This window comes from Variovorax boronicumulans (assembly GCF_029892485.1).
In the GTDB taxonomy this organism is placed as follows: Bacteria; Pseudomonadota; Gammaproteobacteria; order Burkholderiales; family Burkholderiaceae_C; genus Variovorax; species Variovorax boronicumulans_B.
Genome location: NZ_JARXVG010000007.1, coordinates 171,230 through 282,026 on the forward strand (window position 1 = coordinate 171,230; position 110,797 = coordinate 282,026).

Sequence of the window (110,797 nt, forward strand, 5' to 3'; positions counted from 1 at the left end):
TTCGACGAGGTCGCAGCGAAGGAATCGCCCTTCGGCAAGCGCATCGCGCACGGCTATTTCGTGCTGTCGGCGGCGGCGGGCCTGTTCGTCTCTCCCGCGCCGGGCCCGGTGCTTGCCAACTACGGCCTGGACACGCTGCGCTTCGTCAAGCCCGTGGGCATCGGCGACACCATCCGCGCGCGCCTGACCTGCAAGCGCAAGATCGACCGTAACAAGAAGGACGCGAGCGGCCAGGGCCAGGGCGTGGTGGCCTGGGATGTGGAGGTGACGAACCAGGATGGCGACGTGGTCGCGAGCTACGATATCCTGACCCTCGTCTCCAAGAAACCGGAAACCACCTGATGTTCGATCTCACTGGAAAAGTCGCGCTCGTCACCGGCGGCAATGGCGGCATCGGCCTCGGCATGGCCGAGGGCCTCGCGAAGGCCGGCGCGCGCGTCATCGTCGCGGCACGCAATGCACAGAAGTCGGCCGCCGCGGTCGAGGCGCTCAAGGCGCTGGGCAGCGACAGCTTCGCGCTCGCACTCGACGTGACCGACGAGGCCTCGGTGCAGAAGGCCTTCGACGACGTGGCCGCGCGCTGCGGCCGGCTCGACATCCTCGTGAACAACGCCGGCACCACGGTGCGCAAGCCCGTCGACCAGCTCGCGCTCGCCGAATGGCACCAGGTGATGAACACCAACCTCACGAGCGCGTTCCTCTGCAGCCGCGCCGCGCACCCGCACCTTCAGCGCGCGGGCGGCGGCAAGATCATCAACATCGGCTCGATGATGTCGATCTTCGGTGCACCCTATGCGCCGGCCTATGCCGCCAGCAAGGCGGGCATCGTGCAACTCACCAAGTCGACCGCGCTCTCCTGGGCGGCCGACAACATCCAGGTCAACGCGATCCTGCCCGGCTGGTTCGAGACCGAGCTCACCGATGGCGCCCGCAGCCAGATCCCGGGCCTGTACGACCGCGTGGTGGCCCGCGCCGCCGCCGGCCGCTGGGGCCAGCCGGCCGACATCGCCGGCACGGCGGTGTTTCTCGCGAGCGCCGCCTCCGACTACGTGACAGGCACGGCCATTCCGGTGGACGGCGGGTTTTCTATCTCTGGCTGAAGACGGGCGGCCCGTGTACATTCGGCCGCCATGCTCTTCTGGTTCCAGATCTTCCTTTTCGTCGCAGGCACGGCCGCGCTGCTTTACGTTTCGCGCGGGCCGCTGAGCCAGCCCGGCTCGCACGGCTTCTACCGCTTCTTCGCGTGGGAATGCATGCTGGTGCTGATCGTTGTGAACCTGCCGGTGTGGCACATCGATCCGTTCTCGGCGAAGCAGATCCTCTCGTGCATCTTCCTGGCGCTCTCGATCTGGCTGCCGATCCACGCGGTGCGGCTGCTCAAGGCGCAGGGCAGGCCCAGCGATGCGCGCAATGACGACCCGGCCCTCTACGGTTTCGAGAAGACCTCCTCGCTCGTGACCTCGGGCGCCTTCCGCTACATCCGCCACCCGATGTACACCGCGCTCATGCTGCTGGCCTGGGGCGCCTTTCTCAAGCAGTTCACCTGGCTCACGCTGGCGCTGGTGCTGGCGGCCACGCTGCTGCTGGTGCTGACGGCGCTCAGCGACGAGAAGGAATGCATCGCGCATTTCGGCGACACCTACCGCGACTACATGCGGCGCACGCGGCGCTTCATTCCTTTCGTGCTGTAGTTCGCTGTTCTTCGCGGGCCGTGGGGCCGCCGCCGCTGTGCGAAGGACGGGCCTCAGCGCTTCACCGGCACCAGCGGCCGCGCATCCACCGCCTCCCCATCGACGATGAAGTGCCCGCCCGCCACATGGTGCAGCGTGCGCAGTTCGTCATGGCCGGTGAAGTTCCAGCGTCCGTCGGCGAACACCCGCGCATCGGCCTGCGCGGCGATCACTTCGCCAAGGAACAGGTCGTAGCGCTCCTGGATCGGCGGCTCAGGCAAGAGGCGGCATTCGAGCCAGGCCGCACAGCCTTCGAGCAGCGGCGCATCGATCGCGGTGCCGGTGAAAGTCTCGAGGCCATAGGCCGCGAACTTGTCGCGCCCCGAGGTCTCGACGATCTCGCGGCCCGAGCTGTTGCCCAGGGCCTCGGTCAGGTCGAGTTGCGCGCGCACCGGCACCTGCAGCGCGAAGGTACCCGCGCCTTCGAGCAGCACGCGCGTCCAGGTGCTCTTGTCGAGCACCACGGCCACCTTGGGCGGATCGAAATCCAGCGGCATCGCCCAGGCGGCGGCCATGATGTTGCGCTGGCTTCCGTGCGAAGCGCTCACCAGGACGGTCGGGCCGTGGTTGAGCAGGCGGTAGGCCTTGGCGAGCGGAACGGGGCGGCGGTGGGAGGCATTCATGGCGGTCGTCGGAGAATGAAGTAGAAACCGGCGGCAAGCGTCGCACAAAGCCCGCCGTCCGTCATCCCCAGCCCGGAGCCGCCCCATGGACTCATCGAAAGCCAGCCACACCGCCCTTGCCACCTCGCTGATGCGGGCGCTTCACGCGCGCAGCGATCCCGCGCCATTGCTGGACGATCCGTGGGGCGACCGCCTCGTGCCCGAGACCGTGAGGGCCGCCCTGCGCGAGCGCGCGATGGCGCGGCTGGACCCGGCCTTGCGCGCCACCGCATCGCCCGACAAGGCGCTCGACGCCGCGCTGCGCGCGAACGCGGCGTATGCCGATGTCATCCTGCGAAGCCGCTACACGGAGGACATGCTGAAGGCGGCGGTCGAGCGCGGCATCACGCAGTACGTGCTCATCGGCGCGGGCTTCGACAGCTTTCTCTGCCGCCGCCCAGCCTGGGCCGAGGGCCTGAAGATCTACGAGGTGGACCACCCCGCAACGCAGCAGTTGAAGCGCCGGCAGTTGCAGCACTGCGGCATCGCCGAATCCGATGCGGTGCAGTTCGTGGCGGCCGACCTGTCCGAAGAAACGCTGCAGTCGGCGCTGGCGCGATCGTCGTTCCAGCCCACGCAGCCCACCTTCTTCTCGTGGCTCGGCGTCACGGTGTACCTCACGCGCGAGGCCAACCTCGCGACGCTGCGCGCCATCGCCTCCGTGGCACCGGCTGGGAGCGAACTGGTCTTTACCTACGTCGATGAAGCGGTGCTGCGGCCGGGACACGCAAACACCGAGGCATTCAACAAGCTGCGCAGCGACGTGTCTTCCGTCGGCGAGTCCTTCCTTTCGGGCTTCGACCCCGCGACGCTGGGGCCGCTGCTGCTGGAGACCGGGCTTCTGCTGCTGGAAGACCTCGGCGGAAACCAGGCCGTCGCCCGGTACGACGCCGCGGGTGCCCACGGCCTGCGGTGGGCCGGTGCGGGGCACCTGGCGCACGCATGCGTCGTCAATCCAGAGCAGCGATCTCCTGCGTGACCCTGAGGAACTTCGCCACATCGTCCATCGAGTGGCAGTGCAGCGGCGACACGCGCACCGTGCCTTCGAGCCCGAAGGACTCGAGCATCCGCTTCGAATAGATGCTCGTGGCCACGCGCTCGTACACCGTGACGCCGCGCTTGCCGTACTCGACCACCGCCTGCGTGCAGTCGATGCGGTCGAAGCCGATGCCCAGGATCAGGTCGCGCTTGGTCAGGTCTTCGTGGTCGAGGAACACTTCGACGCCTCGCATCTCGCGCAGACCGGTCGCGTTGCCGGTGCCGTCGAGCAGCGCGGCCAGCAGCGCGCGCTCGTGCAGTTCGATGCGCCCGATGCCTTCGACGAACAGCGCGCGGTGTTCCGCCGCATCGGTGAACTGGCCGCCGAGCCAGCAGACGTAATCGACGATTTCCGTGAGCGCAGCGAACTGCCACGGCGCGGAGCTGCCCAGGTCCCAGAAGTCCGGCTTCTTGCCCGCGAGCTTGTGGTGCGGCAGCACGGCCGCGCGGTCGGACACCCACGAGAGCCCCGAGCCGCGGCAGCCGAAGAACTTGTAGGGCGCGAGGTTGATGCCGTCCACCGGCGTCTTCTGCAGGTCGATGAGGCCGTGCGGCGCATGCTGCACCGCGTCCACGAGGATGTAGAGGTCGGGCTTGATGGCGCGCGCGCGTCGCACGATCTCGGCCATGTCGAGCTTGGCGCCCGAGATGTTCGAGGCGTAGATCACGTTGAGCAGGCACGTGTCCTTGTCGACGAGGCGCACGATCTCCTCCACATCGACGCCGCCCGTCACGGGGTTGCTCTTCGCCACGCGCAGCTCGCGGCCGAGCCGACCGGCGTAGAGGCTCATCGCATCGAAGGCCGAGGGATGCTCCAGCACCGTCGTGACCATGTTCGTGCCCGGCACGTTCTCGGCCACCGCGCGCACCATGTCGAACATGGCGCCCGAGGCGGTGAGCGAGGCGTAGACGCTCCCGCCTTGCGCGTTGAGGATGGTACGCAGGTCGTCGGCGGCTTTTGCCTGGATCTGCTGCAGCTCCACCGCGGTCGCGTGGATGCGCTCCGCGTTGTCGGGAATCGCATCGACCTGCGCGAAGCGCTCGACCGCTGCCTTCAGGCGGAACGAACCTCCGGCGTTGTCGAAGTACAGGCGCTCGCGGCCGCGATGGTCGTGGTCGACGAGCAGGAAGCGCGCCTTCACCTCGCGCATCAGCGCATCGGAAAACGCCAGGCCGCGGGGGTGGTTTTCAAGCGTGGTCGCCATGTGCTCAGACGCCCTTGTTGTTCGGGTTCTTGTAGATGTCGCGCACCGCGTCGGACATCGGGAAATTCAGGTTCACGTTCTTCGGCGGAATTGGCGACATGAACCACTTCGTGTAGAGCTGGTCGATCGCGCCCGACTTCATGAGGCCCGTGACCGTTTCATCGACCAGCGCCTTGAACTGCGGATCGTCTTTGCGCAGCATGATCCCGTAGGGCTCCTGGCGCAGCGACTCTTTCAGCAGCTTGTAGTCGCCGGGGTTGGTGGCGCTGGCGATCATGCCGGCGAGCTGCACATCGTCGAGCACGTACGCATCCGCGCGGCCGGTCGAGAGCAGCAAAAAGCCGTCGGAGGTGTCCTTGCCCGCGATCTCGTTCACCTCGATGGTGCCGCTCTTGCGTGCGCCGCGCAGCAGCTGGATCGAGGTGCTGCCCGAGACCGTGGCCACGTTCTTGCCGTTGAGGTCGGTGAGCGCATTGATGCCTGCGCTCTTGCGCACCGCCGCAGTGATGTTGGTCACGAAGTGGCTGGGCGCGAAATCGACCTGCGCCTGGCGCTGCGTGGTGTTGGTGGTGGTCGCGCAATCGAGGTCGACCGTGCCGTTCTGCAGGAGCGGAATGCGGTTGGTCGAGTTGAGCATCGTGTAGCGCACCTCGATCTTCGCGAGGCCCAGCTTGGCCTTCACCGCATCGACGATCTTCAGGCAGATGTCGTTGGTGAAGCCGATGGGCGCGCTGTCGGCGCTGAGCTTGTACGAGAACGGAATCTGGCTGTCGCGCGCGCCGATCTGGATGGTGCCGCTCTCCTTGATCTTCTGCAGGGTGCCGCCGTCCTGGGCGCTGGCGGCGCTGCACGCGAAGGCCAGCACGAGGCCGAATGCCAAGGGAGACAGAGGCAGTTTCTTGAGATTCATGGCGCGTTCCTTGAAGGGTCGATGACGATGGTGTGGACGCATCTTCTGCCTGCGGATGAATTTCCAAAAGCGATTTTTTGTGATCGAATCACATCACCAAAAGCGTTCTTTCAGTCGAGGTGCCGCACCGTGATGACCTTCAAGCAACTCGAAGCCCTCTACTGGATCGGCCAGCTCGGCGGCTTTGCGCAGGCCGCGAACCAGTTGCACACCTCGCAGTCGGCCGTCTCCAAGCGAGTGCACGAGCTGGAGCTGCTGTTCGAGACCGAGCTCTTCGACCGCAGCCAGCGCACCGCGCGCCTGACCGAAAAGGGCGAGGAGATGTTCGTGCTCGCCAAGCGGCTGCTGGAGCAGCGCGATGCCGCCGTCGAGCAGTTCGGCAAGCCCGGTGTGGTGGAGCGCCGCATCCGCATCGGCGTGACCGAACTCACCGCGATGACCTGGCTGCCGCGGCTGGTCGGCCTGATCCAGCAGCACTATCCCAAGGTGATCCTGGAGCCCGACGTGGACGACAGCCTGCAGCTGCGCGACAAGCTGCTGGCCGACGAGCTCGACGTCGCCGTGGTGCCCGACTCTTTTGCCGACTCGCGCATGCAGAGCAAGGTCATCGGCCGGGTGAAGAGCGCATGGATGTGCAAGCCCGGCGTGGTGCCCTCCACCGGCACGGTGCGCCTGCACGACCTGGCGCGCCACCGCATGCTGGTGCAGGGCAAGAACTCGGGCACCGGGCGCGCCTACGACGCGTGGATGAAGGACCAGGGCGTGCAGCCTTCCAACGTGATCGTGGTGAGCAACCTCGTGGCGCTCACGGGGCTCACCGTGTCGGGCCTGGGCGTGAGCTACCTGCCGCGCGAATGCCTGTCGCCGATGGTCGATGCGGGCATGCTCGCGGTGATCGAGGTCACGCCGCCGCTGCCGGTGGTGCGCTACGTGGCCATGCACAAGGGCGAGCACCGCAGTGCGCTGACCTCGTCGATCGTGATGCTGGCGCAGGAATGTTGCGATTTCACGCGGATGTTCCAGGCGCAGGATTGAACGATTGCGGGTGCGCGGGCGGCGTTGTCCAGGGCGCGATCACGCCGATGGGGTACCTTGCTCCGCGAATGTCCCCCGCCTTCGGCTCCTCCTTGATTTCGCTGCGCAAGGCACCCCATCGGCGTGCTCGTCATAAGCAGCGGTCGTTGATCGGCCGCACACCGGCAGCGTGCCGAAGTGCACAGGGCATCGGGTGCTCCCCGCAGCGAAATCAAGGGGGAGGCCGAAGGCCGGAGGACATTCGCGGAGGGGAGTACCCGGTGGCCTGTGCACACGCCCCGAAGGCTTCAGTTCCCGCGCGTCAACATCCGCCCTGCGCGCGCCAACACCCTGGCCTCGGCCTCCCCACCGCGATACGCCAGCACGCCGTTCACGAACACCCGCTCCACACCCACGCTCACGCCATGCGGCTTGTCGTAGGTCGCCGTGTCGGCAATGGTCTCGGGGTCGAACACCACCACGTCGGCCATCGCGCCGACACGCAGCAGCCCACGGTTGGCGATGCGCAGGTTGCGGGCGGTCATGCCGGTCATCTTGTGCACGGCCTGCTCCAGCGTGAAGAGGCGGCGCTGACGCCAGTAGCGCGCGAACACGCGCGGGAACGCGCCCCAGAGGCGCGGATGCGGATGGCGGTCGTGCGGCAGGCCGTCGCTGCCGATCATGGTGAGCGGGTGCGCAATGACGCGCTCCACGTCTTCTTCCTGCATCTGGAAATAGCAGGCGCCACCGGGCTTCAGGCGCAGGCACGCCTCCTGCTCGGTAGTGCCCCACTCGCGCGCGATATCGGAGAGAAGGCGGCCGGTCATCTCGGGATGCGGGTCGGACCATGTCAGCAGCACGTCGATGACGCCATCGACCAGGTCTTCGCGCAGCACGGTCGAACCGGCCACGTAGGGGTACACGTCCATCGCGATCTGCTGGCGCTGCGCAAGCGCTTCGATGAGCGGCAGCGTCTCCTTCGTGCGGCCCCAGTTCGCGGGGCCCGCGCACTTGTGGTGCGAGATGACCAGCGGCACACCAGCGTTGAAGGCCGAGTCGCCAGCCTCGTGCAGCGCCTCGATGATCTGCTGCATCTCGCTGCGCAGGTGCGTGGCGTACACGCCGCCATGGCGCGCCACGACGCGGGCGAGCGCGGTGACCTCTTCCGCGGGCGCGGCAAAGGCCTCTTCGTAGAAGAGGCCCGATGACATGCCGTGCGCCCCATCGGCCATGCAGCTGTCGAGCAGCGCTTCCATCCGCGCCAGCTCTTCGGCGCTCGCAGGCCGGTCGAGCGCTTCCATGCTCGCAAAGCGCAGCGTCGTGTGGCCCACCAGCGCAGCCACGTTGAGCGCAGGCTGCGTCGCATCGACGGCAGCCCGGTACTCGGCCATCGTCGCGTGCCTGAACGAATCGGCGCCCAACAGCGTGAGCGGCGGCTTCGACTGCGGCGTGCGGTACGGCGCGAGCGAGATGCCGCAGTTGCCCGTCACCACGGTGGTGACGCCCTGCGACACCTTCGGCAGGCACAGCGGATCGCGCAGCACGATCGCATCGTCGTGCGTGTGCGCGTCGATGAAGCCGGGGGCGACGACCTTGGCCCGGCAATCGACGATGTCGAGATCGGCAACGCTCAAGCCCTCCGGCAGCCGCCCGCGCAGGCCTTCGCCGAGCGCGAGGATGCGGTCGCCCTGCAGCAGCACATCGCCGGGCCACGAAGGGCCGCCCGAACCGTCGACCACGAGGCCGGCTTCCAGAAGTACAGCTTGGGAGTCGCTCACGATGCGCGTCCTCCTTTTTCATCGTTGATGCCGCCGCCGTCCCAGCTTTGCAGCGGGTGCGTGGTGGCGTCGATGCCATGGCGCTGGAAGGCTTCGCGCGCGCGTTGCAGGCGCTGCACCGCCGGCTCGCCGCGGCGTTGCGCGACCAGCACCGTGAGGATCTCGATGACGGTGAGGTGGGTGAGGTAGGCATCGATGCCCACGTGCATCACCGCGTCGTCGGGCACCGAGAGGCCCAGCAGGAAGTCGGCCTTGGCCGCGAGCGCGGTGCCGGGGCGTGTGAGCGCGATCACCTTCGCGCCCTGCCCGCGCGCGATGTCCACCGCGTCGAGCAGCGACGGCATTCCGCCCACGTGCGAGATGGCGATGACCACGCCGCCCGGCCGCTGCGCCGCGCCTGCCACCTGCTGCAGGTGGTAGTCGGCCCAGGCGTTCGCCGAGAGGCCGAGGCGAAAGAGCCGCGCCTGCAGGTCGTTGACCATGAACCACGAGGTGGCGCCCGCACCGTACAGGTCCACATGCGGCGCGGCCGCAATGGCGGCCACGGCGCCGTCGAGCACCTGCATATCGAGCTGGCCACGCACGCCCGAGACCGAGGCCGCGGCGCTGCGCGCGATCTTGCTGACCACTTCGTCGGCCGTGTCCTCGATGTTGACGCGGCGGTGCAGCGGCGAGCCGCCGAGCGCCAGTTCCTGCGCGAGCGCGAGCTTGAATTCGCGCAGGCCCGCGAAACCGAGGTCGCGGCAGGTGCGCATGATGGTGGGCACCGAGCTGCGCGAGCGCTCGGCCAGCTGCTCGAAGCTTTCTTCGAGCACGCGGTCGGGGTCTTCCAGGATCAGGTCGAGGATCGCGCGCCGCGTGGCCGGTGCGCCGCTGCGGATCTCCGCGATCTTCCGGAGCAGGGAGGGGGTCATCGTTGCGATTTCAGAAGTGCATGGCGACGGCGTCGCTCACGCGGTAGTTCTCTTCGACCACCGGCATCCAGTGCCATTTGTCGAAGGTGGTGCAAGGGTGCGAGATACCCAGGCCGACGCGGTCGCCGACGACAGGCGCCAGCGATTCTTCGCCCGCGTCCCAGCGCAGGTAGGCGTGCTGGTCGTTGAGCGCGGTGATCTTCCAGCCGGCAGGCACGGCTTGCGCTTCGAGCACGCCGCGTGCTGCGCGTGCGATGGGCACGGGCATCGAGAGATCGAACGAGATGTCGCGCTTGCCCACGGCAAGGATCGCAAGGCCGGGCTCGGGGCGCGATTGCACCGTGGCCCAGACCTCCATCGCCGGGCGCAGGCCCTCACCGCATTGGCAGCCCAGGCGCTCGTCTACCGCGCTCACCATGCGCTTGTAGAAGCCGTGGTCGTGCGTGACGTAGCAACCCGAGCGCAGCAGGCCGCGCACCGGCGAACCCAGCGCGGGCTTCAGGCGCCCGGCCACGAGATCGAAGATGGCCGAGCCGCCGGCCGAGACCAGCACCTCGTCGGTCTCGAAGAGCTTGTGCGTATCGCAGTGGCGCGCGATGGCTTCGACGCGGTCCATCAAGGTGTTGGCATACGCGGTGTCGGGCTCGCTGACGCCGGTGGCGCCCTGCCCTTCGTAGGTCTCGATGCCCACGAGCTTGACTGCATCGCTTGCACGCAGCCGCGTGGCGAGCGCCACCGCTTCTTCATGCGTGCGGCAGCCGGTGCGCGCGCCTTCGACGCCGATCTCGATCATCACTTCGAACGGCACGCTTGCGGGATGGCGCTTCGCCCAGTCCTCGATGAGGCCGAGCTGCGCGATCGAATCGACCAGGAACACGATGCGTAAACCGGCATTCGCGCTCAGCAGCAACTGGATGCCCGCCAAGTCTTCATCGCTCACCACCTGGTTGGCGATCAGCGTGCGGCGCGCACCGGCGGCCACGCCCACCGCGAGCTGCGTGACGGTGGCGAAGGTCAGGCCCCACGCACCCGCATCCAGCTGGCGCCGGAAGAGCTGCGGCGACATGCTGGTCTTGCCGTGCGGCGCGAGGTCGATGCCCCACTCGCGCACGCGCGACTGCATCCACGCGAGGTTGTGCTCCAGCGCCTCGCGCTTGAGCATCGCGAGCGGCAGCGGCAGGTCGCCGGCCAGCACGTTCCACCCGGCGGCGCCGACTTCGCTGCGCAGGCGCGGCGGCTGGGTGCGCGGGTAGCCCTTGAAGTTGCTGCCGAGCAAGGGGTCGTTGAAATTGGCGTTGGTAGCGGTGTCTGTCATGGTCGTCATGCGGCGATATTGGAAAGCAGTTCCCGGCGAATGCAGGCGCTGTAGTGTCCGGGGGAAATCTCATCAAGCGGTGGCACCGTCTGCGCGCAGGCCTCGATGGCATGCGGGCAGCGCGTGCGGAACACGCAGCCCGAAGGCGGCGAAATGGGGCTGGGGATGTCGCCCTTGAGTGCAATGCGCTCGGTGGCGAGCGTGGGGTCGGGCTTCGGGCTCGCGGCCAGCAGCGCCTGCGTGTAGGGGTGCGAGGGGCGCGCGAACAGTTCGTCGGTCTCGGCCACTTCCATCACCTTGCCCAGGTACAGCACCACCACGCGGTCGCACAGGTACTCGACCACATCCAGGTCGTGCGAGATGAAGAGCATGGTGAGCCCGAGGCGCTCGCGCAGGTCAGCCAGCAGGTTGATGACCTGCGACTGGATCGACACGTCGAGCGCCGACAGCGGCTCGTCCGCGACGATGAACTCGGGCTCCACCGCGAGCGCGCGTGCCACGCCGATGCGCTGGCGCTGTCCGCCCGAGAACTCGTGCGGAAAGCGGCTCGCATGCTCGGCGCGCAGGCCCACGGTTTCGAGCAGTTCGGCAATGCGCTTGTCGCGCGCGGCGGCGCCCTTGTGGAGGCCGTGCGTGGAGAGCGCCTCGCTGAGGATGGCGCTGATGCGCATCTTCGGGTTGAGGCTCGCGTACGGGTCCTGAAAAATGATCTGCAGCTTGCTGCGCAGCTTGCGCATGCGCTCGCCCGAGAGCGCGCCGATGTCTTCGCCGCGGTAGAGCACCTGGCCCTCGGTGCGTTCGACAAGGCGCAGCACGGTGCGGCCGATGGTGCTCTTGCCGGAGCCGGATTCGCCGACGAGGCCCAGCGTCTCGCCGGGCTGGATGGCGAAGGAGACGTCGTCGACCGCGCGGACTGGGCGGTCGCTGCTGCCGAAGTATTTCTTGAGTCCGCGGACTTCGATGAGGGGGGCGGCGGTCATCGTTGCTGTTGGGTATTGGCTCCTTCTCCCGCGAGCGGGAGAAGGCGGGGGATGAGGGTGCTCGCGAGGGCCGCGGGAGTCACCCTCACCCCAACCCTCTCACGCAGGCGGGAGAGGGAGCAAGACAGGGACGACAGCGCGCGGGTCATGCGGCTTTCGCGCAAGTTGCGTCTGGCTGCACGCGAATGCAGCGGGCCTGACGGCCCTGGCGGATGCCGATGAGCGGCGGAATCGCATCCTTGCAACTCGCCAACGCCAGGTCGCAGCGCGGCTCGAACGCGCAGCCGGGCGGCGGCGCGAGCGGACTCGACACCTGCCCGCGAATCGCGAACAGGCGCTTGGGCTTCGGTTGACCAGGAACGCGCGCCTTGCCCGGCAGGCAGGCCAGCAGGCCCTGCGTGTACGGATGCTCGGGCTGCGCGAACAGCGGCCGCACCGGCGCGCTCTCGACCACGCGGCCCGCGTACAGCACCACCACATCGTCCGCATGGTGCGCGACCACGCCAAGGTTGTGGGTGATGAAGAGGATGCTCATGCCCGTCTCGGCCTGCAGCCGGCGCATGAGCTCCAGGATCTGCGCCTGGATGGTCACGTCGAGCGCGGTCGTGGGCTCGTCGGCGATCAGCAGCGTCGGGTCGCAGGCCATCGCCAGCGCGATCATCACGCGCTGGCGCATGCCGCCCGAGAGCTGGTGCGGGTACTCATGGATGCGCTGCGCGGCCGCCGGAATCTCGACCAGCTCCAGCATGCGCAACGCATGCGCGAGCGCGGCCTTGCGGTCCAGCCCCTTGTGCAGCCGCACGCTCTCGGCGATCTGCTCGCCGATGGTGAAGACCGGGTTCAGGCTGGTCATCGGCTCCTGGAAGATCATCGACAGCTGGTTGCCCCGCAGCGACCGCATCTCGCGTTCGCCTATCTGCAAGAGGTCGAGTGTCTTGCCTTCGCGCGTGACGAAAGAGGCCGAGCCGCTGACCTGCGCGTTCGCGGTCTTCGGCAACAGGCGCATCAGCGTGAGGCTGGTGACCGACTTGCCCGAGCCCGATTCGCCGACCAGCGCGGTGGTCTTGCCCGGCTGAATGGAGAAGCTCACATCGGCCACCGAGCGGATCAGGCCGTCTTCGGTGGGGAAGCTGGTGCTCAGGTTGCTGACCGTGAGACGTGGTGTGTTCGCGGGATTCGTCATCACGAGGTTTTCTTGAGCTTGGGGTCGAGCAGGTCGCGCACGCCGTCGCCGAGCAATTGCAGCGACAGCGCCGTGAAGATGATCGCCAGCCCCGGGAACAGCACCACCCAGAAGGCCTGGTGCGCGTACTGCTGGCTGCCCGCGACCATGGTGCCCCAGGTCGGTATCTCGGGCGGCACGCCAACGCCGAGGAACGAGAGCCCCGCTTCGGCCAGGATGGCGTAGGCGAAGATGAAAGACACCTGCACCAGGATCGGCGACATCAGGTTCGGCAGGATGTGGCGCCACAGGATGCGCGAGGTGCGCACGCCCAGCGCGCGCACCGCTTCCACGAACAGCAGTTCCCGCACCACCAGCGTGGAGGCCCGCACCACCCGCGCCACGCGCGGCGTGTAGACCAGCACCAGCGCGAGCACGGTGTTCATCAGCGAAGGCCCGAGGATCGCCACCAGCGCGATGGCCAAGAGGATGTCGGGGAAGGACATCATCGCGTCGACCACGCGCATGAGCGGGGTGTCCAGCCGCCGGAAGAACCCGGCCATCAGGCCCAGCACCGTGCCGGCGATGACCGAGCCCAGCGCGGTGAGCGCGGCGATGGCCAGCGAGTAGCGCGCGCCGTGCACGATGCGCGAGTACATGTCGCGGCCCAGTTCGTCGGTGCCGAGCAGGTGTGCGGCGCTCGGCGCCTTCAGGCGGTCGAGCACCGCGGTGTCGTTGGGGTCGATGGAGGCGAACAGCGGCGCGCCGATGGCCATGATCGCAATCACCAGCAGCACCAGCGCGGAGACCATCACGATGCGGCGGTGCATCAGCTGGCGGAGCATTCTTGGCATCTGCATCGTTCAGACCTTCACGCGCGGATCGACGACGGCATACAGCAGGTCGATGGAGAAATTGATGAGCACGTAGATCGCCGCAATCACGAGCAGCGCACCCTGGATCACCGGATAGTCGCGCCGCAGCACCGCACTCACCACGAGGTTGCCGACGCCCGGCAGGCCGAACACCGTCTCGGTGATGACGGCACCGCCGATCATCAGCGCGACCGTGAGGCCGATCACTGTGACGATGGGCACCAGCGCATTGCGCAGCGCGTGCTTGAGCACCACCTTGCTTTCGGAGAGGCCCTTGGAGCGCGCGGTGCGCACATAGTCTTCGCCGAGCACGTCGAGCATCGAGGCGCGCGTGAAGCGGATGATGAGCGCCGAGTTCAAGAGGCCCAGCACCGCGGCCGGCAACACCAGCGAATGCAGCCGCTCGGCCAGCGCCGCATCGGGTGCGCCGTAGCCCGAGACCGGGAACCAGCCGAACGACACCGCGAAGATCTGGATCAGCACGATGCCCAGCCAGAAGCTAGGAATGCTCGCGCCGAGCATCGCCACGCCGGTGAAGAGCTGGTCGACCACACGTCCGCGGAACACGGCAGAGACGATGCCGCACGGCACGCCTATCAGCGCCGCGATGGCGACGGCCATGAGCGCGAGCAGCGTGGTCGGCTCGGCGCGCTCCCACAGCGCCTGCGTCACCGGGCGCTGCAGGAAGATCGAGGTGCCCAGATTGCCCTGCAGCACTTCGCGCAGCCAGTAGCCGAACTGCACGGGCAGCGGCTTGTCGAGGCCGTACTCCTTTTGCACGCGAGCGATGTCGGCGGCCGTGGCCTGGTCGCCCAGCAGCACCGAGACCGGATCGCCCGAGGCGGCGCGCGTGAGCACGAAGACGATCACCGCCACCAGCGCGAGCACCACGAGCATGCCGACCGCGCGGGAGGCGATGTAGCGCAGCGAAGACTTCTTCATCACGAAGAGAACTCGATGGCGGCCGCGCTGCCCACCGCCACGTAATGGCCGGTGAACCGGATGTCGCCCTTCTGCACGTGGAACACCGTGACGTTGTCGCCCTGCTTGTTGTGGCACACGTAGAGGAAGCGGCCGCTCGGGTCGAGCGTGCAGCTGCGCGGGTAGTTGCCGCGCGTCCACTCTTCTCGCACGAGCGTGGGAGCGCCGGTGCGGGCATCGATCCTGAAGAGCGAGATCGAATCGTGCAGGCGGTTCAGCGACACGAAGTGCTGGCCGTCCGGCAGCATGCGGATGCCCGAGGCGTAGCTGGTGCCCTTGAAGCCGGCCGGCAGTGCCGAGGTTTCGCTCACCAGCGTGAGCACGCCCGTGGCGCTGTCGTAGCGCATGAAGGCGATGGTCGAGGCCTCTTCGTTCACGAGGTAGAGCCACTTGCCGTTCGGGTGGAAGACGAAGTGGCGCGCGCCCGAGCTTTCCGACACCGCGACGGTGCCGGGCTGGCTCAGCACGCCGGTGATGCGGTCGAAGCGGTACGAGATCACCCGGTCCAGGCCCAGGTCGGCGACCAGCACGAAGTTGCCGGTGGGGTCGCTGTGCACCATGTGCGCATGCGGGCCGTCGTGGTCGCTGGTGGCAAAGCCTTCGTGCGAGCGCGCCGCGGCGGGCACCACGTCGGCACCGGGCTTGCAGGGCGTGGCGCCGCAGGCGGCGACGTCCTTGTAGACGACGGCGGCGACAGCCGAATCGAAGCCACCGTCGGCACGCAATGCGATCACGCTGACGTCGCCGCTCGCGTAGTTCGCGGTGAAGAGAAAGCGACCATCGGGATGCACGCTGACATACGCCGGGTCCTTGCCGCCGCAGGCCATCTCGGCCACGAACGACAGCGCGCCGTCCGCACCGATGCGGAAGGCCGAGACCGAACCGGCCTCGAACTCGTTGGCCGCATAGAGCATCGGCAGCTTCGGATGCCGCGCGAGCGATGCGGGATTGCGCAGCTTGGCATCGCTGCCCGTGCTTGCAACGGCGGGCGGTGCGCCGGGAATGGGCTTGAGCGCGCCGGTCGCGCCGTCCACCACGAACTGGTGAACGCCGAGGCCACGCCCGCCGCGCCACGGCTTGCCGCCGTCGCTGTAGGTGCCGACGTAGGCGTACACAGGACCGGATGTGGCGGCCTGGATAGTGGAGGCCGTGAGGCCGAGGGCTCCGAGGCCGGAGGCCAGTGCGCTGGCTTGCAGAAGTTGGCGACGCGATGGCATGGCAGTGGTCCTTCCGGCTTTACTTGATCTTCGCGTTCCAGAAGAACGGCCACGTCGCGGGCTGGTAGTTGTCCAACGCCGGGCTCTTGGCCGAGAGGCCGTTGAACTTGCCGACGTTGATATACGGCACCTCGTCGTAGACGACCTGCTGCACCTTGCCCCACAGCGCGCCGCGCTTGGCGGGGTCGCTCTCGACATTGAAGGCCTGCAGCGCCGACTTCTTGGCGGGCGTGTCCCACCAGCCGGGCGCACCGTCACCCAACTGCGGCGGCGAGAGCATCGGCTCGGGGAACTGGCCCGAGTGGGTCACGTAGATGTCCCAGAGCTTCGAATCGTTGCGGCGCTGAACCAGGGTGGCCCAGTCGACCACGTTCAGGTCGACCTTGAAGCCCGCGCGCTTGAGCTGCTCGGCCATCAGCAACGACATGTTGTAGTGGAAGTCGTACTGGCGGCTCGTGAGCACGCGGATCGGCTCGCCCTTGTAGCCGGCCTTGGCGGCGGCTTCCTTGGCCTTGGGTGCGTTGCGCTCGTTGTAGAGCGTGACGCCAGCGGTCGAATAGAACGGCGAGCCCTTGGGGAAGTGGTTGGCCTCGGCCACGAAGAAGCGGGTGTCGCCGAAGCCGGCTGCGAGCATTTCTCCTTCGCCGAGCGCGGACTGGATCGCCTGGCGCACGGCCTGGTTGGAAGCCACGCCTTCCTTCGTATTGAGCACGAGGTACGGGAAGCCGAACGACGGCGTCATGATCGGCACGGTCTTGCCGCCCGATTTCTCCAGGCGCGGCAGGGCTTCAACCGGCAGCAGGTCGGCAAAGTCGTACTGGCCGGCGAGCGCACCTTCGACGCGCGTGCTCGCATTGGGCACGGGCACGAAGCGCAGTTCCTCGATGACCGCCTCGCGCTTGCCGCCGTAGCCGCTCGCGGGTTCCTTGCGCGCGGCGTACTTGTCGAAGCGGGTGAGCAGCACGAACTGGTCGGGGCGGCGCTCCTTGAACTTGTAGGGGCCGGTCCCGACGAACTCCTTCAGCGGCGAGGCGATCGATTCCTTGGCCATGATCGCGGCCATGCCACTGGGCAGCGCAAGCTGCGAGAGCAGCGGCGCATAGGGCGCCTTCAGCACGATCTCCACGCCCAGCGGGCCCTTGGCCTTGAGCGTGTCGATTTCCTTGCCCACGGCCTTGCCGCGCGGCGACTGGTCCATCCAGCGCTGCAGGCTCGCCACCACATCGTCGGCGGTGAGCTCGCGGCCGCTGTGCAGCATCACGCCCTTGCGCAGGGTGATGGCGTAGGTCTTGCCGTCGGCGGAGATCTTCGGCGCGGCTTCGGCCAGCATCGGCACCACGTTCCACTTGGCATCGAAGGTGTAGAGCGTCTCGTACACGTGCTGCATGATGGTTCCGACCAGGTCGGCGGTGGAGGCCATCGGGTCGAGCGTCTGCGGCTCGGCCACCATGGCGAGCGTCGCGAAGTTGCGCGGGCCCTGGGCATGCGCCTGCTGATGCGGCAGCGCGGCGCACAGCATCGCGAGCAAGGACGCACCCAGCAGGCTGCGTTTGGACAGCTTGGGCAGGCGCCGGACAAGACCGGCGTTGGCGGCATGGGGCATGGGGAACTCCTTCGTGGGGCGGGCGAGGTTATGAAAGAAATTTTCTTTTCCGCCCGGACTTTGAAGCATCAACCATGCCAAATCATCCGTGTTAACCCTCGTTTGAGGGTTTTTCTGAAATAGATTTTCAGATTGGATCGATACTTGCGATCCGCTTTTCTTGCTTTTCTTTCATTCCCATCACTTCAGGAGTCCTCCCATGCCCCTCGAATACCTCGGCGCCCCGCCCGTCGCCTCGGACCGCCAGGCCCGCCCCTTTTCCCCGGCTGTGCGCGCGGGCGACTTCATCTACGTGTCGGGCCAGGTGCCCGCCAATGCCGACGGCGAGATCGTGGTGGGCGGCATCGAGGCGCAGACGCGCCAAGTGATGGAGAACCTGAAAAAAGTGCTCGCGCTGGCCGGCGCCACGCTCGACGACGTGTGCAAGAGCACCGTGTGGCTGCACGACGCGCGCGACTTTGGTGCCTTCAACCGCATCTACATGAGCTACTTCGGTGAAAACAAGCCGGCGCGCTCGACCACCGAGGCGCGCCTGATGGTCGACGCCAAAGTGGAAATCGACGTCGTCGCCTACAAGCCGAAGTAACCGCTACTTCAGCTCGGTCTTGCGCTGGATGATGCGCGAGACCAGCCCGTACTCCACCGCCTCCTCCGCCGAGAGCCACCGGTCGCGCTCGATGTCGGCCAGCACCACGTCGATGTGCTTGCCGGTCTCGCGCGCGATTTCGTGCGCGATGCGCTGGCGGGCCTTGATGATTTCCTGCGCCTGGATGGCGATGTCTGTCGCCTGCCCGCCCGCGCCGCCGCTGGGCTGGTGGATCAGGAAGCGCGTGTTCGGCAGGCACACGCGCCGCTCGCGCGGGGCCGCCAGGAACAGGTGCGTGGCGGCGCTGCCGACCCAGCCGGTGCCGATCATGTTCACCGGCGCGCCGATGAAACGCACGATGTCGTGGATCGCATCGCCCGACTCCAGGTGCCCGCCGGGCGAGCTCACCAGGATGTCGATGGGCTGCTGGTTGTCCGCATCCAGCGCGATGAGCCGGCGCGTGACGTCGGCGGCCACCGCGTCGGTGATGCTGCCGAAGATCAGCAGCGTGCGCGATTTGAATGCCTTCTCCTCCAGGTAGGAGTTGCGCGGCTCGGCCGTGGCCGCGGGCTTGGTGTCGTCGTCGGTTTCCATGATGAAGAAGCACTCCTTGTGGGTTGAACTGTCTTGACGAACAAGCCCACAGTTTCGTGACATTCGGGCCTATGGCAAGCTGCGCCGATGCTCGATGAACGCTATCTCTCGCAATTCCCGGCACTGCGAAGCCGGCTGGTTCGCGCAGCGGCGCGCATGCTGGGCGGACTGGCCGAAGCCGAGGACGTGGTGCAAGACACCTACCTGCGCGCGCTCGAGGAAGGCGACAGGCCCGGCCTCGATGCCGCCCAGGCCTGGCTCACGACGGTGATGCAGCACATCGCCATCGACCGGCTGCGGCGGCGCAACTGGATGCAGCAGTGGCTTTCCGGTGCGCAGGCATCGGAAGTGCCTGCCGACAAAGCCGCCTCGACCGAAGACCGCGCCGCAATGGCCCAGGAGGTCGAACAGGCCTTGCGGCTGCTGGCCAACCGGCTAAGCCCCGCCGATGGCGCCGCGGTGCTGCTGCGCGAGGTGTTCGAAGCCAGCTTCAAGGAAATTGCAGAGGCCAGCGGCAAGACCGAGGCGGCTTGCCGGCAGCAATTGCATCGCGCATTGCTGCGGCTGCGGCAGGACGACAGGGACGTGGAAGAACGCAGCGCTGAAGCGGTCTTCCATGTGTACCGGCAGGCGCTGCATGACTGCGATTCACGGACGCTGTTCGCGATGCTCCGACAGCCACCGACGCGCGCGTTGGCTATGTCGGCTGCGATGGCACCCAGGTCGGATGCACCGCGTGTGGTGTGCCAGGTGATGCAGATGGGCGGACAGCTTGGCTTGGTGCTGACCTTGGGTGGAAAGGTACTGTGCGTGCTGCCGCTGGAGGCGCGGCAGGCCGAAGAGGCGCTGCTTTAGCTCCTTCCCTCTCCGGGGGAAGGTTGGGATGGGGGCCGCGCGGCCTCGAAGACTGCATGGCATTGAATGCCGCGTGCCCCCACCCCTGCCCTCCCCCGGAAGGGGAGGGAGAAAGACAAGGGACTCAGCCGGCCAGCCGACCCGCCACCAACTGCAGCACCCGGTCGCATCGCTTGGCCAGTTCCTGGTCATGCGTGACCATCACGAACGCCGTGCCATGCCGATGCGCCAGATCAAGCATCAGCGCGAACACCGCGTCGGCAGTGCTGCGGTCCAGGTTGCCCGTCGGCTCGTCGGCCAGCACGCATGCCGGCTGCGTGACCAGCGCACGCGCGATCGCCACGCGCTGGCGTTCGCCGCCCGACAACTCTGCCGGACGGTGATGAAGACGCTCGCCCAGACCGACACTGCCAAGAATCTTCGCGGCCGCCTGCGCAGCCTGCGACGACTCGACGCGGCGGATCTTCAGCGGCATCGCCACGTTGTCGAGCGCGCTGAACTCGGGCAGCAAATGATGGAACTGGTAGACGAAACCGAGGTGCCGGTTGCGCAACCGCCCCTGCTCCGCGGCATCCGCATGCGCGATGTCCTTGCCCAGCAGCTCGACCTTGCCCGAGGTCGGCGCATCGAGCCCGCCCATCAGGTGCAGCAGCGTGCTCTTGCCCGAGCCCGAGGCGCCGACGATGGCCAGCGTTTCGCCGGCATGCACGTCCAGGTCCACGCCGTGCAGCACGGTGAGGTCGATGCGTCCTTCGTGAAAACGCTTCGTGAGGCCACGGGCCTTCAATACCACTTCACTCATAGCGCAATGCCTCCGCGGGGTTGACGCGGCTGGCGCGCCAGCTCGGGTACAGCGTTGCAAGGAACGCCAGGATGAGCGAGATGATCGCGATGGGCATGATGTCGCTTTGCTGCGGGTCGCTCGGCATCTTGCTGATCAGGTAGATGTCCTTGGGCAGGAAGCTCGCATGAAAGAGCCGCTCCAGGAACGGCACTATCACGTCGATGTTGTAGGCGATGCCCAAGCCCAACAGCAGGCCGGCCACGGTGCCGATCACGCCCACCATCGCGCCCTGCACCACGAAGATGCCCATGATGCTGCGCGGCGAGCTGCCCAGCGTGCGCAGGATGGCGATGTCGGCGCGCTTGTCGGTCACCGTCATCACCAGCGTCGAAACGAGATTGAACGCGGCCACTGCCACGATCAGCGTGAGGATGATGAACATCATGCGTTTCTCGACCTGCACGGCCGCAAACCAGGTCTTGTTCTGGCGCGTCCAGTCGCGGATGAGGAACTCGCCCGGCAGGCTGACGGCCAGCTGGTCGGCCACGTCGCGGGCCTCGTTCAGGTCCTTGAGCTTGAGGCGAATGCCGGTCGGGCCTTCGAGGCGGAACACCTTGGCGGCATCCTGCTCGTGCACCATCGCCAGCGCCGAGTCGTACTCGTAGTGGCCCGAATCGAAGGTGCCCACCACGGTGAACTGCTTCAGGCGCGGCACCACGCCGGCCGGCGTGACCTGGCCGCCCGGCGCCACCAGCGTGACCTTGTCGCCCGGCTGCACGAACATCGAGCGCGCGAGCTCCACGCCCAGCACGATGCCGAATTCGCCCGGCACCAGCTTGTCGAAGGTTCCCTTGCTCGCGATGCCGCCGGTGTCGGTGACCTCGGGTTCGAGCTTGGGATCGATGCCGCGGACGATCGCGCCCTTCATGTCCTCGCCGCGCGCGATCAGCGCCTGCGTGTTGATGAAGGGAGCCGCGCCGATGACCTCGGGGTTCTTGCGCGCGGCCGCCATGATTTCGTCGAGGCTCTGCAGCGCCTGGCCGTCGCGCGAGAAGATCTCGATGTGCGACACCACGCCGAGCATGCGGTCGCGCACCTCTTTCTGGAAGCCGTTCATCACACTGAGCACAATGATCAGCGCCGCCACGCCCAGTGCAATGCCAAGCATCGACACACCGGAGATGAAGGAGATGAAGCCGTTGCGCCGCGTCGCCCGGCCTGCGCGCGTGTAGCGCCAGCCGAGCTGCAGTTCATAAGGGAGTCGCATCAAATTTCCTGCCGAGCCGCCTCAAAGGAAATTTGCCCGCCCTTGGAGGGCAGCGAATACACGAAGTGAGGAGCGAGGGGGTTGGTCATATACGGCGGAATTGTGGCATCCCGAAACGTTTGGGGGCTTCCGGGACAATAGAGGGATGGCCGAACACCCCCCACGTCACCTGTTGATCCCCTTCGCCGGCCGCGGTTCCCCTGCCTGCCGCGCGGCATTGCCGGCGCTGAAGCTGCCGAACCTCGAATCCCTGCTCTCCCGGCTCACCCTCGCCGACACCGACACCCAGGACGAAAGCACGCGCTCGCCGCCGCACGAAAGGGCGCTCGCGAAGGCGCTGGGCGTTGCCGCCGCCGACGGCTGCATCCCCTGGGCCGCGCTCGAAGCCCGGCAAACCGGCCTCGCCACGCCCGACGACGCCGAAGGCTGGGGCGTCGTCACCCTGTGCAACTGGCAGGTCGGCATCGACGACGTGGCGCTGGGCGATCCGGCCGCGATCGAGATCGACGCCGCCGAATCGGCCGCGCTGCTCGATGTCGCGCGGCCTTTCTTCGAGGAAGACGGCATCGCGCTGCACCCCTCCCCCACGCCGGGCCGCTGGCTCGCCCGCGCGCGCATCTTCGACGGCCTCGCCACCGCCTCCATCGACCGCGCGGTGGGCTACCCCATCTCGCAATGGTCGCCTTTGGGCGATTCGGCGCGGCCGCTGCGCCGGCTGCAAAACGAGATGCAGATGCTGCTCTACACGCAGCGGGTGAACGACGACCGCGCCGCGCGCGGCGTGCCGCCGATCAACTCCTTCTGGCTCAGCGGCACCGGTGCGCTGAAAGGCGCGACGCCCGCAGCCTCCGCGCCAACCGTGAGCGACGCGCTGCGCATACCGGCCCTTCGCGACGACGGTGCAGGCTGGGCCGAGGCCTGGCAGGCGCTGGATGCCGGCGCCCTCGCCTCGCTGCTCGCCGACTACACGCGCGGCGCCGATGTGGCGCTCACCTTGTGCGGCGACCGCGGCGCGCAGCGCTACACCGTGCAGCAGCGCGGCCTCGCGCGCTGGGCCAGGAGCCTGTTCGACCGCACGCGGGCCGCCAGCGTGCTGGAGTCGCTGTGAAGATCATCGCCCGCGACATTCCGCCGCGCACCGTCTGGGCCCTCGAACAAGCGGGCGTGCATCCGCTGCTCGCCCGCCTCTTTGCCGCACGCGGTGTGCTGGCCAAGGACGAGCTCGACGACGGCCTCGCCCGCCTGCTCCTGCCCGACACCCTGCGCGGCACCCGCGAAGCCGCCGTGCTGCTGGCCGACGCCATGGCGCAAGACAAGCGCCTGTGCATCGTCGCCGACTACGACTGCGACGGCGCCACCGCCTGCGCGGTCGGCGTGCGGGGCCTGCGCTTGCTCGGTGCCAAGCACGTGAGCTACCTCGTGCCCGACCGCGTGGTCGACGGCTACGGCCTCACGCCGCCGATTGCCGAGCGCGTGGCCGACAGCGGCGCCGACATGCTGATCACGGTCGACAACGGCATCGCCAGCGTCGAAGGCGTGGCGGCTGCCAAGGCGCGCGGCCTGCAGGTGCTGGTGACCGACCATCACCTGCCCGGCCCCGAGCTGCCGATCGCCGACGTGCTCGTCAACCCGAACCAGCCGGGCTGCGACTTCGAGAGCAAGAGCATCGCGGGCGTCGGCGTCATGTTCTACGTGCTGCTCGCGCTGCGCTCCGAGTTGCGCGCGCGCGGCGTGTTCGACGTGGCCACGCAGCCCAAGCTCGATGCGCTCTTGCCCCTGGTCGCGCTCGGCACGGTCGCCGACGTGGTGAAGCTCGACGCCAACAACCGCCGCCTCGTCGCGCAGGGCCTGCGCCGCATCCGCGCAGGCGCGATGCCCGCGGGCGTCGCCGCGCTCTTCAAGGCCGCAGGCCGCACGGCCTCGGCCGCCACCACCTTCGACTTCGGCTTTGCCTTGGGCCCGCGCATCAACGCGGCCGGCCGGCTCGCCGACATGACGCTGGGCATCGAGTGCCTGCTGACCGACGACGCGGGCCGCGCCGACGAACTCGCGCGCATGCTCGATGGCATCAACCGCGAGCGGCGCGACATCGAGGGCGGCATGCGCGACCAGGCGCTGCTCCTGGCCGAATCGCTCTTCGCCCCCGACGGCGAAGGCATCGAGGCCCCGCCGGCCGCCATCAGCGTGTTCGATGCGAACTTCCATGAAGGCGTGGTCGGCATCGTCGCCTCGCGCATCAAGGACCGCTTTCACCGTCCCACCTTCGTGTTCGCCGCCAGCGGCGCGCCGGGCAAGGAAGAGGAGCTCAAGGGCTCGGGCCGGTCGATTCCCGGCTTTCACCTGCGCGATGCGCTGGACCTGGTGGCCAAGCGCCATCCGGGCGTGCTGCTGCGCTTCGGCGGACATGCGATGGCGGCGGGCTGCACGGTGGCGCGCGAGCACTTCAAGACCTTCGAGCAGGCGCTTGCGCAAGTGGCCGGCGAATGGCTGGCGGCATCGGCGCTCACCCGCCAGATCGAGACCGACGGGCCCATCGCGCGCGAATACATGCGCATCGACCTCGTGGACACGCTGCATCGCGAGGTGTGGGGCCAGGGCTTTGCGCCGCCGACCTTCAGCGAGGAAGTCGAGGTGGTGTCGCAGCGGCTGGTGGGCGAGAAGCACCTGGCGCTCAAGCTCAGGCACCAGGGGCAGCCGATCGACGCGATCTGGTTCAGCCACACCGAACCGTTGCCACCCAAGGTGAAGCTCGCGTTCCGCCTGGATGCGGACGAGTGGCAGGGCGTGCGGCGCCTGCGCTTCCTGGTCGAGGGCGCGGAGTTCTAGGGAACCGGGTGAACCTGGTCGGAGGGGGGCGACTGCGTTTCGCGCGCCGGCCGCTTCATTTCATGCACGCGCACGCCGGCAGACGCCAGCCGATCGAATGCTCGACCAGCGCCACGTTCGACCGGCGGCACCCGCATTCCGCCGGGTCATTGCACGCACAAAGCATTGAAACGACAAACGCACAGCTGTAGACGGCGACCACGCACATTCCCATGAGTAAGCCGGCCGCCCTGCGGCTGTCTTCCGTCGCGCGCCAATGCGCAAGCCGGGCTTCGGCATTGCGACGCAGCAACCGGTCGATGTCCACGGCGTCCACCCCCCTCCTCACAGCACCTCCCTGCCCCGCAAGCAGGCCGCACCGAGGCGATCGCTCCTCCGCCCGTGGACGGAAACAGTCGTCACGCTCCCTCCCAGGATCATTGCGCTCGATGCGGCCTTCATTGCTTTCACTCCCCGCGCCATCCGATGAAGCGCATGCTCTGGACTTTAGTGAAAACTAAATTTCCAACAACTAATGACTAATACCAGTCGTGGCGTCGACGGCGGATTTGCCGGAAGCTGAAAGTTCGATATTTGATCCATCGATAAAACTTCCGTGTACGCGGTGTTGCGCAACACCAGTGAATTCTGCGTATTCCCGCCAGCGCGCCGGCATGCTGCAATGGGTGACGATTCAGCGTTGTCCGCGCCCGCTGTTTCGTTTCCAAGAATGGCGCGAGTTCCAGGGATGAATGGCAAGAAGCCTCCAGCAATCGAGAACCCGAGGTCTGTCGCCCTTGGCCGCGGACATCGAAGCCGAGTTCGGCGCGCTGCGGCACGTCAAGGGCGAAGGAGGGCCGCTGTCCGCCGCCAGGCTCGATGCATTGCGCATTGCATTGGCGCAGGCGGCGGAAAATTTACCGAAGGCGCTGCGCCAGGGTTTTCATCGCAATTGCACCGAAAGATTGAAATCTCATTTCGGATGCGATTACAGCGAGATATCCGAAAGTCAATTCCAGGAAGCCGTGGGCGTGATAGGCCGGCAGATCGTCGAGGCACGGAATCGTTTAGACAAATTGGCCATCGAACTGCCACGCACCGAAAATCGCCGCTGGCGCGTGACTTTTTTTGATTTGACCAGCTAAGAGCCGGAAGCGGAACCAATCACGAATTCCCGGGGAATCAGGATTCGGAACAGGGTACCGTGCCCCATCACGGATTTGACTTCAATGCGATAGCTCAGGCGCGCCGCAAATCTTTTGACAATCGCCAGTCCCAATCCGACGCCCTTGGTACGACCCTGATCGCCAGATTCTTCCTGATGAAAGGCATCGAAGATCCGTTGCTGCGCTTCGGGCTTGATGCCATTGCCCTGATCCCAGACCTCGATCGATACGCCCCTTGAAGTCTTGCGGGCGCAGACCAATACGCCGCCCCTGGTGTATTTGAGTGCATTGGAAACGAGATTTTCAAGCATCCGCAAAAGCATGGATGCATCGGTGCCCACGGTAATTCGAGCCATCCGGAATCTCAATTGCACACCATTTTGTTCCGCGATTTTCTCGAAATGGAGATCGAGCTTCTGGAACAGCGATTGAATTTCCGTTGCGCGGATCTTCACACCCGCATCGAGCGATTCGATCCGTGCGAATTCGAGGATGTTGTTGATATAGATCTGCAGTGCATCGACTTCCCGGCCCAACCGCTCGAGCGTCGATTCCGCGGATTGGTTGGCCTTGGTGGCCGCCATGGCGGACAGCACCCACAGCTTTGCGGCATGAAGCCGCTGCTGGAAATCGTGGCTCGCGCCCGCAAAGAATTCCGAGCGCGTATCGAGTGTCTTGTAAGCCGTGTCTTTCAGCCTTTGGAGCTTGTCGTTGGCCCTTTCGAGTTCGACCACCAATTGGCTGGTTTCCCGGGTGCGCTCGAGCTGGTCGTCGAGCTGGCGAACGGCAATGAAGATATTGAGCCAGAGCACGGCCAATACCCCGGTGTCGAGTGCCGCAACGACCGGAAGGGATGCGACCCCGTTCGAATACAGGCTGAAGGAGAAGGCACCCCACAGCACGGCGTTGTAAATGACGACCGCCAGCGGCGTGACGGGCCACATGCCGGTCATCGACACGCTGATGCTGAGCAGGCCGATGCACATGATCAATTCGCGCACGGTCAGCACCGGGCCTGCGAACAATTCGATGGTCCAGATCCAATACAGGCACGCAATGATGCTGATGGCCAGCGGAATCAATTTCAGCCCGAGCGATTTCTTGACGACAGCCGGTGGCAATTTTGCCAATGGCCAGAACAGACTGACCCGGACGATCCACGTCACCACCGAAACCGCCAGCCATGTCCACATGGAGGTCGAGCTGAGAACAGGGGCGCTCGCCTCGGCCACCAGCAGGCCCAGCACGGTGATCCAGTAGGCAATCTGCTGCACGACGAATTGCCGCGCCGCCAGATGCCGGTGCGCAAGCGTCACATTGATCAGGGAACGAGATACCTTTCCCTGGTTTTCCATGAGCGATTCGTCGATCGCCCCGGCATTGTTCGCTGTATTGCGGCGAAACGCTTCAAGCATTTCCATCGCTGCTCCTTGCTGCATAACCAGCCAGGAGTCCCAATTGCACTGCCTTCTGGACGGCGTGCGCACGCGATTTGACGCCCAATGCCTCCATGGCGGAATCGATGTGGTAATTGACCGTTCCCGGATGCAATGACAGCAAGCGTGCGATTTCCTTGGTGGATTGCCCGGCGCCGACGAATTCCAGGCACTGGCACTGGCGATTGGTCAGCCGGATTGCGCCTGGATCCGCGTTCAGGTCGGGAATTTCGGGAAATACTTTTTCACCCGCAATGGCTTTTTCCAGGCTGGCTTCGAGTTCCTTGATTTCGATGGCCTTGAGAATGTAGCCCTGGAATCCGCCAGCCTTGGCTTGCGCGATGTAATCGGCCCGGTAGGCTCCGGTCAGGATGCAGGTCAATCCTTCCTTGCCCATTTTCTTGATTTCCATGGCCAGGGAAAGGCCGACCGCGCCCGGCACATCGAGGTCCAGCAGGATCAGGCCCCAGCGGTCGGGTGTGGCCTTCAATGCGAGCAGCGCCTTTTCGGCGCTGTTGCAGATTTCGATGTTGGCGACGCGGGGGCTGCGCGCAATTTTTTCCGCGGTCGCTTCCGACACCAGAGGCTGGTCTTCCACAAACAACACATTGATCATTGACATTTCCGACGGGTATTTCCTGCTTGTTGAATTGGAAATCAGTCGTTCCAATTTTTATCGCCCGATCCGCCGTCAAGCAGCGTGACCAGCGCCGCGCCCAATTCCGGCAGCGGCCTGCGCGCGAAAGCGCCGATGACCGAGGCGATGACCTCGCGCTGGTCCGAGGGCACGGCCTGCAGGAATTCCGCAAGCCGGTCGATCACGGTCTGCAGGGGCAATGTTGCTGCGGCGCCTTGGGGCTCCAGCGGCGGATGAAGGATGGGGTCGCCTTCGATCTGCAGGCGCTTTTGCCAGTTGCGGGCGCTTCGCTCGCCCAAGGGCGCACTGGAGCCCTTGGCAATCAGTTGGGAAAGGTAGCTCATGTGGGATGGCGTGAGGCCGTATTTTGCGGCGACCTTGCCGTAGCCGCCTTCGCTGTCGATGAAGCGGCGCAGCGCTGCACGACGAGCTTCGGTCAGTTCATCCATTCGGTCACTTTACTGAAGATCACCAAGTGAACTGGGGGAAATAACCCACGACTCGTCGGAGCAAAAGCGAAGCGTTGCGCCGCGAGGCGGCCTCTCAAAGAAAAACCCTCCGGACGGTGGACCACCAGGAGGGTTTTCGGTTTTGGTGCCGCTTGTCGGAATCGAACTGACGACCTTCCGCTTACAAGGCGGGTGCTCTACCAATTGAGCTAAAGCGGCTGAATTTCTTCGGTGCGTGATTCTAGTGGGCGCGTCGCGCGCACTTATTTGACGCGCTTGAGCGATGGCCTCGAACCGCCACCGGCCGGCGGGCGCGGCGGCTCGTCGACAGGGTCCGGCGCCGTGCCTGCAGGGCCGGCATCGACCACTTCGCCGCCGTCCTCGCCCGTGACCAGGTGCACGATCTTGCCGGCATCGCCTTCGGTGCCGCGCGAGGCGTCGCGCAGCGGCATGCGCGCGGGGCCCGTGGGCGAGGCCGGCACGTCGCCATTGTCGACCGCGGGCGCCGGCGCGGGAAACGCCATGCCCTGCCCGTTCTCGCGCGCATAGATCGCGATCACGCGCCCCACCGGCACGCTGATTTCGCGCGCACTGCCTGCAAAGCGGGCCTTGAACTCGATGAAATCGTTGCCGAGCTTGAGCGAGCTGGTCGCATCGAAGCTGATGTTGAGCACGATCTCGCCGTTCTTCACGTACTCGCGCGGCACCTGGACGGTGTCGTCGACCTGCACCGCGACATAGGGCGTGAACCCGTTGTCGGTGCACCATTCGTACAACGCCCGGATGAGGTACGGGCGGGTGGAGGACGACTCGAGCGCGTTGATCATGAAAAGCAGCGGAGAACGGTACGGTGGACGCAGTTTTACTTGCGCATGACCTTTTCGGAGGGCGTCAGCGCTTCGATGTAGGCCGGACGCGAGAAGATGCGTTCGGCGTACTTCAGCAGCGGCGCAGCATTCTTGCTGAGGTCGATGCCGTAGTAGTCCAGGCGCCAGAGCAGCGGCGCGATGGCCACGTCGAGCATCGAGAAGTTGTCGCCCAGCATGTACTTGTTCTTGAGGAACACGGGTGCCAGCTGCGTGAGGCGGTCACGGATGTGCGAGCGGGCCTTTTCGATGGCCTTCTCGTTGCCCTTGGTGGTGCGGTTCTCGAGCGTCGAGACATGCACGAACAGTTCCTTCTCGAAGTTGAGCAGGAACAGGCGCACGCGGGCGCGGTCGACCGGGTCGCCGGGCATCAGCTGGGGATGCGGGAAGCGCTCGTCGATGTACTCGTTGATGATGTTCGACTCGTACAGGATCAGGTCGCGCTCGACCAGGATCGGCACCTGGCCGTACGGGTTCATCACGCTGATGTCTTCGGGCTTGTTGTAGAGATCGACGTCGCGGATCTCGAAGTCCATGCCCTTTTCGAACAACACGAAGCGGCAGCGGTGGGAAAAGGGGCAGGTCGTTCCTGAATACAAGACCATCATGGCGAGAGACTCCTAAAAATCAAAAAGAGTGGGTCGCGTTGGCAACCCACTCTGCGGGACCGGATGCACGAGGCAACCGATCGGCGTGGATGGAACTACTTGACGTCTTTCCAGTACGAGGCGTTCAGTCGCCACACGAAGACCACCGACATGGCCAGGAACAGCAGGACCCAGACGCCGATGCGGATGCGAGTGTTCTGCGCGGGTTCGGCCATCCACTGAAGGTAGCTCACCAGGTCGCCGACGGCATTGTCGTACTGCACCGGCGTCAGGGTGCCGGGGGTGGCCTGCTCCCACTTGCCGGTGAAGACTTCGGTGGCGTGCCCGTGCTGCTCGACCTTGTCGTAGACCGGACGGCGCTCGCCCTGCAGTTCCCAGAGGGGGTTCGGCATGGCGACGCTCGGGAACACGAGGTTGTTCCAGCCCGTGGCCTTGGTGTCGTCGCGGTAGAAGGTGCGAAGGAAGGTATAGAGGTAGTCGGCACCCGTGCCGCCGTGGCCGGCACGCGAGCGAGCGACCAGCGTGAGGTCGGGCGGCGTGGTGCCGAACCATTCCTTGGCCTGGCGTGCGTCGATGTTGGCCTTCATGGTTTCGCCGACCTTGTCGGTCGTGAACAGAAGGTTGTCCTTGATCTGCTGCTCGGTGATACCGATGTCCTGCAGGCGGTTGTAGCGCATGAAGGCGGCCGAGTGGCAGCTGAGGCAATAGTTGACGAACAGCTTGGCGCCGTTCTGCAGGGCCTGCACGTCGGTCGTCTTGTTGGGTGCCTTGTCCCATGCCAGACCGCCGGACTCGGCCGATGCGGTGGCGGAGAAGGTCAGGCCCAGTGCAAGGCCCATGACCGCGAGCCAGCCGGAAATTCTTTTCTTCATCGTGTTTCTCTCAAGCTCTTGCACTTCGTGTCTCGTCTCAATGCGCAGCGAAGACCACGCGCTCGGGCACGGGCTTGAATTCACCCTTGCGGCTCCACCACGGCATCAGCAGGAAGAAGCCGAAGTAGAAGAGCGTGCCGATCTGCGAGATGGTCTGGGCGATGTCGAGGGCGAAAGAGCCGATGACCAGGTTGCCCCAGACGCCGGGCGGCTGGATGCCCAGGTAGCCCAGGATCAGGAACAGGAAGACGAACACGCCGTACACATACTTGTGCCAGCTCGGGCGGTAGCGGATCGACTTGACTTCGCTGTGGTCCAGCCACGGCAGGAAGAACAGGATGATGACCGAGCCGCCCATCACGACCACGCCCCAGAACTTGGCGTCGAAGGCCTTGAGCAGGAAGATGGCCACGGCCGCCACGACGACGATCGCGATCTTCAGTGCGGTGCCCGACTTGCCCTTGATGAAGTTCAGGATCGCAGCCAGGCCGATGATCAGCGCGAACACGTTGACCATGTCGTCGGTGGTCGCGCGCAGCATCGAATAGAACGGCGTGAAGTACCAGACCGGGGCGATGTGGTTGGGCGTCTTCAGCGAATCGGCCGGGATGAAGTTGTTGTACTCCAGGAAGTACCCGCCGGCTTCGGGCGCGAAGAAGATCACCGCCGAGAAGATCGTGAGGAACACCACCACGCCGAAGATGTCGTGCACCGTGTAGTACGGATGCGACGGAATGCCGTCGAGCGGGTGGCCGTCGGGGCCGCGGTTGGCCTTGATCTCGATGCCGTCGGGGTTGTTGGAACCCACTTCATGCAGTGCGATCAGGTGGGCCACCACGAGGCCGAGCAGCACCAGCGGCACGGCGATCACGTGGAAGCTGAAGAAGCGGTTCAGCGTGGCGTCGCTCACCACGTAGTCGCCGCGGATCAGCAGGGCCAGGTCAGGACCGATGAACGGAATGGCGGCGAACAGGTTCACGATCACCTGGGCGCCCCAGTAGCTCATTTGCCCCCAGGGCAGCAGGTAGCCCATGAAGGCTTCGGCCATGAGGCACAGGAAGATCGCGCAGCCGAACACCCAGATCAGCTCGCGCGGCTTGCGGTAGCTGCCGTACATGAGGCCGCGGAACATGTGCAGGTACACCACGATGAAGAACGCGGAGGCCCCCGTCGAGTGGATGTAGCGGATGAGCCAGCCCCAGGGCACGTCGCGCATGATGTACTCGACCGATGCGAACGCCTGGTTCGCGTCGGGCTTGTAATGCATCACCAGGAAGATGCCGGTGACGATCTGGATCACCAGGACCAGCATCGCCAGCGAGCCGAAGATGTACCAGAAGTTGAAGTTCTTCGGCGCGTAGTACTTGCCCCACTGGTCGTTCCAGAGTTTGGTCAGCGGGAAGCGGTTGTCGACCCAGTTGAGCAGCTTCGCGCCGGCGGGCGCATTGGGGGAAATTTCGTGGAATTCAGCCATGTTGTTCTTCTGCCTCAGGCCTTCTTGGAGTCTTCACCGATCAGGAGCTTGGTGTCCGACAGGTACATGTGCGGGGGCACAGGCAGGTTGTCGGGCGCGGGCTTGTTCTTGAAGACACGGCCGGCCAGGTCGAACGTGGAACCGTGGCAGGGGCAGAGGAAGCCGCCTTCCCAGTCGGCCGGCAGCGAAGGCTGGGGTCCGGCCTGGAAACGGTCGGTCGGCGAGCAACCCAGGTGGGTGCAGATGCCCACCACGACCAGCACGTCGGGCTTGATCGAGCGGTGCTCGTTCTGCGCGTACTTGGGGGTGAATTCGTCGGGGTGACGCTTGGAAGCCGGGTCGGCCAGCTGGCCGTCCAGCTTGGGCAATTCGGCGAGCTGCTCCGGGGTTCGCTTGAGGATCCAGACCGGCTTGCCACGCCATTCGACGGTGATTTTCTCACCGACCTTCAGGCCCGCGATGTCGACTTCGACAGCGGCCCCGGCGGCCTTGGCCTTCTCGGAAGGCTGGAAAGTGCTCACAAAGGGAATTGCGGTGGCCACGCCGCCCGCTACGCCGGCACAGCTGGATGCGATCAACCACGTCCGCTTGCTTGTGTCGATCCGGGGCGAGCCGGAGGTCATGTCACTCATGGGGATCCTCTTGTCTTCTTCGCTGGAGCAGGGGTCAACCGGCGATTGTAGCGGGGCGCCGAAGGGATATTCAATGGCTGCCATGCGCGTGGCCGGCGCCCGATGATCGGCGCGGCACGTCCGCGGAGCGCGCGCCATGGGGCGACGAGGCCCGCACGGGCCGCCGCCAGCCTCGGCCCTCAGTTCAGAAGACCGTGCTGCGTCGCCTCATGGACCGCCTGGGTCCGCGACTTGACCGCGAGCTTGCGATAGATGCTCTTGGCGTGGAATTCGATCGTGTTGACCGACAGGTAGACCGCCTCGGCGATCTGCCGGTTGCTCCAGCCCTGCGCGATCAGCCGCAGCACCTTGAGTTCGCGCGGCGACAGCAGCGTTGGCGCAGGCCGCGGCGAGGTCAAGGGTTCCGCGCGCTGCTCGGTCCGGATGGGCTCGATCGTCCGCGTCTTGGCCGACGCGGCGATCAGGCCCAGGATGCGCCGTGCAACGCGCGAGTCCATCGGCGCACCGCCGCGCTCGATCGAGCGCAGCAGGAACGAAAGCTCGGCGTCGTCCGCCTCCGTCAGCAGGTAGCCGATGGCCCCCGCCGAGATCGCGGCGGTCACCAGTTCGTGGTCGTCGGCCGCCGACATGGCGATGGTCTCGATGTGCTGATAGGTCTGGCGGATGTGGGCGATCAGCGAGACCCCATCGCTGTGCGGCAGGCTCATGTCGATCAGCGCGAGGTCGTAGGGCAGAGAGGCCAGCAGGCTGCATGCCTCGGCGCGCGTGGATGCAACCACGACGCGGCGGCCCGGCGCGAGGTTACCCAGTATGCGGCGCATCCGGTCGGCCACGGCGGGGTCGTCCTCGACGATCAGCGCGCCATGGAAGGTGCTCACGTACGGCTTCTGCGACGCCGACGACATCGGCGACTTCCTCAAAGGGTGACAGGAAAGATTGATGGCCACGCGTACGCCCTTCTTGCTACACGAGTAGCTTCCAAATGTTGACTTTCGTTTCAGATGTCGCAGGAACGATGCCCGCTCGAAAAAACACCGGGCAGCACGTCGGAGCCGGGGCGATCAGCACTTTGATTTCATTGGGGAATTCGCCAAAAGCAAGCCCTGTGGCGCCGTACTGATGCGGGCTCCGGAAGGCCTTTCTCGCACCCTTGTTACGTACTTGTGACGGGGCGCGTTACGTAGCACCACGCCACCAGGAGCGTGCCGAGACGAGCCATTCGACAGGGCCTTCCCATTGGCATGCGCGCGGTCAAAGCCGTATGCACATTGGCTTTTTCGCGCCCTCGCTGCATCCGTCTGCAACCCGGCGGCCGAAATGCATAGGCCAAGAACTACCGATCCCGGTGATGTTCATCGCCCGTGCAATTCCTAGCATTGGTTGCGCCGGGTAACTCAATGAAACCTGGTCTTACTTCGTGGCTGGCAGGACATGCCGGCGCTCGCGAAGCGCCTCCTATCCACCAAGGAAAACAGTCCACATGACTACACCCAAGCGCTCCTCTTCCAACCCCGCTTCCCGCAGCGTTCGCTCCGCAGGGATCAGCCGTGTCCTGGCCTCCGTGCTGGTAGGCGCGGGGTACGTGATGACGCTGCCGGTCGCCTACGCCCAGGTCGCCATCGGCGGCGTCGACGTCGTAGTCGATCCCCCAGGTCTCGGCATCCTGAACATCACGAGCAACAACAACGGCGTGCTGACTTCCGCCGACGGCATTTCCACACCCAACCTGACGGCCACCAGCCTGACCGCGACGAGCGTCAGCGCCGGCACCGTGACCGCGACCAGCATCAGCTCGGCCAGCATCTCCGCGGCCAACGGCACGCTCGGCACGCTGAGCGCCACCAACGTGACCACCGGCAACCTGTCCTCGGGCAACGGCACGATCCAGTCGCTGACGTCGACCAACATCCTCGCCACCGGCGTGACGGCCACGAACATCCTCGGCACGAACGTCGATGCCACCAACATCAACACGGCGAACATCACGGCGGGCAATGGAAGCATCTCGTCGCTCACATCCACCAATGTCAGCACGACCAATCTCACCGCGTCCAACGGCACAGTCAACACGCTGAGCGCCACCAACGTCAGCACCACGAACCTGACGGCCAACAACGGCACAGTCAACACGTTGAGCGCCACCGATGTCAGCACCACCAACCTGACAGCCAACAGCGGAACGATCAACACGCTGAGCGCTACCGACGTCAGCACCACGAACCTGACGGCCAACAGCGGAACGATCAACACGCTGAGCGCCACCGATGTCAGCACCACCAACCTGACAGCCAACAACGGCACGATCAACACGCTGAGCGCCACCGATGTCAGCACCACCAACCTGACGGCCAACAGCGGCACGATCAACACGCTGAGCGCCACCGACGTCAGCACCACGAACCTGACGGCCAACAGCGGAACGATCAACACGTTGAGCGCCACCAACGTCAGCACCACGAACCTGACGGCCAACAGCGGAACGATCAACACGCTGAGCGCCACCAACGTCAGCACCACGAACCTGACGGCCAACAGCGGAACGATCAACACGCTGAGCGCAACCGACGTCAGCACCACGAGCCTGACGGCCAACAGCGGAACGATCAACACGTTGAGCGCCACCAACGTCAGCACCACGAACCTGACGGCCAACAGCGGAACGATCAATACGTTGAGCGCCACCAATGTCAGCACGACCAACCTGACGGCAAGCCGCGCCACGATCAACACGATCAGCGCCACCAACGTCAGCACCACCAACCTGTCGGCAGCCAGCGCGACCATCAATGCGCTGACCGCCAACACGATCGCCGCGACCACGGTGAATGCCAGCACGGTGAATGCCACCACCGTGAATGCCAACACCGGCAACTTCCAGACGCTGACGGCCGCCAACGGCAACATCACGGTGCTGAACACGCAGACCGGCAACATCACGACGATCAACGCGGTGACCGGCAACGTCACCACCTTGAACGCAGGCACGGTGAACGTCACCGGCAACGTGACGGCAGGCGGCACGATCACGGCGGGCAACGGCATGGTCGCCAACGGACGCGTGCAGAACGTGGCACCCGGCATCCTGCCGACGGACGCGGCCAACATGTCGCAGTTGAACCAGGTTCGCAGCGAGGTGCAGGACATGCGCAAGACCAGCAGCACCGGTGCGGCCATCGCGCTGGCTGCCGCCTCGGTGCCGGCGCTCGAAGCGGGCAAGAGCTTCGGCCTCGGCGTGGGCGTGGGCTCCTACGACGGCCGATCGGCAGTCGCCGCCGCCGCGAGCTTCCGCCTGAGCGAATCGGCCCAGATCAAGGTGAACTTCGGCAGTGGCAACAACGGCAAGGTCGGCGGCGGCATCGGCGCCTCTTGGTCCTGGTAGTCCGCCCAGGGGCACCCGCGGCGCCAGCGCGTCAGGGGTGCTCAGGAGGATGAAATCGAAGGCCGGCACCTATACTGGGTGACCGGTCTTTTTCGTTGAAGCAAAGGTCGGAGCCAGTGTCTTCGGCAGCCCTTCCGACCCGTCCATCACACGGCCTCATGACCACTTCTTCCATCGCTCCAGCACCCGTCCTTTCCGAAGACGACATCGAGGACAACGCCCCTCGCCTGCTGGAGCAAGGCCTCGTGCTGCACCGCCAGGGCCTGTTCGCAGAGGCGCTGAAGGTCTACGAAAAGCTGCTCGCCCGATTTCCCGACCATGCCGACGCGCTGCACCTGACGGGCGAGGCGCTGTACCGGCAAGGCCGCCCGCGGCTCGCGCTCAACTACGTGAACCGGGCGATCGCGCAGTCGGCGCATCACTTCTACTTCAACACCCGCGCGACGATCTTCATGCATCTGGGCCTGCTGGCCGAGGCGCAGCAGGACCTGCGCCGCGCGATCAAGGCATTTGCGAACTACCCCGAGGCGTACGTCAATCTTTCGGCCGTCTACCGCCAGCAGAAGAAATTCAGGCAGGCGCGCGAGGCCGCGGCCGACGCCACGCGCCTCTCACCGCAGGCACCCGCGGCATGGAACAACGCCGGCGCGATCGACATGGAGCAAGACCGCTTCGACGAAGCCGTTGTGCACTTCCAGCAGGCGCTGAAGCTCGATGCGAACTACACCGCGGCCCACAAGAACATCGGCAAGATCCGGGCGCACCAGAAGGATTGGGCAGGCGCCCTCGCCTCGCTCGAACTGGCAGCGGCCGACCCGCGCGACTTCGAGGCCGCGTACCTGCTCTCGCGCGCGTTGCTCAGCGCCGGCCGCACCGAAGACGCCATCGCGCCCATGCAGCACGCCATGCGCAACTGGCCGGCCGAGGAGCGCCACAAGGCGCTGTCCGACCCCGAAGGCGTGGCGGCGCTCTATGGCGTGTGCGGCGCGCTCGAGGGCGTGTCGATGCGCTTCGCGGAATCGGCGGAGCTCTACAAGCTCGCGCTCCAGAGCCTGCCCGAGCATGAGTTGCTGCTGAACAACCTGGGCACGGTGAACTTCCGGCTTGGCCATTTCGACACCGCCATCGAGGTGCTCAAGAAGGCGCTCGAAGTACATCCGAAGCAGGTGCTCGCGCGATGCAACCTGGGCGTGACCTACGTGATGGCGGGTCAGTCGGAGGCGGCCATCGCCGAGTTCGAGCAGTGCCTGCGCGACGATCCGGATTTCATGCCCGCCATGGTGTGGATGCTGGGCGAAAAGGCCCACATCGCCGACTGGAGCGGCGTGCCCGCATTGCGCGAGAAGATCGCGTCGCTGCTGGACAAGCCGGGCAACGAACAGACGGTGTCGTCCTTCATCCTGATGTCGAACTACGACGATGCACGGCGCCTCATGGCATGGACGCAACGCTCGGCCGCGGTGGCCGACAGGAACGCGGGCATCCGGCCATTTGCCGATGCCGGCGCGCGCCGCACCTCGCCGCGCATCCGCGTGGGCTACTACTCGTTCGACTTCCGCAATCACCCGGTGGCGCATCTCACGGCCGAGCTCTTCGCACGGCACGACCGCAAGGACTTCGAGGTGTTCGCGTATTCGTACGGACCCGACGACGGCCACCCGGCGCGCGCGCGCATCGCCGCATCGGTGGAGCATTTCGTGGACATGCAGGGCCAGTCGATCCGGCAGATGGCCGAGCGCATCCGCGAGGACGAGGTTGACATCCTCATCGACCTCTCGGGCGACACGCGCGGCGCCAAGCCGCAGGTGATGGCCTACCACGCAGCACCGGCGCAACTCATGTGGCTGGGCTACATGGGCACCAGCGGTACGCCGAATTACGACTACCTGGTGTCCGACAATTTCCTCTCGCCGCCGGGCACGGAAGAGTGCTATTCCGAGAAGCTGCTGCGCCTGCCCGAGACCTTCCAGGTGATCGACTCGCAGCGCCCCACCAGCCCCGCGAAGGCCACGCGCGCCGACCACGGGCTGCCCGAGGACGCGTTCGTGCTGTGCAACTTCTCGCAGTCCTTCAAGATCCAGCCGGAGACCTTCGCCGCCTGGGTGCGCATCGTGCAGCGCATTCCGAACGCGGTGCTCTGGCTTGCGCAAGGGCCGAACGGCTTCGAGCTCAACCTGCGCGCGCACTGGGAGGCCGCGGGCCTGCCGGCGGAGCGCCTCATCGTTTCTCCGCGCATGCCGATCGATCAGCACCTGGCACGCATCGGCCTGGGCGACCTGTTCATCGACACCTTCCCCTACAGCAGCGGTGCGACCGCCAACGACGTGCTGTGGGCCGGCGTGCCGCTGCTCGCGCTCACGGGCACGACGATGGTGTCGCGCATGGCGGGCAGCCTGCTCGGTGCCATCGGCCTGCCTGAACTGGTGGCCACGAACCACGACGAGTACGTCGAGAAGGCCGTGCACTGCGCCACGCACTCGGACGAACTGGCAGTTCTGCGTGGCCGGCTCGCGGAAGCGAAGGCGGCGCGCCGCGGCTACTTCGACACGCCACGCTTCGTGCGGCACCTGGAAGACGGCTTCAGGCAGATCGCCGCACGCAGTCGTGAAGGGTTGCCGCCGGAGCACATCGGCGTTGCGCTGCGCCCTCTGGAGAAGTGAGCAATCGCGGGCATACTCGGCACTCCTTCAACAGCAGAGCTCCAGCAGCCTTTTGAATCATGAGCATCCTCAGTGAATTCAAGGAATTTGCCGTCAAGGGCAACGTCATCGACCTGGCGGTCGGCGTGATCATCGGCGCGGCGTTCGGCAAGATCGTCGACTCGCTGGTCGCCGACATCATCATGCCGCTGGTGGGCCTGGTGTTCGGCAAGCTCGATTTCTCGAATCTCTATGTGGTGCTGGGCACGGCACCCGCCGGCGTGGCGAACACGCTGGCCGACCTGAAGAAAGCCGGCGTGCCGGTGCTGGCATACGGCAGCTTCATCACCGTGGCCGTCAACTTCGTGATCCTGGCGTTCATCATCTTCATCATGGTCAAGCAGATCAACAAGCTGCGAAAGACCGAGGAAGCGGCGCCCGCCGCACCGGCGGCCACGCCTGAAGACATCACGCTGCTGCGCGAGATCCGCGACAGCCTGAAGCGCCCCTAAGGACTGCCCAGCGTCCTTGCCATGCGAAGCGCCTCGACGAGGCTCGACGCATCGGCGAGCCCCATGCCCGCGATATCGAACGCGGTGCCGTGATCGGGGCTGGTGCGCACCAGCGGCAGCCCCAGCGTCACATTCACGCCCTTCTCCACCCCGAGGTACTTGACCGGGATCAGTCCCTGGTCGTGGTACATCGCGATCACCACGTCGAATTCGCCGCTGTCGGGTACGCCATGCCTGGCGCGGGCGCGCATGAAGACGGTATCGGGCGCATGCGGGCCATTGGCATCGATGCCTTCGGCGCGCGCGGCGGCGATGGCCGGGGCGATGATTTCCCGCTCTTCCAAACCGAACAGGCCGCCCTCGCCCGCATGCGGATTGAGGCCCGCGACGCCGATGCGCGGCGCGCGGCCCAGCGCATGTGACAGCGCGCGGTGCGTGATGCGCAGCGTCAGCAGCACGCCCTCGAAATGCACCGCCTCGATGGCATCGCGCAGCGACATGTGGATGCTCACGAGCACGGTGCGCAGCTCGTCGTTGGCCAGCATCATGCGCACCGGCACGTCGGCGACGCTGCGGCCCAGATGGGCGGCCGCCTCGGCCTGCAGCAACTCGGTGTGGCCGGGGTACGGAAAACCGGCCGCGGACAGCGCCTCCTTGTGCAGCGGCGCTGTCACGATGGCGGTGATTTCACCGCGCAGCGCCGCCCGTGCGGCCCAGACCACGCAATCGCCCGCCGCGCGGCCGGCCTCGGCGCTGATCTGGCCGAGCACGATGTTTGCCGGCGGTGCGATCACCTGCAGCACCGGGATGCAGCCGGGCGGGACCGTGGCGGCTTCGGCCACGGATTCGATTTCCGCCACGGGCCATCCCGGTTGACCCGGCCCGGCCAGCGACTGCGACGCGCGCCGCAGCGTGGCCAAATCGCCGGCCACGAAGGCGCCGCGGGTCGCATCGGGGGCGTCGCGGAACGCCTTGGCAATGATCTCGGGGCCGATACCCGCGGGATCGCCCAAAGTGATGGCGATGGCTCCGCTCATTCGGAAACCTCCGCGCTCCGCGCTGCGGCGCGAGCTTGCTTGGGGCGGCCCGGCGCTGCGCTCATGCCGGGTTGTCGATGTCGATGAACTCGTGCTTCAGCCCGAGCTGCGCCGCCACGTGCGCGGCCACGGCCTGCGCGCCGTAGCGCTCGGTCGCGTGGTGACCGCAGGCCAGGAAGGCCACACCCATCTCGCGTGCGTAGTGGGCCTGAGGCTCCGAGATCTCGCCGGTGATGAAGGCGTCGGCACCGGCCGCGATGGCCGCCTCGAAGTAGCCCTGGGCGCCGCCGGTGCACCAGGCGATGTTTTTGATGGGACGGTTCGCGGTATCGAGCAGGGTCACGGGGCGCTGGAGCACCTTCTCGACGCGGGTGGCCAGCGCCTTGGCGCTGGCGAAGTTCTCGCCGTTCTCGCGCGCGCCGAGGAAGCCCAGCTCCTGCTCGCCGAAGCGCCCGCCCGAACCCGCATGCGCCACGAGCCCCAGTTGCAGCCCGAGCTGGGCGTTGTTGCCCAGTTCCGGATGCGCATCGAGCGGCAGGTGGTACGCGAAGAGATTGACGTCGTCGCCGAGCAGCAGGCCCAGCCGCTGCTTCATCCAGCCGGTGACGCAGCCGTCCTGGCCGCGCCAGAACAGCCCATGGTGGACGAAGATGGCATCGGCCTCGGCGTGGATCGCGGCCTCGATCAGCGCGCGGCTGGCGGTCACGCCCGAGACGATCTTGCGGACCACGGTGCGTCCCTCGACCTGCAGGCCGTTGGGTCCGTAGTCCTTGAAGCGCCCGGGGGCCAGCAACAGGTCGAATGCGTGGAGCAGTTCGTGGCGTGTGGTGCTCATCGCGACATTGTCGCGCTGCCCGGGGCCCCGACGCCATCGCGCATGGCATGGCCGCGCGCGGCCAGTGGCAACAGGGCGAGCAGGAAACCCAGTGCCGCGAGCGCCGCGACGTAGTGCGCCGGCGCCATCGTGTCGTGCTGCAGCCAGAGCGTGAGGATCACCGGCGTGAGCCCGCCGAAGACCGCGTACGACATGTTGTAGGCGAACGAAAGCCCCGTGAAACGCACCGGCGCCGGAAAGGCGCGCACGCCCGCGATCGGCACGGTGGCGATGGTGCCCACGAAGAGGCCCACCAGCCCGTAGTGCCAAAACAGCGTCGCCGGCGTGCCGGGCAGCCCCGTATAGAACAGGTAGGCCGTGGCGAAGAGGCCGCCCCAACCGACGAGCATCACCGCGCGCGTGCCGATGCGGTCGCTGGCCCAGCCGACGATCACGCAGCCGATGGTCAGGGTCAGCGTGGCGAGTGCGTTGGCCTCGAGCGCCAGCGCGGCCGGGATGTGGTGCACCTTCTGCAGGTAGGTGGGCGTGTACAGCACCACCACCACGATCGCGGCCGATAGCACCCAGGTCTGCAGTGCGACGTACACGCAGGCCAGCCGGTGCTCGCGCAGCACGGTGCGCAGCGGCATTTCGCGCGCGACCGTCTTCAGGCCGGCCAGCTCCTTGAAGACCGGCGTCTCGTGCAAAAAGCGGCGCAGGTACACCGACACGAGACCGAACACGCCGCCCAGGATGAAGGGAATGCGCCAGGCGAAATCGCTCACCTGTTCGGGTGAGTAATGGCGGTTGATGGCCACCGCGACCAGCGACCCGAGCAGGATGCCGCCGGTGATGCCCGAGGTCAGCGTGCCGATGCCGAACCCGTAGCGCTTGGCCGGCACGTGCTCGCCGACGAACACCCAGGCACCGGGCATTTCGCCGCCGATGGCCGCGCCCTGCAGCACCCGCATCGCCAGCAGCAGGAGGGGCGCCGCCACGCCGATGCTCGCGTAGGTGGGCAGGAGGCCGATCACCAGCGTGGGCGCGGCCATCAGGAAGATCGACAGCGTGAACATGCGCTTGCGGCCCAGCAGGTCGCCGAAATGCGCGATGACGATGCCGCCCACGGGCCGGGCCAGGTAGCCGGCCGCGAAGATGCCGAAGGTCTGCAGCTGCCGCAGCCAGTCGGGCATGTCGGCGGGGAAGAACAGGCCGCCCAGCACCGTCGCGAAGAAGACGTAGATGACGAAGTCGTAGAACTCCAGCGTTCCACCGAGGGCCGAGAGGGCAAGGGTCTTGTAGTCGCGCGCGTCGAGCGTGCGTGCCGGCGCCGGCTGGGCGGCATCCGGGAGGGCTGCTTCTGAAGTCATGGCTGGCAGGAAAATCGGGACCGCGCGCGCCGGGCCGTGGACCGGATGGGAAGCGGGACATGGCGCGCAGAGGAGATGCCTGGCCGCATCCGCCGGGTGGGCAGCGCGGGAGGCCGGGAAAGGCAGGCCGGGTGCGGCTGCGCCGCGATGCTAAGGGTAATCCCGCATTCACGACGGGAGCGCGCTCCAATCTCGACCCGGCTGCGCGGTCTATCGCGGGAGCCATTGAGGGACAATCACGCTCAACGCCCCGTTCCATGGGGTCTTCGAACGTCTTTCACCGAGTTTTCATGAAACGCACCTGGCTGCTCTTTGCCCAAGCCGTGACCGTCCTGCTGGCGGCCTATTTCGTCGTTGCGACGCTCAAGCCCGAGTGGATCAACAAGCGCTCGACCTCGCTCGGCGGCGTGGTGTCGATCGTCGAAGCGCCGGCCGGCAGCCCAGCCGTCTCCTCGCCGGGCAGCCTGAGCGTCCCGGCCAAGAAAGCCTCGCCGGCAGTGGTGAGCATCAACACCAGCAAGGCGGCACAGCGCCATCCGCGCAGCAACGACCCCTGGTTCCGCTTCTTCTTCGGCGACCAGGCCGACCAGCCCCAGGTGGGCCTGGGCAGCGGCGTGATCGTGAGCACCGACGGCTACATCCTCACCAACAACCACGTGGTCGAAGGCGCCGATGAAATCGAAGTCATCCTGAACGACAGCCGCCACGCGCGCGGCAAGGTGATCGGCACCGATCCCGACACCGACCTGGCCGTGCTCAAGATCGAGCTCGACAAGCTCCCGGTGATCGTTCTGGGCAACTCCGACGAACTGCTGGTGGGCGACCAGGTGCTGGCCATCGGCAACCCCTTCGGCGTGGGCCAGACCGTGACCAGCGGCATCGTCTCGGCGCTGGGCCGCAACCAGCTGGGCATCAACAACTTCGAGAACTTCATCCAGACCGATGCGGCCATCAACCCCGGGAATTCGGGCGGCGCGCTGATCGACGTCAACGGCAACCTGCAGGGCATCAACACCGCGATCTACTCGCGCTCGGGCGGCAGCATGGGCATCGGCTTCGCGATTCCGGTGTCGATGGCCAAGATCGTGCTCGAGGGCATCGTGAAGGAAGGCCAGGTGCGCCGCGGCTGGATCGGCGTCGAGCCGAACGACCTGTCGCCCGAACTGGCCGAGACCTTCGGCGTGAAGGCGGATGCGGGCGTGATCATCACCGGCGTGCTTCAGAACGGCCCCGCAGCCAAGGCCGGCATCCGGCCAGGTGACGTGATCACCTCGGTGGGCGAGAAGAAGACCGACAACGTGCAGGCCCTGCTGACCGCCGTGGCCGGCCTCAAGCCCGGCGGCACCGCGCGATTTGCGCTGCAACGCGGCAGCGACAAGATGGAACTGGACGTGACGCCGGGGCTCAGGCCGAAGAGCCCGGTCCGGCAGGTGCCGAACCAGCAGGAATAACCTGGATCAGGAAGACGCCGAGGAATCAGCGTTTTCTTCTTCTGGCTTCTTGCCCTGGGCAAAGTAGCGGGCGCCGATGATGCCCACCTCGTACAGCAGGCACATCGGCACGGCGAGCGCCAGCTGCGACACCACGTCGGGCGGCGTCAGCACCGCGGCCACCACGAAGGCCACCACGATGAAGTAGCCGCGGAAGGACTTCAGCTTCTCGATGGTCACCATCTCGAAGCGCACCAGCAGCATCACCACGATCGGCACCTGGAAGGCGACACCGAACGCAATGTAGAGCGACAGGATGGCCTCGACGTACGACGAGATGTCGGGCGTGGCCGCCACCGCGGCGGGCGTGAACTTCTGGATGAAGCTGAACATCTTGTCCAGCACGAAGAACTGCACGAAGGCGATGCCCGAATAGGCCAGCAGGCTGCCGAAGAAGATCAGCGGCAGCGCAAAGCGCTTCTCGTGGCTGTAGAGGCCGGGCGCCACGAACATCCAGGCCTGGTACATGAGCCACGGCAGCGCCAGCAGCACCGCCGTCATCATCAGCACCTTGAGAGGCACGAAGAACGGCGAGAACACGCCGATGGCGATGAGCTTGGCGTCCGGCGGCATGTGCGCACGGATCGGCATCGCGATCAGGTCGATCAGCCCGCCCGGGCCGGGCCAGATTGACAGCAGGATGCCTGCGATCACCAGCCCGTAGACGCAATAGAGCAGGCGGTCGCGAAGCTCGACCAGGTGCTGCACGAACGGCTGCTCGGTGCCCGCCAGCTCGTCTTCTTTGTCTTTGTTCTTGTCGTCGGAATCGGCCATGGGGAAAGGAAAGAGCGTGGCTTCGGCCGGCGTGCGGCAAGCGAGAAACGCGGGGGTGTTGAAGCGCTAGTTGATCTTGTGCGGGCGGAAGCGGGCAACCCGCGCTGCACCCGACAACGCCTTGGTTCGCACGCCGTTGCGCGCCTTGTACCAATTCGGCGTGGCGCCCTGCTTCAGGCGCCAGTTCTTGCGGGGGTGCTTGTACTCGGGCACCGTCGCCTCGGGCTCGGCCAGGGCCGAGAGCGTTTCGCCGGAGCCGGAGAACTGTTTTTCGAACTCGCTCGCGCCGGTGTGGATGCTGTGCTCGACATCGCGCGCCGCATCTTCCACCGTGGTCTTCATCTTGCGGAGCTCGTCGAGCTCCATCGAACGATTGACTTCGGCCTTGACGTCGTTCACGTAGCGCTGCGCCTTGCCCAGCAGCGTGCCGACCGTGCGGGCCACGCGCGGCAGCTTTTCCGGCCCGATGACGATCAGCGCCACGACGCCGATCAGCGCCAGCTTCTCAATGCCGAGGTCCAGCACGTGCGGTCCGCGCTCAGGACTTCTGACGCGCTTCGACGTCGATCGTCTTGTCGCTGTTGGCCGGCTGGCCGGTCACTTGCGCTGCGGGGGCCGACGACGCAGCGGATGCATCGGTGGTGGGATTGCCGTTGGCATCCTTCATGCCGTCCTTGAAGCCCTTGACGGCGCCACCAAGGTCCGAACCCATGTTCCGCAGCTTCTTGGTGCCGAAGATCATGACCACGACGAGCAGCACGATCAGCCAGTGCCAGATAGAAAAAGAACCCATGGAAGACTCCTAAGAATTTGTCCGATTTTAGTCGGGCGAAGTGTGACAGTTTGGCTTAACGAAGTTCAGCCGCGAAGCCATGGCCGGGGACCGCCCATGACGTGCACATGGAGATGGTGAACCTCCTGCCCGCCTTCGGTGCCGGTGTTGATGACGACGCGATAGCCGCCGTCCGGATAGGGCCTGCAGCCCTGCTCCAGCGCCAGCTTGGGCGCCAGGGTCATGACCTTGCCCATGAGCGCGGCATCGTCGGGCGTGAGCTGGGCCATCGAGGCGATGTGCTTCTTCGGCACCAGCATGAAATGCACCGGCGCCCAGGGCGCGATGTCATGGAAACCGAACAGGTCCTCGTCTTCGTAGACCTTGCGCGAGGGAATCTTGCCCTCGACGATTTTGCAGAAGACGCAGTTCGGATCAGATGACATCTTTGGGTTCCATCGGGCGGTTGTCGTTCATGCGGATCATGCCTTTGACGATCCGGTACAGGAACCACAGCGAAATCAGCCCCCAGGCGATCCAGCCGGGGAAGTAAAGCAGCAGGAAGAGCCACGAGGTCAGGATGTACAGCAGGCCCGCCCAGAGCACCGAGCGGATGCGCCAGCTGAAGTGCGAGGCCTGCCAGGTGCCGGCCGCGTCGTCGCGCTTGACGAAATCGATCACCAGCGCCACCAGCAGGATCGCAATGGAGGCCTGCGCCCCGGGCACGACTGCGCCGATGGCCACGATCAGGTGCAGGATGTAGCTCACCCAGCCCCAGGTCTTGAGGGAGTCGTCGGGTTCCACGTTCACGATGTCGTTGGCCATGGGATGTCCTTTCAATCGTTGCCTGCTTCACGGGCCTGCACCTTGCGCAGGGCCTTTTCCTCGATGCCGCTGGTGCCTTCGCGGCGCTCGAGCTCCGCGACGACCTCGGCCGGCGAGAAACCGTAGTGCGCCAGCGCCACCATGGTGTGGAACCACAGGTCGGCCACTTCGTTCACTATTTTCGAGCGGTCGCCGCCGTGGTCGGCATCCTTGGCGGCCATCACGACCTCGGTGGCTTCCTCGCCGATCTTCTTGAGGAAGGCGTCGGGGCCCTTGTGCAGGAGGCGCGCGACGTAGCTCTTCTCGGGGTCGCCGCCATTCGCGGGCAACCGCGTTTCGATGACCGCGGCCAGGCGTGCAAGGCCATCGGAAGTGTTGGAGGTGTTGTTCACGGTGCCGGTCATTTGTAGATCGACTCCGGGTCTTTCAAGACCGGTTCGACCACGGTCCACTGGCCCTTTTCGTACTTGCTGAAGAAGCAGCTGTGGCGGCCGGTGTGGCAGGCGATGCCGGGCTCGTGGCCCAGCTGGGTGACCTTGAGCAGCACCACGTCGTTGTCGCAGTCGAGGCGGATCTCATGCACCGTCTGCACGTGGCCCGATTCCTCGCCCTTGAACCACAGCTTGTTGCGCGAGCGGCTGAAATACACCGCGCGGCTGAGCTCGGCGGTCTTTTCGAGCGCCTCGCGGTTCATCCAGGCGAACATCAGCACGTCGTTGCTGCCTTGTTCCTGCGCGATCACGGGCACCAGGCCGTTCGCGTCCCACTTCACTTCATCGAGCCAGTTCATCGGGGTATTGTCGGGGATGGGTAAAGACCCCTCAGCGGTCGATTCGCACGGGGATGCCCCGCGCCGCCATGCGGGCTTTCGCCTCGCCCACGGTGTGCTCGCCGTAGTGAAAGATGCTGGCCGCCAGCACCGCATCGGCGCCGCCGGTCTGGATGCCGTCGGCCAGGTCGTCCAGGTTGCCGACGCCGCCCGAGGCGATGACGGGCACGCTGACCGCATCGCTCACCGCGCGGGTCAGTTCGAGGTCGAAACCGCTCTTGGTGCCGTCGCGGTCCATGCTGGTGAGCAGGATCTCGCCCGCGCCGCGGCGCGCCATCTCGGTGGCCCACTGTACGGCGTCGAGACCGGTGTTCTTGCGGCCGCCGTGGCTGTACACGTCCCAGCCCGGGCCCCGCGTGGCGGCTTCTTCGGGCGTGCGGCGCTTGGCATCGATGGCCACCACGATGCACTGCGAGCCGTACTTCTGCGACGCATCGTTGATCACTTGCGGATCGGCGATGGCGGCCGAGTTGAAGCTGGTCTTGTCCGCGCCCGCGTTGAGGAGGCGGCGCACATCGGCCACGGTGCGCACGCCGCCGCCCACCGTGAGCGGAATGAACACCTGCGACGCCACCGCCTCGATGATCGGCAGGATCAGGTCGCGCCCGTCGCTGGTGGCGGTGATGTCCAGGAAGGTGAGCTCGTCGGCGCCCTGCGCGTTGTAGCGCGCGGCGATCTCCACCGGATCGCCGGCATCGCGCAGTTCGAGGAAGTTGACGCCCTTGACGACACGGCCGCCGGTGACGTCGAGGCAGGGAATGATGCGTTTGGCAAGCATGGGAATTTGAAGCTGAAGGAAATCAGAGAACGGTGAGCTGTTGCCAGCCCTGCCATTGGGCGCCGGGCGCGAGCGTCACCTGTTCGTCGATGCGGGCCGCCTCGACGCAAAGCATGTGGCGGTAACCGTCGGCGGGCATGTCGGACAGCTTGGCGCAGAGTTCTGCGCCCGGATTCCACACCACGGTTTCGGTGCAGCTCGCGCTTCGCGCGATTTCGAGCGTGCCGCCGGGCTGCACGAGGCGCAGCGGTTTCGCCGGCGCGGCATAGACGCTGTCGAACTCGGCATCGAACCGCAATTCGGCAGCGGTTTCCACATGGCGGTCGTTGCGCAGCGAATCCCAGCGGTTGGCGCCCTCAAGGCCTTCGAGCCGCACCTGGGCGATGTCGTCGACGTGCAGGTAGGAATGCAGCGCCGCTGCAAAGGCCCAGGGCGCGGGGTCGATGTTGGTCAGCGTGAGCGCGATGCGCAACTGAGCGGGGGCCAAGGTGGCTTCGAGTCGTGCCTCGAAAGCGTGCGGCCAGAGGGATCGGGTGGCCTCGCTGTCGCGCAACCGAAACGCCAGGGTGCCGGCAGAGGCATCGGCGGGCTGCAATTCCCAAGGCAGATTGCGCATGAAACCATGCTTGGGCAGCATGCCGCGCATGTTGAACTGGGGACAGCAGATGGGCACGCCGCCGCGGATCGCGGTCTTCCCGTCGAACACCGCGCGCGAGCTGACGAAGAAGCGCTCCACCCCGTCGGACGTGCACCACGAGAGCACATGCGCGCCATGCAGCGCCACGGTCAGGGTGCTGCCGTCGGTGCCGGTGGCGCGGATCGCAGGCTGGCCGCGAAGGTCGATCGGGGTGATTTCCATGTGAGGAATTGTAGGCAGCGCCCGTGCCATGGCACGGAATTGGCATCAGGGGGCCATTGCGCGGCCGGGGCCTTCTTGGATACCCTGTGCCCCTCCAAAAAACACTTACACCTCCAAAGGGGAACCGCATGAAGAAAAAGCTGCCGATGGCTGCCTGGATCCTGATCGCCATGGTGCTCGGCATCATCGTGGGCTACATGATCTTCACGAGCTTCCCGGACAAGAAGGCCGCCAAGGAGATCGCGGACTACGTTTCCATCGTTTCGGACGTGTTCCTGCGCCTCATCAAGATGCTGATTGGCCCGCTGGTGTTCTCCACGCTGGTGGTGGGCATCGCGCACATGGGCGACGCCAAGTCGGTGGGCCGCGTGTTCGGCAAGGCCATCGGCTGGTTCCTCACCGCCTCGCTGATTTCGCTGGTCATCGGCCTCGTCATGGCCAACCTGCTCAAGCCCGGCGAGAACCTGGGGCTGCCGCTGCCCGACATCGGCGCCTCGGCCAACCTGGCCACCTCCAAGTTCACGCTGAAGGACTTCGTGAGCCACACGGTGCCCAAGTCGTTCGTCGAAGCCATGGCCAACAACGAGATCCTGCAGATCGTGGTGTTCTCGATGTTCTTCGGCGTGGCGCTCGCCTCGCTCGGCGACAAGGCCAAGACGCTGGTGGCCGCCATCGAGGAGCTGTCGCACGCGATGCTCAAGATCACCGGCTACGTGATGAAGCTCGCCCCGCTCGCCGTGCTGGCCGCCATGGCCGCCACGGTGGCCGTCAACGGCCTGGGCATCCTGCTGAAGTTCGCCGTGTTCATGGGCGACTTCTACTTGGGCCTCTTCGTGCTGTGGAGCGTGCTGGTGCTGGCGGGCTTCCTGTTTTTGGGTCCACGCGTGTTCAAGCTGCTGGTGCTCATCAAGGAAGCCTTTTTGCTGTCCTTTGCCACGGCCAGTTCGGAGGCCGCGTACCCGAAGATCCTGCAGGCGCTCGACCGTTTCGGCGTGAAGCGCAAGATCTCCAGCTTCGTGATGCCGATGGGCTACTCCTTCAACCTCGACGGCTCGATGATGTACTGCACCTTCGCCGTGCTCTTCATCGCGCAGGCCTACAACATCCACATGCCGATCAGCACGCAGGTCACGATGCTGCTGATCCTCATGCTCACCTCCAAGGGCATGGCCGGCGTGCCGCGCGCCTCGCTGGTGGTGATCGCCGCCACGCTGAACCACTTCGACATTCCCGAGGCCGGCCTGCTGCTGATCCTGGGCGTGGACACCTTCCTCGACATGGGCCGCTCGGCCACCAACGCGGTGGGCAATTCCATCGCCACCGCGGTGGTCGCCAAGTGGGAAGGCGAACTGCTCTCCGAGGGCGATGCCGAGGTCAACGCCCGCGCGATCGACGAGGAAGCCAACGCCACCCTCGCCCACCCGGCCCACGCGTGAGGCGCGCCATGAAGCCCAAGGCCACGCTGTCGGTTCTTCTTGCCGGATTGCTGGCGGCTGCCGCGCTTGCTGTCGCGCCTGCACCGGCGCAGGCGCAGGAACAGCTCACCGGCACCCTCGCCAAGGCGCGCGAGTCGGGCGCCATCACCATCGGCTACCGCGAGTCGTCGGTGCCCTTCTCGTACCTCAATGCGCGGAAGGAACCGATCGGCTATTCGATCGAGCTGTGCCGCGCGCTGGTCACGGCCATCGAGGACACGGTGAACAGGAGCCTTGCGATCAAGTGGGTGCCTGTAACTTCCGATTCGCGCATCGACGCCGTCGCCAGCGGCAAGGTCGACCTGGAGTGCGGCTCCACCACCAACAACCTCGAGCGCCAGAAGCGGGTGAGCTTCTCGCCCACGATGTTCGTCTCGGGCACCAAGGTGCTGGTGAAGAAGGGGGCGCCGATCAAGTCGTTCCGCGACCTCGCCGGCAAGAAGGTGGCCGTGACCGCCGGCACCACCAACGAGAAGACGCTGCGCGAGCTGTCGGAGAAGTTCAAGCTGGGCATCAACCTGCAGGTGGCGCGCGACCATGCGGAATCGTTCGGGCTCGTCAAGAGCGGTCAGGCCGATGCCTTCGCCACCGACGACGTGCTGCTCTACGGCCTGATCGCGCAGGACGCCGCCAAGGCCGACTACGAGGTGGTCGGCGACTTCCTCTCCTACGACCCCTACGGGATCATGTTCCGCAAGGGTGACGCGCAACTGGCCAAGGTGGTCAACGACACCTTCCAGGTGCTGGCGGAAGACGGCGAGATCGAGCGGCAGTACAAGCGCTGGTTCCTGCGCAAGCTCCCTTCGGGGGAGAGCATCAACCTGCCGATGAGCGCGCAGCTGGAAACGATCATCCAGACGATGTCGGTGAAGGCCGAGTAGGCCCGGCGCTTTCCTATCGCGCTGGCCACTCCCAGCGCGGGATTTCGCTCATGTCGAGATTGGCGATGCGGGTCTCGCCGAACTGCTTTTCGAGCACCACGGGCTGAAGGCCTTCGCTGTCGTCCAACGCGGCGATCAGGCGTGCAGCGTGCGACACCACGATCACCTGCGACTGCCGCGCCGCCTGCGCGATGAGGCGGCCGAGCGCGGGCAGCAGGTCGGGGTGCAGGCTGGTCTCGGGCTCGTTGAGCACCAGCAGCGCGGGCGGCCGCGGCGTCAGGAGCGCCGCGATCCACAACAGGTAGCGCAGGGTGCCGTCCGAGAGTTCGGCGGCTGTCAGGAGCCGCAGGAGGCCGTGCTGGTGCATCAGCGTCCGGAAGCGGTCGCCCTCGGCCTCGACTTCGACGCGTGCGCCCGGAAAGGCATCGTCCACGGCACGGTCGAGCGCCTCGCCGTCGCCGATCTCGCGGATGGTCTGCAGGGCGGCGGCCAGGTCGGCGCCGTCATTGGCGAGCACCGGCGTGTAGGTGCCCAGTTGCGGCAGGCGCGCTGGCGCATCGGCGTCGGAGCGGAAGTGGTCGTAGAAGCGCCAGGAGCGCATCTGCTCCCGCAGCGTGAGCATCTCGGGCGCATCGCGCGGGTCGGCGTGCTCGGTCATCATGCTGGCGAAGGCCGGGATCGGCCGGCCCACGGCCTGCCAGCTCTTGCCTTCTCGCAGGCGCAGCGCGCCGCCTTTGCGGTCGACCAGTTGCGTCGAAGGCCGCAGCAGCGGGCCGCTCCAGATCGCTTCGTGCTTGATCTGCGGATCGCGAGAGAAGGCGGTCGATGGAATCGGCGGCGGCAGGCCGATGTCGATGGCGTAGCCGAAATCTTCCGACTCGGCGCCGGCGAACCCCAGCTTCAGCGCGACCGGCTCGCTGCGCGTGGTGCCCTGCACCGGCACGTCGCCGCGCAACATTGCCGCCGAGAAGCGCTCGGGTCCGGCCCACAGCGTGGAAGACAGGCCGCCCTCGCGCACCAGCGAGCGGATCACCCCGCCGTTGGCGATATCGGCCAGGAGCCGCATCGCGCGGTACACACTCGACTTGCCGCTGCCATTGGCGCCCGTCACCACCGTGAGGCGGCCCAGCGGCACCGTCAGCTGCCGCAGCGAGCGGTAGTTGGCAATGGCAAGCGCGGAGAGCACGCGCTGCGCAAGAAAGGCGTCAGGCGCCGGCCAGCTCGTCCGCGCGCGCCTGGGCGGCGGCGAAGTCGAGGTCGCCCGAGTAGATGGCGCGTCCGCAGATCACGCCCTCGACGCCTTCGAACTCGACCGCGCAGAGCTGGTCGATGTCGGCCATGTTCGAGAGCCCCCCCGAGGCGATCACCGGGATCGTCAGCGCCTGCGCGAGCTTGACGGTGGCTTCGATGTTGATGCCCGAGAGCATGCCGTCGCGTCCGATGTCGGTGTAGATGATCGATTCGACCCCGTAGTCCTCGAATTTCTTGCCGAGGTCCGCCACCTCGTGGCCGGTGAGCTTGCTCCAGCCGTCGGTGGCGACCTTGCCGTCCTTGGCATCCAGGCCCACGATGATGTGGCCGCCGAAGGCGCTGCAGGCGTCCTTCAGGAAGCCTGGGTTCTTGACCGCGGCAGTGCCGATGATCACGTAGCGCAGGCCGTCGTCGATGTAACGCTCGATGGTGTCCAGGTCGCGGATGCCGCCGCCCAGCTGCACAGGGATGTCGTCGCCGACTTCCTTCAGGATCGCCTTGATCGCCGCGTGGTTCTGCGGCTTGCCGGCGAAAGCGCCATTCAGATCGACCAGGTGCAGCCGCCGGGCGCCGGCGGTGACCCACTTGCGGGCCATGGCGGCGGGGTCTTCGCTGAAGATGGTGGACTGGTCCATGTCGCCCTGTTTGAGGCGAACGCAGTGGCCGTCTTTGAGATCAATGGCGGGAATGAGGAGCATGGCCGGTCAGCAAAAGCGAAGGTTCAAGAAAAAAGGAAGGAAGGAATTGTTCAAGGACACCACGGAACCGGCTTTGCCGGGCCGTCGGTGTCGCCCCCGGCAGGGGGTTGGCGAAGCGGACACGCAGTGCCGCGCAGCCTGGGGGCGAGCAACAAGTCATGGATTCCAGTGGAGGAAGTTGCGATAGAGCTGCAACCCATGGTCCGCACTCTTCTCCGGGTGGAACTGGGTGGCAAAAATGTTATCGCGTGCGATGGCTGCGGTAAAGCTCGCACCGTAATCGGCCTCGCCCACGCTGTGCCGGACGTCGGCCGGCCGCGCGTAGAAGCTGTGCACGAAGTAGAAATAGCTCAGGTCCGGAATGCCCGCCCACACCGCGTGCGGCTGGGCCTGGCGCACCTGGTTCCAGCCCATCTGGGGCACCTTGAAGCGGCTGCCGTCGGCCTGCAGGCGGCCGGCCAGTTCGAACTTGATGACCTCACCCGGTATGAGGCCAAGACCATCGGTCGGGCCCTCGTCGCTGCGCGACAGCAGCATTTGCATGCCCACGCACACGCCGAAGAGCGGCTTGCTCGCCGCCGCTTCGAGCACGGATTCCTGGAGACCGGAGTCACGCAGCTCGCGCATGCAGTCGGGCATCGCGCCCTGCCCCGGCAGCACCACGCGGGTGGCCTTGCGCACCACCTCCGGGTCGGAGGTGACGAACACTTCCACGCCCACCTGGTCGGCCGCGTGGCGAACGGCCTGCGACACGGAGTGCAGGTTGCCCATGCCGTAGTCGACGACAGCGACGGTATTTGCTACAGATTTCATAGCTGTTCGCTGGCGAGTTTCAGAGCGAGCCCTTGGTCGATGGAATGACGCCGACGGAACGCGGATCCAGCTCCAGCGCGCCGCGCATCGCACGGGCGAAGGCCTTGAACACGGTCTCGCACTGGTGGTGCGCGTTCACGCCCTTCAGGTTGTCGATGTGCAGCGTGACGAAGGCGTGGTTCACGAAGCCCTGGAAGAACTCGTAGGTGAGTTGGCTGTCGAAGGTGCCGATCATTCCGCTGGTGAAGGGCACGTGCATCACGAGGCCCGGGCGGCCCGAGAAGTCGATGACCACGCGGCTGAGCGCCTCGTCCAGCGGCACGTAGGCATGGCCGTAGCGGCGGATGCCCTTCTTGTCGCCGATGGCCTGGGCCACGGCCTGGCCGAGCGTGATGCCCACGTCTTCCACCGTGTGGTGGCCGTCGATGTGCAGGTCGCCCTGGCAGTCGATGTCCAGGTCGATCAGCCCGTGGCGGGCGATCTGGTCGAGCATGTGGTCGAAGAAGCCGATGCCGGTGGCGAGCTTCGCCTTGCCGGTGCCGTCGAGGTTCACGCTGACGGCGATCTTCGTCTCGGCGGTGTTGCGGGTGACCGACGCGGTGCGGTCGGTGCTCTGTGGGGTGGTCATAGTGAGGCTTCGAGTGCCGCCAGCATCCGCGCATTCTCGTCGGCCGTTCCGACGGTCAGGCGCAGGCAATTTGCCAGCAGTTCGTGCATTTTAGAAACGTTCTTCACCAGCACCCCCTGGGCTTTCATGCCCTCGAAGGTCTTGGCGGCATCGGGGACGCGCAAAAGGACCATGTTGGCGTCGCTCGGCCAGGTCTTCACGCCCGGCAGCCGGCCCAGGCCGGTCACCAGGCGCTCGCGCTCCTCGCGGATCTGCCGGGCCTGCGCCTCGAACACCTCGGCGTGCTCCAGCGCGAACAGCGCGCACTCGCAGTTGAGCACGCTGATGTTGTAGGGCGGGCGCACCTTGTCGATCTCCGCGACCAGCGCGGCCGGGCCCATGAGGTAGCCCAGGCGGATGCCGGCCAGGCCGAACTTGCTGAGGGTGCGCATCAGGAGCACGTGAGGGTGCCTGGCGAGCCGGTCGATGTAGCTGCGGGCGGCGAAGGGCTGGTAGGCCTCGTCGATCACCACCAGTCCGCCCTGCACGCCCTGGGCTTCGACGATCTTCTCGACGACGGCGTCGTCCCAGAGGTTGGCGGTCGGGTTGTTCGGGTAGGCCAGGTAGACGATGGCAGGCTTCTCGTGCGCGATGGCGGCCAGCATGGCGGCCTTGTCGAGCTCGAAGTCGGCCGTGAGCGGCACGCCCACGAAGCGCAGGCCCTGCAATTTGGCACTCATGGCGTACATGACGAAGCCGGGCACGGGCGCGAGCACCGTGGCACCCGGCTGGTCGCAGGCGATGGCCAGGAGCGAGATCAGTTCGTCCGAGCCGTTGCCCAGCATCAGGCGGAAGCCTTCGGGCATCTGCGCATGCGCGGCGAGCGCGCGCTGCAGGTCGGCGCCGCGGTCGCCCGGATAGCGGTTGAGCGCCAGCGCGCCCAGCCGCGCACCCAGCTCGGCCTGCAGCGCGGGCGGCAGGCCGAAGGGATTTTCCATCGCGTCGAGCTTGATGAAGCCGCGCGCGTCCTGCACGGAATAGGCATGCATGGCGCGCACGTCGGCGCGGATGCGCTGGAGCGCGGGAAGAGTGTCAGACATAGGAGGTTCGCTGGGGTCGAAGACCGTCGGGGTGGTCGCTTTGCGGGGTCAGGACGCGCACCGGAAGCTGTTCTGCAAAGCAGTCGAGAGCACCAGTTGCACCGGCATGTCGGCCTCGTAGAGCTCGGCATTGCGCTTGAGTTCGGATTCGAAGATCGAGCGCGCCATCGAGGGCTCGAGCCGCCGGCCATCGACGCAGAAGAGCGGCTTCTGGCCCGTGCGCCGCGCCGTGTCGCTGGCTTCGCGCAGGCCTTCGAGCACGCCCACGAGGTAGTAGCTCGCGTAGGCCTTGCCCTCTTTCTTTTCCTTGGCCTGGAGCGTGTGGAACTCGCGGATGGTCATCGCCTGCGCACCGGTGCCGGCCGCGAGCGCCAGCACGAACCCCAGCATCGACAGACGGGCGGTGCGCTTCTTCATGGCATTTACTTGCGGTAGCGCGGCGGCGGCGCATAGGCGCCATCGGCCGGGAAGGCGCTGGGCTGCGGCGGCGTGGCGTCGCGGCGCGGACGGCGCGGGGCCTGGGGCTGCTCGAGTTCGAACAGCGCGGCGCCGATCACGCCGATGTTGCGCACGTCGCCGGTCTCGGTGTTCGCCGCGTAGGCACGGCCCGGCGTGGCGAAGCGGAAGGCGGCGACCTCGCTCTGGCTCTTGCGGAAGCCCTCGATGTTCAGCGTCTCCTGCGGGCGCAGCACGTAGCCGCCGTTGCGCAGGCTGCCGGGCTTGCCGGTGAGCACGTCCAGGCCGTCGACGGTGGCGATCACTTCGTAGCTGCGATCGCTGAGGTTGCGAAAGCGCAGCGTGTAGCGCGCGCCTTCGACGCCGGCCAGGCGGAACATGTCGTTGCCGCTGCTTCGGCGCGCGCGCTGCAGCGGCAGCGGGCGGTCGTTCTCGTCGAGCACCGACCATTCGACGTCGCCCTGGGCCAGTTGCAGGTTCAGGCGGCGCTCGGGGTTGTTGCCCACTTCGCGGCGCACGGCGGAGGCTTCGTTGTAGCCGATGGAAGCCACCTCGTCGGGCTGCTCGGACAACCGCCTGGTCACGACCGTGCGGGTCTTCGACTCGATGCCCTCGCCCCATTGCGTGCCGAGTTGTGCCGGGGCGGGTGCCGCTGGCGCGGCGCTGGGCGTTGCAGACAGCGCTGCCGACTCGGCGCGGTTCTGCGGCATCTGGGTGCAGGCGGCCAGCAAGGCGGCGCCTGCAACGAGGCCGGTGGCGAACCGGAAAAATCGCGAACGAGAAAGACGTTGAATCATCTGGCGTGCTCCTCCCTGAAGCGGGGTTGTTGGAGCCTCAGATCTTACGCAGGCGCATGCGGGCGGCCTCGGCGTGCGCCTGCAGGCCTTCGCCTTCGGCCAGTGTGACAGCGATGGGGCCGAGCACCTGCGCGCCGGCTTCGCTGACCTCGATCAGGCTGGAGCGCTTCTGGAAGTCGTAGACGCCCAGCGGGCTCGAGAAACGTGCCGTGCCGCTGGTCGGCAGCACGTGGTTCGGGCCGGCGCAGTAATCGCCCAGGCTCTCGCTGGTGAAGGCGCCGAGAAAGATAGCACCGGCGTGGCGCAGCAGCGGCTCCCAGCGGCCCGGCTCGCTGCTGCTGACTTCCAGGTGCTCGGGCGCGATGCGGTTGCTGATCTCGCAGGCCTCTTCCATGCTCTTCGTGTGGATCAGCGCGCCGCGACCGTTGAGCGAGGCGGCGATGATTTCCGCGCGCGGCATGGTGGGGAGCAGGCGGTCGATTTCTGCCTGCACGCGGTCGATGTAGGCGGCGTCGGGGCACAGCAGGATGCTCTGCGCCAGCTCGTCGTGCTCGGCCTGGCTGAACAGGTCCATCGCCACCCAGTCGGGCGGCGTGGAGCCGTCGGCCAGCACCAGGATCTCGCTCGGGCCCGCGATCATGTCGATGCCCACGGTGCCGAACACACGGCGCTTGGCGGCCGCCACGTAGGCGTTGCCCGGGCCGGTGATCTTGTCGACCGCGGGGATGGTGGCGGTGCCGTAGGCGAGCGCGGCCACGGCCTGCGCGCCGCCGATGGTGAAGGCGCGGGTGACGCCGGCCACGTAGGCGGCGGCCAGCACGAGCACATTGCGCTCGCCCTTCGTCGACGATTGCCCGCCCGCGCCGCCGGTGGCGACACTGCCCTTCACAGGCGTCGGCACGACCATGATGATTTCGCCGACGCCCGCCACATGCGCCGGGATCGCGTTCATCAGCAAGCTGGACGGATACGCCGCCTTGCCGCCGGGCACGTAGATGCCGACGCGGTCCAGCGGCGTGACCTTCTGGCCGAGCAGCGTGCCGTCGGCATCGCGATAGCTCCAGCTCTCGCCGCTGGCCTTCTTCTGGGCCTCGTGATAACTGCGCACACGCAGCGCCGCGGCTTGCAGCGCATCGCGCTGGTCTTCGGGCAGCGAGTCGAAGGCTTCCTTGAAGTCGGCCTGCGTCAATTCGAGCTCGGAAACGGCGGCAGCACCGAGCCCGTCGAAGCGGCGCGTGTATTCGAGTACCGCCTCGTCGCCACGCTTCTGCACATCAGCCAGGACGTCGGCCACCACCTTCTCGATCGCCGCGTCCGCATCCGCGGACCAATGCAGCCGCGCCTTGAATTCAGCATCGAAGCTGGCTGAAGCCGTGGAGAGACGGGCGGGGGCTGCTTTCAGAGTCATGAGGATCGGGGCGAAGGTCAGGCGGAAGGAATGGCCGACGCGAAGGCGTCGATGATGCGACGGATGGGCTCGCGCTTGAGCTTGAGCGCGGCCTGGTTCACGACCAGGCGGGCACTGATGTCCATGATGCGTTCCACCTCGACGAGGTGGTTGGCCTTGAGCGTGTTGCCAGTGGAGACCAGGTCGACGATGGCGTCGGCCAGGCCCGTGAGCGGCGCGAGCTCCATGCTGCCGTAGAGCTTGATCAGGTCGACGTGCACGCCCTTGCTCGCGAAGAACTCGCGCGAGAGGCCCACGTACTTGGTCGCCACGCGCAGGCGCGAGCCCTGGCGCACGGCCGAGGCGTAGTCGTAGTCGGCGCGCACGGCCACGCTCAGGCGGCAGGCTGCGATGCGCAGGTCCAGCGGCTGGTACATGCCCTGGTTGCCGTTTTCCAGCAGCACATCGAGGCCGGTCACGCCGAGGTCGGCGCCGCCGTACTGCACATAGGTGGGCACGTCGGAGGCGCGCACCAGCACCACGCGCACGTCGGGGCGGGTGGTTTCGAGGATCAGCTTGCGCGACTTCTCGGGGTCTTCGGTGACCTCGATGCCGGCGGCGGCCAGGAGGGGCATCGTCTCTTCGAAAATGCGGCCTTTGGAGAGTGCCAGGGTGATCATGCGGCGACTCCCGCCACGCGCTCGATGTCGGCACCGAGGCCGCGCAGCTTGGCTTCCATGCGGTCGTAGCCGCGATCGAGGTGGTAGATGCGGTCGATCAGCGTCTCGCCCTCGGCCACGAGGCCGGCGATCACAAGGCTGGCGGAGGCGCGCAGGTCTGTCGCCATCACGGTGGCGCCCGAGAGTTGCGGCACGCCTTCGACCATCGCGACCTTGCCTTCGACGTGAATGGTCGCGCCCAGGCGCACCATCTCGTTCACGTGCATGAAGCGGTTCTCGAAGATGGTCTCGGTGACCATCGAGGCGCCGCGCGCGATCACGTTCAGCGCCATGAACTGCGCCTGCATGTCGGTCGGAAAGCCCGGGTACTCGGTAGTGCTGAAGCTCTGCGCCTTCAGGTGCTCACTGGCCGGCGCCTTCGAGCTGATGCGCACGCCGCCTTCTTCCGGCGCGACCGTGCAGCCGGCATCGCGCAGCTTGTCGATCACCGCGTCCATGTGGTCGGCGCGGGCGTGGCGCAGGAACACATCACCGCCCGTGGCCGCGACGGCGCACAGGAAGGTGCCGGCCTCGATGCGGTCGGCCACCACGGCGTGTTCGCAGCCGTGCAGCTTCTCGACGCCCTGGATGCGGATGTGGCTGGTGCCATGGCCCTGGATCTTCGCGCCCATGCGGATCAGCATTTCGGCCAGGTCGACGATCTCGGGCTCCTGCGCGGCGTTTTCGAGCAGCGTCTCACCCTCGGCGAGCGCCGCGGCCATGAGGAAGTTCTCGGTGCCGGTGACGGTGACCATGTCGGTCAGGATGCGCGCGCCCTTCAGGCGGGTGCGGCCTGCCGGCAGGCTGGCGATCATGTAGCCGTGCTCGACCACGATCTCGGCGCCCATGGCCTGCAGGCCCTTGATGTGCTGGTCGACCGGTCGCGAGCCGATGGCGCAGCCGCCCGGGAGCGACACCTTGGCGTGGCCGAAGCGTGCGAGCAGCGGGCCGAGCGCCAGCACCGAGGCGCGCATGGTCTTCACCAGTTCGTAGGGGGCCTCTGGGTTGGTGAGGTCGCCGGCGTTCAGTTGCACGGTGCCGCTTTCCTTCCCGGTCTGGTCGCGCTCGGCCGTCACGCCCATGTTGCGCACCAGCTTGAGCATGGTCGACACATCCTGCAGGCGTGGCACGTTGTGCAGCGTCACGGGCTGGTCGGTCAGCAGCGCCGCGCACAGCTCGGGCAGCGCGGCGTTCTTGGCGCCGGAAATGAGTACCTCGCCGCGAAGCTGGCGCCCGCCGCGAATCAGAAGTTTGTCCATCGAGGATCCAGCGAAATGGGGTGGCCCGGGGGCCGGAAAGTTACTTTTCCACCGCCGCCCATTCGGCCGGCGTGTAGGTCTTCATCGAGAGCGCATGCACTTCGTCGGTGTGCATTTTCGCACCCAGGGTGGCATAGACCCGCTGGTGGCGCTGGATGGCGCGCTTGCCCTCGAATTCGGCCGAGACGATGGTGGCGTACCAATGTCGGCCATCGCCCTCCAGCGAGATGTGCTCGCAGGGGAGGTGGGACTGGATCAGGGCCTGGAGTTGTTCGGCGGTCATGGGGTCTGGAAAGAGGCTTTCAGCCTCGGATTTTGTAGCCGATACGGAGAAGGTGGACAGCGATGGCGCTCACCACCAGCCAGGCGGTGCCGACGATGCCCAGGCTGAGCCAGGGCGAGGCGTCGCTCACGCCGAAGAAGCCGTAGCGAAAGCCGTCGATCATGTAGAAGAACGGGTTCAGGTGGCTCACGGTCTGCCAGAACGGCGGCAGCGAGCCGATCGAATAGAACACGCCCGACAGAAAGGTCATCGGCATGATCAGGAAGTTCTGGAACACGGCCATCTGGTCGAACTTCTCGGCCCAGAGGCCGGCGATGAGTCCGAGCGTGCCGAGCATCGCAGCGCCCAGCAGCGCGAACACGACGATCCAGACCGGCGCCACGAAATCGGGCATCGCGAAGAAGATGGTGACCACGAACACACCAAGCCCCACCGCCAGCCCACGGATGATCGAGGAGCCCACGTAGGCGAAGAACCAGCTCCAGTGCGACAGCGGCGTGAGCAGCACGAACACCAGGCTGCCCATGATCTTGCTCTGGATGATCGAGGACGAACTGTTGGCGAACGAGTTCTGCAGCACGCTCATCATCACGAGGCCCGGCACCAAGAAGGCCGTGTAGCCGACCGAGCCGTAGACCTTCACGTGGTCTTCGAGCACGTGGCCGAACACCATCAGGTACAGCAGCGCGGTGAGCACCGGCGCACCGACCGTCTGAAAGCCGACCTTCCAGAAGCGCAATGTTTCCTTGTAGAGCAGCGCGCGCCAGCCGGTCACCGCCATCATCGCGCGACCTCCAGCGGCGTCTGCTCGCCCGCCATCAGGTCGATGAACACGTCTTCCAGATCGGCCTTGCGCATTTCCACGTCTTCCACTGCCACGCCGGCTTCGCGGATCGCGGCCAGCAGTTGTTCGACTTCATGCGCGTTCTGCGCCGGCAGCTGCACGATGCGGCCGGTGATGCGCGCGTGCTGGGCAATCGCCCAGGGCAGCATCGCGTCGGTCTTGAAGCGCAGCACGTTGCTCGCGGCCGACTTCAGCAGTTCGCTGGTGCGGTCGAGCGCGATCACGCGGCCCAGCTTGAGCATCGCGATGCGGCTGCACAGCGCCTCGGCCTCTTCGAGGTAATGGGTGGTGAGCAGCACCGTGCTGCCCTGCTTGTTGAGCTTGGCCACGAACTGCCAGAGCGTCTGGCGCAGTTCGACGTCGACGCCGGCAGTGGGCTCGTCCAGCACGATGACCGGTGGCTTGTGCACCAGCGCCTGTGCCACCAGCACGCGGCGCTTCATGCCGCCCGAGAGCTGACGCATGTTGGCCGTGGCCTTGTCGGTGAGGCCCAGGCTGTGCAGCAGTTCGTCGATCCAGTCGTCGTTGTTCTTGATGCCGAAGTAGCCCGACTGGATGCGCAGCGACTCGCGCACGTTGAAGAAGGGGTCGAACACCAGCTCCTGCGGCACGATGCCCAGCTGGCGGCGCGCTTCGGCGTAGTCGCGCTGCACGTCGAAGCCGTGGACGCTGATAGCGCCGGACGTGGGCCGCGACAGGCCCGCGAGCATGCTGATCAGGGTGGTCTTGCCCGCGCCGTTGGGGCCGAGCAGGCCGAAGAATTCGCCCGGCTCGATCTGGAAGGAAACCTCGTCGACCGCGCGCAAGCCTTGTTTGCCTTGGGCTTTCTGCTGTCTGGAGGGGGGGTAGGTCTTGGAGACCGATTGGAATGAGATCGCGGGCATGGGAGCCCGCGATTTTAAGGGGCCGTTACTTTTTCAGGGCGCGGCCGGCAAAAGGCCCGCGATGCCGTACAGCGCCGCCAGTTCGCGCAGACGCGGCGAGAGCCCCTTGACCGAGAAGCCGCGGCCCAAGGCGCTGGACTCGCGACGGCATTCGAGCAGCACCGCCAGCGCCGACGAATCGAACTGGGCCAGCGCGGTGGCGTCGACCACCGTGGACGACGAATCCGTCTGGCCCTTGAGCCCCTGCTGGAGCATGCGCATGCAGGCAGGCGCCTCGTCGTGGGTGAGCTTGGTGGGCAGGACCAGCATGGCGTTGCCCGGTCAGCCCTTTGAGTTGCCCTTGTTGCGCGCGGCGAGCGCGGCAATCAGGCCGTCGATGCCGCGGGCGTTGATCTCCTGCGAGAACTGCGTGCGGTAGGTATCGACCAGCCAGACGCCCAGCACATTGAGGTTGTAGACCTTCCAGCCTGCGCCCTGGCCCGGGGTCTTCTCGAGGCGGTAGTCGAGCTGCACGGGTTCGCCGCGGCCCTGGATCTCGGTACGGACCAGCACTTCCTTGTCGTCGGCCGAGCCGCGGAACGGACGGACCGTGACGGTCTGGTCGACCACCTGGTCGAGCGCGCCGGCGTAGGTGCGAACCAAGAGGGCCTTGAATTCTTCCTGCAGGCGCTTTTGCTGTTCGGGCGTGGCCTGGCGCCATGCCGGGCCGACGGCCGATGCCGTCATGCGCTGGAAATTGACGTTGGGCATGATCTTGCTGTCGACCAGCAGCATGATCTTGTTGACGTCGCCGGCCTTGATCGACGAGTCGGCCTTGATCGTCTCGAGCACGTCGGTCGACAGGCGCTTGACCAGCGCATCGGGCGCCTCGTCGGCAGCGTAGGCCGGACGGACGAAGGCGACAGCGGCGCCGAAAAGCAGGGCACCGGCCAGAACCAGCCGGCCCACATCGCGTCGTTGCAAGATCTTGTTGTTCATGGAGAGTCCCTCAAAATTTGAAAAATCGACGAAGCACCCGGATCGCACAAAGCAAGGGGCTGCGACAAGAACGGATTCGACAGGCCCAGGGCCGACCGGGTTCCTGAAGCGCAGGTGAAGCCTTGCAACCGGATGCAAGTGGCTTCGTCGTTCGCTCCTGCACTTCCTGGCTCTTACTTGCTTTCGGCGCCGTCTTCTCCCGGGCTGTTGCCCGCACCGTCGTCCGGTGGATTGCCGTCGTAGACCTGGCTGCGGCGGCGCTGCAGGAACGCATCGCGCGTGAACGAATACTTGTCGAGCGCCGCTTCGCCGAGTAGACGGCCGGCGCGCAGGTACTGCGAACGCGTATCGACGGCATGCAGCACGGTGAGCGAATTGCGCCAGGCCACGTCGTTCATCTGCGAAACCGGATCGCCGAAGCGGTCCACCGGCAACGCGGCGGTGTCACGCAGGGTCGATGGGCCCAGCAACGGCAGCACCACATAGGGACCGGCGCCCACGCCCCAGTAGCCCAGCGTCTGCCCGAAGTCTTCTTCGTGGCGGGGGATGCCCGCCTCGGTCGCCACGTCGAGCAGGCCACCCAGCCCGAAGAACGTGTTGACATTGAGCCGCATGAAGGTCTCGGCGCTGCCCTGCAGCTTGAGCTGCGCGACATTGTTGGCGAAGTTCCAGACGTCGCCCAGGTTGTTGAAGAAGTTGTCCACACCCGTGCGCACCATCGGAGGCAATACACGCTGGTAAGCGGTGGCCACCGGCACGAGGACCGCGTTGTCGACCGTGTCGTTGAAGCGCGTGACGCCGCGATTGAAGGGTTCGAACGGATCGACCGGATTGGCGTTCGGCCCGGTGGCGCATCCGGCAACAATCGCCAGAGCGGCGGCGGCAATCGCCCAACGGGCACAAATAGCTATGTTTTTCATAGCATGCGATGCAAAGAATCGTGATGTCATTTTTTGTTGGCTGTTCCCGGCGCCGCGTTCGAATTCGAACTCCCTTCGGCCGCCTTGCTGTAAAGGAACTGGCTGATCAGGTTTTCCAGCACCACGGCCGATTGGGTCGAGGTGATGGTGTCGCCGGCTTGCAAGTTCTTCTCCTCGGCGCCCGCTTCGATGCCGATGTACTGCTCGCCGAGCAGGCCACTGGTCAGGATCTTGAGCGAGCTGTCCTTGGGAAAACTGTAACGGTTTTGAAGTGCCAGCGTCACGTCGGCCTGAAAGGCCTTGTCGTTGAACGCGATGGATTCCACCCGCCCAACCACCACGCCAGCGCTCTTGACCGCGGTTTGTGGCTTCAAGCCGCCGATGTTGTCGAAGCGCGCGGTGACCGTGTAGGTCTTCTGGAAATTCAGGCTCAGCAGGTTGGCCGACTGCAGCGCGAGGAACAGCAGTGCCGCCGCGCCGATCAGCACGAACAGGCCGACCCAGATGTCGTTGTTGGAACGTTGCATGGTTTGCACTCTCTAGAACGATTGGAGCGAGGCCCCTTTAGATACTGAACATCATGGCGGTGAGCAGGAAGTCCAGCCCCAGCACCGCAAGCGATGCCGTCACGACAGTGCGCGTGGTCGCGCGCGACACGCCTTCGGGCGTGGGCTGGGCCTCGAAGCCCTGCAGCAGCGCGATGAAAGTGACGGTGACGCCGAAGACGATGCTCTTGATCACGCCGTTGCCGACGTCGCGCCACACATCGACGCCGCCCTGCATCTGGCCCCAGAACGCACCGGGGTCCACGCCCAGCATCAGCACGCCCACCACATAGCCGCCCATGATGCCGACCGCGCTGAATACGGCGGCCAGCAGCGGCATGGTGATCACGCCGGCCCAGAAGCGCGGCGCGAGGATTCGCTGCACCGGATCGACCGCCATCATCTCCATGGCACTCAACTGCTCGCCGGCCTTCATGAGACCGATCTCCGCAGTGAGCGAGGTGCCGGCACGGCCCGTGAAGAGCAGCGCCGCGACCACAGGCCCGAGTTCGCGCACAAGACTCAGCGTGACCAGGAGGCCCAGCGCCTCGGAAGACCCGTAGCGCTGCAATGCGTAATACATCTGCAGCCCGAGCACGAAGCCGACGAACAGCCCCGAGACGGCGATGATCGCGAGCGAGTAGTTGCCCAGGAAGTGAATCTGGTCGCGCACCAGGCTGAAACGGCGCAGCGCCTGCGCGCCGGGACCGGCGAGGCGCATGAACAACTTGGCCGCATAACCCAGGTCGGCCAGCTTGCTGCGCACGGCAAAGCCGACATCGGCGGGCTTCCACCAGCTCATGAACGCCCTCCTTCGAGGTTGCCGAAGTCGTCTTCGATGCTGACGCCGGGGTAGTGGAACCGCACCGGCCCGTCAGGCAGCGCATTCACGAACTGATGCACCAGCGGATCGGCGCTTTCGCGAACCTCCCCCGGCGTGCCTTGCGCGGCGATGCCGCCGTTGGCCAGCACGATCACGTGATCGGCGATGCGGAAGGTTTCTTCGAGATCGTGCGACACGATGATGCTGGTCAGCCCGAGGGTGTCGTTGAGCTGGCGAATCAGTCGTGCCGCGGTGCCCAGCGAAATCGGATCGAGACCGGCGAAGGGTTCGTCGTACATGACGAGATCGGGGTCCAGCGCAATCGCGCGCGCCAGCGCCACGCGCCGCGCCATGCCACCCGACACCTCGCTGGGCATCAGGTCGCGCGCACCGCGCAAGCCCACCGCGTCGAGTTTCATGAGGACGATGTCGCGCACCAGCGCTTCGGACAGCTGCGTGTGCTCGCGCAATGGAAATGCCACGTTGTCGAACACGCTCATGTCGGTGAACAGGGCGCCGAACTGGAAGAGCATGCCCATGCGGCGACGTGCCGCATAGAGCCCTGCAGCATCGAGCCTGACGATGTCCTGACCATCGAACAGGACTTCGCCGCGCTGTGCGCGCTGCTGTCCGCCGATGAGGCGCAAGACCGTGGTCTTGCCGCCGCCCGAGGCCCCCATGAGGGCCGTGACCTTGCCGCGCGGCACGGCGAAAGAGACGCCATCGAGAATCGCACGCGCCCCGTAGCCAAACGTGACGTCGCGGAACTCTACGAAGGGTTGTGGCTGTGCGGCTGGGTCCATCTCAATAAAAAAGCCGGGCGCTTTTTCAAGCATCCCGGCATGCGGTTTCCGCGAATGATAGCGGGGCCGTGAGAAGCCCCGCGAAATTGAAACAAAAATCAGCGCGGCAGATCACTGAACCCCATGAGGAATTCATCCACCGAGCGCGCGGCCTGGCGCCCCTCGCGAATCGCCCACACCACCAGCGACTGGCCGCGGCGGATGTCGCCTGCTGCAAACACCTTCGGCACGTTGGTGGCATAGCCGCCGATGAAGTCGACGGTCGCACGGGCGTTGCCGCGTGCGTCCTTCTCCACGCCGAAAGCGTCGAGCACGGTGGCCACGGGGCTGATGAAGCCCATCGCCAGCAACACCAGGTCGGCCTTGAGGATCTGCTCGCTGCCGGCCACTTCCTGCATCTTGCCGTCCTTCCACTCGACGCGAACGGTCTTCAGGCCCGTGACCTTGCCCTTTTCGCCGATGAACTCCTTGGTGGAGATCGCGAACTCGCGCTCGCAGCCTTCTTCATGGCTGGAGCTGGTGCGCAGCTTGATGGGCCAGTAGGGCCAGGTCAGCGGGCGGTCCTCTTCTTCGGGTGGCTGGGGCATCAGTTCGAACTGCGTGACGCTCACGGCGCCGTGGCGGTTGCTGGTGCCCACGCAGTCGGAGCCGGTGTCGCCGCCGCCGATGACGATCACGTGCTTGCCGTCGGCACGCAGCTGGCCCTTGACCTTGTCGCCCGCGTTGACGCGGTTCTGCTGCGGCAGGAACTCCATCGCGAAATGGATGCCGTCGAGGTCGCGGCCCGGCACCGGCAGGTCGCGCGACTGCTCGGCACCGCCGGTGAGCACCACGGCGTCGAAGTCCTTCTGCAACTGCTCGGGCGTGATGGTTTCCTTGGCGAGGTTGGTCACCTTGGAGCCCTTGCCGAGCGGGTCTTTCGCGGCACCGATCATCACGCCGGTGCGGAAGGTGACGCCCTCGGCCTTCATCTGCTCGACGCGGCGGTCGATGTGCGTCTTCTCCATCTTGAAGTCGGGAATGCCGTAGCGCAGCAGGCCGCCAATGCGGTCGTTCTTCTCGAACAGCGTCACGTCGTGGCCGGCGCGCGCGAGTTGCTGCGCCGCCGCCATGCCGGCCGGGCCCGCGCCCACCACCGCCACCTTCTTGCCGGTCTTGTGCTTGGCCACGCGCGGCGCGACCCAGCCTTCGTCCCACGCGCGGTCGATGATCGCGTGCTCGATCGACTTGATGCCGATCGCGTCGTCGTTCACGTTGAGCACGCAGGCCGCCTCGCAGGGTGCGGGGCAGATGCGGCCGGTGAACTCGGGGAAGTTGTTGGTCGAGTCGAGCACCGCGAAGGCGTTCTGCCAGTCGTCGCGGTACACGAGGTCGTTGAAGTCCGGAATGATGTTGTTGACCGGGCAGCCGCTGTTGCAGAACGGCGTGCCGCAGTCCATGCAGCGCGCGCCCTGCACCTTGGCCTGCTCGGGCGTCAGGCCGACGACGAATTCCTTGTAGTGCTTGACGCGCTCGTCGACGGGCTTGTAGCCCTCTTCGATGCGCTCATGCTCCATGAAGCCGGTGATCTTTCCCATCGTGCTTTCCTCTGTTCTTCGTTTTCGTTGCCGCTCAGACCGCAGCCGTCGTGGCCGGGGCGACCAGCGCGTGCGGCTCGAGGCCCACGTGCGCGTTGTTGCCGCTGCTGGTCAGCTCGACCTTGCGGTCGTGCAGTTCGGCGAGAGCGCGCTTGTATTCGTTCGGGAACACCTTGACGAACTTGGTGCGCGACACGGCCCAGTTGTCCAGCAGCTCGCGCGCGCGCTTGCTGCCGGTCCAGCGGTGGTGCTCTTCGAGCAGCTTCTTGAGCTGCGCCTCGTCGGTCTCGCCGCCGTGCCAGATCTTGCGATGCACGCTGGCCGTTTGCTCGGCCGAGGTCAGCACCTTGTCGAGCGACACCATCGAGAGGTTGCAGCGCGTGGCGAACTGGCCGTCCTCGTCGTAGACGAAGGCCACGCCGCCGCTCATGCCGGCCGCGAAGTTGCGGCCGGTCTTGCCGAGCACAGCGACCGTGCCGCCCGTCATGTATTCGCAACCGTGGTCGCCCGTGCCTTCGATGACCGCCGTGGCGCCCGAGAGGCGCACCGCAAAGCGCTCGCCGGCCACGCCGCAGAGGTACGCCTCGCCGGTGGTCGCGCCGTACAGCGCGGTGTTGCCGACGATGGTGTTGCGCACCGCTTCGCCGCGGAAGTCCAGGCTCGGACGCACCACCACGCGGCCGCCCGAGAGGCCCTTGCCGGTGTAGTCGTTGGCATCGCCGATCAGGTACAGCGTGATGCCGCGCGCGAGGAACGCGCCGAACGACTGGCCGCCCGTACCTTCGAGCTGGATGCGGATCGAATCGTCGGGCAGGCCTTGCGGATGCACCTTGGTCAGCGCGCCCGAGAGCATCGCGCCCACCGAGCGGTTGACGTTGCGCGCCACCTCGATGAACTGCACCTTCTCGCCCTTGTCGATGGCCGGACGCGACTTCTCGATGAGCTTGACGTCCAGCGCACGCTCGAGGCCGTGGTCCTGGTTCTCGACATGGAAGCGCGGCACATCGGCCGGCACGTTCGGCAGCGCGAACAGGCGGCTGAAGTCCAGGCCCGAGGCCTTCCAGTGTTCGATGCCCTTGCGGGTGTCGAGCAGGTCGGCGCGGCCGATCAGGTCGTCGAACTTGCGGATGCCCAGCTGCGCCATGATCTGGCGCACTTCTTCAGCAACGAAGAAGAAGTAGTTGACGACGTGCTCGGGCTTGCCCGAGAACTTCTTGCGCAGGATCGGGTCCTGCGTGGCCACGCCCACGGGGCAGGTGTTCAGGTGGCACTTGCGCATCATGATGCAGCCCTCGACCACCAGCGGCGCGGTGGCGAAGCCGAATTCGTCGGCACCCAGCAGCGCGCCGATGGCGACGTCGCGGCCGGTCTTCATCTGGCCGTCGGCCTGCACGCGGATGCGGCTGCGCAGGCGGTTGAGCACCAGCGTCTGCTGCGTTTCGGCCAGGCCGATTTCCCACGGGCTGCCCGCATGCTTGATCGACGACCAGGGCGAGGCGCCCGTGCCGCCGTCATGGCCGGCGATCACGACGTGGTCGCTCTTGCACTTGGCCACGCCCGCAGCGATCGTGCCCACGCCGATTTCGCTCACCAGCTTCACGCTGATGCTGGCGTGCGGCGCGGTGTTCTTCAGGTCGTGGATGAGCTGAGCCAAGTCCTCGATCGAGTAGATGTCGTGGTGCGGCGGGGGCGAGATGAGCCCCACGCCCGGCACGGCATAGCGCTGCTTCCCGATGTACTCGGTGACCTTGCCGCCCGGGAGCTGACCGCCCTCGCCCGGCTTGGCACCCTGCGCCATCTTGATCTGGATCTGGTCGGCCGAGTGCAGGTACTCGGCGGTGACGCCGAAGCGGCCCGAGGCCACCTGCTTGATGCGCGAACGCAGCGAGTCGCCGTCCTTCAGCGGCAGGTCGACCTCGACGTTGGCCGCGCCGATCACGCTCTTGAGCGTGTCGCCCTGCTTGATCGGGATGCCCTTGAGTTCGTTACGGTAGCGCGCCGGATCTTCGCCGCCTTCGCCCGTGTTGCTCTTGCCGCCGATGCGGTTCATGGCAATCGCGAGCGTGGCGTGCGCCTCGGTGCTGATGGAGCCGAGCGACATCGCGCCGGTGGCGAAGCGCTTGACGATTTCCGCCGCCGATTCGACCTCGTCCACCGGAATCGCCTTGGCCGGATCGATCTTGAACTCGAACAGGCCGCGCAGCGTGAGGTGGCGGCGGTTCTGGTCGTTGATGAGCTGCGCGTATTCCTTATACGTGTTCCAGTTGTTGGAGCGCGTGCTGTGCTGCAGTTTGGCGATGGCGTCGGGCGTCCACATGTGCTCTTCGCCGCGCGTGCGCCAGGCGTACTCGCCGCCGGCGTCCAGCATGTTGGCGAGCACCGGGTCGTCGCTGAACGCGGCCTTGTGCATGCGGATGGCTTCCTCGGCGATCTCGAAGACGCCGATGCCTTCCACGCGGCTGGCGGTGCCGGTGAAGTACTTGTTGACGGTCTCGGTGTTCAGGCCGATGGCTTCGAAGAGCTGCGCGCCGCAGTAGCTCATGTAGGTGCTGACACCCATCTTCGACATGATCTTCGACAGGCCCTTGCCGATGGCCTTGACGTAGTTGTAGACCGCCTTGTCGGCGCTCAGGTCGCCCGGCAGGTCGGCATGCATGGCCGCCAGCGTTTCCATGGCGAGGTACGGGTGCACGGCTTCCGCGCCGTAGCCGGCGAGCACGCCGAAGTGATGCACTTCGCGGGCCGAACCGGTTTCGACCACGAGGCCGGCGGTGGTGCGCAGGCCTTCACGGACCAGGTACTGGTGCACGGCCGAGAGGGCCAGCACAGCCGGAATCGCCACCTGCGTCGGGCTCACGCCGCGATCGCTCACGATCAGGATGTTGTGGCCGCCCTTGATGGCGTCCACCGCTTCGGCGCACAGCGAGGCCAGCTTGGCTTCGACGCCCTCGTCGCCCCAGGCGAGCGGGTAGGTGATGTCTAGCGCGTAGCTCTTGAACTTGCCCTGCGTGTACTTGCCGATGTCGCGCAGCTTCGCCATGTCGGCGAAGTCGAGGATCGGCTGGCTCACTTCGAGCCGCATCGGCGGGTTGACCTGGTTGATGTCCAGCAGGTTGGGCTTGGGGCCGATGAAGGACACCAGCGACATCACGATCGCTTCGCGGATCGGGTCGATCGGCGGGTTGGTCACTTGCGCGAACAGCTGCTTGAAGTAGTTGTAGAGCGGCTTGTTCTTGTTGGAGAGCACGGCCAGCGGGCTGTCGTTGCCCATGGAGCCGATGCCCTCTTCGCCGGCCTGCGCCATCGGGCTCATCAGGAACTTGATGTCTTCCTGGGTGTAGCCGAAGGCCTGCTGGCGGTCGAGCAATGCGACCTGGCTGATCGGCGCCGCGACCGGCTCGGCCTTGACACTGTCCAGCTTGATGCGCAGGTTCTCGATCCACTGCTTGTAGGGCTTGCTGTTGGCGAGGGTGGCCTTGACCTCCTCGTCGTCAATCATGCGGCCCTGCTCCAGGTCGATGAGGAACATCTTGCCGGGCTGCAGGCGCCACTTGCGAACGATCTTCTGCTCGGGCACGGGCAGCACGCCCGATTCCGAAGCCATGATGACCAGGTCGTCGTCGGTCACGCAGTAGCGGGAAGGACGCAGGCCGTTGCGGTCGAGCGTGGCGCCGATCTGGCGGCCGTCGGTGAACACGATGGAGGCCGGGCCGTCCCACGGCTCCAGCATGGCGGCGTGGTATTCATAGAACGCGCGGCGGCGCGGGTCCATGGTGGCGTGTTGTTCCCAGGGCTCGGGAATCATCATCATCACGGCCTGGCTGATGGGGTAGCCGGCCATCGTCAACAGCTCGAGGCAGTTGTCGAAGGTGGCGGTGTCGGACTGGCCGGCGAAGCTGATCGGATACAGCTTCTGCAGGTCGGCGCCGAGCACGGGCGAGGACATGACGCCTTCGCGCGCCTTCATCCAGTTGTAGTTGCCCTTGACCGTGTTGATTTCGCCGTTGTGGGCGACGTAGCGGTACGGGTGGGCCAGCGGCCACTCGGGGAAGGTGTTGGTCGAGAAGCGCTGGTGCACCAGGCCCAGGGCCGAGACGCAACGCTTGTCCTGCAGGTCCAGGTAGTAGGTGCCGACCTGGTCGGCCAGCAGCAGGCCCTTGTAGACCACGGTGCGGCTGGACATGCTCGGAACGTAGTATTCCTTGCTGTGCTTGAGCTTCAGGCGCTGGATGTTGGCGCTCGCGGTCTTGCGGATCACGTAGAGCTTGCGTTCCAGCGCGTCCTGCACGATCACGTCGTTGCCGCGGCCGATGAAGACCTGGCGCAGCAGCGGTTCCTTTTCGCGCACCGTGGGCGACATGGGCATGTCGCGGTTGACCGGCACGTCGCGCCAGCCGAGCAGCACCTGGCCCTCGGCCTTGATGGCGCGTTCCATCTCCTGCTCGCAGGCTTCGCGGGAGGCGTGCTCCTTCGGCAGGAATATCATGCCGACGCCGTATTCACCCGGCGGGGGCAGCGTGACGCCCTGCTTGGCCATCTCTTCGCGATAGAGGTGATCGGGCAGCTGGATCAGGATACCGGCGCCGTCGCCCATCAGCTTGTCAGCGCCCACTGCGCCGCGATGGTCGAGGTTCTCGAGGATCTTCAAGCCCTGCAGCACGATGGCGTGGCTTTTTTCGCCCTTGATGTGGGCCACGAAGCCGACGCCGCAGGCATCGTGCTCATCGGCACCGGAATACAGACCGTGTTTTTGGAGATGTTCGATCTCGGCAGCCGTCGTCATGGCGCACTCCTTCAGTTTTCGCAGGGAAAGGGAGCATATTGCGATGCACAAAGAATGCCAAACACTTTAATAGGGGTCAGATTCTTATTAAATCCTGAGTTTTCTGATCGGAATTAAATTGGGGACGTATTAAAAAAGATAGCAGAAGGCATCGGTACAGCGCCGAGCGGCGCGCCCTTTCGGCTCAGAAATTGGACGCCGCTGGCGGGCGGCCGGCCTTGGCCTTGACCACCCGCCGCTCGGTCGATTTCTGCAACCTGTCCAGAAAATCCTCATCGCCCGCCGCCCAGCCTCGCAAGGTTGCCTCGGTCAGCGCGTCCTGATCGGCCACCCGGACCCCCGCACGCACCAACTCGACATATGCCGCCTCGCGCGCAAACGGCGTGTTGCCAAGCTCCCAGTACAGCGGATGCGGCGTCAGCAGCTTGTCGTGGCGCAGGCCTGCATAGTGCCCGTGGCTGGACCACGGATAGTCGCGCGCGTCGGCCGCCATGCCGGCGCGCACCGGATTGAGGTCGATGTAGGCCATGCAGGTCATCAGATAGCGGTCGGTCTGGATCAGCGTGGACCTGTAGCGCCCCTCCCACAACGTGCCGCTGCGGCCGTGGCGGTCGTTGAAATAACGCACATAGCTGCGCCCCACGGACTGCATGAACTGCGGCAGGCCCGTGACGCTGTTGGGCGTCGCCAGCAGGTGGAAGTGGTTGTCCATCAGCACGTAGGCATGCAGCGCGATGCCGAAGCGCGTGGCGTTGTCTGCCAGCAGGCCGAGCAGGCGTTCGTGGTCCGCGCGATCGACAAAGATCGGCTGGCGGTTGTTGCCGCGCTGGATCACGTGGTGCGGCATGTCGGCCAGCGTGAGACGGGGGAGTCGGGCCATGGAATGAAGTGACGCGCGAGGCTTGTATCCTAAGCGGCCCGTTTACCAACACACCCAGGGAGGGATGAATGTTCAAGTTTTTCAAGGAACTGGTCGATTCGGTGAAAGAAGGCATGGCCGAAGGAAGAGCCGAACTCGCCCAGGAAACGGCCGATCGCGAGGCTGCGCAGCAGGAAAACAACGCCGCACTGGCAGCGCGCCTTGCGGCCTCCTCGCGCTTCGAGAACTTCGCCGTGGCACTCGCCGCGGTGTACCGGCAGACCTTTGGACCCGACCTGAAGGAAGCGCACGAGGCGCAACGCAGCGCGGTGCACCTGCTGTGCATCGGCATTGCGCCCAACGAAGTCGAGGCCTGGAAGAAACTGCTGGCACGCGATTTCTCGGTGACGAATGGCGAAGAGGCGCAGGCCGCCGTGGCGGAGATCGTCGACGACCTCGCTACGCAGGCCAGCGATGACGACCTGGCCTTGTGGGCCGGTCGTGCGGCCCATCTGGCGACAGGCGCGGCAGCCGTCGGTTACGCAAGCGCCGAAGAGGCGCTGGACTGGCTCGAGCCCGCCGTGGAACTCGCCATCGGGCGTTTCACCGGCTGGGACAACTACGCGCAGAGCTTTCTCGCCGGCGAGCGCAACGCGCCGGGCAGCAACATCGTCGGGCGCAAGCTGCTGGCCTCGGTAGCCGAGAAGCTTCTCGCGGACGAACTCAGCCCCTGGAAAACAGTGGCGTGGCCTGCGCGCGATTCATTCACCGATCTGCTGGCTTCGCGCACCGCATAGCCACCGCGACGCGGGCGCCTCAGCCGAGGCGAAACCGCGTATCGCCCAGCGCATCGAGACCGAACTGCGACAGCAGCTCACCCAGCCGCGTCGCCGCGCTGGCTTTGCGCTGCCCGGTGTAGCGCGCCAGGATCAGTTCGTTCTTCATGCTGTGCTCCCAGCCGACCAGCTCGGTCACCGTGACGCTGTAGCCATTGGCTTCCAGATACAGGCAGCGCAGCACGTTGGTGAGCTGGCTGCCGATTTCCCGCGTGTGCAGCGGATGGCGCCACAACTCGGCGAGCGGCGTGCGCGACAGGGCCAGCGCCTTGGTCTCGCGCAGGCATGCCGCCACTTCCGCCTGGCAACACGGCACCAGCACCATGCAGCGCGCCTTCTTCGCCAGGCCGAAGGCGATGGCGTCGTCGGTCGCGGTGTCGCAAGCATGCAGCGCTGTGACCACGTCGATCTGCGCTGGCAACTCGCTCGCATTCGCCGATTCGGCGACCGTGAGGTTGAGGAACGACATGCGGCGGAAGCCCAGGTGTTCGGCCAGCTTGCGCGAGCGCTCGACCAGTTCGGCGCGCGTCTCGATGCCGTAGACATGCCCGCCCTGGCGCGCCCTGAAGAACAGGTCGTAGATGATGAAGCCGAGGTACGACTTGCCCGCGCCATGGTCGGCCAGCGTGGCCTCCGCGCCCTCGCCCGGCAGCTCGCGCAGCAGCTGCTCGATGAACTGGAACAGGTGATAGACCTGCTTGAGCTTGCGCCGCGAGTCCTGGTTGAGCCGCCCCTCGCGCGTGAGGATGTGCAGTTCCTTGAGCAACTCGATGGACTGCCCGGGGCGCAGCGCCTCGGCCAATTCGGCATCGGCCTTGGCGGCCTTGTTCGTCTTCGTGGCCTTGGCCGCGGCGTGTGCATTCATGGTCGGGCGCTCCCTGGGCCCACGTCGAGCGCAGCCCAGCCCGCCGGGCCCAGCGCTTCGAGCGTCTCGATGTTGCGTTCGAAGATGGCTTCGGCCTCCGGAAATGCCTCGACCGCACGGCTCACGCTGTCTTCGCGCAACAGATGCAGCGTGGGGTACGGCGCCCGGTTGGTCGCGTTCTCGATGTCGTCCGGCTCGGTGCCTGCGAACTGGAACTGCGGGTGAAAGCTCGCGAGCTGGAACACGCCGTCGAAGCCCGCCCGGGAGAGCTTGCGTTCGGCGCGCGCCAGAAAGTCGTTGAAGTCCAGAAAATCCGCCAAGGTGTTGGGTGCAATCAGAAGTGTGGTGTCGCGCACGGCGGCGTCGAGGGCTGCGAGTTCGTTGGCTTCGGAAAGAAGCGCGTCGATCAGTCCGGACTCCTCGGCAGGCAGGTGCACGGCGTAGTGGATCTGTGCCTTCACATGCACCGCTTTCGCGAAGGGACACAGGTTGAGGCCGATGACCGCGCGCTCCAACCAACGGCGCATGTCGGCTTCGGCCTGGATGGCGTCGATTGTCGCCGGCCCGGTCATGCCGCCTCCTTGGCAGGGTGAATTTGCCCCAGGCGCCGCGCGAGCGCCATGCCGGCCACCGAACAGGCGAGCGTCGCCGCCCAGGTCCAGTGCCAGCCGCCCACGCGGTGCGCCACCCACGCCACCGCCGGCGGCGCCAGGAACTGTCCGAGCGAAGAGGCCTGCTGCATGAGCCCCACCGTCGTGGGGCTGGGCGCCAGCCGGACGCCGAGCAGGAACAGGGTCGCCGGCACCATGCCGCCGCCGAGCGAGAAGGCGCAAACCGCGGCATAGCGCAACGCGGGCGGCAAGCCCAGAGCGTCCGCGCCCTCCCCCACCTGCGCAAACGCGGCCACGCCGCCCAGCGCCATTGCCAGGAAGCCCCATTGCAGCAGCCGCTCGGGCGCCACGCCGCGCTGCAGCCAGCGGCCGCCCGCGACGTTGCCGACGATGTTCATCGCCGCCGCGATCGCGGTGAGCACCGCGTTCCAGCCGGCCGGTACGCCCGCGCCGGCGTAGATGGCGGGGAGGAAGCCGATCACGGCCATCCACTGGGCGGAATACACGGCGAAGGTCAGCGCGGTCAGCCAGGGTGCGCGGGCGCCGACGGTGGCGCGCAGGCGCGACGACCAACCGCCGTTGGTGCCGCCCACTGCGTTCGGGCGCAGACGGTCCGCCGGTACGGCCGACCCCACCCACAGCGCGGCGGCGGCCGAGACGAGCGACAGCGCCCACCACCAATCGGCCCATCCGCCCCAGGCGATCAGCGCGGGCCCGAGCAACAGCGCGAGCGCCACGCCGAGCGGCATGTAGGCGCCCCACAGGCCGAGCGCGGCCTTGTCGGCGCCGGTCGGCGTCAAGGCGCGAATCAAACCGGGCCCCGGCATCACCGCAAGAAGAAAGCCGATGCCTTCGACCGCGCGCAGGACCAGCAACCACTGCACCGCATGCGCCCCACCGACCAGGCCTGCGCCGACCGCGCCGCCGAGCAGGCTGGCCACGGTGAGCACCGCCAGCCCCGTCAGCATGCTGCGGCGCAGCCCGATGCTGTCGGCCGCGAGCCCGGCCAAGAGGCCCAGCGTCATGCTCGCCACCTGCACGAACGACAGCAGGAACCCCGCCTCGACCAGTCCGATGCCGAGTGAAGCCTGCAGCGCAGGCACGGCCGGCGGCAGCTTGCCCAGGTGCAACGCGGCGCTGACGCCGCCCAACATGACGGCGAAGGCGGCGGCGGGCACGCGCGGCGCGGGGCTGGCACTCACGCGATGCCCCGCCGGCCGGTCAGCCGTTCATGCTCGCGCATCGCGAAGCGGTCGGTCATGCCGGCGATGTAGTCGGCCACGGCCCGGTGCCGGTCGCGGCGGTCCGCATAGGAATCGGGCATTTCGGCCGCGCGTTCGAGGTAGGCATCGAACAGCTCCCGCACCACCTGCTGGGCCTGGTCGGTGGTCTGCGTCACCTGGGGGTGGCGATAGAGATTGCGGAACAGGAAACGCTTCAGCGCGTCCGACTGCGCCTGCATGGTTTCGCTGAAGGCGACGAGGGGTGGCGCATGGCGCACGCCGTCCGCATCGGCCGGCGCCAACGCCTGGAGCGCTGCGCGCGTGGCATCGATCACGTCGTAGACCTGCGCGCTCAGCATGCGCCGGATGGTCTCGTACAACACGCGCCGCCCCTGCAAGCCGGGATATTCGGACAGCGCCTCGCGGCGGTAGCGCTCGAAAAGCTCCACCTCGCCCAATTGCTCGACGCCGATGAGGCCCGAGCGCAGGCCGTCGTCGATGTCGTGGGCGTTGTACGCGATGGCATCGGCCAGGTTGCACAGCTGCGCTTCGAGGCCGGGCTGGGTGCGGTCGAGGAAGCGGCGGGCCACGCCGTTCGGTTCGGCCGCCTCGAGGCGCTCTGCATTGGCGCGCGAGCAATGCTTGAGGATGCCCTCGCGGGTCTCGAAGCTCAGGTTCAGGCCGTCGTATTGCGGATAGCGGTGCTCCAGGGCGTCCACCACGCGCAGGCTCTGCAGGTTGTGCTCGAAGCCGCCGTGCTCGGCCATGCATTCGTTCAGCGCGTCCTGTCCGGCATGCCCGAAAGGCGTGTGGCCCAGGTCATGCGCCAGGGCAATCGCCTCGACCAGGTCTTCGTTGAGGCGGAGCGCCCGTGCGATCGAGCGGCCCAGTTGCGCGACCTCCAGCGAATGCGTGAGCCGCGTGCGGAACAGGTCGCCTTCGTGGTTCAGGAAAACCTGGGTCTTGTAGACCAGCCGGCGGAACGCCGTGGAATGCACGATGCGGTCGCGGTCGCGCTGGAAGGCATCGCGCGTGGGCGCGGGCGGCTCGGCATGGCGGCGGCCGCGCGACTGCGCGGGATGGCAGGCGTAGGCCGCCAGGCTCATGGGTGCACCCTTGGCGCGGCGCTCATCCCGCGCAGCACTGCGCGAGCACTTCGCGCACCAGCGCATCGGGCGCACTGCTGACCGCGGCGGAACCGGGCTTGTCGATGACCACGAAACGGATCTCGCCGGCTTCCGACTTCTTGTCGACGCGCATGAGTTCGAGATAGCGGTCGGCGCCCAGCGCCGGACCGACGATCGGCAAACCCGCGCGTTCGATGAGGCGCGTGAGCCGCTCGACGAAGGCTGCATCCACGCCCCCCAGCCGCTGCGACAGGTGCGCCGCCATGACCATGCCGCAGCCGACCGCCTCGCCATGCAGCCATTCGCCATAGCCGAGGCCGGATTCGATCGCGTGGCCGAAGGTGTGGCCGAAATTCAGGATGGCCCGCAGGCCCATCTCGCGCTCGTCCTGGCCGACCACCAGCGCCTTGATCTCGCAGCTGCGCTTGACAGCGTAGGCCAGCGCGGCCGGATCGCGTGCGACCAGTGCGTCGATGTTCGTCTCGATCCAGTCGAGGAAGGCCATGTCGTGGATCGGGCCGTACTTGATCACCTCGGCCAGGCCCGCGCTGAGTTCGCGCGGCGGCAGCGTCTGCAGCGTGCCCAGGTCGCAGACCACCAGCTGCGGCTGGTAGAACGCCCCGATCATGTTCTTGCCCAGCGGATGGTTGATGGCCGTCTTGCCGCCCACCGACGAATCGACCTGCGCCAGCAGCGTGGTCGGCACCTGGACGAAGGGCACGCCGCGCATGTAGCTGGCGGCGGCAAAGCCGGTCATGTCGCCCACCACGCCGCCGCCCAGGGCGAACAGCACGGTCTTGCGGTCGCTGCCGTGGCCGAGCAGCGCGTCGAAGATCAGGTTCAGGGTCTCGAGGTTCTTGTACACCTCGCCGTCGGGGAGCTCCAGCAGGTGCACGGTGCGGAAGCGGTTTGCCAAGGCAGTCTGCAGGGCCTGGGCGTAGAGCGGAGCGACCGTGGTGTTGCTGACGATCAGCGCGCTGGCCGCCGCGGGCGTGGCCGCAAAGCTCGCCGGATCGTCCAGCAGGCCGGCGCCGATCAGGATGGGGTAGCTGCGCTCGCCGAGCTGGATGTCGACGCGTTCTGGCGGTGCGGAAAGTACGGGCAATGGCATGGCAGCGAGTTTAGGCGCTGCAGCCCAAGCCGACTCAGGCGGTGGGCTCTTCCGGATGGGCGCCCGGGGCGACGACGCCGGCCAGTTCGAGCTGCATCACGATGATGTTCACCAGCATGGCAATCGAGGGGCGGCCGGTGTCGACCACGTCGTGGGCCGTTTCGCGGTAGAGCGGGTCGCGCGCGTCATGCAACTCGCGAAGCCGGCCCAGCGGATCGGCCACCTGCAGCAGCGGCCGCTTGACGTCGTGCCGCAGGCGCCGGAACAGGTCTTCGGGGGAGGAACGTAGATAGATCACATGGAAGTGATCGCGCAGCTGGCTTCGATTGGCCTCGCGCAGTACGGCACCGCCACCGGTGGCCAGCACGCCCTGGGCGCTTGCGGCCAGATCGGCGATGACGGTCTGTTCGAGATCACGAAAGACCGTCTCGCCTTCGCGCTCGAAGTAATCGCGGATCGAACAGCCGATGCGCTGTTCGATCACGTGATCGGTGTCGATGAATGGAGTGTTCAGCCGCGCCCCCAGGCGCCGGCCTACTGCAGATTTTCCGGCGCCGGGCAAGCCGACGAGTGCGACCGCCACGCGGTGGCTGCTACGCCCGCGCGTCAGCGCGCGGCGTTGCGGTCGGTAATCATCTTTGGAGTGATAAAGACGAGCATTTCGGTCTTGTTGGCAACGCGTTCGCGCTTGCGGAACAGTGCACCCAGGTAGGGCACTTCACCCAGCACCGGCACGCGCGACTCGTCATTGGTTTCGGTAAGTTCGAAGATACCACCGATGACGACCGTGCCGCCGTTCTCGACCAGCACCTCGGTCTGCACGTGCTTGGTGTTGATCGCCGGGCCCGCCGAAGTGTTCACGCCACGGGCGTCCTTGCTCACGTCCAGGGTCAGGATGATGTTGCCTTCGGGCGTGATCTGCGGGGTGACTTCCAGCTTCAGCACGGCCTTGCGGAACGAGATGGAGGTCGCGCCGCTGGACGTTGCCTGCTGGTACGGGATTTCTTCACCCTGTTCGATCAGCGCCTTGGTCTGGTCGGCCGTGATCACGCGGGGGCTGGACACCAGCTTGCCCTTGCCGTCGGCTTCGAGCGCCGAGATTTCCAGGTTCAGCATGCGCGAGAAGCTCGAGTTGAACAGCGAGATCGCGAAGGCGCCGGCTGCGTTGCCTGTGCCGCCTGCATCGCCCGCAGGCAGGTTGATGAAGTTGGAGTTGGTCCACGTGGTGGTCGCTGTATTCGCGCCGCCATTGGTGCCCGCCGTCACGGTGGGCATCATGCCGAGGTTGCCGAATGCACGGTTGCCGGCCGACGAGGCAACGCGCTCGCCGGCGATGCCGCCGCCCAGCCGAACACCGAGCGACTTGCCGAAGGTGTCGGACGCCTCGACGATTCGAGCTTCGATCAGCACCTGGCGAACCGGGATGTCCAGCTTCTGGATCAGCTCGGTGACCTGCGCCAGGCGCGACGGAATGTCCGAGACGAACAGCTGGTTGGTACGCGACTCGGCGATCACACTGCCGCGAGGGCTGAGGATGCGGGTCGTGGTGCTACCGCCACCGCCACCACCGCCACCAGCACCGGTCCCCGTCAAGCCTTGCGCAATGGCAATGGCCTTCGTGTAGTTGAGCTGGAACGATTGCGTGCGCAGCGGCTCCAGGTTCTCGATCGCGGCCTTGGCTTCGAACTCGAGCTTTTCCTTGGCGTTGATTTCATCCTTGGGCGCGATCCACAGCACGCTGCCGTTCTTGCGCATGCCCAGGTTCTTCGCCTGCATGATGATGTCGAGCGCCTGGTCCCAAGGCACGTCCTTCAGGCGCAGCGTGAGCGCGCCGGTGACGGAATCCGAGGTCACGATGTTGAAGTTCGTGAAGTCGGCAATCACCTGCAGCAGCGAACGGATCTCGATGTTCTGGAAGTTCAGCGAGAGCTTCTCGCCGTTGTAGCCCACACCTTGCGTGAGCTTGGTCGGATCGACCTTGCGGGCGCGCAATTCCACCACGAACTGGTTTTCGCTCTGGTAGGCGCTGTGTTCCCAGTCGCCCTTGGCCTCGATCGTCATGCGAACGCGGTCGCCCGATTGCTGCGAGGTGATCAGCTGGACCGGCGTTCCGAAGTCGCCCACGTCGAGGCGTCGGCGCAGGCCTTCGGGCAGGGTCGACTTGGTGAACTCCACCACAAGGTTCTTGCCTTGCTGCTTGACATCGACGCCCACCTGGTTGTTCGGCAGGTCGACGATGACGCGGCCCGTGCTGTCGGCACCGAGGCGGAAGTCGACGTCGCGCAGGGGCAGCGTGTCACGATTGCGGTTCTCGGCGAAAACCGTGGCCGATGAGACTGCGAGCGCCGTCCCGGCGACCGGCTCCAGGATGACCAGCAGCGACTTGCCTTGGATCTCCGTCTTGTAGGCCGTGGCCTGCTTCAAGTTCAGCACCACCCGGCTTCGCTCGCCGGCCTGCACCACGTTGACCGAACGCAGGTTGCCCTGGTTCACCTCAATGGCAGAGCGCCCGATGGCGTTCGTGACGCCCGGGAAGTCGAGCGCGATCCGCGCCGGCGTCTGGACGGCGAACCCGGCCGGCACCGCGGTGAGCGGCTGGGCCAGATCGATCCGGATCACCTCGGCGCCGGATTGCGTCGAGCTGGTGACAGCCTCGATTGCGTTTTGCGCATGGGCGACGGCAACTGCGCCGAAGGCCAGCAGACCCAGCCCGGCGGCGCGCAGCCACTGTGCCATCGTTGATTTTTTTTTGTTCATTTCGCACTCTCTTGCAGCTGCAATGTCGCCACGCGTTCGATCCATTCACCGGCAGCGTCTTGCACGATTTCACGCAAGGCGACTTCGGTTTCGTTGATACGGGTAATGCGCCCGTAGTTGAGCCCCAGGTATTCGCCGACGCGCACCTTGTAGAGCAGCTTGTCGACACGAACCAGCGCCACCGGCTGGCCGTTGCGGTTCATGCTGCCGACCATGGCCATCGAGTCGAGCGGGAAAGCCTCGAGCGATTCCTTGCGGCGCGCCAGTTCGGGCGCGATCAACTCGGAGGTGCTCGGCTGGTTCGATTCGCGGCGCAGCGCCTGCGTCAGCTTCAGCATGTTGAAGGGCTCGAACGACGAGCCTTCGGTGTAGGCCTGGGGGGTGAATTTCTTCGGCTCGGTAATCGGCGGCACCGAGGGCTTGACCTGGGCACGCTGCTCGACCATCCAGCTCTGCAGGTCATCCTGGCCGGAGTCGCAGGCGCTCAGGCCCAGCGTGGCCAGCATCAGCCACAGGACTTTGCTTGCTGCCCTCATTGCTTCGCCTTCGGCGCCGTGGCGCGTTTCTGGGCGGCCCGCTCGTCTTCATCGAGATAGCGGAAGGTGCGCGCGGTGGCGTCCATCGTCAGCACGTCCTTGTCCTTTTGCGGCGTGATCGTCACGTTGTTGAGCGTCACGATGCGCGAGAGGCTGGCGACGTCGGCCGCGAAAGCGCCCATGTCGTGATAACGCCCCGTGACGCGAACGGCGATCGGAAGCTCGGCGTAGTAGTCCTTGACCGAGATGGAACCCGGGCGGAACAGCTCGAACTGCAGGCTGCGGCCCAGGCCCGCCTGGTTGATGTCCGAGAGCAGCGCATCCATTTCGGCCTTGCTAGGCAACTGCTTCTCGAGCAGGGTCACGTACTGCTGGACCTGTTCGCGCTGCTTCTTCAGCAGATCGAGATTGGCCGCCTGCGCGACCTTCTTCTGGTAGTCGGCCTTGAGCGTCACTTCCTTGCTGCGCTCGGATTCGAGCTCGTCATTGGAATTGGTGAGCCAGACGAACCACAGCGCCACGAGCACCAGCGCGGCCACGGCCAGGCACAGCGCATAGCGCGGCACCGCCGGCCACATGGACGGGTCGTTCGGATTGAGTCCGCGGAACTGGTCGCCAACGTTTCGCAGGGCGGCGCCGACGTCTACTTTTTGGGAGGGGCGATTGCTTGCCATGATTGGTTACCCCTTGGACTGCGCCGCTGCGGCCAGTGCCTTTTCGGCAGCCGCCTTCTGGGCATCGGTCGGTCGCTTCAGGCCGATGCGCATCGTGAAGCTTGCAACGCGACGCTGGTCGCGCTGGCTCAGGTTCACATTCGCCGAAGTGATCTCGACCAGTTCGGGCTTCACCAACCAGGGACTGTTGTTGCCCAGATTGCGCAGCAGTTCCGACACGCGTTCGTTCGACTGGGCCATGCCTTGCAATGTGACGGTCTGGTTGTCCTGTTTCATGCTGCTCAGATAGACACCGTCAGGCAGTTGCCGGACCAGTTCATTGAACAGGTGCACGGGCAGGTTGCGGTCGCCCTGCAGGTCTTCGACTGCCTGCTGGCGCGCGCGCAGCGCTGCAATTTCGTCCTGCAGCGTCGAGATTTCCTTGATCTCGACTTCGAGCTTCTTGATCTCGGCCTGCAGGAAACCATTTTTCGACTGCTGGGTCGAGATCTGCGCCTCGAACCAGAGATAGCCAAGGCATGCGATCAGGCCACCCAGCAGCGCGGCAGCGCCGAGAGTTCCATAGAAAGCTTCGCGACGCCGCTTGCGCGCGGCTTCGCGGTGCGGAAGCAGATTGATCAGGATCACTGCAGGAACCTCCGCATGGCAAGACCGCAAGATGTCAGGTACGAGGGCGCCTCGCGCCGCACCTTTTTCTCGCGAATGCTCGGTCCGAAGTCCATGCCGTCGAACGGATTGACGAGCGAGCAGGCAAAAGAGGTCTGACGGGTCACGGCACTGGTCAGCCCCGGCAGCGACGACGAACCACCGGCCAGCAGCACGTAGTCCACGCGGTTGTGCGGCGTGCTGGTGAAGAAGAACTGCAGCGCACGCGCGATTTCCTGCGCGATGCTTTCCACGAAGGGCTTGAGCACGCCCGAGCCGTAGTCGTCGGGCAGGTCGCCGCTGCGCTTCTTGGCTTCGGCTTCCTCGGCGGAAAAACCGTACTGGCGAACGATCAGCTGGGTCAGCTGGGCGCCACCGAAGGCCTGGTCGCGGTCGTACAGCACTTCCTGGTTGCGAAGCACCTGCATGCTGGTAGTGAAAGCGCCGACCTCGAACAAGGCCACGATCGAATCGACGCCCTTGCCGGGCAGTTGCTCGATCAGGCGCGCGGTCGCGAGGCGCGAGGCGTAGGACTCGACGTCCAGGATCATGGCCTTCAGTCCAGCCGCTTCGGCCAAGCCTTCGCGGTCCTGGACCTTTTCCTTGCGGGACGCGGCAATCAGCACTTCCACGTCGCCGGCGGACGAGGTGCTGGGACCCGTGACGCAGAAGTCGAGGCTCACCTCGTCGAGCGAGAAGGGGATGTACTGGTTGGCTTCGGACTCGACCTGGATCTCGAGTTCCTGCTCGCTCATGCCACCGGGAAGAATGATCTTCTTGGTGATCACCGCCGAGGGCGGCAGCGCGAGCGCGACGTTGCGCGTCTTGGTGCCGCTCTTGCGGACGACACGCCGGACGGCTTCTGCCACCTCGTCGAATTTCTCGACGTTGCCGTCAGTGATCCAACCGCGTTCCAGGGGCTCGATGGCACAGCGTTCCAGAACCAGCTTGCCGCTGGCCTCACGGCCGAGCTCGACCAGCTTGACGCTGGACGAGCTGACATCCAGCCCAAGCAAGGGGGCGTTTTGACGACGAAACAATGATCCAAGAGCAGCCAAGTTAGGTCCCTCTCCCCCTGTATTTGTAACCAATGGAAAAATATGCGTTCGGTTGCACTCTAGCAGCAGGCGTGGCGCCAACCAAGCAACCCGGGGGGGCAAAACGGCCAACCGTTGTCAAAACCTGACGTCAAAGCCGCATTCTGTAACTTTTGAATTAGGACGACGCCCGGCAACAAAGAACGGGACCGCGCCGAGGAAGCGGCTTTTTATAATGTCCGGTGACTCTCCGGGCCCCCATGCAAGAAACTTCACGCCCCAAAGGGCCAGCCAAGACCCCTCCTCCCACACGCCCGGCCTGGCTCAGGTGGCTGTTGCGCTTCGTGTTCTGGGGGTTCGGCATCGCCGCGGCCGGCGTGCTGTCGATCGTGTGCGTGGTGGCGGTGGCCCTGGCCGTCGCCTACCCCAACCTGCCGGACATCTCGGAACTTTCGGACTACCGGCCCAAGCTCCCGCTGCGGGTTTTTTCCGCCGAAGGCACGCTGATCGGTGAATTCGGCGAGGAACGCCGCAACCTCACGCCGATCGCCGCCATTCCCAAGGTGGTGAAAGACGCGGTTCTCGCCGCCGAGGACTCGCGCTTCTACGACCACGGCGGCGTCGACTACAAGGGCATGGTCCGCGCCGGCTTGGCCAACCTGAACCGCGTGAAGAGCCAGGGCGCCTCGACCATCACGATGCAGGTGGCACGCAACGTCTACCTGAGCTCCGAGAAGACGCTGACCCGCAAGGTCTACGAAGTGCTGCTGACCTTCAAGCTGGAGCACCTGCTGAGCAAGGACCAGATCTTCGAGATCTACCTGAATCAGATCTACCTGGGCAACCGAGCCTACGGCTTCGCCGCCGCGTCGGAAGCGTATTTCGGCAAGCCGCTGCAGGAACTGACGATCGCAGAGGCCGCCATGCTGGCTGGCCTGCCGAAGGCGCCCGGCGCGAACAACCCGGTCAACAATCCGCAGCGCGCGCGCGGCCGCCAGTTCTACGTGATCGACCGCATGCAGGAGGCCGGCTTCATCACCGCCGAGCAGGCGGCCGACGCCAAGAATGAAGAACTGCACCTGCGCGATGCCGCAGACCCGAATCGCCTGCACGCCGAGTACGTCGCCGAAACCGTGCGCCAGCTGATGTATGCGCAGTACGGCGACAGCACCTACACGCGCGGCCTCAAGGTCTACACCTCGCTGGTCGCCGCCGATCAGGCGGCTGCCTACAAGGCACTGCGCAAGGGGATCATGGATTACGAGCGCCGCCAGATCTACCGCGGCCCCGAGAAGTTCGTCGACCTGCCCAACGACCCCAAGGACCTCGACGAAGCCGTCGACGACGCACTGACCGATCATCCCGACAACGGCGACGTGATGGCGGCCGTGGTGCTCAAGGCCAATGCCAAGGAAATCTCGGCCGTGCGCGGCAACGGCGATGCGGTGCAGATCACCGGCGAAGGCCTCAAGCCCGCGCAGTCCGGCCTCTCCGACAAGGCCCCGCCCAACATCAAGATCCGCCGTGGTGCCGTCATTCGCGTGGTGAAGACGCCCAAGAACACCTGGGAAATCACCCAACTGCCCGAGGTGGAAGGCGCCTTCGTCGCCATGGACCCGCGCGACGGTGCCATCAAGGCCCTGGTCGGCGGCTTCGACTTCGGCAAGAACAAGTTCAACCACGTCACGCAGGCCTGGCGCCAGCCGGGTTCGAGCTTCAAGCCCTTCATCTACTCGGCGGCGCTCGAGAAGGGCTTCACCCCCGCCACGGTCATCAACGACGGCCCGCTCTTCTTCGATGCCGGCACCACCGGCGGCCAGCCGTGGGAGCCCAAGAACTACGGCGGCGGCTACGACGGTCCAATGTCGATGCGCACGGCGCTGATGAAGTCGAAGAACCTGGTGTCGATCCGCATCCTGCAATCCATCGGCACCCGCTATGCGCAGGAATGGATCACCAACTTCGGCTTCGACAAGGACAAGCACCCGGCCTACCTGCCGATGGCGCTGGGCGCTGGCGCCGTCACGCCGATGCAGATGGCGGTCGGCTATTCGGTGTTCGCCAACGGCGGCTACCGCGTCAACCCCTATCTCGTGACCCGCATCACCGACCACAAGGACAAGCTCCTGGTCGACAAGCAGCCCTCGCTGCTCAACGAGGCGAACCGCGCCATTCCCCAGCGCAACGCCTTCATCATGGACACGCTGCTCAACTCCGTGGCTCGCGCTGGCACCGCGGCCAAGGCGCAGGCCATGCTCAAGCGTGTCGACCTGTACGGCAAGACCGGCACCACCAACGATTCGCTCGATGCCTGGTTCGCCGGCTTCCAGCCCACGATGACGGCCATCTCATGGATCGGCTACGACACGCCGCGCAACCTGGGCGACCGCGAAACCGGCGGCGGCCTGAGCCTGCCGATCTGGATCAACTACATGGAGACCGCCATCAAGGGCGTGCCCGTGACCGACCTGTCGACCACGCCACCCTCGGGCATCGTGAATGTGGGCGGCGAGTGGTACTACGACGACTACGCGCCGGGCCGCGGCGTGGCCAGCCTGGGCGTGGAAGCTGCCGCGCCCGTGGCACCGGTCGAAGCCCTGACGGGCGCCCCGGTGAGCCCACCGGCGCCACCGGAGGAGCGCAACCGCATCCTGGACCTCTTCCGGAACTGACGAAGACGAATGGGTCAGCTGGCCGCGAATGCCAGCGGCTGGCCTGCCTGCAGCGTGGCTTCGCGCGAGAGGTTGCTGAAGAACTCCTCGCCTGTCTTGGTGTCGACCCAGGCCTGGCCGTCGTGCCGGTAGTGATAGCCGCCGGAGCGCGCGGCGAGCCAGATCTCCTGCAGCGGCTTCTGCAGATTCACGATCAGCTGGCTCCCGTTCTGGAATGAAATCGTGATCATCCCGCCCACCCGCTGGTTGTCGAGGTCGGCGTCGGTCGCGTCGTTGATGCGATCGCAGGCTTGCTCGATCGCAGCGAGCGCGGCTTCGGCGCGGTCCATGTACTCGGTGTCGGTCATTACAATTTCGTTATGTTGAATGTTCGCCAAATTCTAGTGACCGCCCGCGGCCGCACTGTGCTCATGGTTTGCATCGCCGCTGCGGCAGCCGGTCTTGCCGCCTGCGGCCAGCGCGGTGCGTTGTACCTGCCCAGCGATCCGGCAGCCGCCCAGCGCGCCACCCTGCCGCAATTGATCACCCCCGGCGGATCCGGCGCTTCTTCCAACGAAGCCGCACCGAAGCCTGCCGCCGCCGGCAGCGCGCCGGCCGCAGCCACCACCGGCAGCGGAGCGCCCAAGTGACGAACGCTTCCCTCCCCGGCCAACCCCATATCGCCCACCGCGACGGCGCCCTTCATGTCGAAGGGCTGACCCTCGATGCATTGGCGCGCGAGCACGGTACGCCGCTGTTCGTCTATTCGAAGCAATGGATGCTGGATGCGCTGGCCGCCTACCAGCGTGGCTTCGAGGGCCGCGATGCGCTGATCTGCTACGCGATGAAGGCCAATTCCTCGCTCGGCGTGCTGCGTGTGTTTGCCGAAGCAGGCTGCGGTTTCGACATCGTCTCGGGCGGCGAACTCGCTCGCGTGCTGGCCGTCGGCGCCGATCCGAAGAAGATCATCTTCTCGGGCGTAGGCAAGACCCGCGCGGAAATGCGCCAGGCCCTCGCGGCCGGCATCGCCTGCTTCAACGTCGAGAGCGAAGCCGAGCTCGACGTGCTGAACGAAGTGGCGCTGGCCGAAAGCCGCCGTGCGCCGATCAGCATCCGCATCAATCCGAACGTCGATCCGAAGACGCACCCCTACATCTCCACGGGCCTCAAGGGCAACAAATTCGGCGTTGCGCACGATCGCGCGGTCCAGGCGTACCAACACGCCGCGAAGCTGCCTGGCCTCGAAGTGATCGGCATCGATTGCCACATCGGCTCGCAGATCACCGAAGCCTCGCCGTACCTGGACGCCTGCGACCGCGTGCTCGACCTGGTCGAGGCCATCGAGGCAGCTGGCGTGCCGATCCACCACCTGGACTTCGGCGGCGGCCTGGGCATCGACTACAACGGCGAAGTGCCGCCCAAGGCCGATGAACTCTGGCAGCAGCTGCTCGCCAAGCTGGACGCGCGCGGGTTCGGTGCGCGCAAGCTGGTCATCGAGCCCGGCCGTTCACTGGTCGGCAACGCGGGCGTGTGCGTGACCGAGGTGCTCTACACCAAGCCCGGCGAAGACAAGAATTTCTGCATCGTCGATGCGGCGATGAACGACCTGCCGCGCCCCGCGATGTACCAGGCCTTCCAGAAGATCGTGCCGCTGCGCATCCGCACCGGCGATGCGCCGACCTACGACGTGGTCGGCCCGGTCTGCGAAAGCGGCGACTGGATCGGCCGCGACCGCGCGCTCAACGTGCTGGCCGGCGACCTGCTCGCCGTGCTGTCGGCGGGTGCGTACTGCATGAGCATGTCCAGCAACTACAACACGCGTCCGCGTGCGGCCGAAGTGCTGGTGAGCGGCCAGAGCGCCACGCTGATCCGTCGCCGCGAGACGATGGAAGACCAGCTGCGCAACGAGCAGATCTAGACGGATCTAAGTGGTGCTGTGCAGCGGTTTCTCGCCACCGCGCACACCTGCGGGGGCTTTCTGCGCCTTCCGCTTGCTCGCGTAGTTCCACACGCGCCATCCCAGCAGCACCGCGATGATCGCGACGTAGACGAACACTTCCGCGAAGTTATTCTTGCCCGCGCGCATCCAGAAGAAGTGCAGCAAGCCCAGCCCGGCGATCACGTACACCAGCTTGTGCAGCATCTGCCAGCGCTTGGCACCCATTGCCTTGATCGCGCGATTGAACGAGGTGGCCGCCAGTGGCGTCAGCAGCACGAAGGCCGAGAAGCCCACCAGGATGAACGGCCGCTTGGCGATGTCCTTGGCGATCTCGCCCCACTCGAAGCCCATGTCGAACCAGCTATAGCACAAGAGGTGCAGCACCACGTAGAAATACGCGAACAGGCCCAGCATGCGGCGAAAGCGCGCGAGCGCGTTCCACTTGGCTGTCACGCGCAGTGGCGTCACCGCCAGCACGATGCAGATGAAGCGCAGGGTCCAGTCGCCCGTCGCGCGGATCAGGAACTCCGCGGGGTTCGCGCCCAGTCCATCGGTGAACGCGCCGTACGCCAGCCGCGCGAACGGCAGCAGGCACAGCAGGAAGATGACCGGCTTGGTCGCCGGGTGCATGAGCAGCTTGTTCATGGCGCGAGGACTGGGCGGCGAAGCGCGCTCAGTAGTTCTTCTTCAGGTCCATGCCCGCGTAGAGCTGGCCGACCTGCGCTTCGTAGCCGTTGAACATCAGCGTCTTGTTGCGCTTGGCAAACAGGCCGCCGCCATCGCCGATGCGGCGCTCGGTCGCCTGGCTCCAGCGCGGATGGTCGACGTTCGGATTCACGTTCGAATAGAAGCCGTACTCCTGCGCGGCTGCCTTGTTCCAGGCCGTGCTCGGCTCCTTCTCGACGAAGCGGATCTTGACGATCGACTTGGCCGACTTGAACCCGTACTTCCATGGCACCACCAAACGCACCGGCGCGCCGTTCTGGTTGGGCAGCACCTCGCCGTACATGCCGAAGGCCAGCAGCGTGAGCGGATGCATCGCCTCGTCCATGCGCAGGCCCTCGGTGTAGGGCCAGTCGAGCACGCGCGAGCCGACGAAAGGCATAGTCTTCGGGTCGGCCAGCGTCACGAACTCGATGAACTTGGCGTTGCCCTGCGGCTCGACCTTCTTGATGAGCTCGGCCAATGAGTAACCGATCCACGGAATGACCATCGACCAGCCTTCGACGCAACGCAGGCGGTAGATGCGCTCTTCCTGCGCGCTGAGCTTGAGCAGGTCTTCGATGCCGTACTTGCCCGGCTTCTTGACCAGGCCTTCGATCTCGACGGTCCATGGCCGGGTCTTCAGCGTGCCGGCGTTCTTGACCGGATCGCCCTTGTCGGTGCCGAACTCGTAGAAGTTGTTGTAGCTCGACGCGTCCTTGTAGTCGGTGAGCTTGTCCATGGTCTGCGCGCCAGGCACCGTCGATTTGACGGCGGGCAGCAGCGCCAGCTTGTGCGGGCCCGCGGTTTGCGCGAAAGCCTCGCGCCCCGCAAACGTGGCCAGCGCCGCGCCCGCCGCCCCGCCGGCCATCAGCTTGAGCAGGTCGCGCCGGCCTTCGTAGGCGGCGCGCGGCGTGATTTCGCTCGACAGCGGATGGACAAAACCGCTGGTGTCGCGGCGGTGCGAACGGGAATGGAACGACATGACAGGCCTTTCGCGTGAATCGTTGGTCTCAGGGTAGTTCGTGACACGCCCTGGTTTGGTTACGCGCCATGGCGGCGCGTGGTTTCAATTCTTCGCGAAAGGCGCGGAACCTGCGCCTACAGCGTGCCGTAGCTGTGCAGCCCGCTCAGGAACATGTTGACGCCGAGGAACGCAAAGGTCGTGACTGCCAGGCCGCCCAGCGCCCACCACGCGGCCACCGTGCCGCGCAGGCCCTTGACGAGCCGCATGTGCAGCCAGGCCGCGTAGTTGAGCCAGACGATCAGCGCCCAGGTTTCCTTCGGGTCCCAGCTCCAGTAGCCGCCCCAGGCGTCGGCCGCCCACAGGGCACCGAGCACGGTGGCAATGGTGAAGAAGGCGAAGCCGACGGTGATCGACTTGTACATGACGTCATCGAGCACCTCGTTGGCCGGCAGGCGGGCCGCGATGCGCTTGCGCCCCAAGAGGATGCCCGCGGCGATCAGCGCCGAGATGCCCGCATAGATCACCCAGTAGCTGCCGCCGGCTTCCTGCACCCGCTGGCGGAACGCCACCGGCACGAAGCACAGCGCCACGCCCAGGAGCCAGATCGGCGTGAGCTTGTACCAGCGGGTCTCGGTGGCCTGCTCCTTGATGAGGTAGGCAAACGCCACCATCGCCGCGAGCGAGAAGGTGCCGTAGCCGATGAAGTTGGCGGGCACGTGCAGCTTCATCCACCAGCTCTGGAGGGCCGGCACCAGCGGCTGGATCTCATGCGCCTCGCGCACGATCGTGTACCAGAGCAGGAAGCCGACCGCGGCGCTCACCACCAGCATCACGAAGGCGCCGAGTGCGCGCGTGTTGTAGCGCTCTTCGAAATAGAGATAGAACGCGGCCGTCAGCCAGCAGAACAGCACGAACACTTCGTACAGGTTGCTCACCGGGATGTGGCCGATGTCCGGGCCGAGCTGGTGGCTTTCGTACCAGCGCACCATCGTGCCGATCAGCGCCATCGTCACCGCCGCCCAGGCCAGGCGCGAGCCGATCGCGTCGAAGGTGTCGGCCTGCTTGCCGCCGAAGAAGCCGAGCCAGTAGAACACCGTGCTCATGAAGAACAGCACGCTCATCCAGAGAATGGCCGACTGGCTCGACAGGAAATACTTGAGCCAGAACACCGAGTCGGCGCGCGCCAGGTCGCCCTGATAGGAGGTGATCGCCAGCAGCGAGGCCCCGGCCACCACGAGGGCCAGCACCCGCAGCGGGCGCCAGAACCAGCCGATGGAGATCATCGCGATCACCGCGGCGGCGAGGATCGGCTTCTCGTAGTAGTCCATCGACCCTGCATAGCGCGTGAACGCGAACAGGCCGCCGGCCAGCACCAGCGCCGCGAACACCCAGTCGAACAGGTTGCGGCGCGAGAGCCAGCTTTCATTGAGCGTGAGGGTCGTGGTGTTCATGGTGTCTCTGGTTCTGCTTTGTTCAACGCGAGCAGCTTGTGCTTGAGATGCTCGAATTCGCGGTCGCTGTCGATCGTCTTGCGGTTGACCGAAAAGGCCATCGTGGCGGCCGTAGTGTTGTCTCCGGAAGCGGCGCCATCGGGTGTCAGCCACACCCACAGCCGGCGCTCGCGCACGTACAGCATGGCAAAAATACCGACGATCAGCAACAGGCAGCCCAGATACACAACGTTCTTGCCAGGGGCGCGCGCCACTTGGAACACGCTGGCCTGCACCTGGGTGAAGTCGGTCATCATCATCGCGACGGGCGCCGGGTAGAAGTGCGCATCGCTGATGGCCAGCACCGCCTGGGTGAGATAGGTCTGCGACTTGTCGTCGCTCGGCACGGCCGCAAGGCCTGCGCCTTCGCGGCTCAGGTTGAGCACCTCGAACAGCACGTCGTTGAGGATGCGCACCAGCACCGCGCCGGCGCGCTCGCGCTCGGCCTCGGGCACGTTGACTTCCATGAATTCGGCAATCGCCTGCCAGCCGCCGGCCGTGGTGGCATCGGCGCGCGCGCGTTCGCTGCCCGAGAACAGCGCAAGGGCTCGGGTGGCCGACACGCGCAGCTGTTCTGCCATTTCGGGCCGCTTCGGATCGGTCGCCTTGGCGATGTAGCGCTCGATGGCGCGCGCGCGGGTGTCGGGGTCGCCGAGCGCGGTACGCATGCGCACGAAGCCGTCCATCGAGCCCTGCTCGTCGGCCGGCACGCGCAGGTACCGGAACGGGTCTTCCGGCTTCTCGCGCATGCCCAGCAGGAACACCGGCTGGCCGTCGCCGGTGTCGACCGGCACCATGTAGTTCTGGTATTCCCTCGCCTGGCCGGCCGCATCGCGCAGCTTGTAGCCGATGCTCGGGCCGATGTTGCGCAGCACCTTGGGCTTGTTGGTCTTGTTGGCGGCACCCAGGCGCGATTCGAGGCTGTGGCGCAGGTCGACCTTGCGCACGTCGGCGCCACTGCCCATCGCGCCGCCGTCGGCGAAGTTCTCGACGTTGATCACGCGCAGCGCGGCGTACTCGAGCGTGAGCTTGTCCTTGCCGTTGGTGATCTCGGTGCTGGGGCCGCCGATGATGCCCTCGACCTCGAAGGGCTTGGCCGCGGCCGCCATCGGCACGGCCTTGAGCTTCACCTTGGAGCCGCCGTCGTCGAAGCTGGACTGGTAGATCTCCACGCCCTTGTAGCTCGCCGGATGGTTCACCTCGATGCGCGCCGGCACCTGCGCGCCGGTCTCGCGGTCGTGCAGCACCACCTCGCTCGCGAAGAGCTTGGGCATGCCGGTCGAGTAGTAGTCGACGATGAACTTCTTGAGCTCGATGGAGAACGGCAGCTCCTGCAGCAGCACGCCATCGGCCTGGTTCAGGATGGCCACGCTGCCTTGCCCGCCTTCGGGCACGAGGATGTTGCCGCGGAAGGTCGGATTGTTGACGGAGAGCCGGTGCTCCGGAGCCACGTCGGCGATCATCCCGCCGCCGGTGAACACGCTCTTGCCGTTGAACCAGGTCTGCGCGCGCACCACGAGGTCGCCGTCGAGCAGGCCGCCGATGCACACCAGCACGATGGCGCTGTGCGCCGCGATGTAGCCCAGCTTGTGCGCGCCGCCGGCGCGCGCGGCGACCATCCAGCCCGGCGCGACCTTGCCGTCGCCCGAGCCCTCGCGCTGCTGCAGCTTGACCTTCCAGCCGCCGCTCACCAACAGTTGGCCGATGCGGTTGGCAGCTGCGTCCGGCGTTTCCGCAAGCGTGTTCTCGGCGCGCTGGCCGAAGGCCTTCAGGCTCTGCGCGCGGATGTCTTCCTTGAAGGTCTTCAGGTCGACCAGGATGCGCGGCGTGTTGCGCGCAATGCACAGCGAGGTGCTGATCACCAGGAACAGCAGGATCAGCAGGAACCACCAGGCGCTGTAAATCGAATCGAGCCGCGCCGCGCGGAAGAACTCTGCCCAGAACGGGCCGAACTGGTTGATGTAGTTGTTGATCGGCTCGTGCTGCTTGATCACCGTGCCGATGATCGAGGCGATGCAGATGACGGTGAGCAGCGCGATCGCAAAGCGCATCGACGAGAACAGCTCCACCGCCGCGCGAAGCACTTGCGGGCCGCGATGAACGCGAAGGCCATGGGTGGAGACTGACATCGGTTGAGGGCTGGAAGAGAGAAAAAGCAAAAGGGCGGGCCATCCTCCTGGATCGGCCCGCCCTTTGTTTGGGGTTGTTGTCGGCGGTCAGTTCACGCTGGAAAGCGCAGGGTCAGCGCAGGCCGGCGATGTAGTCGGCCACGGCCTTGATTTCGCGGTCGTTGAGCTTGGCGGCCACGCCGGTCATCGGCAGGCTGTTGGTGCGTACGTTGTCACGGAAGGCCGTGAGCTGGGCAACGGTGTATTCGGCGTTCTGGCCACCCAGGCGCGGGTACTGGGCGGGAATGCCGGCGCCGTTCGGGCTGTGGCAGCCGGCGCAGGCCGGGATCTGGCGATCGCCGATGCCGCCGCGGTAGATCTTTTCGCCGAGGGCGATGGTGTCCTTGTCCTTCGAGAAGCCCGTCTTGACCTTCTTCGAGCCGACGAACCATGCGATGTTGCGCATGTCTTCGTCGGACAGCGCCGAAGCCAGCGGCTTCATGATCGCGCTCTTGCGGGCGCCGGACTTGAAGTCCTGCAGCTGCTTGAGGATGTATTCGGGATGTTGTTGCGCCAGCTTCGGGTTGGCCGCGATGGCCGAGTTGCCGTCGGCGTTGTGGCACGAAGCGCAGCTCTGGCTGTTGGCCGGCGTTGCGTTGAACACCGTGTCGCCCTTGGCGGGATCGGGTTTGGCCGGCTTGGGAGCCGCCACCGGGGCCGCGGGGGCCGCGGCATGTTCATCGGCTGCAAAACTCGCGCTGGATGCGACGCCCATGAGGGCTGCAAGCAGAATATTGGCAAACAACTTCATATCGGGGGCTTAGATTTATGGCGCAAAACCCCGCGATTCTACAATGGCGCCCCGTTCCGAAAGCCCATTGATGACCTCCCCGCGCGCCAAGTCAGCCGCTTATCCTCCCCGCGCGGCCCCCGCCGCGGACCCGCAGGTCGCCGAACGCGAGCGCGTGGCCCTCGGCTGGTTGCATACCGCCCACTTCCTCACCAGCGCCCCGCAGCTGGAACACCTGCCTCCGGTCGACCTGCCCGAGATCGCTTTCGTCGGCCGTTCGAACGCGGGCAAGTCGACCGCCATCAACACGCTCACGCAGCAGACGCGCCTGGCTTTTGCCTCGAAGACACCGGGCCGCACGCAGCACATCAATCTGTTCGGCATCGGCAAGCAGAAGGTCGACGACGCGGTGCTGGCCGACCTGCCCGGCTACGGCTATGCGGCCGTTCCGAAGGAAGCCAAGCTGCGCTGGCAGCGCGTGATGGGCAACTACCTCATGACGCGCGAAAGCCTGCGAGGGGTTGTCCTGATGTGCGATCCACGCCACGGCCTGACCGAGCTCGACGAAATCCTGCTCGATGTGATCCGCCCGCGCGTGCAGCAAGGCCTCAAGTTCCTGATCCTGCTGACCAAGTCGGACAAGCTCACGCGCAGCGAGGGCGCCAAGGTGCTGTCGATCACGCGACTCCAGGCCGGCGGCGGCGAGGTCAAACTGTTCTCTGCGCTGAAGAAACAGGGCGTCGGCGACGCAGCCCAACTGCTGTGGCAGTGGGTGCATCCGGAAGGCGGCGCTGCGGCGGCCGAACCGCAGGAAACGCCGGAGCCACCGGAAGAACCTGAGGCCGAACGGCTGCATTGACCGTCCTGCCTGCTTCATTCACTATCAAAACAATAGCGACAGTCAACCCAAGGAGACACGAAGCATGATCGAGACCTTCCAACGCAGCCTGCCCAACGGCACCACCCTGAGCTGCCGCGCCACGGGCAAGCCGGGCCGGCCGCTGATGGTGTTCCTGCACGGCTTTCCCGAGGCCGCGTTCATCTGGGACGAACTGCTCGAATACTTCGCGGACCCGGCCCACGGCGGCTACCGCTGCGTGGCGCCCAACCTGCGCGGCTTTGAGAAATCGAGTTCACCGACCGAGGTGGCCGCGTACAAGGCCCACCTGCTGATCCAGGACATCCAGCAGCTGGTTGCCACAGAAAGCACGGACGGCACGATGTCCGCGCTCGTCGCCCACGACTGGGGCGGCGCCTTCGCCTGGGGGTACGCCAACGCGTTCCCGGAGCAGATCGGCAAGCTGGTCATCATCAATTCGCCGCACCCGGGCACCTTCACCCGCGAGCTGCGCAACAGCGCGGCGCAGCAGCAGGCCAGCGCGTACATGAACTTCCTTGCGCGTCCGGATGCCGAAGGGCTGCTCGCGGCCGACGACTTCAAGCGCATGTGGCCCTTCTTCACGCTGATGAAGGCCGGCCCCGACGGCTTCGGCTGGCTCACCGAAGAAGTGAAACAGCAGTACCGCGAGGTCTGGAGCGCGGGCCTCACCGGTGCCTGCAACCTCTACCGCGTGACGCCGATGAAGCCGCCGCTGCCGGGCCAGACCATCGATGGCATTCCGGTGCTGCCGCACGAGCGGCTCACGGTGAACGTGCCGACCTTCGTGTTCTGGGCGCTGGACGACGCGGCGCTGCTGCCGGGCCTGCTCGAAGGGCTCGAGGAATACGTGCCGAAGCTCGAGGTCAAGAAGGTGCCCAACGCGACCCACTGGATCGTGCATGAGCAGCCCCAACTGGTCGCGCGCGAGATCGAGGCCTTCTTGCAGCGCAACGCGTAATCAGTAGATATTCGGCTCGCCTTCGGGGCGGGTCTTGAACCGGCGGTGCACCCAGTAGTACTGGGACGGCATCGCGTCGATGTAGCCCTGCAGCCGCTCATTCATCAGCGCGGTATCGGCTTCGACGTCGTCGGTCGGGAAGTTCTGCCACGCAGCCTTCACCTCGATCTCGTAGCCGCCGGGCGTGAGCTTCGCCACCACCGGCACCACCTTGGCCTTGCCCAGCCGCGCGAAGCGCGACAGCGAAGGCACGGTCGCGGCCTGCACGCCGTAGAACGGCACGAAGATCGTCTGGTCGCGGCCGAAGTCCATGTCGGGCAGCAGGTACAGCAGGCCACCCTTGCGCAGGCCCGAGAGCACCGGCTTGATGCCGTCCACCCGGTTGAGCGCCGCCACGTCGCCAAAGCGGGTGCGGCCTTCGCGGATCCAGGCGTCCACCATCGGGTCGCGCTGGGTCGTGTAGATCGTGGCCGAGGGGCGTGCCGTGTGCATGGTCAGCGCGGTGGCCGCGGCATCGAGGCCGTAGAAGTGCGGCGCGAACAGGATCATCGGCGCGTCGCCCTCGGCGATCTCCGCGATTTCGGACGCCGAGCCCACGATCTTCAGACGGCTCGCCACCACCTTCTCCGGCGCGTGCCAGAGCCAGCTGCGGTCCAGCCACGACTGCGCGACGAAGACGAAGGTCTCGCGCGCGATGGCGCGGCGCTCGGCCGCCGATTTCCCGGGGAAGCAAAGGGCCAGGTTCCTGTCGACCACGCGCCGCCGCGGCAGGGCCACGGTGTGCAGCAAGTGGCCGAGGATCCTGCTGAAGCCGCGCACCAGCGGCAGGGGCAGCGGCGCCAGCACCCGCATGAAGCCGATGCCCAGGCGTGAGCTGAGGCTCATGGCGTCTGCTCCCCGGTGGCGGCTGCAACGGCCCGGTCGGCACGCGGCTCCTTGAAGCGCGCGTAGTCCCAGACGTACTGGCCGGGCAGGCTGCGGATCAGGCGGCCGATGCCGTCGTTCATCGCCGCGGCCGCATCTTCGACGGTGGCCGTCGGATCGGTCAGCGCCGTGCCCACGATGGGCTCGAAGCGGATCACGTAGCCCGCGCCGCGCGGCAGCCGCTCGCACACGCTGAGGAAACAGGCCGCGCCGGTCTGCTGCGCGAGTCGAGGGAGCAAGGTCATGGTGTAGGCGGGCCGGCCGAGGAACGGCACCCAGACGCCCTGGCCCTGCGGCGGCACCTGGTCGGGCAGGATGCCGGTGTAGCCGCCGCTGCGCAGCGTGCGGATCAGGCCGCGCACGCCGGTGTTGTTGGTCGGCAGCGTCTGCAGGCCGGGGCGGTCGCGCGAGCCTGCCGCGATCAGGTCGGCCATCCACTTCTTGCGCGCCGGGCGAAACAGCGCGGTGATCGGCCCGAAGGCCTCGAAGAAACGCTCGCCGATCGCCTGGCCGCACATCTCCCAGCTGCCCAGGTGGGGCGCGACCAGGATCACGCCCTTCTTGGCCCGCATGGCGGCCTCGAAGGCCTCGACGCCTTCCCAGCGCACCACGCGCGGCAGCACGCTCTCGCCCTGCGGGCGCAGCCACAGCCAGGGCAGCTCGGAAGCCATGTGGCCGGCTGCGGCGATGGCGGGACGGTATTGGGCGGGTGCGAAACCCGCGCTTTCGGCGTTGGCCTTGAAGCGGCGCCGGTAGTCCGGCGCGCAGAACCAGACCAGCCAGCCCAGCATGGCGCCCAGGCGATGCATCAAAGGCATCGGCACGCGGGCAAGCAGGCGAAACAGGGTGATCATTGAAACGGGAGGGGAGTCAAAAACAGGACGCGCGCGCATGGTAATGAGCGGCTCGAATAGAATGCAAATTGTCGCCGAGTTACGGAACAACTTGCAGGGCGACAAACACAAGCGCAAAGCGATTGTGCCCCGCCGATTCCTCGGCATCTGCTAAAGCGTTCGCCAGGGCTCCGCAGAGTTGGCAACGCGCCAATCCACTTCAAGGAGCTTTGAACAAATGGCGAACGACTTCCTCTTCACTTCCGAATCCGTTTCCGAAGGCCACCCCGACAAGGTCGCCGACCAGATCTCGGATGCCATCCTGGACGCGATCTTCGAGCAGGACCCGCGCAGCCGCGTGGCCGCCGAGACGCTGACCAACACCGGCCTCGTGGTGCTCGCCGGCGAAATCACCACCAACGCGCACGTCGACTACATCCAGGTCGCGCGCGACACCATCAAGCGCATCGGCTACGACAACACCGAGTACGGCATCGACTACAAGGGCTGCGCGGTGATGGTCTGCTACGACAAGCAGTCCAACGACATCGCCCAGGGCGTGGACCATGCCTCCGACGACCACCTGAACACCGGCGCCGGCGACCAGGGCCTGATGTTCGGCTACGCCTGCGACGAAACGCCCGAGCTGATGCCCGCGCCGATCTACTACGCGCACCGCCTCGTGGAACGCCAGGCCCAGCTGCGCAAGGACGGCCGCCTGCCGTTCCTGCGCCCCGACGCCAAGAGCCAGGTCACGATGCGCTACGTGGACGGCAAGCCCCACAGCATCGACACCGTGGTGCTCTCCACCCAGCACAGCCCCGACCAGAGCGAGACCTCGACCAAGATGAAGGCCTCGTTCAACGAAGCCATCATCGAAGAGATCATCAAGCCCGTGCTGCCCAAGGAATGGCTCAAGGACACGCGCTACCTGATCAACCCGACCGGCCGCTTCGTCATCGGCGGCCCGCAGGGCGACTGCGGCCTCACCGGCCGCAAGATCATCGTCGACACCTACGGCGGGGCGTGCCCGCACGGCGGCGGTGCGTTCTCGGGCAAGGACCCGTCGAAGGTCGACCGCTCGGCCGCCTATGCCGCGCGCTACGTGGCCAAGAACATCGTGGCCGCCGGCATCGCGCGCCAGTGCCAGATCCAGGTGGCCTACGCGATCGGCGTGGCCGAGCCGATGAACATCACGGTCTACACCGAAGGCACGGGCCTCATCCCCGACGACAAGATCGCCGAACTGGTGCGCGAGCACTTCGACCTGCGTCCGAAGGGCATCATCCAGATGCTCGACCTGCTGCGCCCGATCTACCAGAAGACCGCCGCCTACGGCCACTTCGGCCGAGAAGAGCCCGAGTTCACCTGGGAAGCGACGACGCAAGCTGCTGCCCTGCGCGCAGCGGCCGGCCTCAAGTAAGAACGAAGGAACGGTGGGCCTTCAGAAGCGGTACGCACCGCTCAGACCCACCGTCCAGTTACGGCCCGGCGCAGGCTCGGGATAGCGCGCATTGCCCTCGTTGACGATGACCGAGCCCACGTAGCGCCGGTCGAACAGGTTGTCGACACGCGCGAAGGCGTTGAACTCCCAGCGCTCCCATTTCTTCAGATAGCCCGCATACAGCGCCGCGACGGCATAGCCCGGCGCGCTCGCGGTGTTGACGTCGTTCGCCTGGATGCGCCCGAGCGCGCGCATCTCGACGCCGGCGCGCCAGCCCTCGGGCGGCACCCAGCCCAGCGACGCGAACAGCGACTGCCGTGCGATGCCCGGAATGCGGTTGCCGCCGGCCACCGTGTTGGCCGCCGCGCAAGGCGACGGCGAGCAGAAGGCATCGCGGTATGTCGCATCGAGCCACGTGTAGGCCAGTTGCGTGCGCCAGTGGTTCGACGTCTCGTGCTGCCAGCCCAGTTCGAAGCCGTTGCGCCGCGTGCGGCCCGCGTTCTGGAAGGTGGCGCGGCCGCCGACGTTGGTGTCGGTCACGATCTCGTCGCGCGTGCGGGTCTGGAACAGCGCCGCCGTCAGCAGCCCGCCGGCGAGCCGCGCCTTCGCGCCCAGTTCGATGCTGTCGTTCACCGATGGCCGCAGCGCGAAGTTGAGGCCGCTCGCACCGCCCGAACGGTACGAGAGTTCGTTGAGCGTCGGCGTCTCGAACCCGCGGCCGATGGAGCCATAGAGCGCGAGATCCGGCGTCGCCTGGTAGCGCAGCGATGCAACTGGCAGCGTCTTGCTGTAGCGCGCGGTGCCGCTGTCGTCGCGATTCGCGCCCACGATGTAGCCGTCGTGGGAACTGAAGTGCACGCTGCTGCGGCGCACGCCGGCCTCCAGCGTCCAGCGGTCGGTGAAGCGCCAGGTGGCCTGCGCGTAGGGGTCGAGGTTCCAGACTTCGTTGCGCTCGCTGCGGCGCAGCCGTCCCTGCACGCCCAGCACCAGGGTCGCCACGCGGCCGAGGTAGTTCTCGTAGCCGCGGCGGCGTTCGCGCAGGCTGTCGTAGCCCAGGCCCGCCACCACGTCGAGCGGCCGGTCGGCCAGCTGCAGCGCGGCGGTCCAGCGCAGGTCGACGCCGCCGTACTGCCGCGAGAGATCGATCACGCCACCCGCATGCAGCGGGTTCTGCTGGGCCGAGGGCGGGATCGACTGGTACTGCGTGGTCTTGCGTTCGCCGCCGTAGACCATGAGCCGCAAGCCCTGCGTCGCGTCGATGCGCCGCTCGTAGAGCAGGCCCAGCTGCGTCTGCTCGACCGTCTTGCGCGTGTCGTACTGCGTCGCGAGCGGTGCGTTGCGTGGCGCGAGTGCGTATTGATCGGCGGTCAGGCCCAACGGGTCCTGCGCATCGACGCGCACGCTGTTGAACACGAGCGTGAGCTTGTCCCCGTTGTCCAGCGCAATGCCCAGCTTGCCGTTGGCGATGTCGCGCCGCGCGGCGCTGTGCTCGCGCCAGCCGTCGGTGTGGAACCGGCTCGCGCCGAGCAGATAGTCGACCGCGCCCTGCGATCCGCTCAACTGCAGCGACTGCCGCCAGGTGCCGAAGCTGCCGCCGGCCGCGGAATAGGAAAGACGCGGCGCGCCCTCCCCCGACGCGGTGAAGGCCTGCAGCACCCCACCCGATGAATTGCCGTAGAGCGCCGAGAATGGCCCGCGCAGCACCTCGACACGGTCGAGGGAGCCGATGTCGATGTTCGACGTCTGCCCTTGCCCATCGGGCAGCGTGGCCGGAATGCCATCGACATAGAGCCGCACGCCGCGCACGCCGAAGGTCGAGCGCGCGCCGAAGCCGCGGATCGACAGCTGCAGGTCCTGCGCGTAGTTCAGCCGGTTCTGCACCTGCAGCCCGGGCACCGCACCGAGGCTTTCGGAGAGGTTCACCTGCAGGCGGCTGTCGCGCATCTCCTCGCCTTCGACCCGGTCGACCGAGCCGGGCACGTTGAAGGGCGCGACCTGGCCGCGCGGCGTGGAGACCGTGATTGCCGGCAGTTGGCCCGTTGCCGCTTCGGCCGTTGGCGCCGGCTGGGCGTGCGCTGCAAATGGAACGCCCAACAGCAACAGTCGGACAACGCGGGCGGGTGCAGTATTCATTGCATCGATTCTGCGTTGGCACGCCAACGCCCTCGCCTAGCGAGAACCCGACGAGAACGACCGGCGTGCGACTAGCTTTTGGGCGACCGGCGCCAACCGTACCAGGCGCACACCGCGACCGGAATTCCCAATGCAACCCAGGCCAGCATGTCGCCGAATCCGCCGTCGCTGAACAGCGCGGAAATGAGGCCAACCGTCGTCAGCACGCCGAGCACGATCGGCCAGCCCCACATGCGCCAGAAGGATTGGTGCGGCGTCTTGTGGTGCGTCGTCATGCCTGCACCTTCATGGCCGGTGCCGGGTCGGGCTGCTGGCCTGATGCCGCAGGTGGCGCGCGCTCCAGGGCGGGTGAGGCCGCAGGCGTCTTCGCAGGCACGGTGTTGCCGCGCTTGAGCCACAGATAGAGCCCGCTGCCCAGCACGATGATGGTCGCGATGTCCAGCAGCGCCCAGAGGATCTGCATCGGCATGCCGCCGTAGTCGCCGAAGTGCAGCGGCTGCGACACCAGGAGCGCCGTCAGGTACCACGGCAGCTTCGGCGCCGCCGTGATCTCGGTGGTCTTCGCGTCGACCAGCACCGGCTGCAGCAGCTTCGAAGTGAAGGGCTCGTTGCCGCGCATGAAGAAGGTCGTGTGGTGCGGGCTCGAGAACGCCGTGCCCGGGAACGCGATGAACGACAGCTTCGTGCCGGGCGCGCGCTGCATGGCCACATCCATCGAGCGCTGCACCGAGCCGCGCTCGGCCACCGGCACCGTCGGCTCGCCCTTGTAGGGCGCGAGCAGCGTGCTGAGCTGGTCGTACTGCCAGTATTTGATGACCAGGTCGGCCCACGTGTTGATCATGCCGGTGGAGCCCACCACGAACAACCACACCAGCGTGACGATGCCCAGCAGGTTGTGCAGGTCGAGCCACTTCAGGCGCGGGCGCTTCTCGCGCCGCACGGTGCCGAAGTCGAGCTTTCGCATGAAGGGCGAATACAGCACCACGCCCGAGACGATGGCCACCAGCAGCAGGAGCCCCATGAAGCCCAGGAACAGCTTGCCAGGAAGCCCCGCGAAGAGGTCGACGTGCAGCTTGAACATCACGTACATGAAGCCCTCGTCGAACTTGGGCTGCGCCAGCACCACGCCTGTGCGCGCGTCGACCGCGACCGACTTGAAGTCATCGGTGGGCGCCGGCGTGGGCGTGAGCGTGACGAACCACAGGCCGTCGTCGTCCTCGGGCTGCGAGGCGAACTGCACGACGCGGTCGGGGTGCTTGGCCTTGGCGATGTCCAGCACCTTGTCCAGGCTGATGCGCGGCGTGTCGGCCGGCATCTTCGGCGCCTCGACCTCGGTGCCCAGCAGGTGCCCGATCTCGTGATGGAAGATCAGCGGCAGCCCGGTGATGCACAGCAGCAGCATGAACACCGTGCACACGAGGCTGCTCCACTTGTGCACCCAGGCCCAGGTCTTGATCTTTCGGCTGTTCATGTCGTCTTGGCTCTGTTCGTTGAAGGCGGGGTTCAGAAGCGGTAGGTTGCGCTCGCGACGATGTTGCGGCGCGAACCGTACCAGCAGTCACCGCGCGACAGGCAGGTAGAGAAGTACTTCTTGTCCGTCACGTTGTTGATGTTGAGCGCATAGCGCCAGCTCGCGGTGTCGTAGGCGAACACCAGGTCGGCCAGGACGACGCCCGGGATGCGGGGGCCGGTGCCGAACTGGACATCGCGGAACGAACTCATCGCACGCACGCCGGCGCCGGCCGAGAAGCCGCTCGCGCCGCCAATGGAGAACCTGTACTTGGCCCAGACGCTCGCCTGGTGCTTGGGCAGGCCTTCGATCTGCGCATCGGCATCGATGTAGTTGTAGTGGGCGATCAGGTCGAGGTCGCGACCGATCGAGCCCTTGGCTTCGAGCTCCAGGCCCTTGGTCCTGGTGAGTCCGCGCTGCGAGAACACGTTCGGCTGTTCCTCGACGATCTGGTTCTTCTCGCGCAGGTCGTACACCGCGGCGCTGAAGGCCACGGCGCGGTCCTTGGGCTCGTATTTCACGCCCACTTCCCACTGCTCGCCGCGCAGCGGCGTGAAGATGCGTCCCTGGCGCGGCGACTGCGGCGTGAACGACTCGCTGTAGCTCACGTAGGGCGACCAGCCCGAGGGCGAGGCATACATCAGGCCGAAGCGCTTGGTGGTGGCGCTGCTCTTCTGCTCGTCGCTGCCGGCGGCGCTGGACACGGCCTTGTCGTGGCGCAGGCCGGCAACGAAGATCCAGTTGTCCAGCTTGATCTGGTCCTGCAGGTACAGGCCGGTCTGGCGCTGGCGGGTGCGCGGCAGCGCCACGGCCTCGGGCACGTCGCGGTGGCCGTAGACGGGTGCGTAGACGTCGATGATGTCGACGGTGGTGCCGCTCCAGACGTTCTCGCGCTGGCGCGCGAAATCCGCGCCGATGAGCAGCGTGTGCTTGAGGGCGCCGGTCTGGAAATGGCCTTCGACGTGGTTGTCCAGCGTCTGGGTGCGGTTGAGGGTCAGCTGGTTGTCGAAGTAACGGCCTAGCACGCGCTTGGAGACCGGGTCGCTCGACCAGCTGTCGAAACCGCTGAACGCGGCGCCATAGTGGTACTGGTTGGCGTTTTCGTTCTGTGCATAGCGGAAGTTCTGCCGCACGGTCCAGTTGTCGTTGAATTTGTGCTCGAACAGCCAGCCGAAGGTCTTGCGCTCGCTGTTGTAGAAATCGCCCGGCTCGCCGATGAAGCGGCTCGCCGGCAGGCGCCCGTTCGGGTTCGGCAGCAAGGTGCCTTCCCACGGCAGGAACTGCGAGCTGCTGCCGCTCTTGTCTTTTTGCCAGAGGCCTTGCAGCGTCAGCGAGGTCGCTGCGTTGGGCCGCCAGGTCAGCGAGGGAGCGATCAGGCTGCGGTCGTCGGGCACGTAGTCGACCTGCGTGTCCGACTTGCGCTGCACCGCGATCAGCCGGTACGACAGGGAACCGTCCGCATTGAGCGGCCCGGTCAGGTCGGCCTGGATCTGCTTGCGGCCGAAGCTGCCGAACTGCACGCCCACTTCGCGCTGCGCCTCCTGCAGCGGCCGCTTGCTGACCATGTTGACCACGCCCGCGGCCGTGCCCGCGCCGAACAGCATGCCCGAGGGGCCGCGTAACACTTCGAGCCGCTCCAGCGTATAGGGCTCGGTGCGGGTGGTGCTGGTGTAGTAGCCGTAGGCCTGGCGCAGGCCGTCGAGGTAGACGTCGGGGTAGGCGCCGCGCACACGCACGGAATCGGTCCGCGAGTCCAGCCCGTAGGCGTCGGAGCGCACGCCGGCGGCGTAGTTGAGCGCGTCCTGCAGGTTGGTCGCGCCCTGGTCGACGATCTGGTCGCGCGTCACGACGGTCACGGACTGCGGCGTTTCCGACAGCGGCGTGTCGGTCTTGGTGGCGGTGACGGCGTTCTTCGCGCGGTAGCCGATGACGGGCGTCGTGGCGGTCTCGGCTTCGGCGTTCGCATCGACCCGCACTTCGGGCAGCGAACCCTGCGCTGTCGTCTGTGCCAACACCTGGTGCTGCATGTAAATGGCCATGCATCCCACCAGCACCGAAACGGCTCTGCGCCGCGCCAACGTCCTCTTCATTCCAGCCTCACTCCACGCGTTTATCAAATGTCAATTAAGAAGCATTCGCATTTTAGTAGGTAGAAAATTCCAATCTGCCCAATCTCCGGGCGTGGCGCAGGGAGTTGCGTTGCGAATTTGCGTCTGGGCGCAAGGCAGAGCGGCTACGATGCCGCGGGCACATTTCTCCGTGCCGGCAGGCCTCATGCACAAGCTCATTGCCCTTCTGATTCCTGCGCTGCGGGCACCGGCCCTGCTGCTGATCGCCCTCGTGCTGGCAGGTTGCGCCGGGCTTCCGCCCCGCACGCCCGAGCCGCCGACCGCAGCCATCGCGGCCTCCCCCGCCACCGCGCTCGGCCGCGCGGCCATCAGCCTGAACACGCCACCCGACGGGCTCTCCAGCCTCAGCCCGCTCATCGAAGCCTCCTATGCACTCGATGCGCGGCTGGAACTGATACGGCGCGCCCAGTCCTCTCTCGACGTGCAGACCTATCAGCTCGGCAATGACAAGACCGGCCGGCTCCTGCTGCGGGAGCTGCGCAACGCGGCGCGCCGCGGCGTGCGCGTGCGCCTGCTGCTGGACGATTTCTACACGGCCGGCATGGACCGCCTGCTGCTGGGCCTGGCCGTGGAGCCCAATGCCCAAGTGCGACTCTTCAACCCGTTCGTGAACCTGCGCGATCACTCGTCCGGGCGGTGGCTGGAGTTCTTCGGCGATTTCCGGCGGCTCAACCACCGCATGCACAACAAGCTGTTCGTGGCCGACGGGGCGATGGCCATCGCCGGCGGCCGCAACCTGGCGGACGAATATTTCCTGCGCAGCGAGAGCGCGAACTTCATCGACTTCGAACTGCTCATGGCCGGCCCGGTGGTCCCGGAGTCGGCCGCCGTCTTCGACACCTACTGGAACAGCGACGTCGTCTACCCGTTGCAGCGCGTCGCCGGCACCACCCTCGCGCCCGAGAAACTGAAGGCAGACTTCGAGGAAGCCACCTCCCCCGCCAATGCGCCGCCGCCCGATCCATTGGCCGCCACCGACCTGCTGGGCGACCCGCCGCTGGCCGTGCAGCTCGCGAACATCGACGAGGCGAAATGGATGCGCGCGGAAGCCAACGCCACCGCGGACAGCCCCAACAAGGCGCTGGGCGTGATGGCGCATCCCACCGAATCGCTGGCGCAGCGCTTTCACGAGATGCTGGCCACCGCCCAATCGAACGTGGTGGTGATCTCGCCCTATTTCATACCGGGCGACGAGGGCATGGCGCGGATCCGCATGGGACGCGAGCACGGGATCAACATCACCGTGATCACCAATTCGCTCGCCGACAGCGACGAGCCGCTGGTCAACATCAACTACAACCGCTATCGCGTCGACATGCTCAAGCTGGGCGTGAACCTGTACGAGGTCAGCACCCAGCAGCTGCGCCGCAGCGGGCAGTTTCGCGACCTGCTGAAGAAGGCGCGCGGTCGCCTTCACGCCAAGCTGGCCCTGGTGGACCGCCAATGGGTGCTGCTCGGCTCCATGAACCTCGACCCGCGTTCGGCCCTGCTGAACACCGAGTTCGGCGTGCGCGTGCGCAGCTTCGACCTGACGCAGGCGCTGCTTTTCGCCTACCAGCTGGACGACATCGAGGGCGTCTACCGCGTGGCGCTCAAGCCCGACGGCCAGAACGTGCAGTGGATCGGCACTGGCGACGTCGACAACGAGGTGCTCGACAGCGAGCCGGATTCGAGCATGCTGACCCGGCTGCAATTGCTGCTTTTCTCGTGGTTCGTGCCCACGGACCAGTTGTAAGCGACCGCCCGCAGCAACCCCCGCCCTTGAAACGTCACTGAATGCCCTTATGATTAGCACTCGCTGCTGACGAGTGCTAACAGCCCTCGCTTCCAGTCGATGGGTCGCCGGCCCCGGTTCGGCACCCGACCACAAAACCCGTTTCTTATCCATATCCAGGAGATGCAATGAAACTTCGTCCTTTGGCCGATCGCGTGATCGTCAAGCGTATCGACAGCGAAACCAAGACCGCCTCTGGCATCGTCATCCCCGACGCAGCCGCCGAAAAGCCCGATCAGGGTGAAGTCCTGGCCGTGGGCCCGGGCAAGCGCACCGACAAGGGCGAACTGACCGCACTGACCGTCAAGGTCGGCGACCGCGTCCTGTTCGGCAAGTACAGCGGCCAGACCGTCAAGGTCGACGGTGACGAATTGCTCGTCATGAAGGAAGACGACCTGTTCGCAGTCGTCGAGAAGTAATCCATTCCATCCATTCGGAGTAAATAAACATGGCAGCAAAAGACGTAGTCTTCGGCGGAGAAGCCCGCGCACGCATGGTCGAGGGTGTCAACATCCTGGCCAACGCAGTCAAGGTCACCCTGGGCCCCAAGGGTCGCAACGTGGTTCTGGAGCGCTCGTTCGGCGCCCCCACCGTGACCAAGGACGGTGTGTCCGTGGCCAAGGAAATCGAACTCAAGGACAAGCTGCAGAACATGGGCGCCCAGCTCGTGAAGGAAGTGGCCTCCAAGACTTCGGACAACGCCGGTGACGGCACCACCACCGCGACCGTGCTGGCACAAGCCATCGTTCGCGAAGGTTTCAAGCTGGTGGCTGCCGGCATGAACCCGATGGACCTGAAGCGCGGCATCGACAAGGCTGTCACGGCCCTGGTCGCCGAGCTGAAGAAGGCTTCCAAGCCCACCACCACCTCCAAGGAAATCGCGCAAGTCGGCTCCATTTCGGCCAACAGCGACGAAACCATCGGCAAGCTCATCGCTGACGCGATGGACAAGGTCGGCAAGGAAGGCGTGATCACCGTGGAAGACGGCAAGTCGCTGGACAGCGAACTGGACGTCGTCGAAGGCATGCAGTTCGACCGCGGCTACCTGTCGCCCTACTTCATCAACAACCCCGAGAAGCAATCGGCGCTGTTGGACAACCCCTTCGTGCTGCTGTTCGACAAGAAGATCAGCAACATCCGTGACCTGCTGCCGGTGCTGGAGCAAGTCGCCAAGGCTGGCCGTCCGCTGCTGATCATTGCCGAAGAAGTCGAAGGCGAAGCCCTGGCTACGCTGGTCGTGAACACGATCCGCGGCATCCTGAAGGTCGTGGCCGTCAAGGCGCCTGGCTTCGGCGACCGCCGCAAGGCCATGCTGGAAGACATCGCCATCCTGACGGGCGGCAAGGTCATCGCTGAAGAAGTGGGCCTCACGCTCGAAAAGGTGACGCTGGCCGACCTGGGTCAAGCCAAGCGCATCGAAGTGGGCAAGGAAAACACGATCATCATCGACGGCTCCGGCGCTGCTGGTGACATCGAAGCCCGCGTGAAGCAAGTGCGCGTTCAGATCGAAGAAGCGACCAGCGACTACGACCGTGAAAAGCTGCAAGAGCGCGTGGCCAAGCTGGCCGGCGGCGTTGCAGTGATCAAGGTCGGCGCTGCCACCGAAGTCGAAATGAAGGAAAAGAAGGCTCGCGTCGAAGACGCCCTGCACGCCACCCGCGCTGCAGTGGAAGAAGGCGTTGTGGCTGGCGGCGGCGTGGCTCTGCTGCGTGCCAAGCAAGCTGTGGGCGACTCGGTCAAGGGCGACAACGCCGACCAGGAAGCCGGCATCAAGCTGGTGCTCAAGGCCATCGAAGCGCCCCTGCGCGAAATCGTGAACAACGCCGGCGGCGAAGCCTCGGTGGTGGTGAACGCTGTGTTGGCCGGTTCGGGCAACTACGGCTTCAATGCTGCGAACGACACGTACGGCGACATGCTCGAGCTGGGCATCCTGGACCCGACGAAGGTCACCCGCACCGCACTGCAGAACGCCGCTTCGGTGTCCTCGCTGCTGCTGACGACCGAAGCCATGGTTGCTGACGCACCCAAGGACGAGTCCGGCGCTGGCGGCGGCATGCCCGACATGGGCGGCATGGGCGGCATGGGCGGCATGGGCATGTAATTTCGCTCGCCCCCAGGGGGATTTGGCTCGCCCCCAGGCTGCGCGGCACTTCGTGTCCGCTACGCCAACCCCCTACCGGGGGCAACACCTGCGGCCCGGCAAAGCCGGTTCCGCGGTGTTTCGCGAAAGTAAAAAACCCGTCTTGCGACGGGTTTTTTTATGGGCGGCCGGTTTGTGTCGGCTATCGAAACTGATCGCGCAGCGCCATGTAGAGCACCTGGAATCGCGCATGCCGGGTCTTGTGCCCATCGACCCCTTCGGACGAAGGCGCCAGTTGCTGCTTGACTGGCGGCAGCGTGCACACCTCGGCCACGGCGCCGCCATCGGCCAGCCACGCAAGCCGCGCCGCGCCGAGCGCCCCACCCGTCTCGCTGCCCGCATAGAGCGTGAGCGGCACCTGGAAGATGTCGGCCAGCAACTGGCCCCACCAGACACTGCGCGCCCCCCCACCCACCAGCGCAACTTCGCGCAGCGGCATGTCGGCCGGCAGGCGCAGCGTGTCGAAGCCGTCGCGCAGGCCGAAGCTCACGCCCTCGGCCACGGCATAGGCGATCTCCGCCGGGCCGTGCGCATGCGTGAGACCGAACAGCGCGCCCTGCGCATTCGGGTTGTTGTGTGGCGAGCGTTCGCCCGACAGGTACGGCAGGAACAGCGGGCATCGCGCCCGGTCCGCGAGCGAGACCGATGCAGCCGCTTCGAGCAGCGCGGCCTCGTCCGTGAGCTTGAACGTCTTGGCAGCCCAGCTCACCGCACTCGCGGCCGAGAGCATCACCGACATCTGGTGCCAACGCTTGGGCAGCGCATGGC

General features: G+C 66.2%; 109 protein-coding genes and 1 tRNA gene (2 of these 110 cut by a window edge). 26 read left to right on the forward strand and 84 right to left on the reverse strand.

Annotated elements, in window-relative coordinates:
- The 3 genes in view from paaZ to M2282_RS18245 are tightly spaced (at most 30 nt apart) and all read left to right on the forward strand, a layout consistent with a single transcriptional unit that may run on beyond the window.
- A protein-coding gene (gene paaZ / locus M2282_RS18235; protein WP_280810191.1) for a phenylacetic acid degradation bifunctional protein PaaZ crosses the window boundary here: on the forward strand, positions 1–342 show its end. Its footprint begins 1,713 nt before the window's first position; the window shows 342 of its 2,055 coding nt (coding positions 1,714–2,055); its start codon lies beyond the left edge, outside the window; its stop codon occupies positions 340–342.
- Entirely contained in the window at positions 342–1,100 is a 759-nt protein-coding gene (locus tag M2282_RS18240; protein WP_280810192.1) for an SDR family NAD(P)-dependent oxidoreductase, read from the forward strand. Before paaZ ends, M2282_RS18240 begins: the two co-directional genes overlap by 1 nt.
- A gap of 30 nt (positions 1,101–1,130) precedes the next feature.
- Entirely contained in the window at positions 1,131–1,691 is a 561-nt protein-coding gene (locus tag M2282_RS18245) for a methyltransferase family protein (RefSeq protein ID WP_280810193.1), read from the forward strand.
- Between the two features lie 53 nt (positions 1,692–1,744).
- Here M2282_RS18245 and M2282_RS18250 read toward each other — a convergent pair whose 3' ends face one another.
- Entirely contained in the window at positions 1,745–2,353 is a 609-nt protein-coding gene (locus M2282_RS18250; protein ID WP_280810194.1) for a flavin reductase family protein, read from the reverse strand.
- An 85-nt stretch (positions 2,354–2,438) separates the two neighbouring features.
- Here M2282_RS18250 and M2282_RS18255 point away from each other — a divergent pair, with 85 nt between their 5' ends.
- A complete protein-coding gene (locus M2282_RS18255) occupies positions 2,439–3,371 on the forward strand; it encodes a class I SAM-dependent methyltransferase (RefSeq protein WP_280810195.1) in 933 nt (310 codons plus the stop codon).
- Here M2282_RS18255 and M2282_RS18260 read toward each other — a convergent pair.
- Both M2282_RS18260 and M2282_RS18265 read right to left on the reverse strand, forming a co-directional pair.
- Complete coding sequence (locus M2282_RS18260) at positions 3,343–4,635, reverse strand: aminotransferase class V-fold PLP-dependent enzyme (RefSeq protein ID WP_280810196.1); 1,293 nt, start codon at positions 4,633–4,635, stop codon at positions 3,343–3,345. The genes M2282_RS18255 and M2282_RS18260 overlap by 29 nt on opposite strands.
- Before the next feature lie 4 nt (positions 4,636–4,639).
- Positions 4,640–5,545, reverse strand: coding sequence for a transporter substrate-binding domain-containing protein (locus M2282_RS18265; protein ID WP_280810197.1), 906 nt, complete (start codon positions 5,543–5,545; stop codon positions 4,640–4,642).
- Between the two features lie 132 nt (positions 5,546–5,677).
- Here M2282_RS18265 and M2282_RS18270 point away from each other — a divergent pair, with 132 nt between their 5' ends.
- On the forward strand, positions 5,678–6,580 hold the full coding sequence (locus M2282_RS18270) for a LysR family transcriptional regulator (protein WP_280810198.1): 903 nt from the start codon (positions 5,678–5,680) through the stop codon (positions 6,578–6,580).
- A 287-nt stretch (positions 6,581–6,867) separates the two neighbouring features.
- On the opposite strand, the gene M2282_RS18275 is transcribed toward M2282_RS18270, so the two are convergent.
- From M2282_RS18275 to M2282_RS18315, 9 genes are all read right to left on the reverse strand, one after another.
- Complete coding sequence (locus M2282_RS18275; RefSeq protein WP_280810199.1) at positions 6,868–8,337, reverse strand: N-acyl-D-amino-acid deacylase family protein; 1,470 nt, start codon at positions 8,335–8,337, stop codon at positions 6,868–6,870.
- Positions 8,334–9,251, reverse strand: coding sequence for a MurR/RpiR family transcriptional regulator (locus M2282_RS18280; RefSeq protein ID WP_280810200.1), 918 nt, complete (start codon positions 9,249–9,251; stop codon positions 8,334–8,336). Before M2282_RS18280 ends, M2282_RS18275 begins: the two co-directional genes overlap by 4 nt.
- Positions 9,252–9,261: 10 nt before the next feature.
- Positions 9,262–10,575 carry an amino acid deaminase gene (locus tag M2282_RS18285; RefSeq protein ID WP_280810201.1) on the reverse strand — a complete coding sequence of 438 codons (1,314 nt, stop codon included), beginning with the start codon at positions 10,573–10,575 and terminating at the stop codon, positions 9,262–9,264.
- Complete coding sequence (locus tag M2282_RS18290) at positions 10,572–11,546, reverse strand: ABC transporter ATP-binding protein (RefSeq protein ID WP_280810202.1); 975 nt, start codon at positions 11,544–11,546, stop codon at positions 10,572–10,574. The genes M2282_RS18285 and M2282_RS18290 overlap by 4 nt, the downstream gene beginning before the upstream one ends.
- Positions 11,547–11,691: 145 nt before the next feature.
- Entirely contained in the window at positions 11,692–12,729 is a 1,038-nt protein-coding gene (locus M2282_RS18295; RefSeq protein ID WP_280810203.1) for an ABC transporter ATP-binding protein, read from the reverse strand.
- On the reverse strand, positions 12,729–13,568 hold the full coding sequence (locus M2282_RS18300; protein WP_280810204.1) for an ABC transporter permease: 840 nt from the start codon (positions 13,566–13,568) through the stop codon (positions 12,729–12,731). The genes M2282_RS18295 and M2282_RS18300 overlap by 1 nt, the downstream gene beginning before the upstream one ends.
- Positions 13,569–13,571: 3 nt before the next feature.
- Entirely contained in the window at positions 13,572–14,525 is a 954-nt protein-coding gene (locus M2282_RS18305) for an ABC transporter permease (RefSeq protein WP_280810205.1), read from the reverse strand.
- Positions 14,525–15,781, reverse strand: coding sequence for a lactonase family protein (locus M2282_RS18310; protein ID WP_280810206.1), 1,257 nt, complete (start codon positions 15,779–15,781; stop codon positions 14,525–14,527). Before M2282_RS18310 ends, M2282_RS18305 begins: the two co-directional genes overlap by 1 nt.
- 19 nt (positions 15,782–15,800) lie before the next feature.
- Positions 15,801–17,384: an ABC transporter substrate-binding protein gene (locus M2282_RS18315; protein WP_280810207.1), complete on the reverse strand. Its 1,584-nt coding sequence runs from the start codon at positions 17,382–17,384 to the stop codon at positions 15,801–15,803.
- A gap of 199 nt (positions 17,385–17,583) precedes the next feature.
- Between M2282_RS18315 and M2282_RS18320 the strand changes: the two genes are divergently transcribed.
- Positions 17,584–17,970, forward strand: a complete 387-nt coding sequence (locus M2282_RS18320; RefSeq protein ID WP_013539755.1) for a RidA family protein — start codon at positions 17,584–17,586, stop codon at positions 17,968–17,970.
- A gap of 3 nt (positions 17,971–17,973) precedes the next feature.
- On the opposite strand, the gene M2282_RS18325 is transcribed toward M2282_RS18320, so the two are convergent.
- Positions 17,974–18,564, reverse strand: a complete 591-nt coding sequence (locus tag M2282_RS18325) for an ATP-dependent Clp protease proteolytic subunit (protein ID WP_093439947.1) — start codon at positions 18,562–18,564, stop codon at positions 17,974–17,976.
- An 87-nt stretch (positions 18,565–18,651) separates the two neighbouring features.
- Here M2282_RS18325 and M2282_RS18330 point away from each other — a divergent pair, with 87 nt between their 5' ends.
- On the forward strand, positions 18,652–19,419 hold the full coding sequence (locus M2282_RS18330) for a sigma-70 family RNA polymerase sigma factor (RefSeq protein WP_280810208.1): 768 nt from the start codon (positions 18,652–18,654) through the stop codon (positions 19,417–19,419).
- A 124-nt stretch (positions 19,420–19,543) separates the two neighbouring features.
- On the opposite strand, the gene lolD is transcribed toward M2282_RS18330, so the two are convergent.
- A complete protein-coding gene (gene lolD, locus M2282_RS18335) occupies positions 19,544–20,221 on the reverse strand; it encodes a lipoprotein-releasing ABC transporter ATP-binding protein LolD (protein WP_280810209.1) in 678 nt (225 codons plus the stop codon).
- Positions 20,214–21,470: a lipoprotein-releasing ABC transporter permease subunit gene (locus M2282_RS18340; RefSeq protein WP_280810210.1), complete on the reverse strand. Its 1,257-nt coding sequence runs from the start codon at positions 21,468–21,470 to the stop codon at positions 20,214–20,216. The genes lolD and M2282_RS18340 overlap by 8 nt, the downstream gene beginning before the upstream one ends.
- A 145-nt stretch (positions 21,471–21,615) precedes the next feature.
- On the opposite strand from M2282_RS18340, the gene M2282_RS18345 reads away from it, so the two are divergent.
- Together M2282_RS18345 and recJ are read left to right on the forward strand one after the other, a co-directional pair.
- Positions 21,616–22,578: a hypothetical protein gene (locus tag M2282_RS18345; protein ID WP_280810211.1), complete on the forward strand. Its 963-nt coding sequence runs from the start codon at positions 21,616–21,618 to the stop codon at positions 22,576–22,578.
- Complete coding sequence (gene recJ, locus M2282_RS18350; protein WP_280810212.1) at positions 22,575–24,296, forward strand: single-stranded-DNA-specific exonuclease RecJ; 1,722 nt, start codon at positions 22,575–22,577, stop codon at positions 24,294–24,296. Before M2282_RS18345 ends, recJ begins: the two co-directional genes overlap by 4 nt.
- A 55-nt stretch (positions 24,297–24,351) precedes the next feature.
- Here the strand turns inward: recJ and M2282_RS18355 are convergent, their stop codons facing one another.
- A complete protein-coding gene (locus tag M2282_RS18355; protein WP_280810213.1) occupies positions 24,352–24,612 on the reverse strand; it encodes a hypothetical protein in 261 nt (86 codons plus the stop codon).
- 460 nt (positions 24,613–25,072) lie between these two features.
- On the opposite strand from M2282_RS18355, the gene M2282_RS18360 reads away from it, so the two are divergent.
- Positions 25,073–25,420, forward strand: a complete 348-nt coding sequence (locus tag M2282_RS18360) for a hypothetical protein (RefSeq protein WP_280810214.1) — start codon at positions 25,073–25,075, stop codon at positions 25,418–25,420.
- On the opposite strand, the gene M2282_RS18365 is transcribed toward M2282_RS18360, so the two are convergent.
- The 10 genes from M2282_RS18365 to M2282_RS18410 form a co-directional block, all read right to left on the reverse strand.
- A complete protein-coding gene (locus M2282_RS18365; protein WP_280810215.1) occupies positions 25,417–26,862 on the reverse strand; it encodes a sensor histidine kinase in 1,446 nt (481 codons plus the stop codon). The genes M2282_RS18360 and M2282_RS18365 overlap by 4 nt on opposite strands.
- Positions 26,849–27,499 carry a response regulator transcription factor gene (locus M2282_RS18370; RefSeq protein ID WP_280810216.1) on the reverse strand — a complete coding sequence of 217 codons (651 nt, stop codon included), beginning with the start codon at positions 27,497–27,499 and terminating at the stop codon, positions 26,849–26,851. The genes M2282_RS18365 and M2282_RS18370 overlap by 14 nt, the downstream gene beginning before the upstream one ends.
- 35 nt (positions 27,500–27,534) lie before the next feature.
- Positions 27,535–27,963: a hypothetical protein gene (locus M2282_RS18375; protein ID WP_280810217.1), complete on the reverse strand. Its 429-nt coding sequence runs from the start codon at positions 27,961–27,963 to the stop codon at positions 27,535–27,537.
- A 143-nt stretch (positions 27,964–28,106) separates the two neighbouring features.
- Positions 28,107–28,182, reverse strand: a tRNA-Thr gene (locus M2282_RS18380).
- 44 nt (positions 28,183–28,226) lie between these two features.
- Entirely contained in the window at positions 28,227–28,790 is a 564-nt protein-coding gene (locus M2282_RS18385) for a ClpXP protease specificity-enhancing factor (RefSeq protein WP_280810218.1), read from the reverse strand.
- A gap of 35 nt (positions 28,791–28,825) precedes the next feature.
- Positions 28,826–29,437, reverse strand: a complete 612-nt coding sequence (locus M2282_RS18390) for a glutathione S-transferase N-terminal domain-containing protein (protein WP_042579119.1) — start codon at positions 29,435–29,437, stop codon at positions 28,826–28,828.
- Positions 29,438–29,532: 95 nt separating this feature from the next.
- Positions 29,533–30,309 (reverse strand): cytochrome c1, encoded by a 777-nt coding sequence (locus M2282_RS18395; protein ID WP_280810219.1) that lies wholly within the window; start codon positions 30,307–30,309, stop codon positions 29,533–29,535.
- A 37-nt stretch (positions 30,310–30,346) separates the two neighbouring features.
- Entirely contained in the window at positions 30,347–31,783 is a 1,437-nt protein-coding gene (locus M2282_RS18400) for a cytochrome b (protein WP_280810220.1), read from the reverse strand.
- A 14-nt stretch (positions 31,784–31,797) separates the two neighbouring features.
- Positions 31,798–32,415 (reverse strand): ubiquinol-cytochrome c reductase iron-sulfur subunit, encoded by a 618-nt coding sequence (gene petA / locus M2282_RS18405; protein WP_280810221.1) that lies wholly within the window; start codon positions 32,413–32,415, stop codon positions 31,798–31,800.
- Positions 32,416–32,594: 179 nt separating this feature from the next.
- Positions 32,595–33,320 carry a response regulator transcription factor gene (locus M2282_RS18410; RefSeq protein WP_280810222.1) on the reverse strand — a complete coding sequence of 242 codons (726 nt, stop codon included), beginning with the start codon at positions 33,318–33,320 and terminating at the stop codon, positions 32,595–32,597.
- Between the two features lie 575 nt (positions 33,321–33,895).
- On the opposite strand from M2282_RS18410, the gene M2282_RS18415 reads away from it, so the two are divergent.
- The 3 genes from M2282_RS18415 (at position 33,896) to mscL (ending at position 38,945) form a co-directional block, all read left to right on the forward strand.
- Entirely contained in the window at positions 33,896–35,794 is a 1,899-nt protein-coding gene (locus M2282_RS18415) for a YadA-like family protein (protein ID WP_280810223.1), read from the forward strand.
- A 158-nt stretch (positions 35,795–35,952) separates the two neighbouring features.
- Positions 35,953–38,454, forward strand: coding sequence for a tetratricopeptide repeat protein (locus M2282_RS18420; RefSeq protein ID WP_280810224.1), 2,502 nt, complete (start codon positions 35,953–35,955; stop codon positions 38,452–38,454).
- A gap of 59 nt (positions 38,455–38,513) precedes the next feature.
- Complete coding sequence (gene mscL / locus M2282_RS18425) at positions 38,514–38,945, forward strand: large conductance mechanosensitive channel protein MscL (protein WP_206177534.1); 432 nt, start codon at positions 38,514–38,516, stop codon at positions 38,943–38,945.
- Here the strand turns inward: mscL and pdxA are convergent.
- The 3 genes from pdxA to M2282_RS18440 form a co-directional block, all read right to left on the reverse strand.
- Entirely contained in the window at positions 38,942–39,982 is a 1,041-nt protein-coding gene (gene pdxA, locus M2282_RS18430) for a 4-hydroxythreonine-4-phosphate dehydrogenase PdxA (protein ID WP_280810225.1), read from the reverse strand. The genes mscL and pdxA overlap by 4 nt on opposite strands.
- Positions 39,983–40,043: 61 nt before the next feature.
- Positions 40,044–40,817, reverse strand: a complete 774-nt coding sequence (locus M2282_RS18435; RefSeq protein WP_280810226.1) for a Nif3-like dinuclear metal center hexameric protein — start codon at positions 40,815–40,817, stop codon at positions 40,044–40,046.
- On the reverse strand, positions 40,814–42,166 hold the full coding sequence (locus M2282_RS18440) for an MFS transporter (protein ID WP_280810227.1): 1,353 nt from the start codon (positions 42,164–42,166) through the stop codon (positions 40,814–40,816). Before M2282_RS18440 ends, M2282_RS18435 begins: the two co-directional genes overlap by 4 nt.
- 290 nt (positions 42,167–42,456) lie before the next feature.
- Here M2282_RS18440 and M2282_RS18445 point away from each other — a divergent pair, with 290 nt between their 5' ends.
- Positions 42,457–43,617 (forward strand): trypsin-like peptidase domain-containing protein, encoded by a 1,161-nt coding sequence (locus tag M2282_RS18445; protein ID WP_280810228.1) that lies wholly within the window; start codon positions 42,457–42,459, stop codon positions 43,615–43,617.
- 6 nt (positions 43,618–43,623) lie between these two features.
- On the opposite strand, the gene tatC is transcribed toward M2282_RS18445, so the two are convergent.
- From tatC to M2282_RS18490, 9 genes are all read right to left on the reverse strand, one after another.
- Positions 43,624–44,430: a twin-arginine translocase subunit TatC gene (gene tatC, locus M2282_RS18450; RefSeq protein ID WP_280810229.1), complete on the reverse strand. Its 807-nt coding sequence runs from the start codon at positions 44,428–44,430 to the stop codon at positions 43,624–43,626.
- 66 nt (positions 44,431–44,496) lie between these two features.
- Positions 44,497–44,955, reverse strand: coding sequence for a Sec-independent protein translocase protein TatB (tatB, locus tag M2282_RS18455; RefSeq protein WP_280810230.1), 459 nt, complete (start codon positions 44,953–44,955; stop codon positions 44,497–44,499).
- Positions 44,956–44,968: 13 nt separating this feature from the next.
- A complete protein-coding gene (gene tatA / locus M2282_RS18460) occupies positions 44,969–45,223 on the reverse strand; it encodes a Sec-independent protein translocase subunit TatA (protein WP_093439792.1) in 255 nt (84 codons plus the stop codon).
- A gap of 65 nt (positions 45,224–45,288) precedes the next feature.
- Positions 45,289–45,648 (reverse strand): histidine triad nucleotide-binding protein, encoded by a 360-nt coding sequence (locus M2282_RS18465; protein ID WP_280810231.1) that lies wholly within the window; start codon positions 45,646–45,648, stop codon positions 45,289–45,291.
- Positions 45,638–46,027 (reverse strand): DUF4870 family protein, encoded by a 390-nt coding sequence (locus M2282_RS18470; protein WP_206177525.1) that lies wholly within the window; start codon positions 46,025–46,027, stop codon positions 45,638–45,640. Before M2282_RS18470 ends, M2282_RS18465 begins: the two co-directional genes overlap by 11 nt.
- 11 nt (positions 46,028–46,038) lie before the next feature.
- Positions 46,039–46,419, reverse strand: a complete 381-nt coding sequence (locus M2282_RS18475; protein ID WP_432422914.1) for a phosphoribosyl-ATP diphosphatase — start codon at positions 46,417–46,419, stop codon at positions 46,039–46,041.
- Between the two features lie 8 nt (positions 46,420–46,427).
- On the reverse strand, positions 46,428–46,817 hold the full coding sequence (gene hisI, locus M2282_RS18480) for a phosphoribosyl-AMP cyclohydrolase (protein WP_280810233.1): 390 nt from the start codon (positions 46,815–46,817) through the stop codon (positions 46,428–46,430).
- Between the two features lie 31 nt (positions 46,818–46,848).
- Positions 46,849–47,634, reverse strand: coding sequence for an imidazole glycerol phosphate synthase subunit HisF (gene hisF / locus M2282_RS18485; RefSeq protein ID WP_093439779.1), 786 nt, complete (start codon positions 47,632–47,634; stop codon positions 46,849–46,851).
- A gap of 22 nt (positions 47,635–47,656) precedes the next feature.
- Positions 47,657–48,493 carry a D-hexose-6-phosphate mutarotase gene (locus tag M2282_RS18490; protein WP_280810234.1) on the reverse strand — a complete coding sequence of 279 codons (837 nt, stop codon included), beginning with the start codon at positions 48,491–48,493 and terminating at the stop codon, positions 47,657–47,659.
- Between the two features lie 128 nt (positions 48,494–48,621).
- On the opposite strand from M2282_RS18490, the gene M2282_RS18495 reads away from it, so the two are divergent.
- Together M2282_RS18495 and M2282_RS18500 are read left to right on the forward strand one after the other, a co-directional pair.
- Positions 48,622–49,929: a dicarboxylate/amino acid:cation symporter gene (locus M2282_RS18495; protein WP_280810235.1), complete on the forward strand. Its 1,308-nt coding sequence runs from the start codon at positions 48,622–48,624 to the stop codon at positions 49,927–49,929.
- An 8-nt stretch (positions 49,930–49,937) separates the two neighbouring features.
- Complete coding sequence (locus tag M2282_RS18500; RefSeq protein ID WP_280810236.1) at positions 49,938–50,849, forward strand: amino acid ABC transporter substrate-binding protein; 912 nt, start codon at positions 49,938–49,940, stop codon at positions 50,847–50,849.
- Between the two features lie 13 nt (positions 50,850–50,862).
- Here M2282_RS18500 and M2282_RS18505 read toward each other — a convergent pair whose 3' ends face one another.
- The 22 genes from M2282_RS18505 to M2282_RS18610 form a co-directional block, all read right to left on the reverse strand.
- Positions 50,863–52,035, reverse strand: a complete 1,173-nt coding sequence (locus M2282_RS18505; protein ID WP_280810237.1) for an AAA family ATPase — start codon at positions 52,033–52,035, stop codon at positions 50,863–50,865.
- Positions 52,036–52,054: 19 nt separating this feature from the next.
- On the reverse strand, positions 52,055–52,798 hold the full coding sequence (gene hisA, locus M2282_RS18510) for a 1-(5-phosphoribosyl)-5-[(5-phosphoribosylamino)methylideneamino]imidazole-4-carboxamide isomerase (RefSeq protein WP_013539719.1): 744 nt from the start codon (positions 52,796–52,798) through the stop codon (positions 52,055–52,057).
- Between the two features lie 156 nt (positions 52,799–52,954).
- Complete coding sequence (hisH, locus tag M2282_RS18515) at positions 52,955–53,611, reverse strand: imidazole glycerol phosphate synthase subunit HisH (protein ID WP_280810238.1); 657 nt, start codon at positions 53,609–53,611, stop codon at positions 52,955–52,957.
- Between the two features lie 19 nt (positions 53,612–53,630).
- The gene (hisB, locus tag M2282_RS18520; protein WP_280810239.1) at positions 53,631–54,239 is read right to left on the reverse strand and encodes an imidazoleglycerol-phosphate dehydratase HisB; all 609 of its coding nucleotides are present in this window, start codon (positions 54,237–54,239) and stop codon (positions 53,631–53,633) included.
- The gene (gene hisC, locus M2282_RS18525; RefSeq protein ID WP_280810240.1) at positions 54,236–55,318 is read right to left on the reverse strand and encodes a histidinol-phosphate transaminase; all 1,083 of its coding nucleotides are present in this window, start codon (positions 55,316–55,318) and stop codon (positions 54,236–54,238) included. The genes hisB and hisC overlap by 4 nt, the downstream gene beginning before the upstream one ends.
- Before the next feature lie 48 nt (positions 55,319–55,366).
- On the reverse strand, positions 55,367–55,735 hold the full coding sequence (locus M2282_RS18530; RefSeq protein WP_280810241.1) for a hypothetical protein: 369 nt from the start codon (positions 55,733–55,735) through the stop codon (positions 55,367–55,369).
- A gap of 5 nt (positions 55,736–55,740) precedes the next feature.
- Complete coding sequence (locus tag M2282_RS18535) at positions 55,741–56,571, reverse strand: hypothetical protein (protein ID WP_280810242.1); 831 nt, start codon at positions 56,569–56,571, stop codon at positions 55,741–55,743.
- Positions 56,572–56,608: 37 nt separating this feature from the next.
- Positions 56,609–57,979, reverse strand: coding sequence for a histidinol dehydrogenase (gene hisD / locus M2282_RS18540; protein ID WP_280810243.1), 1,371 nt, complete (start codon positions 57,977–57,979; stop codon positions 56,609–56,611).
- A gap of 17 nt (positions 57,980–57,996) precedes the next feature.
- Positions 57,997–58,638 (reverse strand): ATP phosphoribosyltransferase, encoded by a 642-nt coding sequence (gene hisG, locus M2282_RS18545; RefSeq protein ID WP_280810244.1) that lies wholly within the window; start codon positions 58,636–58,638, stop codon positions 57,997–57,999.
- Complete coding sequence (gene murA, locus M2282_RS18550; RefSeq protein WP_280810245.1) at positions 58,635–59,936, reverse strand: UDP-N-acetylglucosamine 1-carboxyvinyltransferase; 1,302 nt, start codon at positions 59,934–59,936, stop codon at positions 58,635–58,637. The genes hisG and murA overlap by 4 nt, the downstream gene beginning before the upstream one ends.
- Before the next feature lie 40 nt (positions 59,937–59,976).
- Positions 59,977–60,219, reverse strand: a complete 243-nt coding sequence (locus M2282_RS18555) for a BolA family protein (RefSeq protein WP_013539709.1) — start codon at positions 60,217–60,219, stop codon at positions 59,977–59,979.
- Between the two features lie 19 nt (positions 60,220–60,238).
- On the reverse strand, positions 60,239–60,994 hold the full coding sequence (locus tag M2282_RS18560; RefSeq protein ID WP_280810315.1) for an ABC transporter permease: 756 nt from the start codon (positions 60,992–60,994) through the stop codon (positions 60,239–60,241).
- A 5-nt stretch (positions 60,995–60,999) separates the two neighbouring features.
- Positions 61,000–61,947, reverse strand: coding sequence for an ABC transporter ATP-binding protein (locus tag M2282_RS18565; RefSeq protein ID WP_280810246.1), 948 nt, complete (start codon positions 61,945–61,947; stop codon positions 61,000–61,002).
- Between the two features lie 33 nt (positions 61,948–61,980).
- A complete protein-coding gene (locus M2282_RS18570; protein ID WP_013539706.1) occupies positions 61,981–62,256 on the reverse strand; it encodes an STAS domain-containing protein in 276 nt (91 codons plus the stop codon).
- Positions 62,257–62,268: 12 nt separating this feature from the next.
- Complete coding sequence (locus tag M2282_RS18575; protein WP_280810247.1) at positions 62,269–62,925, reverse strand: MlaC/ttg2D family ABC transporter substrate-binding protein; 657 nt, start codon at positions 62,923–62,925, stop codon at positions 62,269–62,271.
- Positions 62,926–63,098: 173 nt separating this feature from the next.
- Positions 63,099–63,845, reverse strand: a complete 747-nt coding sequence (locus M2282_RS18580; RefSeq protein WP_280810248.1) for an MlaA family lipoprotein — start codon at positions 63,843–63,845, stop codon at positions 63,099–63,101.
- A gap of 26 nt (positions 63,846–63,871) precedes the next feature.
- Entirely contained in the window at positions 63,872–64,372 is a 501-nt protein-coding gene (gene mlaD, locus M2282_RS18585; protein ID WP_280810249.1) for an outer membrane lipid asymmetry maintenance protein MlaD, read from the reverse strand.
- A 37-nt stretch (positions 64,373–64,409) separates the two neighbouring features.
- Entirely contained in the window at positions 64,410–65,192 is a 783-nt protein-coding gene (gene mlaE / locus M2282_RS18590) for a lipid asymmetry maintenance ABC transporter permease subunit MlaE (RefSeq protein WP_280810250.1), read from the reverse strand.
- Positions 65,189–66,049 (reverse strand): ABC transporter ATP-binding protein, encoded by an 861-nt coding sequence (locus M2282_RS18595; RefSeq protein WP_280810251.1) that lies wholly within the window; start codon positions 66,047–66,049, stop codon positions 65,189–65,191. The genes mlaE and M2282_RS18595 overlap by 4 nt, the downstream gene beginning before the upstream one ends.
- A 65-nt stretch (positions 66,050–66,114) precedes the next feature.
- The gene (locus tag M2282_RS18600; RefSeq protein WP_280810252.1) at positions 66,115–67,593 is read right to left on the reverse strand and encodes a glutamate synthase subunit beta; all 1,479 of its coding nucleotides are present in this window, start codon (positions 67,591–67,593) and stop codon (positions 66,115–66,117) included.
- Between the two features lie 34 nt (positions 67,594–67,627).
- Positions 67,628–72,376, reverse strand: a complete 4,749-nt coding sequence (locus tag M2282_RS18605; RefSeq protein WP_280810253.1) for a glutamate synthase-related protein — start codon at positions 72,374–72,376, stop codon at positions 67,628–67,630.
- A 184-nt stretch (positions 72,377–72,560) separates the two neighbouring features.
- On the reverse strand, positions 72,561–73,256 hold the full coding sequence (locus tag M2282_RS18610; protein WP_280810254.1) for a transposase: 696 nt from the start codon (positions 73,254–73,256) through the stop codon (positions 72,561–72,563).
- Positions 73,257–73,324: 68 nt separating this feature from the next.
- On the opposite strand from M2282_RS18610, the gene M2282_RS18615 reads away from it, so the two are divergent.
- On the forward strand, positions 73,325–74,032 hold the full coding sequence (locus M2282_RS18615) for a DUF1266 domain-containing protein (protein WP_280810255.1): 708 nt from the start codon (positions 73,325–73,327) through the stop codon (positions 74,030–74,032).
- Between the two features lie 19 nt (positions 74,033–74,051).
- Here M2282_RS18615 and M2282_RS18620 read toward each other — a convergent pair whose 3' ends face one another.
- The 11 genes from M2282_RS18620 to M2282_RS18670 are packed head-to-tail and all read right to left on the reverse strand — an operon-like array spanning position 74,052 to position 84,678.
- Positions 74,052–74,936, reverse strand: coding sequence for a class I SAM-dependent methyltransferase (locus M2282_RS18620; RefSeq protein ID WP_280810256.1), 885 nt, complete (start codon positions 74,934–74,936; stop codon positions 74,052–74,054).
- Positions 74,933–75,508: a DUF1415 domain-containing protein gene (locus M2282_RS18625; protein WP_280810257.1), complete on the reverse strand. Its 576-nt coding sequence runs from the start codon at positions 75,506–75,508 to the stop codon at positions 74,933–74,935. Before M2282_RS18625 ends, M2282_RS18620 begins: the two co-directional genes overlap by 4 nt.
- On the reverse strand, positions 75,505–76,749 hold the full coding sequence (locus M2282_RS18630; protein ID WP_280810258.1) for an MFS transporter: 1,245 nt from the start codon (positions 76,747–76,749) through the stop codon (positions 75,505–75,507). The genes M2282_RS18625 and M2282_RS18630 overlap by 4 nt, the downstream gene beginning before the upstream one ends.
- Positions 76,746–77,876 carry a deoxyguanosinetriphosphate triphosphohydrolase gene (locus M2282_RS18635; protein ID WP_280810259.1) on the reverse strand — a complete coding sequence of 377 codons (1,131 nt, stop codon included), beginning with the start codon at positions 77,874–77,876 and terminating at the stop codon, positions 76,746–76,748. Before M2282_RS18635 ends, M2282_RS18630 begins: the two co-directional genes overlap by 4 nt.
- A gap of 22 nt (positions 77,877–77,898) precedes the next feature.
- A complete protein-coding gene (aroB, locus tag M2282_RS18640; protein WP_280810260.1) occupies positions 77,899–79,008 on the reverse strand; it encodes a 3-dehydroquinate synthase in 1,110 nt (369 codons plus the stop codon).
- Between the two features lie 34 nt (positions 79,009–79,042).
- Positions 79,043–79,591: a shikimate kinase gene (locus M2282_RS18645; protein WP_280810261.1), complete on the reverse strand. Its 549-nt coding sequence runs from the start codon at positions 79,589–79,591 to the stop codon at positions 79,043–79,045.
- Positions 79,592–79,614: 23 nt separating this feature from the next.
- Positions 79,615–81,765 (reverse strand): type IV pilus secretin PilQ, encoded by a 2,151-nt coding sequence (gene pilQ / locus M2282_RS18650; protein ID WP_280810262.1) that lies wholly within the window; start codon positions 81,763–81,765, stop codon positions 79,615–79,617.
- The gene (locus M2282_RS18655) at positions 81,762–82,301 is read right to left on the reverse strand and encodes a pilus assembly protein PilP (protein ID WP_280810263.1); all 540 of its coding nucleotides are present in this window, start codon (positions 82,299–82,301) and stop codon (positions 81,762–81,764) included. The genes pilQ and M2282_RS18655 overlap by 4 nt, the downstream gene beginning before the upstream one ends.
- A complete protein-coding gene (locus tag M2282_RS18660; protein ID WP_280810264.1) occupies positions 82,298–82,975 on the reverse strand; it encodes a type 4a pilus biogenesis protein PilO in 678 nt (225 codons plus the stop codon). Before M2282_RS18660 ends, M2282_RS18655 begins: the two co-directional genes overlap by 4 nt.
- 6 nt (positions 82,976–82,981) lie before the next feature.
- Positions 82,982–83,602: a PilN domain-containing protein gene (locus tag M2282_RS18665; RefSeq protein WP_280810265.1), complete on the reverse strand. Its 621-nt coding sequence runs from the start codon at positions 83,600–83,602 to the stop codon at positions 82,982–82,984.
- Entirely contained in the window at positions 83,599–84,678 is a 1,080-nt protein-coding gene (locus tag M2282_RS18670; protein ID WP_013539687.1) for a pilus assembly protein PilM, read from the reverse strand. Before M2282_RS18670 ends, M2282_RS18665 begins: the two co-directional genes overlap by 4 nt.
- Positions 84,679–84,917: 239 nt before the next feature.
- Here M2282_RS18670 and M2282_RS18675 point away from each other — a divergent pair, with 239 nt between their 5' ends.
- Complete coding sequence (locus M2282_RS18675) at positions 84,918–87,329, forward strand: penicillin-binding protein 1A (protein ID WP_280810266.1); 2,412 nt, start codon at positions 84,918–84,920, stop codon at positions 87,327–87,329.
- A gap of 14 nt (positions 87,330–87,343) precedes the next feature.
- Here the strand turns inward: M2282_RS18675 and cyaY are convergent, their stop codons facing one another.
- The gene (gene cyaY, locus M2282_RS18680; protein WP_280810267.1) at positions 87,344–87,676 is read right to left on the reverse strand and encodes an iron donor protein CyaY; all 333 of its coding nucleotides are present in this window, start codon (positions 87,674–87,676) and stop codon (positions 87,344–87,346) included.
- Positions 87,677–87,739: 63 nt separating this feature from the next.
- Here cyaY and lptM point away from each other — a divergent pair, with 63 nt between their 5' ends.
- Positions 87,740–87,958: an LPS translocon maturation chaperone LptM gene (gene lptM / locus M2282_RS18685; RefSeq protein WP_280810268.1), complete on the forward strand. Its 219-nt coding sequence runs from the start codon at positions 87,740–87,742 to the stop codon at positions 87,956–87,958.
- Positions 87,955–89,226 (forward strand): diaminopimelate decarboxylase, encoded by a 1,272-nt coding sequence (gene lysA / locus M2282_RS18690; RefSeq protein ID WP_280810269.1) that lies wholly within the window; start codon positions 87,955–87,957, stop codon positions 89,224–89,226. Before lptM ends, lysA begins: the two co-directional genes overlap by 4 nt.
- 6 nt (positions 89,227–89,232) lie before the next feature.
- On the opposite strand, the gene M2282_RS18695 is transcribed toward lysA, so the two are convergent.
- The 5 genes from M2282_RS18695 to M2282_RS18715 form a co-directional block, all read right to left on the reverse strand.
- Positions 89,233–89,892, reverse strand: coding sequence for a sulfite oxidase heme-binding subunit YedZ (locus M2282_RS18695; protein ID WP_280810270.1), 660 nt, complete (start codon positions 89,890–89,892; stop codon positions 89,233–89,235).
- Positions 89,893–89,920: 28 nt separating this feature from the next.
- Entirely contained in the window at positions 89,921–90,934 is a 1,014-nt protein-coding gene (gene msrP, locus M2282_RS18700; RefSeq protein ID WP_280810271.1) for a protein-methionine-sulfoxide reductase catalytic subunit MsrP, read from the reverse strand.
- Positions 90,935–91,050: 116 nt separating this feature from the next.
- Entirely contained in the window at positions 91,051–92,367 is a 1,317-nt protein-coding gene (ccsB, locus tag M2282_RS18705; RefSeq protein ID WP_280810272.1) for a c-type cytochrome biogenesis protein CcsB, read from the reverse strand.
- Positions 92,364–94,535, reverse strand: a complete 2,172-nt coding sequence (locus M2282_RS18710; RefSeq protein ID WP_280810273.1) for a cytochrome c biogenesis protein ResB — start codon at positions 94,533–94,535, stop codon at positions 92,364–92,366. Before M2282_RS18710 ends, ccsB begins: the two co-directional genes overlap by 4 nt.
- Before the next feature lie 112 nt (positions 94,536–94,647).
- Positions 94,648–95,325, reverse strand: coding sequence for a c-type cytochrome (locus tag M2282_RS18715; protein ID WP_280810274.1), 678 nt, complete (start codon positions 95,323–95,325; stop codon positions 94,648–94,650).
- A 70-nt stretch (positions 95,326–95,395) separates the two neighbouring features.
- On the opposite strand from M2282_RS18715, the gene yihA reads away from it, so the two are divergent.
- Positions 95,396–96,163, forward strand: a complete 768-nt coding sequence (gene yihA / locus M2282_RS18720) for a ribosome biogenesis GTP-binding protein YihA/YsxC (protein WP_280810275.1) — start codon at positions 95,396–95,398, stop codon at positions 96,161–96,163.
- 64 nt (positions 96,164–96,227) lie between these two features.
- Complete coding sequence (locus M2282_RS18725) at positions 96,228–97,142, forward strand: alpha/beta fold hydrolase (protein ID WP_280810276.1); 915 nt, start codon at positions 96,228–96,230, stop codon at positions 97,140–97,142.
- On the opposite strand, the gene M2282_RS18730 is transcribed toward M2282_RS18725, so the two are convergent.
- Together M2282_RS18730 and M2282_RS18735 are read right to left on the reverse strand one after the other, a co-directional pair.
- Positions 97,143–98,027, reverse strand: coding sequence for a lipid A biosynthesis acyltransferase (locus M2282_RS18730; RefSeq protein WP_280810277.1), 885 nt, complete (start codon positions 98,025–98,027; stop codon positions 97,143–97,145).
- Complete coding sequence (locus tag M2282_RS18735; RefSeq protein ID WP_280810278.1) at positions 98,024–98,920, reverse strand: lysophospholipid acyltransferase family protein; 897 nt, start codon at positions 98,918–98,920, stop codon at positions 98,024–98,026. Before M2282_RS18735 ends, M2282_RS18730 begins: the two co-directional genes overlap by 4 nt.
- A 217-nt stretch (positions 98,921–99,137) precedes the next feature.
- Here M2282_RS18735 and metK point away from each other — a divergent pair, with 217 nt between their 5' ends.
- On the forward strand, positions 99,138–100,322 hold the full coding sequence (metK, locus tag M2282_RS18740) for a methionine adenosyltransferase (RefSeq protein ID WP_280810279.1): 1,185 nt from the start codon (positions 99,138–99,140) through the stop codon (positions 100,320–100,322).
- A gap of 21 nt (positions 100,323–100,343) precedes the next feature.
- On the opposite strand, the gene M2282_RS18745 is transcribed toward metK, so the two are convergent.
- The 4 genes from M2282_RS18745 to M2282_RS18760 all read right to left on the reverse strand — a co-directional run bounded on the left by M2282_RS18745 (position 100,344) and on the right by M2282_RS18760 (position 106,076).
- Positions 100,344–102,476, reverse strand: coding sequence for a TonB-dependent receptor (locus M2282_RS18745; protein ID WP_280810280.1), 2,133 nt, complete (start codon positions 102,474–102,476; stop codon positions 100,344–100,346).
- Between the two features lie 71 nt (positions 102,477–102,547).
- Positions 102,548–102,751 carry a hypothetical protein gene (locus M2282_RS18750; RefSeq protein WP_280810281.1) on the reverse strand — a complete coding sequence of 68 codons (204 nt, stop codon included), beginning with the start codon at positions 102,749–102,751 and terminating at the stop codon, positions 102,548–102,550.
- Complete coding sequence (locus M2282_RS18755) at positions 102,748–103,947, reverse strand: PepSY-associated TM helix domain-containing protein (RefSeq protein WP_280810282.1); 1,200 nt, start codon at positions 103,945–103,947, stop codon at positions 102,748–102,750. Before M2282_RS18755 ends, M2282_RS18750 begins: the two co-directional genes overlap by 4 nt.
- 32 nt (positions 103,948–103,979) lie before the next feature.
- Complete coding sequence (locus M2282_RS18760) at positions 103,980–106,076, reverse strand: TonB-dependent siderophore receptor (protein ID WP_280810283.1); 2,097 nt, start codon at positions 106,074–106,076, stop codon at positions 103,980–103,982.
- A gap of 184 nt (positions 106,077–106,260) precedes the next feature.
- On the opposite strand from M2282_RS18760, the gene M2282_RS18765 reads away from it, so the two are divergent.
- From M2282_RS18765 to groL, 3 genes are all read left to right on the forward strand, one after another.
- Positions 106,261–107,850: a phospholipase D family protein gene (locus M2282_RS18765; RefSeq protein WP_280810284.1), complete on the forward strand. Its 1,590-nt coding sequence runs from the start codon at positions 106,261–106,263 to the stop codon at positions 107,848–107,850.
- A gap of 167 nt (positions 107,851–108,017) precedes the next feature.
- Entirely contained in the window at positions 108,018–108,308 is a 291-nt protein-coding gene (gene groES / locus M2282_RS18770) for a co-chaperone GroES (protein WP_042579050.1), read from the forward strand.
- A 29-nt stretch (positions 108,309–108,337) separates the two neighbouring features.
- Positions 108,338–109,990, forward strand: coding sequence for a chaperonin GroEL (groL, locus tag M2282_RS18775; RefSeq protein WP_280810285.1), 1,653 nt, complete (start codon positions 108,338–108,340; stop codon positions 109,988–109,990).
- Positions 109,991–110,171: 181 nt separating this feature from the next.
- On the opposite strand, the gene xylB is transcribed toward groL, so the two are convergent.
- Positions 110,172–110,797: the 3' portion of a xylulokinase gene (gene xylB / locus M2282_RS18780; protein WP_280810286.1), read on the reverse strand. Its footprint extends 844 nt past the window's final position; the window shows 626 of its 1,470 coding nt (coding positions 845–1,470); the start codon falls outside the window, past its right edge; the stop codon is at positions 110,172–110,174.

What these genes read in the sequence shown, in the direction of transcription:
- M2282_RS18240 (WP_280810192.1), top strand. Translation starts at nt 342, where the DNA reads ATGTTCGATCTCACTGGAAAAGTCGCGCTCGTCACCGGCGGCAATGGC.
- M2282_RS18245 (WP_280810193.1), top strand. Translation starts at nt 1,131, where the DNA reads ATGCTCTTCTGGTTCCAGATCTTCCTTTTCGTCGCAGGCACGGCCGCG.
- M2282_RS18250 (WP_280810194.1), bottom strand. Translation starts at nt 2,353, where the DNA reads ATGAATGCCTCCCACCGCCGCCCCGTTCCGCTCGCCAAGGCCTACCGC.
- M2282_RS18255 (WP_280810195.1), top strand. Translation starts at nt 2,439, where the DNA reads ATGGACTCATCGAAAGCCAGCCACACCGCCCTTGCCACCTCGCTGATG.
- M2282_RS18260 (WP_280810196.1), bottom strand. Translation starts at nt 4,635, where the DNA reads ATGGCGACCACGCTTGAAAACCACCCCCGCGGCCTGGCGTTTTCCGAT.
- M2282_RS18265 (WP_280810197.1), bottom strand. Translation starts at nt 5,545, where the DNA reads ATGAATCTCAAGAAACTGCCTCTGTCTCCCTTGGCATTCGGCCTCGTG.
- M2282_RS18270 (WP_280810198.1), top strand. Translation starts at nt 5,678, where the DNA reads ATGACCTTCAAGCAACTCGAAGCCCTCTACTGGATCGGCCAGCTCGGC.
- M2282_RS18280 (WP_280810200.1), bottom strand. Translation starts at nt 9,251, where the DNA reads ATGACCCCCTCCCTGCTCCGGAAGATCGCGGAGATCCGCAGCGGCGCA.
- M2282_RS18285 (WP_280810201.1), bottom strand. Translation starts at nt 10,575, where the DNA reads ATGACGACCATGACAGACACCGCTACCAACGCCAATTTCAACGACCCC.
- M2282_RS18290 (WP_280810202.1), bottom strand. Translation starts at nt 11,546, where the DNA reads ATGACCGCCGCCCCCCTCATCGAAGTCCGCGGACTCAAGAAATACTTC.
- M2282_RS18295 (WP_280810203.1), bottom strand. Translation starts at nt 12,729, where the DNA reads ATGACGAATCCCGCGAACACACCACGTCTCACGGTCAGCAACCTGAGC.
- M2282_RS18300 (WP_280810204.1), bottom strand. Translation starts at nt 13,568, where the DNA reads ATGCAGATGCCAAGAATGCTCCGCCAGCTGATGCACCGCCGCATCGTG.
- M2282_RS18305 (WP_280810205.1), bottom strand. Translation starts at nt 14,525, where the DNA reads ATGAAGAAGTCTTCGCTGCGCTACATCGCCTCCCGCGCGGTCGGCATG.
- M2282_RS18310 (WP_280810206.1), bottom strand. Translation starts at nt 15,781, where the DNA reads ATGCCATCGCGTCGCCAACTTCTGCAAGCCAGCGCACTGGCCTCCGGC.
- M2282_RS18315 (WP_280810207.1), bottom strand. Translation starts at nt 17,384, where the DNA reads ATGCCCCATGCCGCCAACGCCGGTCTTGTCCGGCGCCTGCCCAAGCTG.
- M2282_RS18320 (WP_013539755.1), top strand. Translation starts at nt 17,584, where the DNA reads ATGCCCCTCGAATACCTCGGCGCCCCGCCCGTCGCCTCGGACCGCCAG.
- M2282_RS18325 (WP_093439947.1), bottom strand. Translation starts at nt 18,564, where the DNA reads ATGGAAACCGACGACGACACCAAGCCCGCGGCCACGGCCGAGCCGCGC.
- M2282_RS18330 (WP_280810208.1), top strand. Translation starts at nt 18,652, where the DNA reads ATGCTCGATGAACGCTATCTCTCGCAATTCCCGGCACTGCGAAGCCGG.
- lolD (WP_280810209.1), bottom strand. Translation starts at nt 20,221, where the DNA reads ATGAGTGAAGTGGTATTGAAGGCCCGTGGCCTCACGAAGCGTTTTCAC.
- M2282_RS18340 (WP_280810210.1), bottom strand. Translation starts at nt 21,470, where the DNA reads ATGCGACTCCCTTATGAACTGCAGCTCGGCTGGCGCTACACGCGCGCA.
- M2282_RS18345 (WP_280810211.1), top strand. Translation starts at nt 21,616, where the DNA reads ATGGCCGAACACCCCCCACGTCACCTGTTGATCCCCTTCGCCGGCCGC.
- M2282_RS18365 (WP_280810215.1), bottom strand. Translation starts at nt 26,862, where the DNA reads ATGGAAATGCTTGAAGCGTTTCGCCGCAATACAGCGAACAATGCCGGG.
- M2282_RS18370 (WP_280810216.1), bottom strand. Translation starts at nt 27,499, where the DNA reads ATGTCAATGATCAATGTGTTGTTTGTGGAAGACCAGCCTCTGGTGTCG.
- M2282_RS18375 (WP_280810217.1), bottom strand. Translation starts at nt 27,963, where the DNA reads ATGGATGAACTGACCGAAGCTCGTCGTGCAGCGCTGCGCCGCTTCATC.
- M2282_RS18385 (WP_280810218.1), bottom strand. Translation starts at nt 28,790, where the DNA reads ATGATCAACGCGCTCGAGTCGTCCTCCACCCGCCCGTACCTCATCCGG.
- M2282_RS18390 (WP_042579119.1), bottom strand. Translation starts at nt 29,437, where the DNA reads ATGATGGTCTTGTATTCAGGAACGACCTGCCCCTTTTCCCACCGCTGC.
- M2282_RS18395 (WP_280810219.1), bottom strand. Translation starts at nt 30,309, where the DNA reads ATGAAGAAAAGAATTTCCGGCTGGCTCGCGGTCATGGGCCTTGCACTG.
- M2282_RS18400 (WP_280810220.1), bottom strand. Translation starts at nt 31,783, where the DNA reads ATGGCTGAATTCCACGAAATTTCCCCCAATGCGCCCGCCGGCGCGAAG.
- petA (WP_280810221.1), bottom strand. Translation starts at nt 32,415, where the DNA reads ATGAGTGACATGACCTCCGGCTCGCCCCGGATCGACACAAGCAAGCGG.
- M2282_RS18410 (WP_280810222.1), bottom strand. Translation starts at nt 33,320, where the DNA reads ATGTCGTCGGCGTCGCAGAAGCCGTACGTGAGCACCTTCCATGGCGCG.
- M2282_RS18415 (WP_280810223.1), top strand. Translation starts at nt 33,896, where the DNA reads ATGACTACACCCAAGCGCTCCTCTTCCAACCCCGCTTCCCGCAGCGTT.
- M2282_RS18420 (WP_280810224.1), top strand. Translation starts at nt 35,953, where the DNA reads ATGACCACTTCTTCCATCGCTCCAGCACCCGTCCTTTCCGAAGACGAC.
- mscL (WP_206177534.1), top strand. Translation starts at nt 38,514, where the DNA reads ATGAGCATCCTCAGTGAATTCAAGGAATTTGCCGTCAAGGGCAACGTC.
- pdxA (WP_280810225.1), bottom strand. Translation starts at nt 39,982, where the DNA reads ATGAGCGGAGCCATCGCCATCACTTTGGGCGATCCCGCGGGTATCGGC.
- M2282_RS18435 (WP_280810226.1), bottom strand. Translation starts at nt 40,817, where the DNA reads ATGAGCACCACACGCCACGAACTGCTCCACGCATTCGACCTGTTGCTG.
- M2282_RS18440 (WP_280810227.1), bottom strand. Translation starts at nt 42,166, where the DNA reads ATGACTTCAGAAGCAGCCCTCCCGGATGCCGCCCAGCCGGCGCCGGCA.
- M2282_RS18445 (WP_280810228.1), top strand. Translation starts at nt 42,457, where the DNA reads ATGAAACGCACCTGGCTGCTCTTTGCCCAAGCCGTGACCGTCCTGCTG.
- tatC (WP_280810229.1), bottom strand. Translation starts at nt 44,430, where the DNA reads ATGGCCGATTCCGACGACAAGAACAAAGACAAAGAAGACGAGCTGGCG.
- tatA (WP_093439792.1), bottom strand. Translation starts at nt 45,223, where the DNA reads ATGGGTTCTTTTTCTATCTGGCACTGGCTGATCGTGCTGCTCGTCGTG.
- M2282_RS18465 (WP_280810231.1), bottom strand. Translation starts at nt 45,648, where the DNA reads ATGTCATCTGATCCGAACTGCGTCTTCTGCAAAATCGTCGAGGGCAAG.
- M2282_RS18470 (WP_206177525.1), bottom strand. Translation starts at nt 46,027, where the DNA reads ATGGCCAACGACATCGTGAACGTGGAACCCGACGACTCCCTCAAGACC.
- hisI (WP_280810233.1), bottom strand. Translation starts at nt 46,817, where the DNA reads ATGAACTGGCTCGATGAAGTGAAGTGGGACGCGAACGGCCTGGTGCCC.
- hisF (WP_093439779.1), bottom strand. Translation starts at nt 47,634, where the DNA reads ATGCTTGCCAAACGCATCATTCCCTGCCTCGACGTCACCGGCGGCCGT.
- M2282_RS18490 (WP_280810234.1), bottom strand. Translation starts at nt 48,493, where the DNA reads ATGGAAATCACCCCGATCGACCTTCGCGGCCAGCCTGCGATCCGCGCC.
- M2282_RS18495 (WP_280810235.1), top strand. Translation starts at nt 48,622, where the DNA reads ATGAAGAAAAAGCTGCCGATGGCTGCCTGGATCCTGATCGCCATGGTG.
- M2282_RS18500 (WP_280810236.1), top strand. Translation starts at nt 49,938, where the DNA reads ATGAAGCCCAAGGCCACGCTGTCGGTTCTTCTTGCCGGATTGCTGGCG.
- hisA (WP_013539719.1), bottom strand. Translation starts at nt 52,798, where the DNA reads ATGCTCCTCATTCCCGCCATTGATCTCAAAGACGGCCACTGCGTTCGC.
- hisH (WP_280810238.1), bottom strand. Translation starts at nt 53,611, where the DNA reads ATGAAATCTGTAGCAAATACCGTCGCTGTCGTCGACTACGGCATGGGC.
- hisB (WP_280810239.1), bottom strand. Translation starts at nt 54,239, where the DNA reads ATGACCACCCCACAGAGCACCGACCGCACCGCGTCGGTCACCCGCAAC.
- hisC (WP_280810240.1), bottom strand. Translation starts at nt 55,318, where the DNA reads ATGTCTGACACTCTTCCCGCGCTCCAGCGCATCCGCGCCGACGTGCGC.
- M2282_RS18530 (WP_280810241.1), bottom strand. Translation starts at nt 55,735, where the DNA reads ATGAAGAAGCGCACCGCCCGTCTGTCGATGCTGGGGTTCGTGCTGGCG.
- M2282_RS18535 (WP_280810242.1), bottom strand. Translation starts at nt 56,571, where the DNA reads ATGATTCAACGTCTTTCTCGTTCGCGATTTTTCCGGTTCGCCACCGGC.
- hisD (WP_280810243.1), bottom strand. Translation starts at nt 57,979, where the DNA reads ATGACTCTGAAAGCAGCCCCCGCCCGTCTCTCCACGGCTTCAGCCAGC.
- hisG (WP_280810244.1), bottom strand. Translation starts at nt 58,638, where the DNA reads ATGATCACCCTGGCACTCTCCAAAGGCCGCATTTTCGAAGAGACGATG.
- murA (WP_280810245.1), bottom strand. Translation starts at nt 59,936, where the DNA reads ATGGACAAACTTCTGATTCGCGGCGGGCGCCAGCTTCGCGGCGAGGTA.
- M2282_RS18555 (WP_013539709.1), bottom strand. Translation starts at nt 60,219, where the DNA reads ATGACCGCCGAACAACTCCAGGCCCTGATCCAGTCCCACCTCCCCTGC.
- M2282_RS18565 (WP_280810246.1), bottom strand. Translation starts at nt 61,947, where the DNA reads ATGCCCGCGATCTCATTCCAATCGGTCTCCAAGACCTACCCCCCCTCC.
- M2282_RS18570 (WP_013539706.1), bottom strand. Translation starts at nt 62,256, where the DNA reads ATGCTGGTCCTGCCCACCAAGCTCACCCACGACGAGGCGCCTGCCTGC.
- M2282_RS18575 (WP_280810247.1), bottom strand. Translation starts at nt 62,925, where the DNA reads ATGAACAACAAGATCTTGCAACGACGCGATGTGGGCCGGCTGGTTCTG.
- M2282_RS18580 (WP_280810248.1), bottom strand. Translation starts at nt 63,845, where the DNA reads ATGAAAAACATAGCTATTTGTGCCCGTTGGGCGATTGCCGCCGCCGCT.
- mlaD (WP_280810249.1), bottom strand. Translation starts at nt 64,372, where the DNA reads ATGCAACGTTCCAACAACGACATCTGGGTCGGCCTGTTCGTGCTGATC.
- mlaE (WP_280810250.1), bottom strand. Translation starts at nt 65,192, where the DNA reads ATGAGCTGGTGGAAGCCCGCCGATGTCGGCTTTGCCGTGCGCAGCAAG.
- M2282_RS18595 (WP_280810251.1), bottom strand. Translation starts at nt 66,049, where the DNA reads ATGCTTGAAAAAGCGCCCGGCTTTTTTATTGAGATGGACCCAGCCGCA.
- M2282_RS18600 (WP_280810252.1), bottom strand. Translation starts at nt 67,593, where the DNA reads ATGGGAAAGATCACCGGCTTCATGGAGCATGAGCGCATCGAAGAGGGC.
- M2282_RS18605 (WP_280810253.1), bottom strand. Translation starts at nt 72,376, where the DNA reads ATGACGACGGCTGCCGAGATCGAACATCTCCAAAAACACGGTCTGTAT.
- M2282_RS18610 (WP_280810254.1), bottom strand. Translation starts at nt 73,256, where the DNA reads ATGGCCCGACTCCCCCGTCTCACGCTGGCCGACATGCCGCACCACGTG.
- M2282_RS18615 (WP_280810255.1), top strand. Translation starts at nt 73,325, where the DNA reads ATGTTCAAGTTTTTCAAGGAACTGGTCGATTCGGTGAAAGAAGGCATG.
- M2282_RS18620 (WP_280810256.1), bottom strand. Translation starts at nt 74,936, where the DNA reads ATGAATGCACACGCCGCGGCCAAGGCCACGAAGACGAACAAGGCCGCC.
- M2282_RS18625 (WP_280810257.1), bottom strand. Translation starts at nt 75,508, where the DNA reads ATGACCGGGCCGGCGACAATCGACGCCATCCAGGCCGAAGCCGACATG.
- M2282_RS18635 (WP_280810259.1), bottom strand. Translation starts at nt 77,876, where the DNA reads ATGAGCCTGGCGGCCTACGCCTGCCATCCCGCGCAGTCGCGCGGCCGC.
- aroB (WP_280810260.1), bottom strand. Translation starts at nt 79,008, where the DNA reads ATGCCATTGCCCGTACTTTCCGCACCGCCAGAACGCGTCGACATCCAG.
- pilQ (WP_280810262.1), bottom strand. Translation starts at nt 81,765, where the DNA reads ATGAACAAAAAAAAATCAACGATGGCACAGTGGCTGCGCGCCGCCGGG.
- M2282_RS18655 (WP_280810263.1), bottom strand. Translation starts at nt 82,301, where the DNA reads ATGAGGGCAGCAAGCAAAGTCCTGTGGCTGATGCTGGCCACGCTGGGC.
- M2282_RS18660 (WP_280810264.1), bottom strand. Translation starts at nt 82,975, where the DNA reads ATGGCAAGCAATCGCCCCTCCCAAAAAGTAGACGTCGGCGCCGCCCTG.
- M2282_RS18675 (WP_280810266.1), top strand. Translation starts at nt 84,918, where the DNA reads ATGCAAGAAACTTCACGCCCCAAAGGGCCAGCCAAGACCCCTCCTCCC.
- cyaY (WP_280810267.1), bottom strand. Translation starts at nt 87,676, where the DNA reads ATGACCGACACCGAGTACATGGACCGCGCCGAAGCCGCGCTCGCTGCG.
- lptM (WP_280810268.1), top strand. Translation starts at nt 87,740, where the DNA reads ATGGTTTGCATCGCCGCTGCGGCAGCCGGTCTTGCCGCCTGCGGCCAG.
- M2282_RS18695 (WP_280810270.1), bottom strand. Translation starts at nt 89,892, where the DNA reads ATGAACAAGCTGCTCATGCACCCGGCGACCAAGCCGGTCATCTTCCTG.
- msrP (WP_280810271.1), bottom strand. Translation starts at nt 90,934, where the DNA reads ATGTCGTTCCATTCCCGTTCGCACCGCCGCGACACCAGCGGTTTTGTC.
- ccsB (WP_280810272.1), bottom strand. Translation starts at nt 92,367, where the DNA reads ATGAACACCACGACCCTCACGCTCAATGAAAGCTGGCTCTCGCGCCGC.
- M2282_RS18710 (WP_280810273.1), bottom strand. Translation starts at nt 94,535, where the DNA reads ATGTCAGTCTCCACCCATGGCCTTCGCGTTCATCGCGGCCCGCAAGTG.
- M2282_RS18715 (WP_280810274.1), bottom strand. Translation starts at nt 95,325, where the DNA reads ATGAAGTTGTTTGCCAATATTCTGCTTGCAGCCCTCATGGGCGTCGCA.
- yihA (WP_280810275.1), top strand. Translation starts at nt 95,396, where the DNA reads ATGACCTCCCCGCGCGCCAAGTCAGCCGCTTATCCTCCCCGCGCGGCC.
- M2282_RS18725 (WP_280810276.1), top strand. Translation starts at nt 96,228, where the DNA reads ATGATCGAGACCTTCCAACGCAGCCTGCCCAACGGCACCACCCTGAGC.
- M2282_RS18730 (WP_280810277.1), bottom strand. Translation starts at nt 98,027, where the DNA reads ATGAGCCTCAGCTCACGCCTGGGCATCGGCTTCATGCGGGTGCTGGCG.
- M2282_RS18735 (WP_280810278.1), bottom strand. Translation starts at nt 98,920, where the DNA reads ATGATCACCCTGTTTCGCCTGCTTGCCCGCGTGCCGATGCCTTTGATG.
- metK (WP_280810279.1), top strand. Translation starts at nt 99,138, where the DNA reads ATGGCGAACGACTTCCTCTTCACTTCCGAATCCGTTTCCGAAGGCCAC.
- M2282_RS18745 (WP_280810280.1), bottom strand. Translation starts at nt 102,476, where the DNA reads ATGAATACTGCACCCGCCCGCGTTGTCCGACTGTTGCTGTTGGGCGTT.
- M2282_RS18750 (WP_280810281.1), bottom strand. Translation starts at nt 102,751, where the DNA reads ATGACGACGCACCACAAGACGCCGCACCAATCCTTCTGGCGCATGTGG.
- M2282_RS18755 (WP_280810282.1), bottom strand. Translation starts at nt 103,947, where the DNA reads ATGAACAGCCGAAAGATCAAGACCTGGGCCTGGGTGCACAAGTGGAGC.
- M2282_RS18760 (WP_280810283.1), bottom strand. Translation starts at nt 106,076, where the DNA reads ATGAAGAGGACGTTGGCGCGGCGCAGAGCCGTTTCGGTGCTGGTGGGA.
- M2282_RS18765 (WP_280810284.1), top strand. Translation starts at nt 106,261, where the DNA reads ATGCACAAGCTCATTGCCCTTCTGATTCCTGCGCTGCGGGCACCGGCC.
- groES (WP_042579050.1), top strand. Translation starts at nt 108,018, where the DNA reads ATGAAACTTCGTCCTTTGGCCGATCGCGTGATCGTCAAGCGTATCGAC.
- groL (WP_280810285.1), top strand. Translation starts at nt 108,338, where the DNA reads ATGGCAGCAAAAGACGTAGTCTTCGGCGGAGAAGCCCGCGCACGCATG.